The sequence below is a fragment of the Pseudoduganella namucuonensis genome (genome assembly GCF_900116645.1).
GTDB lineage: Bacteria > Pseudomonadota > Gammaproteobacteria > Burkholderiales > Burkholderiaceae_D > Rugamonas > Rugamonas namucuonensis.
This window is the reverse complement of sequence record NZ_FPBO01000005.1, coordinates 115344-230686: the sequence shown is the minus strand read 5'-3', so window position 1 is coordinate 230686 and position 115343 is coordinate 115344. Positions and strand designations below refer to the sequence as shown.

95 protein-coding genes and 3 tRNA genes (2 of these 98 cut by a window edge) are annotated in these 115343 nt (G+C 66.9%); 46 read left to right on the top strand and 52 right to left on the bottom strand.

The window, feature by feature from the left end:
* Positions 1 to 2538, top strand: the 3' portion of a protein-coding gene (gene prsT / locus BM436_RS07855; RefSeq protein ID WP_093554956.1) for an XrtA/PEP-CTERM system TPR-repeat protein PrsT. 219 nt of this gene lie to the left of the window's left edge; 2538 of the gene's 2757 nt are visible here — the last part of the coding sequence; the start codon falls outside the window, past its left edge; it ends in the stop codon at positions 2536 to 2538.
* On the opposite strand, the gene BM436_RS07850 is transcribed toward prsT, so the two are convergent.
* Together BM436_RS07850 and BM436_RS07845 are read right to left on the bottom strand one after the other, a co-directional pair.
* Positions 2502 to 4139 carry an FAD-binding oxidoreductase gene (locus BM436_RS07850; protein WP_093554955.1) on the bottom strand — a complete coding sequence of 546 codons (1638 nt, stop codon included), beginning with the start codon at positions 4137 to 4139 and terminating at the stop codon, positions 2502 to 2504. The two genes, prsT and BM436_RS07850, sit on opposite strands and share 37 nt — an antisense overlap.
* Before the next feature lie 2 nt (positions 4140 to 4141).
* A complete protein-coding gene (locus tag BM436_RS07845) occupies positions 4142 to 4891 on the bottom strand; it encodes an N-acyl amino acid synthase FeeM domain-containing protein (RefSeq protein ID WP_093554954.1) in 750 nt (249 codons plus the stop codon).
* Positions 4892 to 5131: 240 nt separating this feature from the next.
* Between BM436_RS07845 and BM436_RS07840 the strand changes: the two genes are divergently transcribed.
* The 4 genes from BM436_RS07840 (at position 5132) to BM436_RS07825 (ending at position 9621) form a co-directional block, all read left to right on the top strand.
* Entirely contained in the window at positions 5132 to 6061 is a 930-nt protein-coding gene (locus BM436_RS07840; RefSeq protein WP_093554953.1) for a PEP-CTERM sorting domain-containing protein, read from the top strand.
* A gap of 99 nt (positions 6062 to 6160) precedes the next feature.
* Positions 6161 to 7678, top strand: coding sequence for an XrtA system polysaccharide chain length determinant (locus BM436_RS07835; protein ID WP_093554952.1), 1518 nt, complete (start codon positions 6161 to 6163; stop codon positions 7676 to 7678).
* Complete coding sequence (locus tag BM436_RS07830) at positions 7675 to 8433, top strand: XrtA-associated tyrosine autokinase (RefSeq protein WP_093554951.1); 759 nt, start codon at positions 7675 to 7677, stop codon at positions 8431 to 8433. The genes BM436_RS07835 and BM436_RS07830 overlap by 4 nt, the downstream gene beginning before the upstream one ends.
* Positions 8434 to 8475: 42 nt before the next feature.
* Positions 8476 to 9621, top strand: a complete 1146-nt coding sequence (locus BM436_RS07825) for a glycosyltransferase (protein WP_093554950.1) — start codon at positions 8476 to 8478, stop codon at positions 9619 to 9621.
* A gap of 10 nt (positions 9622 to 9631) precedes the next feature.
* On the opposite strand, the gene prsR is transcribed toward BM436_RS07825, so the two are convergent.
* Complete coding sequence (prsR, locus tag BM436_RS07820) at positions 9632 to 10981, bottom strand: PEP-CTERM-box response regulator transcription factor (protein ID WP_093554949.1); 1350 nt, start codon at positions 10979 to 10981, stop codon at positions 9632 to 9634.
* A 219-nt stretch (positions 10982 to 11200) separates the two neighbouring features.
* Between prsR and nadB the strand changes: the two genes are divergently transcribed.
* Positions 11201 to 12817 (top strand): L-aspartate oxidase, encoded by a 1617-nt coding sequence (gene nadB / locus BM436_RS07815; RefSeq protein WP_093554948.1) that lies wholly within the window; start codon positions 11201 to 11203, stop codon positions 12815 to 12817.
* Positions 12818 to 12858: 41 nt separating this feature from the next.
* Here nadB and BM436_RS07810 read toward each other — a convergent pair whose 3' ends face one another.
* A complete protein-coding gene (locus tag BM436_RS07810; RefSeq protein ID WP_093555016.1) occupies positions 12859 to 13611 on the bottom strand; it encodes a substrate-binding periplasmic protein in 753 nt (250 codons plus the stop codon).
* 71 nt (positions 13612 to 13682) lie between these two features.
* Between BM436_RS07810 and BM436_RS07805 the strand changes: the two genes are divergently transcribed.
* Complete coding sequence (locus tag BM436_RS07805) at positions 13683 to 14237, top strand: GNAT family N-acetyltransferase (RefSeq protein ID WP_307664728.1); 555 nt, start codon at positions 13683 to 13685, stop codon at positions 14235 to 14237.
* Between the two features lie 25 nt (positions 14238 to 14262).
* Here the strand turns inward: BM436_RS07805 and BM436_RS07800 are convergent, their stop codons facing one another.
* Positions 14263 to 16350 (bottom strand): 3-hydroxyacyl-CoA dehydrogenase NAD-binding domain-containing protein, encoded by a 2088-nt coding sequence (locus BM436_RS07800; protein WP_093554946.1) that lies wholly within the window; start codon positions 16348 to 16350, stop codon positions 14263 to 14265.
* 300 nt (positions 16351 to 16650) lie between these two features.
* On the opposite strand from BM436_RS07800, the gene BM436_RS07795 reads away from it, so the two are divergent.
* The 3 genes from BM436_RS07795 to BM436_RS07785 are packed head-to-tail and all read left to right on the top strand — an operon-like array spanning position 16651 to position 20324.
* Positions 16651 to 18303 (top strand): methyl-accepting chemotaxis protein, encoded by a 1653-nt coding sequence (locus tag BM436_RS07795; protein WP_229489570.1) that lies wholly within the window; start codon positions 16651 to 16653, stop codon positions 18301 to 18303.
* Between the two features lie 4 nt (positions 18304 to 18307).
* Complete coding sequence (locus BM436_RS07790; RefSeq protein WP_093554944.1) at positions 18308 to 18868, top strand: chemotaxis protein CheD; 561 nt, start codon at positions 18308 to 18310, stop codon at positions 18866 to 18868.
* Complete coding sequence (locus BM436_RS07785; protein WP_093554943.1) at positions 18834 to 20324, top strand: chemotaxis protein CheW; 1491 nt, start codon at positions 18834 to 18836, stop codon at positions 20322 to 20324. Before BM436_RS07790 ends, BM436_RS07785 begins: the two co-directional genes overlap by 35 nt.
* Before the next feature lies 1 nt (position 20325).
* Here the strand turns inward: BM436_RS07785 and BM436_RS07780 are convergent, their stop codons facing one another.
* From BM436_RS07780 to BM436_RS07755, 6 genes are all read right to left on the bottom strand, one after another.
* Complete coding sequence (locus BM436_RS07780; protein WP_093554942.1) at positions 20326 to 21021, bottom strand: ABC transporter ATP-binding protein; 696 nt, start codon at positions 21019 to 21021, stop codon at positions 20326 to 20328.
* A complete protein-coding gene (locus tag BM436_RS07775; protein WP_229489568.1) occupies positions 21014 to 21814 on the bottom strand; it encodes an ABC transporter ATP-binding protein in 801 nt (266 codons plus the stop codon). Before BM436_RS07775 ends, BM436_RS07780 begins: the two co-directional genes overlap by 8 nt.
* Complete coding sequence (locus BM436_RS07770; RefSeq protein ID WP_093554941.1) at positions 21811 to 23091, bottom strand: branched-chain amino acid ABC transporter permease; 1281 nt, start codon at positions 23089 to 23091, stop codon at positions 21811 to 21813. The genes BM436_RS07775 and BM436_RS07770 overlap by 4 nt, the downstream gene beginning before the upstream one ends.
* Positions 23088 to 24032 (bottom strand): branched-chain amino acid ABC transporter permease, encoded by a 945-nt coding sequence (locus tag BM436_RS07765; protein WP_093554940.1) that lies wholly within the window; start codon positions 24030 to 24032, stop codon positions 23088 to 23090. Before BM436_RS07765 ends, BM436_RS07770 begins: the two co-directional genes overlap by 4 nt.
* 134 nt (positions 24033 to 24166) lie before the next feature.
* Positions 24167 to 25396, bottom strand: a complete 1230-nt coding sequence (locus BM436_RS07760; protein ID WP_093554939.1) for a branched-chain amino acid ABC transporter substrate-binding protein — start codon at positions 25394 to 25396, stop codon at positions 24167 to 24169.
* A 50-nt stretch (positions 25397 to 25446) separates the two neighbouring features.
* Positions 25447 to 27072: a 3-(methylthio)propionyl-CoA ligase gene (locus tag BM436_RS07755; protein WP_177307045.1), complete on the bottom strand. Its 1626-nt coding sequence runs from the start codon at positions 27070 to 27072 to the stop codon at positions 25447 to 25449.
* Between the two features lie 287 nt (positions 27073 to 27359).
* Here BM436_RS07755 and BM436_RS07750 point away from each other — a divergent pair, with 287 nt between their 5' ends.
* The 9 genes from BM436_RS07750 (at position 27360) to BM436_RS07710 (ending at position 33792) form a co-directional block, all read left to right on the top strand.
* Positions 27360 to 28838 carry a protein adenylyltransferase SelO gene (locus BM436_RS07750; RefSeq protein ID WP_093554937.1) on the top strand — a complete coding sequence of 493 codons (1479 nt, stop codon included), beginning with the start codon at positions 27360 to 27362 and terminating at the stop codon, positions 28836 to 28838.
* A 10-nt stretch (positions 28839 to 28848) separates the two neighbouring features.
* Entirely contained in the window at positions 28849 to 29247 is a 399-nt protein-coding gene (gene msrB, locus BM436_RS07745) for a peptide-methionine (R)-S-oxide reductase MsrB (RefSeq protein WP_093554936.1), read from the top strand.
* A gap of 27 nt (positions 29248 to 29274) precedes the next feature.
* The gene (locus tag BM436_RS07740) at positions 29275 to 29910 is read left to right on the top strand and encodes a septation protein A (RefSeq protein ID WP_093554935.1); all 636 of its coding nucleotides are present in this window, start codon (positions 29275 to 29277) and stop codon (positions 29908 to 29910) included.
* The gene (locus BM436_RS07735; protein WP_093554934.1) at positions 29910 to 30179 is read left to right on the top strand and encodes a BolA family protein; all 270 of its coding nucleotides are present in this window, start codon (positions 29910 to 29912) and stop codon (positions 30177 to 30179) included. Before BM436_RS07740 ends, BM436_RS07735 begins: the two co-directional genes overlap by 1 nt.
* 37 nt (positions 30180 to 30216) lie before the next feature.
* The gene (locus BM436_RS07730) at positions 30217 to 30996 is read left to right on the top strand and encodes a peptidylprolyl isomerase (protein ID WP_093554933.1); all 780 of its coding nucleotides are present in this window, start codon (positions 30217 to 30219) and stop codon (positions 30994 to 30996) included.
* Between the two features lie 62 nt (positions 30997 to 31058).
* Positions 31059 to 31835, top strand: a complete 777-nt coding sequence (locus tag BM436_RS07725; RefSeq protein ID WP_093554932.1) for a peptidylprolyl isomerase — start codon at positions 31059 to 31061, stop codon at positions 31833 to 31835.
* A 192-nt stretch (positions 31836 to 32027) separates the two neighbouring features.
* Entirely contained in the window at positions 32028 to 32687 is a 660-nt protein-coding gene (locus BM436_RS07720; RefSeq protein WP_093554931.1) for a DNA alkylation repair protein, read from the top strand.
* Between the two features lie 128 nt (positions 32688 to 32815).
* Positions 32816 to 33595 (top strand): class II aldolase/adducin family protein, encoded by a 780-nt coding sequence (locus BM436_RS07715; protein WP_093554930.1) that lies wholly within the window; start codon positions 32816 to 32818, stop codon positions 33593 to 33595.
* Positions 33596 to 33606: 11 nt separating this feature from the next.
* A complete protein-coding gene (locus tag BM436_RS07710; protein ID WP_093554929.1) occupies positions 33607 to 33792 on the top strand; it encodes a 4-oxalocrotonate tautomerase in 186 nt (61 codons plus the stop codon).
* Positions 33793 to 33797: 5 nt separating this feature from the next.
* On the opposite strand, the gene lplT is transcribed toward BM436_RS07710, so the two are convergent.
* Together lplT and purL are read right to left on the bottom strand one after the other, a co-directional pair.
* Positions 33798 to 35060 (bottom strand): lysophospholipid transporter LplT, encoded by a 1263-nt coding sequence (lplT, locus tag BM436_RS07705; protein WP_093554928.1) that lies wholly within the window; start codon positions 35058 to 35060, stop codon positions 33798 to 33800.
* Between the two features lie 127 nt (positions 35061 to 35187).
* The gene (gene purL / locus BM436_RS07700) at positions 35188 to 39231 is read right to left on the bottom strand and encodes a phosphoribosylformylglycinamidine synthase (RefSeq protein WP_093554927.1); all 4044 of its coding nucleotides are present in this window, start codon (positions 39229 to 39231) and stop codon (positions 35188 to 35190) included.
* Positions 39232 to 39578: 347 nt separating this feature from the next.
* Here purL and BM436_RS07695 point away from each other — a divergent pair, with 347 nt between their 5' ends.
* The 3 genes from BM436_RS07695 (at position 39579) to BM436_RS07685 (ending at position 43593) form a co-directional block, all read left to right on the top strand.
* The gene (locus BM436_RS07695; protein ID WP_093554926.1) at positions 39579 to 41258 is read left to right on the top strand and encodes a tetratricopeptide repeat-containing response regulator; all 1680 of its coding nucleotides are present in this window, start codon (positions 39579 to 39581) and stop codon (positions 41256 to 41258) included.
* The gene (locus tag BM436_RS07690; protein WP_093554925.1) at positions 41258 to 42892 is read left to right on the top strand and encodes a tetratricopeptide repeat-containing response regulator; all 1635 of its coding nucleotides are present in this window, start codon (positions 41258 to 41260) and stop codon (positions 42890 to 42892) included. Before BM436_RS07695 ends, BM436_RS07690 begins: the two co-directional genes overlap by 1 nt.
* Before the next feature lie 113 nt (positions 42893 to 43005).
* Positions 43006 to 43593: a glycine zipper 2TM domain-containing protein gene (locus BM436_RS07685; RefSeq protein WP_093554924.1), complete on the top strand. Its 588-nt coding sequence runs from the start codon at positions 43006 to 43008 to the stop codon at positions 43591 to 43593.
* 25 nt (positions 43594 to 43618) lie between these two features.
* On the opposite strand, the gene BM436_RS07680 is transcribed toward BM436_RS07685, so the two are convergent.
* Complete coding sequence (locus BM436_RS07680) at positions 43619 to 47236, bottom strand: hydantoinase B/oxoprolinase family protein (protein ID WP_093554923.1); 3618 nt, start codon at positions 47234 to 47236, stop codon at positions 43619 to 43621.
* A gap of 117 nt (positions 47237 to 47353) precedes the next feature.
* Between BM436_RS07680 and BM436_RS07675 the strand changes: the two genes are divergently transcribed.
* On the top strand, positions 47354 to 48859 hold the full coding sequence (locus tag BM436_RS07675; protein ID WP_093554922.1) for an NAD(P)H-hydrate dehydratase: 1506 nt from the start codon (positions 47354 to 47356) through the stop codon (positions 48857 to 48859).
* Here BM436_RS07675 and BM436_RS07670 read toward each other — a convergent pair.
* Entirely contained in the window at positions 48856 to 49566 is a 711-nt protein-coding gene (locus BM436_RS07670) for an ABC transporter ATP-binding protein (protein WP_371859627.1), read from the bottom strand. The two genes, BM436_RS07675 and BM436_RS07670, sit on opposite strands and share 4 nt — an antisense overlap.
* Before the next feature lie 31 nt (positions 49567 to 49597).
* Here BM436_RS07670 and BM436_RS07665 point away from each other — a divergent pair, with 31 nt between their 5' ends.
* Positions 49598 to 50242, top strand: a complete 645-nt coding sequence (locus tag BM436_RS07665; RefSeq protein ID WP_093554920.1) for an arylesterase — start codon at positions 49598 to 49600, stop codon at positions 50240 to 50242.
* Positions 50239 to 51294: a tRNA 2-selenouridine(34) synthase MnmH gene (gene mnmH, locus BM436_RS07660; RefSeq protein ID WP_093554919.1), complete on the top strand. Its 1056-nt coding sequence runs from the start codon at positions 50239 to 50241 to the stop codon at positions 51292 to 51294. Before BM436_RS07665 ends, mnmH begins: the two co-directional genes overlap by 4 nt.
* Before the next feature lie 130 nt (positions 51295 to 51424).
* On the opposite strand, the gene BM436_RS07655 is transcribed toward mnmH, so the two are convergent.
* The 11 genes from BM436_RS07655 to BM436_RS07605 all read right to left on the bottom strand — a co-directional run bounded on the left by BM436_RS07655 (position 51425) and on the right by BM436_RS07605 (position 64901).
* Entirely contained in the window at positions 51425 to 53323 is a 1899-nt protein-coding gene (locus BM436_RS07655) for a SurA N-terminal domain-containing protein (protein WP_229489565.1), read from the bottom strand.
* Between the two features lie 214 nt (positions 53324 to 53537).
* Positions 53538 to 53614: transfer RNA gene (locus tag BM436_RS07650), tRNA-Asp, on the bottom strand.
* A gap of 30 nt (positions 53615 to 53644) precedes the next feature.
* Positions 53645 to 53720: transfer RNA gene (locus tag BM436_RS07645), tRNA-Val, on the bottom strand.
* Between the two features lie 42 nt (positions 53721 to 53762).
* Positions 53763 to 54035: a non-specific DNA-binding protein Hbs gene (hbs, locus tag BM436_RS07640; protein WP_056389616.1), complete on the bottom strand. Its 273-nt coding sequence runs from the start codon at positions 54033 to 54035 to the stop codon at positions 53763 to 53765.
* Between the two features lie 216 nt (positions 54036 to 54251).
* Positions 54252 to 56663, bottom strand: coding sequence for an endopeptidase La (gene lon / locus BM436_RS07635; protein ID WP_093554917.1), 2412 nt, complete (start codon positions 56661 to 56663; stop codon positions 54252 to 54254).
* A gap of 293 nt (positions 56664 to 56956) precedes the next feature.
* On the bottom strand, positions 56957 to 58225 hold the full coding sequence (clpX, locus tag BM436_RS07630) for an ATP-dependent Clp protease ATP-binding subunit ClpX (RefSeq protein WP_093554916.1): 1269 nt from the start codon (positions 58223 to 58225) through the stop codon (positions 56957 to 56959).
* Positions 58226 to 58351: 126 nt separating this feature from the next.
* Positions 58352 to 58969, bottom strand: a complete 618-nt coding sequence (gene clpP / locus BM436_RS07625; protein WP_093555014.1) for an ATP-dependent Clp endopeptidase proteolytic subunit ClpP — start codon at positions 58967 to 58969, stop codon at positions 58352 to 58354.
* A gap of 53 nt (positions 58970 to 59022) precedes the next feature.
* Positions 59023 to 60363 (bottom strand): trigger factor, encoded by a 1341-nt coding sequence (gene tig, locus BM436_RS07620; RefSeq protein ID WP_093554915.1) that lies wholly within the window; start codon positions 60361 to 60363, stop codon positions 59023 to 59025.
* A gap of 33 nt (positions 60364 to 60396) precedes the next feature.
* A tRNA-Leu gene (locus tag BM436_RS07615) sits at positions 60397 to 60483 on the bottom strand.
* A 171-nt stretch (positions 60484 to 60654) separates the two neighbouring features.
* Positions 60655 to 63759, bottom strand: a complete 3105-nt coding sequence (locus BM436_RS07610; RefSeq protein ID WP_093554914.1) for an efflux RND transporter permease subunit — start codon at positions 63757 to 63759, stop codon at positions 60655 to 60657.
* A complete protein-coding gene (locus tag BM436_RS07605) occupies positions 63756 to 64901 on the bottom strand; it encodes an efflux RND transporter periplasmic adaptor subunit (protein ID WP_143133005.1) in 1146 nt (381 codons plus the stop codon). The genes BM436_RS07610 and BM436_RS07605 overlap by 4 nt, the downstream gene beginning before the upstream one ends.
* A 180-nt stretch (positions 64902 to 65081) precedes the next feature.
* Here BM436_RS07605 and hpnC point away from each other — a divergent pair, with 180 nt between their 5' ends.
* The 7 genes from hpnC (at position 65082) to BM436_RS07575 (ending at position 71865) form a co-directional block, all read left to right on the top strand.
* Positions 65082 to 65924 (top strand): squalene synthase HpnC, encoded by an 843-nt coding sequence (gene hpnC / locus BM436_RS07600; protein WP_093554913.1) that lies wholly within the window; start codon positions 65082 to 65084, stop codon positions 65922 to 65924.
* Positions 65925 to 65963: 39 nt separating this feature from the next.
* Positions 65964 to 66797 (top strand): presqualene diphosphate synthase HpnD, encoded by an 834-nt coding sequence (gene hpnD / locus BM436_RS07595; RefSeq protein ID WP_093554912.1) that lies wholly within the window; start codon positions 65964 to 65966, stop codon positions 66795 to 66797.
* Between the two features lie 105 nt (positions 66798 to 66902).
* On the top strand, positions 66903 to 68258 hold the full coding sequence (gene hpnE, locus BM436_RS07590; protein WP_093554911.1) for a hydroxysqualene dehydroxylase HpnE: 1356 nt from the start codon (positions 66903 to 66905) through the stop codon (positions 68256 to 68258).
* A gap of 129 nt (positions 68259 to 68387) precedes the next feature.
* A complete protein-coding gene (locus BM436_RS38325) occupies positions 68388 to 68510 on the top strand; it encodes a hypothetical protein (protein WP_259741427.1) in 123 nt (40 codons plus the stop codon).
* Between the two features lie 22 nt (positions 68511 to 68532).
* Positions 68533 to 69327, top strand: coding sequence for a DUF1700 domain-containing protein (locus BM436_RS07585; RefSeq protein WP_093554910.1), 795 nt, complete (start codon positions 68533 to 68535; stop codon positions 69325 to 69327).
* 18 nt (positions 69328 to 69345) lie between these two features.
* The gene (locus tag BM436_RS07580) at positions 69346 to 70155 is read left to right on the top strand and encodes a head GIN domain-containing protein (RefSeq protein WP_093554909.1); all 810 of its coding nucleotides are present in this window, start codon (positions 69346 to 69348) and stop codon (positions 70153 to 70155) included.
* A 120-nt stretch (positions 70156 to 70275) separates the two neighbouring features.
* Complete coding sequence (locus BM436_RS07575; protein ID WP_093554908.1) at positions 70276 to 71865, top strand: FAD-dependent oxidoreductase; 1590 nt, start codon at positions 70276 to 70278, stop codon at positions 71863 to 71865.
* Between the two features lie 69 nt (positions 71866 to 71934).
* Here the strand turns inward: BM436_RS07575 and BM436_RS07570 are convergent, their stop codons facing one another.
* Together BM436_RS07570 and BM436_RS07565 are read right to left on the bottom strand one after the other, a co-directional pair.
* Positions 71935 to 73170 carry a TIGR03862 family flavoprotein gene (locus BM436_RS07570; RefSeq protein ID WP_093554907.1) on the bottom strand — a complete coding sequence of 412 codons (1236 nt, stop codon included), beginning with the start codon at positions 73168 to 73170 and terminating at the stop codon, positions 71935 to 71937.
* Positions 73171 to 73201: 31 nt separating this feature from the next.
* On the bottom strand, positions 73202 to 75904 hold the full coding sequence (locus BM436_RS07565; protein ID WP_093554906.1) for a GGDEF domain-containing phosphodiesterase: 2703 nt from the start codon (positions 75902 to 75904) through the stop codon (positions 73202 to 73204).
* Between the two features lie 242 nt (positions 75905 to 76146).
* Here BM436_RS07565 and BM436_RS07560 point away from each other — a divergent pair, with 242 nt between their 5' ends.
* Positions 76147 to 76410, top strand: a complete 264-nt coding sequence (locus tag BM436_RS07560) for a hypothetical protein (RefSeq protein WP_093554905.1) — start codon at positions 76147 to 76149, stop codon at positions 76408 to 76410.
* 4 nt (positions 76411 to 76414) lie between these two features.
* On the opposite strand, the gene moaD is transcribed toward BM436_RS07560, so the two are convergent.
* The 3 genes from moaD to thrC are packed head-to-tail and all read right to left on the bottom strand — an operon-like array spanning position 76415 to position 79392.
* Complete coding sequence (gene moaD / locus BM436_RS07555; RefSeq protein ID WP_093554904.1) at positions 76415 to 76672, bottom strand: molybdopterin converting factor subunit 1; 258 nt, start codon at positions 76670 to 76672, stop codon at positions 76415 to 76417.
* Positions 76669 to 77913 carry a molybdopterin molybdotransferase MoeA gene (locus BM436_RS07550; RefSeq protein WP_093554903.1) on the bottom strand — a complete coding sequence of 415 codons (1245 nt, stop codon included), beginning with the start codon at positions 77911 to 77913 and terminating at the stop codon, positions 76669 to 76671. Before BM436_RS07550 ends, moaD begins: the two co-directional genes overlap by 4 nt.
* Positions 77914 to 77916: 3 nt before the next feature.
* A complete protein-coding gene (gene thrC / locus BM436_RS07545) occupies positions 77917 to 79392 on the bottom strand; it encodes a threonine synthase (protein ID WP_093554902.1) in 1476 nt (491 codons plus the stop codon).
* A gap of 209 nt (positions 79393 to 79601) precedes the next feature.
* Here thrC and BM436_RS07540 point away from each other — a divergent pair, with 209 nt between their 5' ends.
* The gene (locus BM436_RS07540; protein ID WP_093554901.1) at positions 79602 to 80309 is read left to right on the top strand and encodes an aspartate/glutamate racemase family protein; all 708 of its coding nucleotides are present in this window, start codon (positions 79602 to 79604) and stop codon (positions 80307 to 80309) included.
* A 29-nt stretch (positions 80310 to 80338) separates the two neighbouring features.
* Here the strand turns inward: BM436_RS07540 and BM436_RS07535 are convergent, their stop codons facing one another.
* The 4 genes from BM436_RS07535 to kbl all read right to left on the bottom strand — a co-directional run bounded on the left by BM436_RS07535 (position 80339) and on the right by kbl (position 84668).
* Positions 80339 to 80956 carry a TetR/AcrR family transcriptional regulator gene (locus BM436_RS07535; RefSeq protein ID WP_093554900.1) on the bottom strand — a complete coding sequence of 206 codons (618 nt, stop codon included), beginning with the start codon at positions 80954 to 80956 and terminating at the stop codon, positions 80339 to 80341.
* Between the two features lie 102 nt (positions 80957 to 81058).
* On the bottom strand, positions 81059 to 82438 hold the full coding sequence (locus BM436_RS07530) for an L-serine ammonia-lyase (RefSeq protein ID WP_093554899.1): 1380 nt from the start codon (positions 82436 to 82438) through the stop codon (positions 81059 to 81061).
* Between the two features lie 43 nt (positions 82439 to 82481).
* Positions 82482 to 83444, bottom strand: coding sequence for an NAD-dependent epimerase/dehydratase family protein (locus tag BM436_RS07525; protein WP_093554898.1), 963 nt, complete (start codon positions 83442 to 83444; stop codon positions 82482 to 82484).
* A gap of 18 nt (positions 83445 to 83462) precedes the next feature.
* Positions 83463 to 84668 carry a glycine C-acetyltransferase gene (gene kbl, locus BM436_RS07520; protein ID WP_093554897.1) on the bottom strand — a complete coding sequence of 402 codons (1206 nt, stop codon included), beginning with the start codon at positions 84666 to 84668 and terminating at the stop codon, positions 83463 to 83465.
* Between the two features lie 220 nt (positions 84669 to 84888).
* Here kbl and BM436_RS07515 point away from each other — a divergent pair, with 220 nt between their 5' ends.
* A complete protein-coding gene (locus BM436_RS07515) occupies positions 84889 to 85464 on the top strand; it encodes a helix-turn-helix domain-containing protein (protein ID WP_093554896.1) in 576 nt (191 codons plus the stop codon).
* Between the two features lie 23 nt (positions 85465 to 85487).
* Here the strand turns inward: BM436_RS07515 and BM436_RS07510 are convergent, their stop codons facing one another.
* From BM436_RS07510 to BM436_RS07475, 8 genes are all read right to left on the bottom strand, one after another.
* A complete protein-coding gene (locus BM436_RS07510; protein ID WP_177307041.1) occupies positions 85488 to 86300 on the bottom strand; it encodes a DeoR/GlpR family DNA-binding transcription regulator in 813 nt (270 codons plus the stop codon).
* A complete protein-coding gene (locus BM436_RS07505; protein WP_093554894.1) occupies positions 86297 to 86776 on the bottom strand; it encodes a heme-degrading domain-containing protein in 480 nt (159 codons plus the stop codon). Before BM436_RS07505 ends, BM436_RS07510 begins: the two co-directional genes overlap by 4 nt.
* 10 nt (positions 86777 to 86786) lie before the next feature.
* Positions 86787 to 87827, bottom strand: a complete 1041-nt coding sequence (locus BM436_RS07500) for an oxidoreductase (protein ID WP_093554893.1) — start codon at positions 87825 to 87827, stop codon at positions 86787 to 86789.
* A 92-nt stretch (positions 87828 to 87919) separates the two neighbouring features.
* Positions 87920 to 89122, bottom strand: coding sequence for an ammonium transporter (locus BM436_RS07495; RefSeq protein ID WP_093554892.1), 1203 nt, complete (start codon positions 89120 to 89122; stop codon positions 87920 to 87922).
* Between the two features lie 277 nt (positions 89123 to 89399).
* Entirely contained in the window at positions 89400 to 91838 is a 2439-nt protein-coding gene (locus BM436_RS07490; RefSeq protein WP_093554891.1) for a zinc-dependent metalloprotease, read from the bottom strand.
* Between the two features lie 101 nt (positions 91839 to 91939).
* Complete coding sequence (locus BM436_RS07485; RefSeq protein ID WP_093554890.1) at positions 91940 to 94111, bottom strand: prolyl oligopeptidase family serine peptidase; 2172 nt, start codon at positions 94109 to 94111, stop codon at positions 91940 to 91942.
* Positions 94112 to 94229: 118 nt separating this feature from the next.
* A complete protein-coding gene (locus BM436_RS07480; protein WP_093554889.1) occupies positions 94230 to 96704 on the bottom strand; it encodes a putative bifunctional diguanylate cyclase/phosphodiesterase in 2475 nt (824 codons plus the stop codon).
* A gap of 7 nt (positions 96705 to 96711) precedes the next feature.
* Positions 96712 to 97338, bottom strand: coding sequence for a methylamine utilization protein (locus BM436_RS07475; RefSeq protein ID WP_229489555.1), 627 nt, complete (start codon positions 97336 to 97338; stop codon positions 96712 to 96714).
* A gap of 220 nt (positions 97339 to 97558) precedes the next feature.
* On the opposite strand from BM436_RS07475, the gene BM436_RS07470 reads away from it, so the two are divergent.
* Together BM436_RS07470 and BM436_RS07465 are read left to right on the top strand one after the other, a co-directional pair.
* The gene (locus BM436_RS07470) at positions 97559 to 99334 is read left to right on the top strand and encodes a GGDEF domain-containing protein (protein ID WP_229489547.1); all 1776 of its coding nucleotides are present in this window, start codon (positions 97559 to 97561) and stop codon (positions 99332 to 99334) included.
* 237 nt (positions 99335 to 99571) lie between these two features.
* Positions 99572 to 101215, top strand: a complete 1644-nt coding sequence (locus tag BM436_RS07465) for a methyl-accepting chemotaxis protein (protein WP_093554886.1) — start codon at positions 99572 to 99574, stop codon at positions 101213 to 101215.
* A 9-nt stretch (positions 101216 to 101224) separates the two neighbouring features.
* Here the strand turns inward: BM436_RS07465 and BM436_RS07460 are convergent, their stop codons facing one another.
* From BM436_RS07460 to BM436_RS07435, 6 genes are all read right to left on the bottom strand, one after another.
* Complete coding sequence (locus BM436_RS07460; RefSeq protein ID WP_093554885.1) at positions 101225 to 101989, bottom strand: metal ABC transporter permease; 765 nt, start codon at positions 101987 to 101989, stop codon at positions 101225 to 101227.
* A gap of 12 nt (positions 101990 to 102001) precedes the next feature.
* A complete protein-coding gene (locus BM436_RS07455; protein ID WP_093554884.1) occupies positions 102002 to 102946 on the bottom strand; it encodes a metal ABC transporter substrate-binding protein in 945 nt (314 codons plus the stop codon).
* 11 nt (positions 102947 to 102957) lie between these two features.
* On the bottom strand, positions 102958 to 104406 hold the full coding sequence (locus tag BM436_RS07450; RefSeq protein WP_093554883.1) for a putative porin: 1449 nt from the start codon (positions 104404 to 104406) through the stop codon (positions 102958 to 102960).
* An 86-nt stretch (positions 104407 to 104492) separates the two neighbouring features.
* Positions 104493 to 104819, bottom strand: a complete 327-nt coding sequence (locus tag BM436_RS07445) for a hypothetical protein (protein ID WP_229489540.1) — start codon at positions 104817 to 104819, stop codon at positions 104493 to 104495.
* 188 nt (positions 104820 to 105007) lie between these two features.
* Positions 105008 to 105634, bottom strand: coding sequence for a 3'-5' exonuclease (locus BM436_RS07440; RefSeq protein ID WP_093554881.1), 627 nt, complete (start codon positions 105632 to 105634; stop codon positions 105008 to 105010).
* Complete coding sequence (locus BM436_RS07435; protein WP_093554880.1) at positions 105634 to 106890, bottom strand: Hsp70 family protein; 1257 nt, start codon at positions 106888 to 106890, stop codon at positions 105634 to 105636. Before BM436_RS07435 ends, BM436_RS07440 begins: the two co-directional genes overlap by 1 nt.
* A gap of 202 nt (positions 106891 to 107092) precedes the next feature.
* Between BM436_RS07435 and BM436_RS07430 the strand changes: the two genes are divergently transcribed.
* From BM436_RS07430 to BM436_RS07410, 5 genes are all read left to right on the top strand, one after another.
* Entirely contained in the window at positions 107093 to 108184 is a 1092-nt protein-coding gene (locus BM436_RS07430) for a LacI family DNA-binding transcriptional regulator (protein ID WP_093554879.1), read from the top strand.
* Between the two features lie 168 nt (positions 108185 to 108352).
* A complete protein-coding gene (locus BM436_RS07425) occupies positions 108353 to 108922 on the top strand; it encodes a PEP-CTERM sorting domain-containing protein (RefSeq protein WP_143133004.1) in 570 nt (189 codons plus the stop codon).
* A 25-nt stretch (positions 108923 to 108947) separates the two neighbouring features.
* Positions 108948 to 109397 (top strand): protease complex subunit PrcB family protein, encoded by a 450-nt coding sequence (locus BM436_RS07420; RefSeq protein ID WP_093554877.1) that lies wholly within the window; start codon positions 108948 to 108950, stop codon positions 109395 to 109397.
* Between the two features lie 21 nt (positions 109398 to 109418).
* Positions 109419 to 112253, top strand: coding sequence for a S8 family serine peptidase (locus BM436_RS07415; protein ID WP_093554876.1), 2835 nt, complete (start codon positions 109419 to 109421; stop codon positions 112251 to 112253).
* A 128-nt stretch (positions 112254 to 112381) separates the two neighbouring features.
* Positions 112382 to 112696: a DUF1902 domain-containing protein gene (locus BM436_RS07410; protein WP_093554875.1), complete on the top strand. Its 315-nt coding sequence runs from the start codon at positions 112382 to 112384 to the stop codon at positions 112694 to 112696.
* Here the strand turns inward: BM436_RS07410 and BM436_RS07405 are convergent.
* Together BM436_RS07405 and BM436_RS07400 are read right to left on the bottom strand one after the other, a co-directional pair.
* Positions 112634 to 112915 (bottom strand): KTSC domain-containing protein, encoded by a 282-nt coding sequence (locus BM436_RS07405; protein WP_093554874.1) that lies wholly within the window; start codon positions 112913 to 112915, stop codon positions 112634 to 112636. The genes BM436_RS07410 and BM436_RS07405 overlap by 63 nt on opposite strands.
* Before the next feature lie 2 nt (positions 112916 to 112917).
* On the bottom strand, positions 112918 to 113277 hold the full coding sequence (locus BM436_RS07400; RefSeq protein WP_093554873.1) for an MmcQ/YjbR family DNA-binding protein: 360 nt from the start codon (positions 113275 to 113277) through the stop codon (positions 112918 to 112920).
* A 182-nt stretch (positions 113278 to 113459) separates the two neighbouring features.
* Here BM436_RS07400 and BM436_RS07395 point away from each other — a divergent pair, with 182 nt between their 5' ends.
* The 4 genes from BM436_RS07395 to BM436_RS36980 all read left to right on the top strand — a co-directional run bounded on the left by BM436_RS07395 (position 113460) and on the right by BM436_RS36980 (position 115145).
* Positions 113460 to 113834, top strand: coding sequence for a VHL beta domain-containing protein (locus tag BM436_RS07395; RefSeq protein WP_093554872.1), 375 nt, complete (start codon positions 113460 to 113462; stop codon positions 113832 to 113834).
* A 279-nt stretch (positions 113835 to 114113) separates the two neighbouring features.
* Positions 114114 to 114584, top strand: coding sequence for an SRPBCC family protein (locus BM436_RS07390; RefSeq protein ID WP_093554871.1), 471 nt, complete (start codon positions 114114 to 114116; stop codon positions 114582 to 114584).
* Between the two features lie 75 nt (positions 114585 to 114659).
* Positions 114660 to 114974, top strand: a complete 315-nt coding sequence (locus tag BM436_RS07385) for a YdhR family protein (RefSeq protein WP_093554870.1) — start codon at positions 114660 to 114662, stop codon at positions 114972 to 114974.
* A gap of 6 nt (positions 114975 to 114980) precedes the next feature.
* A complete protein-coding gene (locus BM436_RS36980) occupies positions 114981 to 115145 on the top strand; it encodes a hypothetical protein (protein ID WP_177307039.1) in 165 nt (54 codons plus the stop codon).
* 141 nt (positions 115146 to 115286) lie between these two features.
* Here the strand turns inward: BM436_RS36980 and cphA are convergent, their stop codons facing one another.
* Positions 115287 to 115343, bottom strand: partial view of a cyanophycin synthetase gene (gene cphA, locus BM436_RS07380; RefSeq protein ID WP_093554869.1) — the final stretch only. The gene runs 2514 nt beyond the window's last position; 57 of the gene's 2571 nt are visible here — the last part of the coding sequence; its start codon lies beyond the right edge, outside the window; the stop codon is at positions 115287 to 115289.

The window sequence follows — 115343 nt, the reverse complement described above, 5'->3', positions numbered from 1 at the left end:
TATCTGGACAGCGGCGACGTGTTGTCCGCCGACAAGGAATTCCGCCGCGCGCGCGAGCTCGGCGCGCCGGCGGCCGAGGCGCTGCCCCGGCTGGCCCGGACCATGCTGCTGCAACAACAATACGAGGAGACGCTGGCGTTGATGCCCGCCGAGGGCGGCGCGCCGGAACTGCTGGCCTTGCGCGGCTACGCGCTGCTGGGGCTGCATCGGCGCAACGAGGCGGCCGCCCTGTTCGAGCAGGCGCTGAGCCGGCAGCCCGGCCACGTCGCCGCCCTGCTGGGCAAGGCCAGGCTGGCGCTGCAGGTCCAGGACGCGGCGCAGGCCCACGCCCACGTGGACGCCGCGCTGGCCGCCCGGCCGGTCGATCCGGACGCCCTGCGCATGAAGGGCGATTTGCTGCGCATGGATGGCAAGCTGGACCAAGCGCTGGCGCGCCACCTGGAGATCATCAAAAACCTGCCCGGCAACCTGCAAGCCCGCGTGGACGCCGCCGGCATCCAGATCGAGGCCGGCAGGCACGCCGAGGCCAAGGCCATGCTGGCCGCCGCGCGCAAGATCGCCCCCGGCGGCCTGCAGGTGATTTACACGCAGGCGCTGCTCAATTTCCGCGAGAAGAACCTGCATGGCGCGCTCGAGCACCTGCAACTGGTGCTGCGGGCGGCCCCCGACCATCTGCCCAGTCTGCTGCTGGCCGGCGCCGTGCAGTACGAGTTGAACAATGGCGCGCAGGCCGAGCAGTATCTGGGCCGCTTCCTCCAGGCCGAGCCCGGCCACCTGTACGCCGGCAAGCTGATGGCCGGGCTGGCGCTGCGGGCCGGCAAGGCGGACGAGGCGATCCGGCTGCTGGCGCCGCTGCTGGAAAAGCATCCCGACGACGTGGAATTGCTGGCCGCCGCCGGCGACGCGCACATGCGGGCGCGGCAGTTCACCCGCGCCGCCGAGCTGCTGCAGCGCGCCACGGAACTGGCGCCGGCCAAGCCCGCCTTGCGGGCCGCGCTGGGCGCCAGCCATCTCGGCAAGGGCGACGGCCCGCGCGCCATCGCCGAACTTGAGCGCGCGCTCGGCATGGACGCGGCCACCCCGCGCGCCGGCCCCCTGCTGGTGCTCACCCACCTGCGCAACGGCGACCACGCCAAGGCGCTGGCGGCCGTGCGCACGCTGGAGGCGCGGGGCAACAACCCCGCCGTGCAAAACCTGAAGGGCGGCGTGCTGCTGGCGCAGCGCGACACCGAGGGCGCGCGCAAGGCGTTCGAGGCGGCGCTGGCGCTGGAGGCGGGCTATCTGCCGGCGCTGCAAAACCTGGCGCAGCTGGACACGCTGGCCCGCCAGCCCGAGCGCGCGCGCCAGCGCTACGAGGCCGCGCTGGCCAGGGACCCGCGCAACGGCGTGCTGATGACCGAGCTGGCCAGGCTGGCCACCGCCCAGGGCCGGCCGGCGGAGGCCATGGCCTGGCTGGAGCGCGCCAGCAGGCAGCAGCCGGACGCGCTGGCCCCGTCGCTGCTGCTGGCCAACTATTACCTGCGCGCGGGCGAGCGGCAAAAGGCGTTGACGTTGGCCCAGAAGCTGCATTCGGCCCATCCCGCCAGCGCCGAGGCGCTGACGGTGCTGGCCGAGTCGCAGACCGCCAGCGGCGATCACGAGGCGGCGCTGGAAAGCCACGCCGCGCTGGCGGCCATGCAGCCGGAGTCGGCGCTGGCGCAGATGCGGCTGGCCGGCACGCTGATGGGCCTGAACCAGCGCGACGAGGCGCTCGCCGCCGTCCGCAAGGCGCTGGAACTGGAGCCGGACCTCGGCGTGGCGCAGCAGACGGCGGTGCGGCTGCTGACCGAGCGGCGCGCGTGGCTGGAGGCGCTGGAGGTGGCGCGCGCGGCGCAGCGGCGGCATCCGGACGCGGGCCTGGGCTACAAGCTGGAGGGCGAGATCCTGATGGCGCGCGGCCAGGCGCCGCAGGCCCTCAAGCTGTTCGAGCAGGCCTACGGCCGTGAACAGAGCGGCCCGATGGCGATCGCGGTGCACCGCGCGCTGAGCGCGACGGGCAGGAGCGGGGACGCCGCGCAGCGCATCCGGCAATACCTGGAATACCATCCGCGCGACACCCCCACCCGCCTCTACCTCGCCAGCGCGCTGAGCCAGGCGCGCGACTACGCGGGCGCCGTCGCGCAATACGAGCGGGTCGTCGAGGCCGATCCCGAGCACGTGGTGGCGCTGAACGACCTGGCCTGGGCCAGCCAGCAACTCAAGGACAAGCGCGCCCTCGCCTACGCCGAGCGGGCCTACCGGCTGGCGCCGTCCAATCCGGCGGTGGCCGACACGCTGGGCGGGATCTTGCTGGAACAGGGCCAGCCGGAGCGCGCCCTGCCCATGCTGAAGAAGGCCAGCGACGCCGCGCCGCGGGTGGGCGACATCCGCTTCCGCTACGCCAGCGCGCTGATGAGGACGGGCGACCGTCCGGCGGCGCGCCGCCAGTTCGAACTGCTGCTGGCCGACCGCGACTTTCCCCGTCAGGACGAGGTGAAGGCGCTGCTGGGCGGCTGGTAGCGCCCGGGCGCGATGACGCCGCGCGGATCGAGCGCGGCCTTGATGCGGGCCGCCACGCGCCAGTGGCTGTCGCCGCCGGGGTCCAGGTCGGCCATCGACTGCAGGCCGACGCGGTAGGGGACGTAGCCGGCCGCCATGACGGCGTCGAACATCTGGCGGTAGCACATCATGGCGCGCGCCGATTCGTCCTCGTCCTCCTTGTCGTAGGCCACCGTCAGCACGCCGCCCAGCGCGCGTTCATTGATCATGCTGTAGGTGGCGAACAGGTCGAAGCCGTGCAGCCGGAACACCGGCTCGGCCAGCGCGTGCACGCGCAGCAGGTCGGCGCCGCGCAGGGGCAGCACGGGCGAGATCCACAGCAGGCCGCAGTTGTCGCGCGCGGGATCGGCGTGCGCCGGGAAGTCCGGCGGCACGCCGCCGCGCCGCCGCCAGTAGGCGCCCGCCAGGAAACGGCCGTCCGGCACGCCGCGGTTCATCGCCAGCAGCGAGCGTCCCAGCGCCACCCGCGCCGCGATGCGCCGCCCGACGGCCGTGCCGCCCAGCAGGCGCGCGGCGAAGGCGCCGGCGTCGAGCTTGCGGTCGTCCAGGAAGCGGGGCGCGGCGCCGGTGTGGCGCAGCGCCCGCCGCAGCGCGTGCTTGGCGGCGGCCACTTGCCGCCCGCTGCCGTACAGGGCGCCGGACACGATCCAGGCGCCGATCCCCGCCTCCCGGCGCAGCGCCTCCCGCAGCGCCGGCGGCAGCGGCGACACGCCGCCGGCGCGTTCATGCGGATAGGTGGCGCCGCCCGAGATGACGCGCAGGTCGTTGCCGATATGCACGGTGCTGCGCAAGGTGCCGTCCAGCCGCAGCGGCCGCAGCGCGTCGACCACGGCGGCGATCTGCTCGTGCCGCGGCACCATGCACAGGAAGTGGTTGACGACGGCGGTTTTCGGCATCAGCCACAAGCCCAGGCTGGTGACGATGCCGTAGTTGGACTGCGTGAACAGGCCGTCCAGCCACGGCCCCAGACCGTACGGAAACACCCGCGTGCCCTGGGCGCCCGCGTAGTGGCCGAAGCCGGTTTGCAGCAGCTCGCCGGTGGCCAGCACGATCTCCATGCCGCTGATGTGCAGCAGGCGGTTGCCGTAGGGGGAGTGGCCGAAGCCGCGCTCCAGGATGTTGCCGACCAGGCTGGTGTCCGGCCCGGCGCCGGTGCAGTCCATCCACAGCGGCAAGTCCCTCTCCAGCAGGTAGTCCGACAGCTGGCGCTGCGTGACCCCGGGCTCGACCACGGCGTAGGCCAGCTCGGCGTCGACCTCCAGGATGCGGTTCATGCCGCCCAGGTCGACGATGACCTGGCCGTCCCGCGGCGCGCAGGCGTCGCCGTAGCCCCAGTTGCGGCCGGTGCTGATCGGGTACAGCGCCATCCCGTGCGCGGCCGCGCCGCCGACCACGTGCACCACCTCGTCCCGTGTCAGCGGCCGCAGCACGGCGGCCGGACGCGTGCTCCAGGACGAGGTGCTGCGCGCGTAGGCGTCCAGCGTGGCCGGGTCGTCGCGCACCCGTTCGGGCCCGAGCCGCGCGCGCCAATGCGCCAGCGCGGCGGCGAGGCCGGCTTCCATCGCTAGCTCCGGCCCCGCATCAGCCGCGCGGTGATGCCGGGCTCGTCGCCGATGGGGAAGAAATAGGGGTAGAAGGAGCGCTCCGCCGCCTGCTCCATCTGGCCGCCGAACTGGCGTATCCGCTCGGCCATGTGCTCCAGGTCCATGCGCAGCAGCACGGCGGGCGCGCCCACCCGCGTGCACTGGCGCTCGCCGCACAGTTCCTGGAAGCCCAGCATGCGCTTGTAGAACATCGCGTGCCGCGGATTGACCTCGATCACGTAGTCGCTGTAGCTGTGGATGTTGTGGGCGTAGATGTAGGAGATGTGGATCAGGCCGGCGAACACGCGGCGCGTCACGCCCTTGTCGATGGCCAGCCGCGACGGTTCGCACAGGCGCCGCCCCGCGGCGCGCAGCAGGTCGAGTTGGTCGCGGAAGTTCTCGTCGGCCGGCAGGCCGATGTCCGGGTCGTCCAGGCACAGCGACATGGTGCCGACGGTCCGGCCGCCCGTCTCCGCGTACAGCGTGATCCGGTTCAGCGCGTGGTGGGCGGACGGATCGACGTCGTAGCCGCGCCAGCCGTACATTTTTTTCAGCAACAGCGTCGCCGCCTCCCGCTGCCCGCGCGAATTGGCCATGCGCAGGTGGAACACCTGCTGGTCGATCGCGTGGTCGAGCGCCGGATCGGGCGGGGCCTCGCCTATCATCAGGTCGCTCAGGCCGGGGGCGGCTTGCGCCTCGAATGAGATGATGGTGTCGTCTTGCTTGGGCACGGATGCTCCTCGCTTGGGGATATCCGTGAGACAGCCGGCCTGCGGCGGAGTTCCGCGCGGGCCGGCGTTTTTCAGCGGCGGTGTCGCTTTTCTTGGCAAAATGACATGGGCGCGCCGCGGCGCCGGCGCAAGCGCTTGATTTTAATGGGGAAAAAAGCTTGGCATGAACGCTGCTATCACAAGGTAGACCGCAAGCCTTTGCGGCCCACACCCCGCTCGTCAACCAAGGAGTAGCACGCCATGCAAACCACCAAGAAAGCTTATCTGCTGACCGCACTGGCCGCCAGCCTGGGCTTCGCCGCCGTTCCCGCCCAGGCGGCCACCTTCGCCTCCTCGATCCTGAACATCACCAACTTCCGCCTGCTGCACGCGAACGGCACCGCCTACAGTGTCGGCGATTTTTCCACCTTGGCCGGCAACAACAACGCCCACGCCACCGCCGAACTGAACAACGTGTTCGACAACGGCGCCGACACCCGCTCGATCACGGCCGCGGTGGCGCCGAACGTGGCCCACCAGTGCGTGGGCGCCTGCTTCCCGCTGGCCGAGGACAACTTCGCGCCCATCGCGGGCCTGCCGCCGGTGACCACCACCTACGGCTACGCGGACCAGCGCCTGACCGGGGCGGCCATCCGGGTCGGCGCGACGCCGGCCGGCGCCAACGCCTCGACCCGGGCCGACGCCTCCACCTCCGTCAACGCCGTCGCGGCCGGCAACTCGGACGTCGGCACCTCCACCACTTTCGCCTTCACCATGGGCGCCGCCGACGACACGATGACGGTGTCGTTCACCGGCAATCCCTACACGCGCGCGCTGGTCACGCCGGGCGCGGGCGCCGTCTCGGACGCCAACGCCCGTCTCTCGTGGAGCCTGAACATCATCAACATGACCACCCACGCCAGCGTCCTGAACTACGCGCCCGACGCGCTGAACTCGCTCAGCGCGGTCAGCGCCACCCACGCCGCGCCCGACAACGTGGTCTACGCGCCGGGCGCCACGCTGTTCAGCGCCGTCAGCGGCCTGCTGAAGGCCAACCAGACCTACCAGATCACGATCCAGCACAATTCGTTCGCGAACGCGACGCAAAACGTGCCGGAACCGGCCACGCTGACGGTGATGGCGGCCGGCCTGATGGGCATCGCGCTGGTCCGCCGGCGCCGCGCCGGCTAGCGTCCGGAACGGCGGTTTGACGCGGCGCAAGCGGCGGCCAGTTAATGACCGGCCCGCTTGCGCCCGTCTCTATAATCCGTGCCATGGGAGCCTGCGCACATGGAAGAGTTCATCAACCAGTTGCTGACGAACGCACGCGGAATCTGGAAATACCGCTGGCTGGCCGCGGGCGTGTCGTGGATGCTGGCGGTGGCCGGCTGGGCCGGCGTCACGGCGCTGCCGGACGACTACCAGAGTTCGGCGCGCGTGTATGTCGACACCCAGAGCATACTCAAGCCCCTGCTGTCGGGCATGACCAGCGTGCCCAACGTCGAGCAGCAGGTCGCCATCATGAGCCGCACCCTGCTCAGCCGCCCCAACGTCGAGCGCGTCATGCGCATGGCCGACCTGGACCTGGAAGCCACCTCGCCGCGCGAGCATGAACGGCAACTCGAGGAGCTGATGGGCAAGATCCGCATCGCCGGCACCGGCAGCTACGACATCTACACCATCACCTATCACCACCACGACCCGAAGAAGGTGCGCGACGTGGTGCAGTCGCTGCTGGCCATCTTCGTCGAGGGCAGCTTCAAGGGCAAGAAGGCCGACACGCAAAAGGCCATGCAGTTCATCGACGAACAGATCAAGACCTACGAGGCCAGGCTGGTGGCCGCCGAGAACACGCTGAAGGAATTCAAGATGCAAAACAGCGCGCTGCTGCCACGCCAGGGCGTCGACTACGGCGCCCAGCTGCTGCTGTCGGCCGACGCGCTGGGCGCGGCGCGGCTGGATCTGGCCGAGGCGGAGCAGTCGCGCGACGCCATCCGCTCCCAGGTGGACGGCGCGGCGGCGGACGGCGCGCTGGCCGGCGCGGCCACGCCGGCGCTGGACGCGCGCATCGACGCGCTCAACAAAAACCTGGACGGCCTGCGCCTGCAATACACCGACCTGCACCCGGACATCGTCGCCGCCCGCCGCCTGTTGGCGCAGCTGGAACTGCGCCGGCGCGAGGAGAACGCGGCGCCCGCGCCGCGCGCCGACCCGGCCCTGCTCCACAGTCCCGTGCAGCAGCAGTTGCGGGTGGCGCTGACCGAGGCCGACGCCCGCGTCGCCGCCATGCGCGTGCGCGTGCGCGAACTGGGCCTGCGCCACGAGCGGCTGCAGCGGCAAAGCAAGGCGGTGCCGGAGGTCGAATCGCAGCTGGCGCAACTGAACCGCGACTACGACGTGAACAAGGAGAATTATGAAAAGCTGCTGGGCAAGCGCGAGGCGGCCAGACTGTCGGGCGACTTGAGCGCCACCACCGAGATGATGAACTTCCGCATCATCGATCCGCCCACCATGCCGGCCCGCCCCGTGGGCCCGAACCGGCCGCTGTATTACAGCGCCGTGCTGGCGGCCGCGCTGGCGGCCGGCGGCGTGGCCGCGATCGCCACCAGCCAGGCGCGGCCGACCTTCCTCAGCGCGGCCGAGCTGCGCGCCTTCACCGGCCTGTCGGTGATCGGCACGGTGGCGATGAACTGGACGCCGGCCCAACTGGCGCGGCGCCGGCGCGACAAGGCCGGCCTCGGCACGGTGCTGGCCACGTTGCTGCTCGGCTACGGGGGGGTGATGAGCTACGCCCTGCTGCTCGAATGAAGGACGCGGCGCCGAGCGAGCACCCGGGCGCCGCCCCGCGCGCCGTCGCGATCGACCTGCGGCGGCTCGCGGAACTGGGCATGGTCACGCACGAGGGCGGCCGCTCGCCGGTGGCCGAGGACTTCCGCATCATCAAGCGGCCGCTGCTGCGCAACCTGCGCGCCGAGGACGGCAGCCCCCGCCCGCACGCCAACCTGATCATCGTCTGCAGCGCGCTGCCCGGCGAAGGCAAGACATATTGCGCCATCAACCTGGCGCTCAGCATCGCCATGGAACGCGACACCACGGTGCTACTGGTCGACGCCGACGTGGCCCGGCCATCCATGCCGGGCGTGCTGGGCCTGGGCGAGCACGCCGGCCTGATGGACATCCTGCTGGACCAGCGGCTGACACTGTCGGACGTGATCCTGAAAACCAATGTGCCCGCCCTCAGCATCCTCCCCGCCGGCCGCAGCAACCGGCAGGCCACCGAACTGCTGGCCAGCCGGGACATGAGCGAATTGTTGAGCGAGATCGCCAACCGCTACGCCGACCGCATCGTGGTGTTCGATTCGCCGCCGCTGCTGCTGACCACCGAGGCCGGCGTGCTGGCGGCGCAGATGGGCCAGGTGGTGCTGGTGGTGGAGGCCGAATCGACCACCCAGGCCGCGCTGCGCGAGGCGCTGCGCCAGATCGAGTCCTGCAAGCATATACACCTCGTCTACAACAAGACCCGCGCCCTGCCGGCCAGCGCCCGCCATGGCTACGACCGCTAGCGGACGCCCCGTCCAACCCAGCCAACCACAAGGAGCCGCGCCATGCTGCCGCTGACCGAGACTGCCGTTGCCGCGCCGGCGCCTGGCGCGCCGTTGCCGCTGATCGTGCACCTGATCGACCGCCGGGCCGGCGACGGCGAGGAAACCAGCCTGCTCACGCTGCTGCGCCACATGCCGCCGGGCCGCTACCGCCACATGATACTGAGCCTGCGCGGCGACGCGGAGTGGGAACTGCGCCACGACGGCAGCACCGCGCAGGTGATCGGGCTGCAATCGCGCCTGCGCGTGGGGCCGGCCGGCGGCGTCCAGCCGCAGGACCGGGGCCTGGATTGGCACGGCGGCCTGCGCCTGTTCGGCGCGCTCAAGCGCCTGCGGCCGGTGCTGGTGCACACGCACAGCGCGGCCGCGCAGTGGCTGGCGGCCGCCGCCGGCGTGCCGGTGCGGCTGGAACGCGCCAGCATGGCCGGCGCGCCGCGGCGCCATGGCGTGGGACCGTGGCTGTCGCGCCTGTTCGGCCCGCCGCCCGGCCACGGCGCCGGCCACCGCGCGGTCGACAGCGTGCAATTCCACCCGCGCCTGGGCCCGGCGCCGGCGTCGGTCGGTCCGCCCGGCTTCCTGTGCGACCAGGCCTTCGTGATCGGCGCGGCCGGCGCGATGGACGAGGGGCACGGCCACGCGCAACTGGTGCGCGCCTTCCTGCTGCTGCTGGAGGGCTGCGACCCGCGCGAGGCGCCGTTGCGCCTGCTGATCGCCGGCGACGGCCCGGAGCGCGCCCACTGCCAGGCGCTGCTGCGCCAGGCCGGCGCCGAGCGGCTGGCCTGGCTGCCCGGCGCGCGCGACGACGTGGCCAGGCTGATGCGTTCAATGGATGTGTTCGTCGCGCCGGCCGCCCATGGCTGCAGCGGCCAGCACATCCTGGAGGCGATGGCCAGCGGGCTGGCGGTCGTGGCGGCGACGGGCGGCGACCACGCCCAGCTGATACAGGCCGGCTGGACCGGCACGCTGGTGCCGCCGGGCGAGCCGCCGGTGCTGGCCAACGCCATCGCCGACTACGACCGCATCCCCGGCCTGGCGCGCCGGCACGGCCATCGCGGCCGCCACCACGTCATGGCCCACCACAGTCTGGCCGCGATGGCGGCGCGCTACCTGGCGCTGTACGACAGGCTGCTGGCGCGGCGCGGGGGGTGAGCGGCCGCGGTCACCGGATGCCGTGGTGGCTCATCAGGTCGTACAGGGTCGGGCGGCTGACGCCCAGCAGCTCGGCCGCCCGCAGGATGTTGCCGTCGACCCGCCCCAGCGCCTTGATCATCACGCGGTATTCGGCCGCGTCGCGCGCCTGGCGCAGGTTGATGTTCTCGGCCTCGGCCGCGCCGCACGGCGGCAGGCCCAGGTCCTCCAGCGTGATCTGCGGGCCCTCGGCCATGATGACCGCGCGGCGGATGCAGTTTTCCAGTTCGCGCACATTGCCCGGCCATTGCCAGGCCTCGATGGCGGCCAGCGCCTCGGGCCGGAAATGCAGGGTGTGGCGCCGCTCGCTGGCGCAGCAGCGGTTGCGGAAATGGTGGGCCAGCAGCACCGCGTCGCCGACCCGCTCGCGCAGCGGCGGGATGGTCAGCACGATTTCGCTCAGCCGGTAATACAAGTCCCCGCGGAAGCGCCCGTCCTCGACCAGCTCCTTGAGCTTGCGGTGGGTGGCGCACACCACCCGCACGTCGACCGCGATCTCGCTGCGTCCGCCCACCCGCTCGATCACGCGCTCCTGCAGGAAGCGCAGCAGTTTGGCCTGCAGCGGCGGCGCCATGTCGCCGATCTCGTCGAGGAAGAAGGTGCCGCCCTGCGCCAGCTCGATCTTGCCCGGCGTGCGCTGGGCCGCGCCGGTGAACGCGCCCTTCTCGTAACCGAACAGCTCGCTCTCCAGCAGCTGCTCCGGTATCGCCGCGCAGTTGATGGCGACGAAGCGCCGCTCGCGGCGGGTGCCGAGCCGGTGCAGGCCGCGCGCCAGCAACTCCTTGCCGCAGCCCGATTCGCCCAGCAGCATGACGCTGGCCGACGACGGCGCGACCTTTTCCACGCCGCGGCACAGCTTGAGCATGGCCGGGTCGCGGCTGATGATGCCGGACAGCGGCGAATCGGCCTCGATCTGGCGCATGCGGCCGTGCTCCTCCTGCACCCCGTGCAGGAACAGCGCGCGGGCGATCACCAGTTGCAGCAGGTCCGGGTCCAGCGGCTTTTGCTGGAAATCGTAGGCGCCCATGCCGATCGCGTGCAGCACGTTGGCGCGGTCCTGGTTGCCCGACAGGATGATCACCTTGGTGCCCGGCGCGATGGCCAGCACGTCGCGCAGCAGCGTCAGGCCGACGCCGGCGCCGTTCGGTTCGGGCGGCAGCCCCAGGTCCATGGTCACCACCGGCGGCTGGTGCCGCCGCAACTGCGCCAGGGCCGCGGCCGGGCCGTCCGCCGGCAGCACCTCGTAAGCATCCAGGGTCCAGCGCAGCTGGCGCTGCAGGCCGGGATCATCCTCCACCACCAGCACTTTCGTCTTCGGCATGGCGCCCTCCGCGTTGGGCTTGACGGTTCCGATCGGCGCCGCCGGCCTGCGCGGGCGCCCGCGCCACCGCGCGCGCGGTGGTGCAACCCATGATGCCGCCCGGCATGCCCGGCGGTATTGAGCGGTCACAACACTGACTAAAATGGCCGCCGCGCCGCACGCGCGCGGCAAATCGTCTATAGTCTTACTTCTTTACAAGCAAATATGACGATTTAGACCATGAAATTCGATGTTGCTATAGTCGGCAGCGGCCTGGCCGGCCTGTCGGTGGCGCTGCACCTGGCCGAGACGCGCAAGGTGGCGATCATTTCCAAACGCCAGCTGCTCGACGGCGCCAGCAACTGGGCCCAGGGCGGCATCGCCGCCGTGCTCGACTCCGGCGACAGCCACGACCAGCATATCGCCGACACCCTGGTGGCCGGCGGCGGCCTGTGCGACGAGGCCGCCACCCGCTTCATCGTCGAAAACGGCCGCGCCGCCATCGAATGGCTGATCGAGCAGGGCGTGCCGTTCACGCGCGACGCCACCGCCGAATTGGGCTTCCACCTGACGCGCGAGGGCGGCCACAGCCAGCGCCGCATCATCCACGCGGCCGACGCCACCGGCCACGCGGTCCAGATCACGCTGGAGCAGAAGGTGCGCGCGCACCCGAACATCAGCCTGTTCGAGCACCATTGCGCGATCGACCTGATCACCTCCGACAAGCTGGGCCCGCGGCAGGCGCACGACACCGCCCAGCCCAAGTGCCACGGCCTGTACGTGCAGGACGTCAAGACCGGCCAGGTGCACACGGTGGCCGCCGAGCACACCGTGATGGCCACCGGCGGCGCCGGCAAGGTCTATCTGTACACCACCAACCCGGACACCGCCAGCGGCGACGGCATCGCCATGGCCTGGCGCGCGGGCTGCCGCGTGTCCAACATGGAATTCATCCAGTTCCACCCGACCTGCCTGTACCACCCCTACGCCAAATCCTTCCTGATCACGGAAGCCATCCGCGGCGAGGGCGGCCTGCTCAAGCTGCCGCCGGAAGCCGGCGCGGCCGCCGGGGCCCGCTTCATGCTGGCCCACGACGAGCGCGCCGAACTGGCCCCGCGCGACGTGGTGGCGCGCGCGATCGACTTCGAGATCAAGAAGCGCGGCCTCGATTATGTGCACCTGGACATCAGCCACAAGCCGGCCGAATGGCTGATCGAACACTTCCCCACCATCTACGCGCGCTGCCTGGAGCTGGGTATCGACATCACCAGGCAGCCGATCCCCATCGTGCCGGCGGCGCACTACACCTGCGGCGGCGTGGTCACCGACCTGTACGGCCGCACCGACCTGCCCGGCCTATACGCCGTGGGCGAAACCGCCTGCACCGGCCTGCACGGCGCCAACCGCCTGGCCTCGAACTCGCTGCTCGAATGCGTGGTCATCGGCCGCGCCTGCGCGCAGGACATCGAGGCGCAGGAACGCAACGGCTCGCCCTACCTGCCGGACTGGGACGAGAGCCGGGTCACCGACGCCGACGAGGAAGTGGTGATCGCCCACAACTGGGACGAGCTGCGCCGCTCGATGTGGAACTACGTGGGCATCGTGCGCACCACCAAACGCCTGGAGCGCGCCCAGCACCGCATCGCGCTGCTCAAGGAGGAGATCGACGAGTACTACCGCAACTTCCGCATCACCAGCGACCTGCTGGAGCTGCGCAACCTGGTCGACGTGGCGGCGCTCATCGTCAACAGCGCGCTGCAGCGGCGCGAAAGCCGCGGCCTGCATTTCAGCCGCGACTATCCCGCCACGCTGCCCAAGGCCCTGCCGTCCATCCTGACGCCGCCGACCCGGCGCTAACCCGCGCCCGGCCCGCCGCGCCTATCGGCGCCGGCGGCGCCTCAGGGCACGTCGACGTCGTAGCGCAGGCCCATGCGCTTCAATTCCCCGGCCGCGATCAGGGCGTCGAACACCGTGTCGAAGCGGCGCCGGACCGCCTCGTGCTCCGCGTCCCTGGGGAAGGCGAAATAGCCGTCCTGCACACCGATCACGTTGGGCAGCGCCTCGACCTGGCCGGCGATGCGCAGGGCCGCCACCACCGGCTCGGTGTTGCGCCGGTTGCTGGCGAACAGCGCCACGTGGCGATGGGTCAGCATCAACAAGCCGTTTTCGACATTGTTGGCGACGCTGATGCGCAGCCGGGGCCGGGCCGCGTCGAACTCCCCGCCGTAGGCCCAGCCATTCATCACCACGATGGGTTTGCCCTCCAGCGCCGCGTAATCGCCCTTCCACTGCGCGCCCGAGCCGCTCAGGGCGTAGAACACCATGTCGTCGCGGTAAAAGGCGGAACGCGAGAACGCCATCTTCTCCAGCCGCTCGGCCGACTTGTAGGGTCCCACCAGGATGTCGGCCTGCCCCTGCGCCACCAGCGCCTGCGCGCGCGCCCAGGGATAGAGCTCGAAGCGCACGGTGTCGCCGTTCTGGCGCGCCACCTTGCGCACGATGTCGGGCCCGATGCCGTAGAACTGGCCGTCCGGCCTGCGTTCGAACACGCGCTCGAAATGCGCGCCCACCACGAGCAACTCGCGCGCCCAGCCGGGGGCCGCCCCGGCCAGCAGGCCGGCGCACACGCAGCAACGCAAAACGGATAACATGAACATGCAGTCATAATACCGAAGAAAAACATGCGTTTGCGCAAACTTGCCGTCAATTACGGCCACAAATCATGGAAATGACACACAAGCACGCCATCGAACCGAGGCCGGCGCTGCCCGCCGACATCCCCGCCATGGAGGCGCTGATCGCGCGCTCGGGCATCGCGCTCAGCGCCGGCTTCTACACGCCGGAGCAGGCCGAGGCCATCACGCGCCACGTGTTCGGCGTCGACACGCAACTGGTGGCGGACGGCACCTATTTCGTCATCGAGCGGGAGGGGGAACTGCTGGCGTGCGGCGGCTGGAGCAAGCGCGCCACGCTGTTCGGCGGCGACCAGGCCAAGAGCGGCCCCGACCCGCTGCTCGACGCGGCCACGCAGGCCGGCCGGATACGGGCCTTCTTCGTGGCGCCCGGGGCGGCGCGGCAAGGTCTGGGACGGAGCTTGATGCGCCATTGCGAGGAGCAGGCGCTGGCGGCGGGGTTCCGGACGCTGGAACTGGCCGCCACCATGCCCGGCGTGCCGCTGTACCTGGCCGCCGGCTTCGAGATCGTGGAGCGCTTCGAGCTGCCGCTGCCCGGCCCCGTGCTGGTTCCGCTGGCGCGCATGCGCAAGCGGATAGGCTGAAGGAGGGGCCGGCGGGCCGATAGGCTTAGCCGTTGAAGCCCTTGCCCTCGGCGGCCAGCTTGACCAGCAGCGGCGCCGGTTTCCAGGCGTCGCCGTGGCGGCCGCGCGCCAGGCGCTCGATGGTGCCCAGCACGTTGGGCAGGCCCACCGTGTCGGCGTAGAACATCGGGCCGCCGCGGTGCAGCGGGAAGCCGTAGCCGGTCAGGTACACCATGTCGATATCGGAGGCGCGCAGCGCGATGCCCTCCTCCACGATCTTCGCGCCCTCGTTGACCAGCGCGTACACCAGGCGCTCGACGATCTCCTGGTCGCTGATCTTGCGGCGCTCAACGCCCAGGTCGGCCGAGTGCTTGACGATCATCGCGTTCACGTCCTCGTTCGGATAGGCCTTGCGGTCGCCGGCCTTGTAGTCGTACCAGCCGCCGCCCGTCTTCTGGCCGAAGCGGCCCATTTCGCACAGCAGGTCGGCGGTCTTCGAGTAGGTGATCTCCGGCGATTCCACGTAGCGGCGCTTGCGGATGTACCAGCCGATGTCGTTGCCGGCCAGGTCGCCCATGCGGAACGGGCCCATGGCGAAGCCGAACTTCTCGACCGCCTTGTCCACCTGCTCCGGCAGGCAGCCCTCCTCCAGCAGGAAGCCGGCCTGGCGGCTGTACTGCTCGATCATGCGGTTGCCGATGAAGCCGTCGCACACGCCGGAGACGACGCCGGTTTTTTTCAGCTTTTTCGACAGCGCCAGCGTGGTCGCCAGCACTTCCTTGCCGGTTTTCGCGCCGCGCACGATCTCCAGCAGCTTCATCACGTTGGCCGGGCTGAAGAAGTGGGTGCCGACCACATCCTGGGGACGCTTGGTGAAGCTGGCGATCTGGTCCACGTCCAGCGTGGAGGTGTTGGAGGCCAGGATGGCGCCCGGCTTCATCACCTCGTCGAGCTTGCGGAACACGGTTTCCTTGACGCCCATCTCCTCGAACACCGCCTCGACCACGATGTCGGCGTCGCCGATCTCCTCGTAGCTCAGGGAACCGGTGATCAGGCCCACGCGCTGGTCGAACTTCTCCTGCGTCAGCTTGCCCTTTTTCAAGGTGTTCTCGTAGTTCTTGCGGATCGTGGCCAGGCCCTTGTCCAGCGCCTCCTGCTTCATTTCCAGGATGGTGACCGGGATGCCGGCGTTGGCGAAGTTCATCGCGATGCCGCCGCCCATGGTGCCGGCGCCGATCACGGCCGCCTTCCTGATGGCGCGCACCGGGGTGTCGGCCGGCACGTCGGGCACCTTGCTGGCCTGGCGTTCGCTGAAGAAGGCGTGGCGCAGCGATTTCGACTCGGGGGTCTGGATCAGCGCGATGAAACGCTCGCGCTCGAACTTCAGGCCGTCCTCGAACTTCATGGTCACGGTGGCGGCCACGCATTCCACGCATTCCAGCGGCGCCGGGAACGGGCCCGACATCGCCTTCACGGTGTTGCGCGAGAACTGCAGGAAGGCCTCGTGATTGGGGTAGTCGACCTTGATGTCGCGCACCCGCGGCAGCGGACGCGCGTCGGCCACCTTCCCGGCGAAGGCGACGGCCGATGCCAGCAGGTCGGCGTCCGGCGCGAACATCTCGTCGAACAGCGCGGTGCCCTTCAGCTTCTCGGACGCCACCGGCGTGCCGGAGACGATCATGTTCAGGGCCATTTCCAGGCCCAGCACGCGCGGCAGGCGCTGCGTGCCGCCGGCGCCGGGCACCAGGCCCAGCTTCACTTCCGGCAGCGCGATCTGCGCGCCCGGCATCGCCACGCGGTAGTTGCAGCCCAGCGCCAGTTCCAGCCCGCCGCCCATGCAGACGGTGTGGATGGCGGCGACCACCGGCTTGGTGGACTCCTCCACCGTGCGGATCAGCGAGTGCAGATTCGGCTCGGCCAGCGCCTTCGGCGAATTGAACTCCTTGATGTCGGCGCCGCCGGAGAAGGCCTTGCCCGCGCCGGTGATGACGATGGCCTTGACGGCGTCGTCCGCCAGCGCCTTCTGGACGCCCTGCACCGCCGCCAGGCGGGTCGCGTGGCCCAGGCCGTTGACCGGCGGGTTGTCCAGGGTGATGACTGCAACAGAACCTTGTACGTGATATTCGGCACTCATGTCTCTTCCTTCTTGTAGTGTGAACAGGCTGCAAAAACCTAACTATAACGCAAAAACGAACGGTCGTATTATTTTTTTTAAGCCGTCGCGCCGGCGTCGCTTGCCTCCCGAAAGTGTTGCCCTACGTCCACTCCAGCGACATGCCCCCGCCGCTTTTTATTGTATCGGTGGAGAATCGGCGTAATAATCTTTAACACCTTTGACGCCAATCAATAAATCGGCGGCCTTATTCAGTTATCAACGGGAGCCTCCATGGGCAGCACGATTATGCAGCAAGCCGATACGCACGAGCTTGAATTAGTGGCAATTAATACCGCGTTGAATCGCGTGCAGGCCGTGATTGAATTCAACCTGGACGGCACCATCCTGCAAGCCAATGACAATTTTCTGCGTACGCTAGGCTACTCGCTGGACGAGGTGCAAGGCAAGCATCATTCCATTTTTTGCGAACCGGCCTACGCCGCCAGCGACGCCTACCGCAAGTTCTGGGAAACGCTGCGCGCCGGCCAGTTCGACCAGGGCGACTACAAGCGCCTGGCCCGCGACGGCCGTGAAATCTGGATCAACGCCTCGTACAACCCGGTGTTCGACACCGAGGGCCGCCCCTACAAAGTGATCAAGTTCGCCACCGACATCACCGCGTCGAAGATGCGCAACACCGAGTTCGAGGGCAAGGTCAGCGCCATCGACAAGGCCCAGGCCGTCATAGAGTTCGACATGCAAGGCCACGTCCTGAACGCCAACGACAACTTCCTGGCCGTGATGGGTTACGCGCTGGAGGATATCCGCGGCGAACACCACCGTTTATTCTGCGACCCCGTTTATGCGAATACCATTGAATATAAGAAATTTTGGCAGAAACTCAACCGGGGTGAATTCGATTGCGGCCGATATAAGCGCGTCGGGAATAATGGCAAGGTTATCTGGATCCAGGCGACTTACAATCCGATATTCGATCTGAACGGCAAACCCTATAAAATCGTCAAGTTCGCCATCGACATCACCGAGCAGGTATTGCTGGAAGAAAGCATCCACGCCAGGGCCGAATCGGACGGCAACAAGGTGACGCAACTGTTGCAGGCGGTGGCGCGGGCCGCCAAGGGCGACCTGACCAGCGAGGTCCAGGCCGCCGGCGACGAGCCGCTGGACCTGCTGGGCATCGGCATCGGCAAGATGATGGCCGACCTGCGCGGCGTGATCGGCCAGGTGGTCGGCTCGGCAACCGGCTTCGCGGACGCGTCGCAAACCATCGCCGAGCGCGCCGGCGTGGTCGCCTCCGGCACGCAGGCGCTGGGCGCCACGGTGGAGCAGATGAACGCCTCCATCGACGGCCTGAGCAAATCGATCGATTCCATCGCCGCCAGCACCGCCAGCGCCGACGCGCTGGCCAAGGCCACCCAACAGGAGGCCGAAACCGGCGCCAAGGCCGTGGCCCGGTCGATCGAGGCCATGGACCTGATCAACCGTTCGTCCGAGGACATCGGCGAGATCGTCAAGGTCATCAGCGAGATCGCCAGCCAGACCAATATGCTGGCGTTCAACGCCGCCATCGAGGCGGCGCGCGCCGGCGAGCACGGCCTGGGCTTCTCGGTGGTGGCCGACGAGGTGCGCAAGCTGGCCGAGCGCTCCTCGCAGGCGACCAAGGAGATCTCCAAGCTGATCAACGAATCGGTCAAGCGCGTCACCTCCGGCAGCGACATTTCGCGCCAGGCCAGCGACGCCTTCGACAAGATCGTCAGCGGGGTCGGCAAGACCGGCCAGGCCATTTCGGAGATCTCGCAATCGGCCAGGGAACAGCTGCTGGCCGCGCGCGAGGTCAGCGCGGCCATCCAGTACATCGCCGAGGAGGCGGAAAAGTCGGCCGGCAGCTGCGACAGCATCGCCCGCTCCACCGAGGGCTTGAACGAGCGGGCGGCGGACCTGAACAAGACCGTCTCCGGCTTCGTGGTCTGAACCCATGGCGGGCCCCGCCCAGCCCGCGGGCGCCACCCTGGCCCGCGCGCCGGCCACGCTGCCGCGCGAGGTCGGCATGGGCCGGCTGGCGGCCGGCTCGCGCGGCGACACGCTGGTGGCCGTGCTCGGCTCGTGCGTGGGTCTGGCCCTGCTGTGGCCCCAGGGCGGGCGCTGCGCGCTGGCGCACTGCCTGCTGCCGGCCGCGCCGCCCGGCGAGCGCGGCATGGGCGCCCGCTACGTGGACCAGGCCGTGCCCTCGATGCTGACCGTGCTGGGCGCCACGCCGGCGGACTACGCCGACATCGACGTCGTGGTGGCCGGCGGCGCCAGCATGCTGGGCCCCGGCACCGGCCTGCTGACGGTGGGCCGCCAGAACATCGTGGCGGCGCTGGCCGTCCTGCAGCGCTACGGTCTGCGCGTGACCGACAGCGACCTCGGCGGACATGCCGGCCGGCGCATGCTGATCGACTGCGCCCGCTATCAATGCGCCATTCAAACCATCACCACTCCGGCCCTGGAGGCCGCCGACCATGGAAAACACCGACACCGCAGCGCCCGCCACTGAACTGTTCGGCTCCTTCATGCTGGGGGAGGACGAGTTCGCACTGCCCGCCAGCTGCATCCGGGAGGTGGTGAACTTCCCCGAGCGGCTCACCGCCTTGCCGCTGTGCCCGCCCTATCTGGAGGGCATGTTCACCCTGCGCGGCAGCGTGATCCCGGTGGTGAACCTGGGCCGCCTGTTCGATCCGGACGCGCCGGCGGCCGCGCCCAGCCACAAGATCGCCATCATCGACCACCAGGACGTGCTGGTCGGCATCCTGTTCCACGCCACCGGCGAGATCCTGCGCGTGCGGCCCGAGCAGCGCACGCGGCTGGCCTACGACGGCGCCGCCGCGCCGGGCGTGATCGCCGGCACCATCCTGCTGGACAACGGCGCCAGGCTGCTGCAAATCCTGGCCCCGGCCAGCCTGGTCCGCGTGGAAAACGTGCCGCAGGTGGTCGCGCTGCGCATCGCGGCGCAGCCGGCCGGCGGCGCGCGCGCCGCGCTCGGGCGGCGCCGCCACTGCGTCACCTTCCGCTCGGGCGGTTCGCGCTTCGCGCTGGAGATGGCGGCCATCCAGGAAATCATCCGCGTGCCGGAGCTGCAGGGGTCGGTGCTGAACAGCAAACTGTGCCTGGGACGCTTCAATTTCAGGGGCAGCCAGGTGGCCGCGGTGGACTTCGCCACGCTGCTGGGCGGCGAGGCCGCCGCGCCGGGCCCGGAGCGGCGCGTGATCGTGGCGCGCATCGACCACGCGACCATCGGCTTCCTGGTCGACGAGGTGGACAGCATTGTCCATTTCGCCAGCGAGGAGCTGCTGCCGATTCCCTTGCTGAGCAAGGCGCGCGCCGCCATGTTCGGCGGCTGCCTGACGCGGCCGGACGGCGCCGACATCATCCTGCTCGACCACCAGGGCATTTTCTCCCACGCCGAGATCACCCGGATGCACCAGGGCCACGCCGCGCTGTTCCTGGACCAGGGCCAGGTCCGCGCCGAGCGCAAGACCCGGCGCAAGGTCTACCTGACGTTCCGCGTGCAAGAGAGCTACGCGCTGGAAATCACGCAGGTGCGCGAGATCATCGACCGCAAGGGCGACATCACGCGCCCGCCGGGCATGCCGCCCCATGTGGCCGGCGTGCTCAACCTGCGCCAGCGCATGGTGATCCTGATCGACCTGCGCCAGCTGTACGGCATGGCGCCGCTGGAGCAGGAGGAAGGGACCAAGGTGCTGGTGATCGAGCGCGGCGAGGAGCGCTACGGGCTGGTGGTGGACGGCGTGGAGACCATCGTCACCATCGACGACAGCCATCGCTACGGCGCGCCCCAGCTGATGCGCGGGGGCCAGCGCGCCGGCGGGCCGCAAAGCGAATCCAGCGAAGTGCTGGAACTGCCGCTGCCCGACGGCGGCACCCGCACCGTCTGCATGTTCGACTGCGCGCGGCTGCTCGACAAGCTGGCGCCCGAGGGCGTGGCCGCCTAGGCTAGACCTCCAGCCACTCCTTGCGGACGGCCGCGTCGGCGCGCAGCTGGGCCGGCGTGCCCTCGAACACGATGGCGCCGTGGCCCATCACGTAGACGCGCTGCGAGATCTCCATCGCGATCGCCAGCTTCTGCTCCACCAGCAGCACCGACACGCCCTTCTCCTTCAGCGCCATCAGGTACTCGCCCACCAGCGTCACGATCTTCGGCGCCAACCCCTCGGTGGGCTCGTCGATCATGATCAGGTCCGGATCGCCCATCAGGGTGCGGCACAGGGTCAGCATCTGCTGCTCGCCGCCGGACAGCACGCCGGCAGGCACGGCGCGCCGCTCGCGCAGCCGCGGGAACATGCCGTACATGTCCTCCAGCGACCAGCGCCCGCCGCGCTTGCCGGACTTCTCGCCCAGCACCAGGTTCTGCTCCACCGTCAGCGTGGGGAACACGTCGCGGCTCTCCGGCACGTAGCCCAGTCCCTTGTAGGCGATCTGGTAGGCCTTCAGCCCCAGGATGTCCTCGTTCTTCAGTTTGACCGAGCCGGTGGCGCTGACCTGGCCCATCGCGGCCTTGACCAGGGTGGAGCGCCCGGCGCCGTTGCGGCCCAGCAGGCTGACGATCTCGCCCGGCTTGACGTGCAGGTCGACGCCGTGCAGCACGTGGCTCTTGCCGTAGTAGGCGTGCAGGTTGCGGATCTCAAGCATATTCGGTCTCCTGTTCCGTGCCCAGATAGGCCGATTGCACCTCCGCGTTGCCGCGGATGCGTTGCGGCGTGTCGCAGGCGATCACCTCGCCGTACACCAGCACCGCGATCTTGTCGGCCAGGCCGAACACCACGCCCATGTCGTGCTCCACCATCAGCAGGGTCTTGCCGACGGTGACCTTGCGTATCAGTTCCACCGCCGCGTCCGATTCCGAGCGGCTCATGCCGGCCGTCGGCTCGTCCAGCAGGATCACGTCGGCGCCGCCGGCGATGGTGATGCCGATCTCCAGCGCGCGCTGCTCGGCGTAGGTCAGCACGCCGGCCGGCACGTGGCGCTGGCGCTGCAGGCCGATCTGCTCCAGCACCTGCTCGGCGCGCTCGTGGGCGTCCCGCAGCTTGCCCAGCTGGTGCCAGAACGAATACTTGTAGCCGAGCGACCACAGCACCGCGCAGCGCAGGTTCTCGTAGACCGACAGGTTGACGAACAGATTGCTGATCTGGAAGCTGCGCGACAGCCCCAGGCGGTTGATCTGGTACGGCTTCTTGCCGCTGATGACGCCGCCGTTCAGCCTGATCTCGCCGGACGACAGGGGGAAGCGTCCGGAGATCAGGTTGAACAGGGTGGACTTGCCGGCGCCGTTGGGGCCGATCACCGCGCAGCGCTCGCCCTTGGCGATGCCGAGGTTGGCGCCCCGGATGATCTCGGACTTGCCGAAGCTCTTGCGCACGTCGCGCAGCTCCAGCGCCATGGCGGGAACATGCGCGGGCATGGTCGGATTGTGCATGGCGCTCATGATGCGCTCCTTATTTTAGCGGCGATGACGGCGCTGGCGTCGTTCCAGGCCTCGGCGAACGCCGGTTGCGCGCGGCGCCAGCCCAGCACGCCGGCCAGCATCAGGCCGCCGGCCACCAGCCACGGCATGGCATGGCGGGTGTCCGCCGCCACGCCGAACAGGTTCTTGACGCTGCCGTTGGCCGCCTCCATGGTCAGGTGGTACAGCATTTCCACGCACAGCACCAGACCCAGCACGGCCGGCAGCGCGGCCAGGCACACCCAGCCCAGCGGTCCGGCCACGCGGCCGAACTGGCCGAACTTGGCGGTGCGCAGCAGCAGCATCAGCAGGCTGCCCAGTCCGCCAGGCGCGTAGCGCACCAGCAGCACGAAGAACAGGCCCAGATACAGCTGCCAGGCCGGCGTGTAGTCCGACAGCAGCACCGAGAACAGGATGCCGACGATGGCGCCCAGCAGCGGCCCGAAGAAGAAGCCGATGCCGCCGATGAAGGTGAACAGCAGGATACTGCCCGAACGGATCGCGCTGACGTTCTCCGCGCTGACGATCTCGAAGTTGATGGCGGACAGCCCGCCGGACACGCCGGCGAAGAAGGACGACAGGATCAGCACCAGGTAGCGCACCCACTGCGTGTCGTAGCCGATGAACTCGACACGCTCCGGATTGTCGCGCACGGCGTTGATGATGCGGCCCAGCGGCGTGTGCGTGTAGGCGTAGACGGTGACGGTGCAGACGAACAGCCAGAACGCGATCAGGTAGTAGACCTGGATCTGCGGACCGTAGCTGATGCCCAGGATCTTGTCGCCGATCACGCGGTTGGTGGTGACGCCGCCCTCGCCGCCGAAGAAGTCCGGGAACATCAGCGAGCTGGCGAACACCAGCTCCACCAGGCCCAGCGTGATCATGGCGAAGGTGGTGCCGGCGCGGCGCGTGGTCACATAGCCGAACAGCACGCCGAAGGCCATGCCGGCGAGGCCGCCCACCAGCGGGATCATGCTGGTGGGGATGGGCGCCTGGCCGGCGCCGGCCAGGTTCATCGCGTGGATGGCGAAGAACGCGCCCAGGCCCGAATACACGGCGTGGCCGAAGGACAGCATGCCGCCCTGCCCCAGCAGCATGTTGTAGGACAGGCCGAAGATCATCACCGTGCCCATCTGGGACAGCAGGGTCAGGCCGCCGCCCTTGCTGAAGACCAGCGGCGCGGCCAGCAGGATCAGGGCGTAGGCGCTCCACAGCAGCCAGCGGCCCAGGTTCATAGGTTGAAAGCGCACGGTGCTCATTCGCGGGTCCCCAGCAAGCCCTTAGGGCGGAAAATCAGGATCAGTACCAGCAGCAGGTACGGCAGGATGGCCGCGCTCTGCGCGATGGTCACGTTCATCAACGCGTAGAACGGCGTGCCCGGCGAGACGGAGGCGCCCATCTGGCCCAGCAGGCTGGCGAAGGAATAGTCCAGCGCCACGGCGGTGGTCTGCATCACGCCGATCAGCAGCGAGGCGATGAAGGCCCCGGCCAGCGACCCCATGCCGCCGACCACCACCACCACGAAGATGATGCTGCCGACGGTGGCCGCCATGGCCGGTTCCGTGACGAAGGCGTTGCCGCCGATGACGCCGGCCAGGCCGGCCAGCGCGCTGCCGCCGCCGAACACCCACATGAAGATGCGCGGCACGTTGTGGCCCAGCGCCTCGGCCGCCTCGGGATGGGTGAGCGCGGCCTGGATCACGAGGCCGATGCGGGTGCGGGTCAGCACCAGCCAGATGCCGCCCAGCATGGCCAGCGCGACCAGCATCATGAAGGCGCGGTATTTGGGGAAGCTGGTGGTGAACAGGGTGAACAGCGGTCCGTCCAGTTCCGCCGGGATGGCGTACTGCACGGCGGCGCGGCCCCAGATCAGCTGCACCAGCTCGACGATGAGGAAGGACAGCCCGAAGGTGAACAGCAGTTCGGGGATGTGGCCGAACTTGTGCAGCGGCCGCAGGCCGTAGCGCTCGACCATCGCGCCCAGCAGGCCGACGGCGACGGGCGCCAGCACCAGCGCGGGCCAGAAACCGATCTGGCTGCTGATGGTGTAGGCGATGTAGGCGCCCAGCATGTAGAAACTGGCGTGCGCGAAGTTGAGCACGCCCATCATGCTGAAGATCAGCGTGAGCCCGGACGACAGCATGAACAGCAGCAGTCCGTAACTCACACCGTTCAGCAGTGTAAATAAGGTGAATTCCATAGATATCCGGGGAGAATGCGCCGCGTGGGGCGGAATGGCGCGCCGGGCTCGGCGCCCGCCGCCATTCCGCCGGATGCAAGCGGTCCAGCAACCATCCGGCGGGCCGAGCGCCCCGCCCTACGCGTTCTGAAGATTTAGCCTGGGCGTTTCATCTGGCAGGAGGTGGGCTGGCCGGCGACGTAGGCGTCGATCTTCTTGTCCATGCGCCAGCCGTAGCCGGTGCCTTCCTGGTCGTATTTGATGTCCTTGCCGTTGGTCTTGGTCCAGGTGCCGATGTACAGGTTTTGCTGCAGTTGGTGGTCGGCCTTCTGCATCATCACGCCGCCGTTCAGCGACTGCGTCTTCATGCCCTCCAGCGCGAACGCCACCTTGACCGGATCGGCCGTGCGGGCGGCCTTGATCGCGTTCGACAGCATGGTGATGATCACGTGCGTCTGCGCCGCGTAATAGTCGTCGTTGTACTTGGCCTTGAACGCCTCCACCACTTCCTTGCCGTTCAGCGTCTCGTTGTTGGCCATCCAGTTGCCGATGATCTTGGTGCGCTCGGCGCCGGCGGCGCCCATCGCGGTCGGCACGCCGGTGGTGATGCCGTAATAGGTGTAGAAGTTGGCCTTCAGGTCGGCGTCCTTGGCGGCGCGGATCAGCAGCGCCAGGTCGGCGCCCCAGTTGCCGGTGATGACGGTGTCCGCCCCCGCGGCCTTGATCTTGGCGATGTAGGGCGAGAAGTCCTTGACCTGGCCGATCGGGTGCAGGTCGTCGCCGACGATCTTGATGTCTGGCCGCTTGCGCGCCAGGTATTCCTTGGCGGCGCGGCTGACCGCGTGGCCGAAGGCGTAGTTCTGGCCGATGATGTAGACCGCCTTGATGTTCTTGTCCGGCGCCATGTAGCTGGTCAGCGCCTCCATCTTCATGTCCGAGTTGGCGTCGAAGCGGAAGTGCCAGAAGCTGCACTTGCTGTTGGTCATGTCGGGGTCGACCGCCGCGTAGTTCAGGTAGACGACCTCCTTGCCGGGATTGCGCTCGTTGTGCTTGTTCACCGCGTCCAGCAGCGCCAGGCCGACGCCGGAACCGTTGCCCTGCGTGATGTAGCGGTAGCCCTGGTCGATCACGGCCTTGAGCTGGGTCAGCGATTCCTGCGGGCTGCCCTTGTTGTCGAAGCCGACCACCTCGATGGTGTTGTCGCCGGCCCACTTGCCCTTGTTGGCCATGTCGGCGATCAGCTGGAAGCTCTTGAGCTGGTTTTGCCCGACCGGCGCGAACGGGCCGGACAGCGGGTCGATGAAGGCGATTTTCACGTTCTCGGCACTGGCGGCCGAGGTCATCAGGGTCAGGCTGATTGCGATTGCGAGCTTGCGGTAGGTCATGGTCTCCATCCTTCTTTATCGTTTTAGTAGGGCCTTCGTACAGCGGTCAATCAAGCGGTGGGCAGTTTGTGCTCCTTATATAGTTCACGCAGTTTGTTTTTCTGAACCTTGCCCGTGCCGCCCAGCGGCAGCGTGTCGGCGAAGACCACGTCGTCCGGCAACCACCATTTGGCGATCTTGCCCTCGTAAAATTTCAACAACTCTTCGCGGCTCACCGCCATGCCGGGCCGCACCACCACCACCAGCAGCGGGCGCTCGTCCCATTTCGGATGCGCCACGCCGATGCAGGCGGCCTGCATCACGGCCGGATGCGCCGTCGCGATGTTCTCCAGGTCGATGGTGCCTATCCATTCGCCGCCGGACTTGATCACGTCCTTGCTGCGGTCGGTGATCTGCATATAGCCGTCGGGGTCGATGGTGGCCACGTCGCCGGTGGGGAACCAGCCGTCCTGCAGCGGGTCGCCGCCCTCCTCCTTGTAGTAGGACGAGATGATCCATGGTCCTTTGACCAGCAAGTGGCCATAACTGCTTCCGTCCCACGGCAACTCCTTGCCGTCGTCGTCGACGATCTTCATGTCCACGCCGTACACCGCGTGGCCCTGCTTCTGCAGGATCTTGCGCTGCTCTTCCCTGGGCAGTTCGGCGTGCTTGGCCTGCAGCATGCAGGCCGTGCCCAGCGGCGACATTTCCGTCATGCCCCAGGCGTGCACCACTTCCACGTCGAACTCGTCGATCAGCGCGTTCATCATCGCCGGCGGGCAGGCCGAGCCACCGATCACCGTGCGGCGGAAGGTGGAGAACTTCAGCTTGTTCTGCGTCGCGTAGTTGATCAGGCCCAGCCACACGGTCGGCACGCCGGCCGAGAACGTGACCTTCTCGGACTCGAACAGCTCGTAGACGGATTTGCCGTCCAGCGCGGCCCCCGGGAACACCAGCTTGGCGCCGGACAGCGGGACCGAGTACGGCAGGCCCCAGGCGTTGACGTGGAACATGGGCACCACCGGCAGCACGGTGTCCTTGGCGCTCACGTTGAGCGCGCCCGGCATCGCCGAGGCGTAGGCGTGCAGCACGGTGGAACGGTGCGAATACAGCGCGCCCTTGGGATTGCCCGTGGTGCCGGACGTGTAGCACAGCGTGCAGGCCGAGTTCTCGTCGAACCGCGGCCACGCGTAGTCGTCCGAATGGGAGTCGATCAAGTCCTCGTAGCACAGCAGATTGGCGACGCGCGTTTCCGCCGGCATGCGGTCGCGGCCGCACATCAGCACATAGGTCTTGATCTGCTTGCACTGCGCGGCCACCGCTTCCACGGCGGGCAGGAAGGTCAGGTCGAACAGCAGCACCTGGTCTTCCGCGTGATTGATGATGTAGGCGATCTGGTCTGGATGCAGGCGCGGATTGATGGTGTGCAGCACCGCGCCGGAACCGGACACGGCGTAATACGCTTCCAGGTGGCGGTAGCCGTTCCAGGCCAGGGTGGCGACGCGGTCGCCGATCTCGATGCCCAGGCCCTGCAAGGCGTTGGCCAGGCGGCGCGCGCGCTGGTGGCACTCGCGGTAGGTGTAGCGGTGGATGTCGCCCTCGACACGGCGCGAAACGATTTCGCTATTGCCGAAATGACGCGCCGCAAACTCGATGATGCTGGAGACAAGCAGCGGCTGGTTCATCATCTGGCCCATCAATGGGCTCCGAGGCAACGGACTCTGCGGATAGGACATCGGGTCTCCTTGGTGTTTTGCTTTATTAGTATGAATCTTCTATAAACAAATAATGGAACGTGCGTGCTATTTTCGTCAAACAGTTTCGATGCTGCACCGCACCATTTGCCACAAAGCGTGGCCGCGAGGGCGGTAAGCGAGTGTAACCGGACTTGTGGTCCGTGTGGCCCTGCATAGAATCGGAGCTGTGCGTTAAAATCAAGGATTCACTCTCTACAGCTACTGGAACCGCCATCAAAAAGCTGCCCATGGACAACTCGTTCGCGAGCCTGCCGTCCGATTTCTACACCCGATTAATGCCGACTCCCCTGCCCGCCCCGTATCTGGTGGCGACCAGCGCATCGGCCGCCGCCCTGCTGGGGCTGGACCAGGCGACGCTGGCGGAACAGGCGTCGCTGGACATCCTGGCCGGCAACAGCGTGCCGGACGGCGCGCAGCCCCTGTCGGCCGTGTATTCCGGCCACCAGTTCGGCGTCTGGGCCGGCCAGCTGGGCGACGGCCGCGCCATCCTGCTGGGCAACGCCGACACGCCGTCCGGGCCCATCGAGCTGCAACTGAAAGGCGCGGGCTTGACGCCGTATTCGCGCATGGGCGACGGCCGCGCGGTGCTGCGCTCGTCGATCCGCGAATTCCTGTGCTCGGAAGCCATGGCCGCGCTCGGCATTCCGACCTCGCGCGCGCTGGCCGTGGCCGGTTCGGACCAAGGCGTTTATCGCGAATCGGTGGAAACCTCGGCGGTCGTGCTGCGTATGGCGCCCACCTTCGTCCGTTTCGGCTCCTTCGAACACTGGTTCTACCGCAAGCAGCCGGAGCAGCTCAAAATCCTGGCCGATTACGTGATCGACCGTTTTTATCCCCAATTGCGCGCCGAAGAGAACGCGTACGCGGCCTTCCTGCGCGAAGTCACGCGCCGCACCGCCGAGCTGGTCGCGCAGTGGCAGGCGGTCGGCTTCATGCATGGCGTGCTGAACACGGACAATATGTCCATCCTGGGCGAAACGCTGGATTACGGCCCGTTCGGTTTCATGGAGGCGTTCGACCGCGGCCATATCTGCAACCATAGCGACCAAGGCGGCCGTTATTCCTATGGCAACCAGCCGCAGATCGGCCACTGGAATTGCTACGCGCTGGGCAAGGCGCTGCTGCCGCTGATCGGCGAGGTGAAGGCCGCACAGGACGCGCTGGACGTCTACCAATCGGCCTTCGCCGCCAAAGCCGACCAGTTGATGCGCGCCAAGCTGGGCCTGGCGACCGCGCAGGACGACGACCGCGACCTGATGGAGGCGATGTTCACGGTGATGGAGGACAATCACGCCGATTTCACCCAGTTCTTCCGCCGCCTGGGCGCCCTGCGCGTGGACGCGGTGCCGGACGCGGCGGCCATGGCCGAAGCCGGCGCGAACCATCCGGACGCCCCGGTGCGCGACCTGTTCCTCGACCGCGCCGCATTCGACGCCTGGGCGCAGCGCTACCGCGCCCGCCTGCGCGCCGAAAACAGCGTCGACGCGGACCGTAAGCTTGCGATGGATCAAGTCAACCCCAAATACGTGCTGCGCAATTACCTGGCGCAGGTCGCGATTGAAAAAGCGCAGAATAAGGACTTCACCGAAATCGCGCGCCTGCTGACAGTTTTGGAACGCCCGTACGACGAACAGCCTGAACACGAAGCCTACGCGGCGCTGCCGCCGGATTGGGCAAGCCACCTTGAAGTCAGCTGTTCTTCCTGAGAAAGCCACCATGACAGACAAAATCGTTAAAACCGACGCCGAATGGAAAGCCATGCTGGACGGCATGCAATACCAGGTCACCCGCCACGCCGCCACCGAGCGCGCCTTCACCGGCCAATACTGGGACCACCACGAGCCCGGTATATATACCTGCGTGTGCTGCAATACGCCGCTGTTCGCGTCCGACGCCAAGTTCGATTCCGGCTGCGGCTGGCCCAGCTATTTCGAGCCGCTCAATCCGGCCAATGTGATCGAAGTGGTGGACCGTTCCCATGGTATGCTGCGCACCGAAATCATCTGCGCCGTGTGCGACGCCCATCTCGGCCATGTTTTCCCGGACGGCCCGCCGCCGACCGGCCTGCGTTACTGCATCAATTCGGCGTCCCTGCGTTTTGATCCCCAAGACTGATACCCCAAGACCGACCTAAGCCTGTCCATGAAAAAGTTCCTGTTCGACCTACTCCCGCTGATCGTCTTCTTCGCCTGCTACAAGATCGGCGGCGCGCATCCGGAGGCCGCCCAACACTGGGTCAACGCCAACCTCAGCGGCTTGCTGTCGGGCGGCTCGGCCACGGCCGACCAGGCGCCGATGGTGATCGCCACGCTGGCCGGCATCCTGGCCAACGCGGTGCAGATCGGCTACCTGCTGGCGCGCGGCCGCAAGGTCGACTTCATGCTGAAACTGTCGCTGTTCATCTTCGTCGTCTTCGGCGGACTGACCATCTATTACCACGACGAGATCTTCATCAAATGGAAACCGACGCTGATCTATTGGCTGTCGGCGATCGGCCTGCTGTCGGCGCGCTATATCTTCAAGAACAACTTCCTGCGCAGCACCATGGGCTCGCAGATCACGCTGCCCGACGAGGTGTGGGAACGCCTGAACGTGATGTGGGTGCTGTTCCTGCTGGCCTTGGGCGCCATTAACCTGTTCGTCGCGTTCGTGCTGTTCAAATCCGATACCGCCTCCTGGGTCAGCTTCAAGGCGTTCGGCTCCACGGCATTGACCTTCGCGTTCATTATCGGCCAGACTTTCTACCTGGCTAAATACATCAAGGATGAGGAAGCGTAATGGAAACCCGTATTGAACGCATAGAAGAACGCCTGCGCGCGGCATTGGAACCGCTGGAAATAAAGCTGGAAGACGAGTCGGCCATGCACGCCGGACACGCCGGCGCCGCCTCCGGCGGAGGCCATTATCAGCTGCGGATCGTTTCCTCCAAATTCGAGGGCCTTAAACTCGTCACAAGACATCGACTCGTGTATGATTCCGTGCACGATATGATGCGTGGGGAAATCCACGCGTTGGCCATTACCGCATTGGCACCGTCCGAAGTTTGACTCTTCAAAAAAAACTTAGCCCTTAGGATTTGAAATAATGAATTTGAAGCCAGCACGTTTGCTGATCGCACTTCTCGCCGTGGTTGCGGCACCGGCGTTTGCACAGAACATCGCCGTCGTCAATGGCAAAGGCATCCCGACCTCGCGCGTGGAAGCCGTGGTCAAACAGGTTGTTGCCCAGGGCCAGCAACCGGACTCCCCGCAGCTGCGCGAAGCGATCAAGAAGGAAATGCTCGGCCGCGAAGTGCTGATGCAGGAAGCGGAAAAACAGGGCTACACCAAGAACGCGGATGTGAAGCAGGCGCTGGAGGACGCGCGCCGCGCCATCTTCATCAACGCGCTGGTGGGCGACTACGTCAAGAAGAACCCGGTTTCGGACGCGGACATCAAGGCCGAGTATGATCGTTTCGTGGCCCAGGCCGGCACCAAGGAATTCCATGTGCGCCACATCCTGACCGAAACCGCCGCCGAGGCGGACGCGGTGATCGCCAAGCTGAAGGGCGGCGCCAAGTTCGAGGATCTGGCCAAGGATTCGAAAGACACCGGTTCCGCCGCCAATGGCGGCGATCTGGATTGGGCGACCCCGTCGTCCTTCCCGAAAGTGTTCTCGGACGCCTTCGTCGGCCTGCAAAAAGGCCAGGTGACCGAGAAAGCCGTGCAAACCCCCAATGGTTTCCACGTGATCAAAGTGGATGACATCCGCGACGCCAAACTGCCGACGCTGGAAGAAGTGAAACCGCAGGTCGCGGATTCGCTGACCCAGAAGAAGCTGCAGGCTTACCAGGAAGAGCTGGTCAAGAAAGCCAAGATTCAGTAATCTTTCTGTTGTAAGGTACGGCGCCTTGAAGGCGCCGCTATTATTTTTTATAGGATGTGATAATGATTTTGAAGCCTGCCCGTCTGTTGTTGGCCTTGTTCGCAGTTGCTGCCGTGCCGGCCTTTGCCCAAAACGTCGCGACCGTTAATGGCAAAGCCATCCCCACTACCCGCCTGGAAGCGGCCGTGAAGCAATATGTTGCCCAAGGCAAGCAACCCGATTCGCCGCAACTGCGCGACGCCATCAAGAAAGAACTGATCGCACGCGAAGTGCTGATCCAGGAAGCCGATAAACAAGGCGTGGGCACCCGCGCCGACGTTAAAGGCGCGCTGGAAAACGCCCGCCAAAGCATCATCATCAACGCGATGCTGCAAGACTACGTGAAGAAAAACCCGGTCAGCGATGCTGAAATCAAGGCCGAGTACGACAAATACAAAGCGACCGTGGGCGACAAGGAATACCACGCGCGCCATATTCTGGTTGAAACCGAACAGCAGGCGAAAGACATTATCGCCAAGCTGAAAGGCGGCGCCAAATTCGAAGAATTGGCCAAGCAGTCGAAAGACGGTTCGGCCAATAACGGCGGCGACCTGGACTGGGCAACCCCATCGTCCTACGTCAAGCCATTCTCCGACGCCATGGTGGCGTTGAAAGACGGCCAGATCACTGAAACGCCAGTTAAATCGCAATTCGGCTACCACGTCATCAAACTGGAAGGCTCGCGCGCGGCCAAACTGCCAGGCCTGGAAGAAGTCAAAGGCCAAGTGGCGGAAGCGCTGACCCAGAAGAAAGTCGCCGCTTATCGCGACGAACTGGTGAAGAAAGCCAAAGTGCAGTAATACGCTTAACCGCGATATAAAAGGCGCTTCTCCGGAAGCGCCTTTTTTTATTCATGCCGCCATAATCCGGGCCTCCGCAGTCCGCTTGAAGAGCCGCCGCCGACGCGGCTTTTTTTACGCCCGGGCTCTGCCGAACACCGGTTTCACGCCCGAAACTGGCTTGATCAAGCCAGACTCTGGCATAATTCCCCTATGACAGCCCTCTTCCATGCCGATCTTGGCCGTGCTTTATTGGCCGTCGCCGAACCCGCGCGCGCCGAACCCATGAGCGCTTATATGCGCAATCAATTCCCATTCCTGGGCGTGCCCACTCCCGCCCGCCGCGCCGCCGGAAAGTCATTGCTGCGGGCGCTAGGCGAATTGAATGCCGAGGCATTGCTGGCGATGGCGGATGAATTGTGGGAACTGCCCGAGCGCGAATACCAATACGTCGCGCTGGATATGCTGGCCATGCACTGGAAGAAATTCAATGTCGAGCACATCCCGGAATTGATGCGATTGGCGAGGAGGAAATCCTGGTGGGATACGGTGGACGCGATGGCGGGGATAATCGGCGACGTGCTCCGCCACAAACACGATTTTATGGATGAGGCCATCAACCACGAGGATTTCTGGATACGCCGTATCGCCTTGCTGCACCAATTGGGTTGGCGTGATAAAACGGATAAGGCGCTATTGCTGGGATATTGTCTTCAACTAGCGCACGAGCAAGAGTTTTTCATTCAAAAAGCCATCGGCTGGGCATTACGCGATTATGCGCGGCACGATCCCGCCGGGGTGCGCGCATTTATCAATACGAACAAGTCTTTACTTGCCCCGCTCAGCTATCGGGAAGCGAATAAGCATTTATGATTTATCGCAACGCCGATGGTCCAGGGCGACGAGACCCCCCGTATTCGCTTAAAGCTATCCTCCCGCGCTGATAAGGTCCATGGCGCCGCCCATATGGCCGCGGCGCTCCCGCCTGCTAATCTGGCGTCATGGACAGATTATCTACACTAGGCCAGCGTGCGCTTGCACAGCCCGGCATTACCAGCCAAGCGGAATGGCAAACCCGGGTCGAGCTGGCGGCCTGCTATCAACTGTGCGCCCTCTACGGATGGGACGACGGGATTTACACGCATATCTCGGCGGCGGTTCCCGGCGAACCCGGACATTACCTGATCAATCCCTTCGGTTTCCGATTCGACGAGGTGCGCGCCTCCAACCTCGTCAAGGTGGACGGCGGCGGCAATATCGTTTGCCGATCCCAGCACACCATCAACAAGGCCGGCTTCGCGCTGCACGGCGCCGTGCACGCGGCCCGCCACGACGTCGCCTGCGTGATGCATTTGCATAATGCGGACGGCATCGCGGTCGGCATGCAGCACGCGGGACTGCAGCCGCTGTCGCCCTACGCGCTGCGTTTCTACGGCGAGCTGGCCTACCACGACTACGAGGGCCTGGACATGTCGGTCGCCGAGCAGGAGCGTCTGGTCCTTACTCTGGCGCAGCGTCCCGCCATGCTGCTGCGCAATCACGGCACGATGACCGTCGGCCGCACCATCGCCGAAGCATTTGTATTAATGGAAATATTGGACAAGGCTTGCGCGATCCAGCTGCGCGCCCAGTCGGCGGGCACGCCGCTGCGCCAGCCGTCCGAGGCCGTGTGCCTGAAGGCCCACCTGGAACTGGTGGGCGACGGCGCGCCGGAGGGCCGCCTGGAGTGGCCCGCCCTGCTCCGCAAGCTGGACAAGATCAACCCTGGCTATCGCACTTAAGAGGAGTCAACATGCCCACCATAAACGTCCAACTGTTCGAAGGCCGCACGCCCGAGCAAAAGCGCGCCTTCGTCGCCGCCATCACCGAAGCCACCTGCAACACCCTGGGATCGTCGCCGGAGTCGGTCGATGTGCTGATCCACGAGGTGAAGAAGGAGCACTGGGCCACAGCCGGCAAGCTGTGGTCGGACCAGTAAGGGATTTAGTGTTTTAGCTCGCCGATCAGCGCGACGGAGTCGAATTCGCGCTGATTGGCGGCGTGCCTGACGATAATAAGGCACATGATGCCGGCCACGAACAGGCCGAACAGCACGATGATGGTGTCCAGTTCCAGGTTCAAGGTCAGCATCAGCGCGTACATGGCCAGCATGCCGATGATGGACAGGTTTTCGTTGAAGTTCTGTACCGCGATGGAGTGACCCGCGCTCATCAGCACATGGCCGCGATGCTGCAGCAAGGCGTTCATCGGCACCACGAAGAAGCCGGACAGCGCCCCGATCAGTATCAGCAGCGGATACGCCAGCACCTTGCTCTGCACCCAGGGCATGCCCATCACGATCAGCCCCATCGCTATGCCGAAGGGCAGCACTTTCAGCGAATTCTTCAGCGTCACCAGCCGCGCCGACGCCACCGCGCCCAGCGCCATGCCGATGGCGACCACGCCCACCAGCGTCGTCGCCTTCTCATACGGCATGTTCAAGGTCTGTTCGGCCCATTTGAGCACGATGAATTGCAGGGTCGCCCCGGCGCCCCAGAACAGCGTGGTGACGCCCAGCGAGATCTGGCCCAGCTTGTCGCCCCACAGGGTGCGCACGCAGCCGGCGAAGTCGCGCATCAGCTTGAGCGGGTCCTGCGGCTGGCGCGCGTAGCGGGCGCCCGTGTCGGGGATGAACAGGTTGAACGCCGCCGCCAGCACGTACAGGCTGCCGGTGACGAACAGCGCGGCTTCGATGGCGCTGGGCACGCCGGTGTGCAGCGGCGGCAGGTTCAGGCGCAGGAAAAATTCGGCCGCGCTCTGGCTGACCAGCAGGCCGCCGACCACCGTGCCGAGGATGATGGACATCACGGTCAGCCCCTCGATCCAGCCATTGGCGGGGACCAGTTTCTCGGCCGGCAACAGTTCAGTGAGGATGCCGTACTTGGCCGGCGAATACACGGCGGCGCCAAAACCGACCACGGCATAGGCCAGCAGCGGATAAACGCCGGCGAACAGCATGCCGCAGCCGCAGATCTTGATGAGGTTGGCGATGAACATCACCCGCCCCTTGGGCATGGAATCGGAAAAGGCGCCGACGAAGGCCGCCAGCACGATGTAGAACACCACGAAGGACTGCTTGAGCATGGGGGACAGGAAATCCGGACTGTCCATGCGGGTCAGCAGGTCGATCGCCACGAACAGCAGCGCGTTGTCCGCCAGCGACGAGAAGAACTGCGCCGCCATGATGGTGTAGAAGCCTCGATTCATTGTCTGCGTGTAGAGCCGGGAAAGTGTGCTTTATACCATAGAAAAGCACGGGCATTCCTTAAGATCAACCAGCAGCAAAGACCGGGGACAGACCCGACGGGTCTGTCCCCGGATTTCGGGGTGGGTTTTAGCCGATGAACTTGCGCGCGTTGCGGAACATGCGCATCCACGGCGAATCCTCGCCCCAGCCGTCCGGGTGCCAGGATTGCTGCACCGTGCGGAACACGCGCTCGGCGTGCGGCATCATCACCGTGAAGCGGCCATCCGCCGTGGTCACCGAGGTCAGGCCTCGCGGCGAGCCGTTCGGGTTGTGCGGATAGGTTTCAGTCGCCACGCCGCGGTTGTCGATGAAGCGCAGCGCCGGGATGGCTTCGACGATGTCGCCGGTCTGCGTGAAGTCCGCGTATCCTTCGCCGTGGGCGATGGCGATCGCGGTCTGCGTGCCGGCCATGCCCTGGAAGAAGATCGACGGCGAGTCCAGCACTTCCACCATCGAGAAACGCGCCTCGAACTTCTCGGACTTGTTGGTGGTGAACTTCGGCCAGGCGTGCGCGCCGGGGATGATGGATTTCAGGTTGCTCATCATCTGGCAGCCGTTGCAGACGCCCAGGCCGAAGGTGTCGCCGCGGCCGAAGAAGCGCGCGAACTGTTCCGCCATCGCCGGGTTGAACAGGATGGACTTGGCCCAGCCCTCGCCCGCGCCCAGCACGTCGCCATAGGAGAAGCCGCCGACGGCGATCGCGCCCTGGAAGTCGTCCAGCTTGACGCGGCCCGAGATCAGGTCGCTCATGTGCACATCGACCGCCGCGAAGCCGGCCTGGTGCATGACCCACGCCGTCTCGATGTGCGAGTTGACGCCCTGCTCGCGCAGGATGGCGACGCGGGGACGCGCGCCCGTGGCCAGGAACGGCGCGGCCACGTTGTCGGCCAGGTCGAAGGTGATCTTCGGCGTCATGCCTGGTTCGGTCTCGTCCAGCAGGCGCTCGTACTCGGCGTCCGCGCAGGCGGGATTGTCGCGCAGGCGGGCGATGCGCCAGCTGGTTTCGCTCCACAGGCGGTGCAGCGCGGAACGCGGCTGGTTGTAGATCAGCTTGGCGTCGCGGGTGAATTCGATCACGCCGCGGTCGTTGGTCTTGCCGATGATGTGGCTGCAGGCGCCCAGGTTGAAGCTGCGCAGCACGTCCATGACGGCCGATTTCTCTTCCGCGCGCACCTGCACCACGGCGCCCAGTTCCTCGTTGAACAGCGCGCGCAGCGTCTGCTCGTTGCGGCGCTCGGCGATCTGGCCGGCCCAGTTCTTGGCGTCGCCCTGGTCGGCGCCGTGGCCCGTTTCCAGCGTCAGGATGTCGAGGTTGATCGACAGGCCGGCGCGGCCGGCGAAGGCCATCTCCGTCAAGGTGGCGTACAGGCCGCCGTCCGAACGGTCGTGATAGGCCAGCAGCTTGCCGTCGGCGTTCAGTCGCTGGATGGCGGTGAAGAAGGCTTTCAGGTCTTCCGCGCTGTCCACGTCCGGAGCGTCGTTGCCCAGCTGGCCCATGACTTGCGCCAGCGCCGAGGCGCCCATGCGGTTCTTGCCGCGGCCCAGGTCGATCAGGATGATGGAGGTCTCGCCCAGGTCGGTGCGCAGCTGCGGCGTCAGCGACTTGCGCACGTCGTACACGGGCGCGAAGCCGGACACGATCAGCGACACCGGCGACAGCACGGCCTTGCTTTCGTCCTCGTCCTTCCAGGTGGTGCGCATGGACAGCGAGTCCTTGCCGACCGGAATCGAGATGCCCAGCGCCGGGCACAGGTCCATGCCGACCGCCTTCACGGTGTCGAACAGCGCGGCGTCCTGGCCGGGCTGGCCGCAGGCGGCCATCCAGTTGGCGGACAGCTTGATGTCGGAAATGTCCTTGATCGGCGCGGCGGCCAGGTTGGTGATGGTTTCACCGACGGCCATGCGGCCCGAGGCCGGCGCGTCGATCACGGCCAGCGGCGTGCGCTCGCCCATCGCCATGGCCTCGCCCAGGTAGCCCTCGTAGCTCATCGCGGTCACGGCGCAGTCGGCCACCGGCACCTGCCACGGGCCGACCATCTGGTCGCGCACGGAGGTGCCGCCCACGGTGCGGTCGCCGATGGTGATCAGGAAGGATTTGTCGCCCACGGTGGGCAGCAGCAGCACGCGCTTGGCGGCCTCCTCCAGGTTGATACCGGTGAGGTCGATGGCCGGGTAGTCGTTTTGCACGTGATGCACGTCGCGCTGCATCTTCGGAGGTTTGCCCAGCAGCACGTCCATCGGCATGTCGACCGGCGCGTTGCCCAGGTCGTTGTCGACCAGTTTCAGCTGGCGTTCCTCGGTGGCGGTGCCCACCACGGCGAACGGGCAGCGCTCGCGGTCGCACAGGTCCTTGAACAGCGGCAGGTCGTCCGGCGCGATGGCCAGCACGTAGCGTTCCTGGGACTCGTTGCTCCAGATCTCTTTCGGCGCCATGCCGGATTCCTCCAGCGGAATCTTGCGCAGGTCGAACAGCGCGCCGCGCTTGGCGTCGTTGGTGATCTCCGGGAAGGCGTTGGACAGGCCGCCCGCGCCCACGTCGTGGATGGAGATGATCGGGTTGTCCTCGCCCAGCTGCCAGCAGCCGTTGATGACTTCCTGCGCGCGGCGTTCCATTTCCGGGTTGCCGCGCTGGACGGAATCGAAGTCCAGGTCGGCGGTGTTGGTGCCGGTGGCCATCGACGAGGCGGCCGAGCCGCCCATGCCGATGCGCATGCCCGGGCCGCCCAGCTGGATCAGCAGGCTGCCGACCGGGATGTCGTTCTTGTGCGTGTGCTGGCCCGAGATGTTGCCGATGCCGCCGGCGATCATGATGGGCTTGTGGTAGCCGTACACGGTGTCCTGCGCGCCGGCGAAGGACTTGCCGACGTTTTGCTCGTAGGTGCGGAAGTAGCCGCCCAGCACCGGACGGCCGAATTCGTTCGAGAACGCGGCGCCGCCCAGCGGGCCGTCGATCATGATCTGCAGCGGGGACGCGATGCGGTCCGGCTTGCCGTACGCCTTGCTGGTGTCGCGGCCGTCCAGCGGCGCGGTCACGGAGGCGGCGTTTTCCCAGGCCTGGACGGCGCCCGGCAGCATCAGGTTGGAGACGGTGAAGCCGGTCAGGCCCGCCTTCGGTTTGGCGCCGCGGCCGGTCGCGCCCTCGTCGCGGATCTCGCCGCCGGCGCCGGTGGAGGCGCCCGGGAACGGGGAAATCGCGGTCGGGTGGTTGTGGGTCTCCACCTTCATCAGCGTGTGGATCAATTCCTTGGACGCGCCGTACTCGTGGCCCTCGCCGCGCGGATAGAAGCGCGTCACTTCCGCGCCTTCCATGATGGACGAGTTGTCGCTGTAGGCCACGATGGTGCCCTTGGGCTGCTTCTCGTGGGTGTGCTTGATCATCTTGAACAGCGACTTGTCCTGCGCCACGCCGTCGATGGTCCAGTCGGCGTTGAAGATCTTGTGGCGGCAGTGTTCGCTGTTGGCCTGCGCGAACATCATCAGTTCCACGTCGGTCGGGTTGCGTTGGGCCTTGGTGAAGGCGTCCAGCAGGTAGTCGATCTCGTCGTCCGACATGGCCAGGCCCAGGTCCGTGTTGGCCTTTTCCAGCGCCATCTTGCCGGCGCCCAGCACGTCGATGGCTTCCAGCGGCTTCGCCTCCAGCGTACGGAACAGGCCGGCGGCCTCGTCGGCGTGGCGCAGCACGGACTCGGTCATGCGGTCGTGCAGCAGCGCGGCGACCGCCTCGGCCTGTTCGGCGGACATCTTGCCGGCGCCGATGCTGCTGCCCAGGAAACCGGATTTCAGGTGCACGCGGTAGGCCACGCCGCGCTCGACGCGCTTGATGTGGGCCATGCCGCAGTTGTGCACGATGTCGGTGGCTTTCGAGGCCCATGGCGAGATGGTGCCGAAGCGCGGAATGACCACAAACTCTTCGACGGGGCTGTCGTTGTGCTCGGCGTGGGCCGGCTCGCCGTAGGTCAGCAAACCCTCCAGGCGGGCGGTGTCGTCGGCGGACAGCGGCGCGGCGGCATCGATGAAGTGCAGGTGGCGCGCTTGCACGGCCGTGATGGCGGGCAGCACGGCTTGCAGTTGGGACAGGAGGCGTTGGCTACGGAAGGCAGACAGGGCGTTAGAGCCCGGCAAAATCAACATGGTTGGGAGGCGGTTGAGCAGCTTGTGGCTGCGGATTAAAGAGAAAACCTATAGCGGCAGCGTCAAACCTGTGCAAACGGGTTTGAAACGGCCTCAAAATCCTTTGCCCGGCATTATACCTTGTTCAACCCTCCCCGGGCAGGGGCTCGGCGCTATACTCTGCCCCGCCCGCCGCCATAAACAGTGCCGCCAAAGCAACATTATTTGCCATATTTGCCTCATTCCAGCCTTGCGGCACATCAATCGGGCGGCAATTGCGCCAATTTTGCCTATCCTTAGAGTATGCTAAAGCAGAATTTACCCAATGTCCGCCGCTGCGCCCGGCCTCGGCCCAAGAGAGTAAACCCATGCCAGACTATAGCAACCTGTCGGTCCTGATCATCGACCCCAACCAAGGCATGCGCGCCAGTCTGCACAATATGCTGACCCAGGTGGGCATCTCCAAGATCGACCACGCGGTCAGCTCGGGCACGGCGATCCGCCAGCTCGGCAAGAAATCCTACGACGTCATCCTGTGCGAGTACGACCTCAGCAGCAGCGCCGACAACGCCGGCCAGGACGGCCAGCAATTGCTGGAGGACTTGCGGCACCACAAGGTGATCGGCCAGTGGGCGATCTTCATCATGCTCACCTCGGAAGGCGTGTATGGCCGCGTGATCGGCGCGGCCGAGCTGCTGCCCACCGACTACATCCTGAAGCCGTTCACGGTCGACACGCTGTCGCAACGCATTTCGCGCGCGCTGGAACGGCGCGCCACCTTCCTGCCGATCTACCAGATGATAGGCCAGGGCAAGGCGCGCGAGGCGGTGACCGCCTGCATCAACGCCGAGGTGGCCCAGCCGCGCTACGCCACCGACTACGTCCGCCTGCGCGCCGAGCTGCTGGTGAGCATGGGCCAGGTGGCCGCCGCCGAGCAGGCATACGCGGCCGTGCTGCAGAACAAACAGCTGGGCTGGGCGCAGCTGGGCCAGGCCCGCTGCATGTTCCAGCTCAAGCGCTACACCGACGCCCAGGCGGCGCTGGAGGCGCTGCTGCTGCAAAACCCCAAGTTCATGGCGGCCTACGACCTGCTGGCGCAGGTGCACCGCGCGCTGGGCGCCGACGAGGACGCCAAGCGCGTGCTGCGCGACGCCATCGCCATCTCGCCGCACATGGTGCGCCGCCTGCGCAACCTGGGCGAGGTGGCGCTGGCCACCGGCGACGTCGAGGGCGCGGAGAAGGCCTTCAAGCAGGTGGTGGCCAAGGCCAAGTATTCCGAGTTCCGCGACCCCGAGGACCATGTGAACCTGGTCAAGACCCTGGTCACCAAGGGCGACGCCAACGGCGCCGCCGGCGTGGTGCGCGACCTGGAGCGCTCCATGCGCGCCAGCCCCAACGCCGACGTGTGCCGCGCGTATTCCGCCGCGCTGGTGCAGGAAATGAACGGCAACGCCGAGGGCGCGGTGGCCGAGCTGACCACGGCGCTGGGCGCGCTGGGCGAGGCCAAGGTGTCGAGCGCGCTGAAGCTGGGCCTGGCGCAGACCTGCATGGCCAATGAACTGGACGAACAGGCCAACACGCTGTTCGCCGGCCTCACGTCCGATCCGTCCAGCGGGGTCACGGACGCGCAGATCATGGCCCTGTGCGAGAAGGCGGGCCGCGCCGACATGGCCGAGCGCTACGGCGCCAAGGTCGATTCCGAGGTGGACCAGCAAGTGCGCAAGGCGGCGGAGAAAAGCCGCCAGGGCGACCTGCGCGGCGCCGTCGGCGTGCTGCAGGACGCGCTGCGCCGCCGTCCGGACAACACCGGCTTGTGGTCCGCCACCGCCAACGCCATCCTGCGCCAGATGGCCGATCTGGGCTGGGACGCGCCGCTGGCGGCCCAGGCCGCCGGCTTGCTCAAGCGCATGCGCGAGCACAATCCGGACCATCCCTTGTTGCCGAGCCTGATCAGCCAGTATACTGCGCTGAGACAGAAATACGCGCCACAGGCGTCCCCCAACCCGCCCCCCGCGGCGCCCGCACAGGCCGCCGCTGAAAGTCGTTGATGCAGGATTTCGCGGAATTATCGGTCCTGCTGGTGGACCCGAACCAGAGCATGCGCACCAGCCTGCGCAACATGCTCAACCAGGCCGGCATCGTCCGCATCGATGACGCGGTCAGTTCCGGCACGGCCATCCGGCAGATCGCGAAGAAAACCTACGACCTGGTGCTGTGCGAATACGACCTGAGCGGCGGCAGCGACAACGGCCAGGACGGCCAGCAGTTGCTGGAGGACCTGCGCAACCACGCGCTGATCGGCCGCTGGACCATCTTCATCATGCTCACGTCCGAGGGCGTTTACGGCAAGGTGGTGAGCGCCGCCGAACTGCTGCCCAACGACTACATCCTCAAGCCGTTCACGGTGGAGGTGCTGCTGCAGCGCATCAACCGCGCGGTGGGCAAGCGCTCCGCCTTCCTGCCGGTGTACCAGCTGCTGGATCAGCAACTGGTGCGCGACGCCATCGCCGAGGCGGGCGCGGCCGAGGCCAACCACCCCCGCCTGTCCACCGATTTCGCGCGCCTGCGGGCCGAACTGCATTTCGGGCTGGGCGAGATGGCCGAGGCGGAACTGATCTATCACACCATCCTGGCCGGCCGGCCGATAGGCTGGGCGCACCTGGGCCTGGCGCGCTGCCAGTTCGCGCTGCAGCGCTTCGAGGAGGCGCAGGCCACGCTGGACAAGCTGCTGGCGCAGAATCCGAAATACATGGCCGCCTACGACCTGCTGGCGCGCACGCACGAGGCGCTGGGCCAGGCCAACCAGGCCAAGAAGGTGCTGGAGGACGCGGTCGCCATTTCGCCGCACATGGTCAGCCGGCTGCGCCACCTGGGCGCGGTGGCCTACGAGACCGGCGACATCGGCGTGGCCGAGAAGGCCTTCAAGCAGGTCGTGGCGAAAGCCAAGTACTCCGAGTTCCGCGATCCGGAAGACCATGTGAACCTGGTCAAGACGCTGGTCAAGAAAGGCGACGCCAACCAGGCCAGCAGCGTGATCCGCGACCTGGAGCGCTCGCTGCGCGGCAACTCCAACACCGAGGTGTGCCGGGCCATTTCGGCGGCCCTGCTGATGGACATGTCCGGCCAGGTCAACCAGGCCGCCAAGGAACTGGGGAACGCGGTGGCCGCCGTCACGCAGGCCAAGGGCCTGTCCAACCAGCTCAGGCTGGGGCTGGTCGACAGCTGCCTCAAGCACCGGCTGGACAAGGACGCGGCCGACGTCGTCATCGACATGATGAACGACGACTCGGGCGGCCTGTCGATGGAGGAGGCGGTGGGCGTGTTCGAGAAGGCCGGCCGCCACGACATCGCGCGCGAGGTGGGCGAGCAGATCAACCAGCACGTGGACGAATTGCTGGAAAGCGCGGCCAGCGCGCTGGCCGAGGGCGACCACCGCGCGGCCGTGGCGGCGCTCAGCATCGCGCTGCGCAAGAAGCCGAGCAACCTGCCGGTGCTGTACGCCACCATCGGCGCCATGCTGCGCCAGCTCGACGAGCTGGGCTGGGAAGCGCCGCTGGGCGAACAGGCCGGCATGCTGCTGGACCGCCTGCGCCGCATCGACGGCGCCAATCCGGAGTTCGACAAGCTGGAGCAGCAGTTCGCCGGCACCCAGCGCAAGTTCGGGATTTCGACCACCGCTTAGACGTTTCACGGTTACATGTAGTTACCCAGGAAACATTTCCGGAACAGCCAGTTCGTTTTCTCAGCCGTTATAGTCCTATCGCGCCGACACGGTGCTTAACAGGAGAGAACGAAATGGAACATACCGCCACCACCCGCCGCATCCACCCACTGGTCGCCGCCGCGGCCGTCTCGGTCACCGTCCTGAGCTTGACCGGCATCGCCGCGATCACGGGCATCCTGCCGGGGACGCACGGCGCGAACGACACCGCGAAGCAGGCCTCGACGGAAGCGGTGGGCGCGCCATTCGGCACGCAGGGCGCGCAAACCTCTTCCCTCGCCCCCGCGACGGTCGCCGCGACGACGCCCGAACCGGCCGCCACGACCTCGCCGGCGCCCGCACCCGCGCCGGCGGTCAAGCAGGTCGTTCACCATAAAACCGTGGTGCATCATGAATACCCGCGCGCCGAGCGTCCCGCCGTCGCCCAGGCCGAACCGGAGCGCGCGCAACAACCCGCGCCGGCGCCGCAACCGGCTCCGGCCGCCCAGAACAGCCCCCTTGGCATCGGCATCGGCGCCGTGGTCGGCGGCCTGGTCGGCAACCAGATCGGCGGCGGCAATGGCAAGAAGCTGGCCACGATCGCCGGCGCCATCGGCGGCGGCTACGTGGGCAATGAAATCGCCAAGCGCAACCAGCAGCCCCAGGAGCCGGCGGACAAGTAAGCGCCGGAATCGGCCGACGCCCGGTTCAGCCGGCCGGCTCCGGGCGCCGGCCGTATCCGCCGCCGCCCGGCGTCTCGATGATGAACACGTCGCCCGGCGCCATCTCGGTCTTGCCGATGTGGCCCAGCTGTTCGATGCGGCCGTCGGCGCGCTGGACCAGGTTGCGCCCCACCGCCCCCGGCTCGCCGCCCGCCATGCCGAACGGCGCGTGCAGGCGGTTGTTGGACAGGATGGCGGCGGTCATCGCCTCCAGGAAGCGCACCTTGCGCACGCCGCCGTCGCCGCCGCGCCAGCGGCCCGCGCCGCCCGAACCGGCGCGGATCTCGTAGCTTTCCAGCCGCACCGGGAAGCGGAACTCCAGGATCTCCGGGTCTGTCAGGCGCGAGTTGGTCATATTGGTCTGCACGACCGAGGTGCCGTCGAAGCCGTCGCCGGCGCCGGAGCCGCCGCTGATGGTCTCGTAATACTGGTAGCGCGCGTTGCCGAAGGTGAAGTTGTTCATCGTGCCCTGCGACGCGGCCAGCACGCCCAGCGCGCCATACAGCGCGTTGGTGATGCAGGTGGAGGTCTCCACGTTGCCCGACACGACGGACGCCGGATAGTGGGGATTCAGCATCGATCCCGGCGGGATGATCACATGCAGCGGTTTCAAGCAGCCCGCGTTCAGCGGAATCTCGTCGTCGACCAAGGTGCGGAACACGTACAGCACGGCCGCCATGCACACGGCGGACGGCGCGTTGAAGTTGTTGTCCAGCTGCGCCGACGTGCCGGTGAAGTCGATCTCGGCGCTGCGGTCGGCCTGGTTGACGCGCACCGCCACCTGCACCTGCGCCCCGTTGTCCAGCTTGAGCGTGTACTGTCCGTCGCTCAGCGCGCTGATCACGCGGCGCACCGATTCCTCGGCGTTGTCCTGCACGTGCCGCATATAGGCTTGCACCACCTCCAGCCCGAAGTGCGCGACCATCTTGCGCAGCTCGTCCACGCCCTTCTGGTTGGCGGCGATCTGCGCGCGCAGGTCGGCCATGTTCTGGTCGGGATTGCGGGCGGGCCAGGCGGCGCCGGCCAACAAGGCGCGCGTTTCCGCGTCGCGCAGGCGGCCGCCGTCCGCGCCGTCGACCAGCTTGAAATTGTTGATCAACACGCCCTCCTCCTCGATGTCGCGGGAGTCGGGCGGCATCGAACCGGGCGTGGTGCCGCCGATGTCCGCGTGGTGGCCGCGCGAGCCGACGTAGAACAGGATCTCGCGCTCGTGGTGGTCGAACACCGGCGTGATCACCGTCACGTCCGGCAGATGGGTGCCGCCGTTGTACGGGTCGTTGAGCATGTAGACGTCGCCCGGCCGCATCCGGCCGGCGTTCTCGCGCATCACGGTCTTGATGCTCTCGCCCATGGAACCCAGGTGCACCGGCATGTGCGGCGCGTTGGCGATCAGGTTGCCGGCGGCGTCGAAGATGGCGCAGCTGAAGTCCAGGCGCTCCTTGATGTTGACCGAGTAGGCGGTGTTCTGCAACCGAAGTCCCATCTGCTCGGCGATGGACATGAACAGGTTGTTGAAGATCTCCAGCATCACCGGGTCGGCCGTGGTGCCGATGGCGCGGCGCTCGGGCAGCGCCTCCACGCGCGTCAGCACGAGGTGGTCCTGCGGCGTGACCTCGGCCCGCCAGCCCGGCTCCACCACCGTGGTGGCGTTGGCCTCGGCGATGATGGCCGGGCCCTGGATGATGTCGCCGACGCGGGTGGCGTCGCGCCGGTACAGCGGCGTGTCGCGCCACAGGCCCGCGCCGAACATCGGCACGGTGGCCGAAGGCGCCAGGCCGCCATCGCGCGGCGGCTGCTGCGGCTCGGCCTCGGCCGGCGCGTCGGACGCGCCCACCGCCTCCACCGACACGGCCTCCACGATCAAGGCCTTGTGCGGCATCAGGAAGGAGAAGCGCTTCTTGTAGGCGGCCTCGAACTGGGCCTTCATGCCATCCAGCGCGTCGAACAGCACGATCAGCGCCGAATCCGTGCCCTCGTAGCGCAGGTGCACGCGCCGTATCAGCGCGATGCGCTCGGCCGCCACGCCCTGCCGCAGCAGTTCGCCGCGCGCCTCGTCGCCCAGCGCGGCCAGGCGCACGGCCAGGTCCTGTTCGCCGCCCTCCATTAATTTGCTCTCGACCGCCGCCTCGCGCATCGCGGTCTGGTCGGCCAGGCCCATGCCATAGGCGGACAGCACGCCCGCCAGCGTGTGGATGAACACCGTCTTCATGCCCAGCGCGTCGGCCACCAGGCAGGCGTGCTGGCCGCCCGCGCCGCCGAAGCTGGTGAGCGCGTATTCGGTCACGTCGTGGCCGCGCTGCACGGAAATCTGCTTGATGGCGTTGGCCATGTTGCCGACCGCGATCTCGATGAAGCCCTCGGCCACCCGCTCCGGCGTGGTCGGCGCGCCGGTGGCGGCCTCGATCTCGCGCGCCATGGCGGCGAAGCGCGACCGGACCTCGTCCGCGTCCAGCGGCTGGCGGCCGTCCGCGCCGAACAGCATGGGGAAGTACGCCGGCTGGATCTTGCCCAGCATAACGTTGCAGTCCGTGACGGCCAGCGGACCGCCGCGGCGGTAGCTGGCGGGCCCGGGATTGGCGCCCGCGCTGTCCGGGCCGACGCGGAAGCGGCTGCCGTCGAAATGCAGGATGGAGCCGCCGCCCGCCGCCACCGTGTGGATGCTCATCATCGGCGCGCGCATGCGCACGCCCGCCACCTGGGTCTCGAACACGCGCTCGAAGTCCCCCGAGTAGTGGGACACGTCGGTGGAGGTGCCGCCCATGTCGAAGCCGATGATCTTGTCGAAGCCCGCGTGGCGGCTGGCGCGCACCATGCCGACGATGCCGCCGGCCGGGCCGCTCAGGATGCTGTCCTTGCCCTGGAAGGCGCGCGCGTCCGTCAGGCCGCCGTTGGACTGCATGAACTGCAGGTTAACGCCGGGCAGTTCGCCCGCCACCTGGTCCACATAGCGGCGCAGGATCGGCGACAGGTAGGCGTCCACCACGGTGGTGTCGCCGCGCGCCACCAGCTTCATCATCGGGCTGACCTGGTGCGACACCGACACCTGGGTGTAGCCGATCTCGCGCGCCATCGCGGCCACGGCCGACTCGTGCGCGCCGTAGCGGTAGCCGTGCATGAAGACGATGGCCAGCGAGCGCAGGCCCTCGTCGTAGGCGGCTTGCAGGCCGGCGCGCGCGGCCGCCGCGTCCAGCGCGAGCACCACCTCCCCGTGCGCGCCCATGCGCTCGTCGATTTCGATCACGCGGCGGTACAGCAGTTCGGGCAGCACGATGTGGCGGTCGAACAGGCGCGGACGGTTCTGGTAGGCGATGCGCAGCGCGTCGCGGAAGCCGCGCGTGATGGCCAGCGCGGTCGGTTCGCCCTTGCGCTCGAGCAGCGCGTTGGTGGCCACCGTGGTGCCCATCTTCACCGCCTCCACCCGCCCGGCCGGCACCGGCTCGCCCGGCGCCACGCCCAGCAGGTGGCGGATGCCGGCGATGGCCGCGTCGCGGTATTGTTCGGGATGCTCGGACAGCAGCTTGTGGGTGCGCAGGCGCCCGTCCGGCATGCGCGCCACGATGTCGGTGAACGTGCCGCCGCGATCGATCCAGAACTGCCAGTCCATATGCCCCCCGCGCCAATGTGAAGCAGTTATTGTAGTGCCCCGAAAGCGCCGTCGGCCACGATTTATTTCAATGCTAAAATTGAGCACTGAATAACTGATGTGTATCGGCAGGCCGCCATGAATCCACTGTACACCGTCGCGGAAATCCGCCAGATCGAGGAGGCCGCCGCGCGGCGCCTGCCGGAGGGCGCGCTGATGCAGCGCGCCGGCCAGGCCGCCGCCAACGCGGCGCTGGACCTGCTGCCCTTCTCCACCAGCCGCGCCCGCGTGCTGGTGCTGGCCGGCCCCGGCAACAACGGCGGCGACGCGCTGGAGGCCTCGGCCCATCTCGCGTTCGCGGGCGCGCAAATCACCATCCTGCATTTCGCCGGCGGACAGCCCACCAGCGCCGAGCGGGAACAGGCGCTGCAACGCGCGCGCGGCAGCACGGCCAAGTTCGAGGAACTGGCGCCCGCCGCGATCGCGGCGCAGGAATGGAACCTGGTGGTCGACGGCTTGTTCGGCATCGGCCTCAAACGGCCGCTGGAAGGCGCCATGCGCGCGCTGGTGGACGCGGTCAACGCCCTGCCCTGCCAGCGCCTGGCGCTGGACGTGCCGAGCGGGCTGGATGCGGACAGCGGCGCCATCGTGGGACCGGACGGCGCGGCCGTGCGCGCCACGCACACCATCACCTTCATCGGCGACAAGCCCGGCCTGCACACCTGCGACGGCCGCGACTGCGCGGGCGCGGTGCAGGTGGCGCGGCTGGACATCGAGCCGACGCTGTTCCAGTCCTCGCGCCAGCACCTGAACGACGTCAAGTTCTTCTCGCGCCATCTGCGGGCGCGGCGCCACAACACGCACAAGGGCAGCTATGGCAACGTGGCCGTCATCGGCGGCGCGCGCGGCATGGCGGGCGCGGCGATCCTCGCCGCCCGGGCCGCGCTGATGAGCGGCGCGGGCCGCGTCTACGCCTGCTTCGCCGAGGACGCGCCGGCGTACGACGGCGCGCATCCGGAACTGATGTGCCGTCTGGCCGGCGACTTCGACATGGACTCCGCCGCGCTGGCGGCCGGGCCCGGCCTGGGCACGGGGCCCGCCGCGCGGGCGGCGCTGGCGCGCGCGATCGGCAGCGGCAGCCCGCTGCTGCTGGACGCCGACGCGCTGAACCTGCTGGCGGCCGAACCGGCGCTGCAGGCCGCGCTGGCCGAGCGCGGCGCGCCCGTCGTGGTCACGCCCCATCCGCTGGAGGCGGCGCGCTTGCTGGGCGTGTCGGTCACCGTGGTGCAGGCGGACCGGCTCTCGGCTGCGCGCGAACTGGCGCAGCGCCTGCGCGCCGTGGTGGTGCTGAAGGGATCGGGCACGGTGCTGGCGACGCAAGACGGGCACACCGTCATCAACACCACGGGCAATCCGGCGCTGGCGACGGCCGGCACGGGGGACGTGCTGTCAGGCCTGTGCGCAAGCCTGCTGGCGCAGGGATGGCCGGCGTGGGAGGCGGCGCTGGCCGCCGTCTGGCTGCACGGCATGGCGGCCGACGTGCTGGTGACCGAGGGCGCGGGGCCCATCGGCGTCACGGCCGGCGAGCTGATACCGGCGATACGCACGGCCCTGAACCGCATGGTGCAGCACCACGCGCGCTAAACGATGCGGCCCGCCGCGATGGTGATGATGCGGCCGCAACGCGCCGCGATCTGCGGATCGTGCGTCACCAGCACCAGCGTCGAACCGCGCTCGCGGTTCAATTCGAACATCAGCTGTATCACCGCCTCGCCGGTGGCCGCGTCCAGGCTGCCGGTGGGCTCGTCGGCGAACAGCAGCGGCGGCTCGCCGACAAAGGCCCGCGCCAAGGCCACGCGCTGCTGCTCGCCGCCGGACAGATACTTCGGATAGTGCCGCAGCCTGCTCGACAACCCCACCCGTCCCAGCATGGCCTCGGCCTTGGCGCGCGCCTCCGGGTCGCCCGCCAGTTCCAGCGGCAGCATCACGTTCTCCAGCGCCGTCAGGTGCGCCAGCAGCTGGAAGGACTGGAACACGAAACCCAGCTTGGCCTTGCGCAGCGCGGCGCGGCCGTCCTCGTCCAGCGCGTAGATGTCGGCGCCGTCCAGCATCACCTTGCCGGTGCTGGGGCTGTCGAGTCCGGCCAGCAAGCCCAGCAATGTCGACTTGCCGCTGCCGGACGCGCCCACGATGGCGAGCGTCTCCGCGCTTTGCACGGTAAAATCCACGCTGTGCAATATGGTCAATTCGCCGCTGGCGTCGGCCACGCGCTTGCTCAGGCCCTCCACCACGATGGCGGCGGCGTTGCCCTGGGTTAGTCCGCGTGGCGCCAGGGCCGGCGAATCGGGAATGAAACTGCTGGACGCTTTGGGAAATTCAGGCATGGTCTTGTTGAAAAGTATACGTCGATTGCTGTGGTTGCCATTGGTGGCGCTGCTCATGGTCAGCGCCGCCGCGAGCGCCTATTCTGCACCAAAAACCATATTGGTGGTGGGCGACAGCCTGTCCGCCGAGTACGGCCTGGCGCGCGGCGCCGGCTGGGTGGCCTTGCTGGAACAAAAGCTGCGGGAACAAAAGATCGACGCGCGCATCGTCAACGCCAGCGTCAGCGGCGAGACCACCAGCGGCGGCCGCACCCGCCTGCCGGCGCTGCTGGGCAAGCACAAGCCGGACATCGTGGTCATCGAGTTGGGCGCCAACGACGGACTGCGCGGCCTGCCGGTGGCCGCCGCCGAGGCCAACCTGCGCGCCATGGTGAGCGCCGCGCGCGCCGGCGGCGCCCGCGTGCTGCTGGTGGGCATGCGCATGCCGCCCAACTACGGCCGCGACTACGCCGACAAGTTCTTCGCCATGTTTGGCGCGCTCAGCAAGGACGTGAAGGCGCCGCTGGCGCCGTTCATGCTGGACGGCGTGGCCGAGAAAACCGAACTGTTCCAGCCCGACCGCCTGCATCCGCTGGCGAGCGCCCATCCCATCATCCTGGGCAACATCTGGCCGCATCTGCAGCCGCTGCTGAAGGCAAAATGAAATACCCTGAACTGAGCCATTTCGCCGACCTGGTCGACCGCCTGCACGAATTCGACGCCATCATCGACGTGCGCACCGAGGCCGAGTACGCGCTCGACCACGTGCCCGGCGCCATCAACTGCCCCGTGCTGGACGACGAGCAGCGCATCGTGGTCGGCACCACCTACAAGCAGGTGGGCGCGTTCGAGGCCAAGAAGATGGGCGCGGCCATGGTCGCGCGCAACATCGCGCAGCACATCGACGCGCTGTGGCAGGACAAACCGCGCGACTGGCGGCCGCTGGTCTACTGCTGGCGCGGCGGCAACCGCAGCGGCGCCATGGCCCACATCCTGGCCAAGATAGGCTGGCCGGTGGCGCAGTTGGACGGCGGCTACAAGGACTACCGGCAATACGTCAGCGCCGCGCTGGAGCGGACGCCGGCGCTGGACTTCCGCGTGCTGTGCGGCACCACCGGCAGCGGCAAGAGTCGGCTGCTGCAAACGCTGGAGTCGGTCGGCGCGCAAGTGCTGGACCTGGAACAGCTGGCCGCGCACCGGGGCTCGGTGCTGGGGAGCATCCCCAGCCATCCGCAGCCGTCGCAAAAGGCCTTCGAAAGCGCGATCTGGGACCGGCTGCGCCGCTTCGATCCCGCGCTGCCGGTGTTCGTCGAATCCGAAAGCAAGAAGGTGGGCGAACTGCGGGTGCCGGGCGCGCTGATGGACAAGATGCGCGCCTCGCCCTGCGTCGCGCTGCGGCTGTCGCGCGAACACCGGGTGGCGCTGCTGATGCAGGACTACGCCCACTACACGCACGACGCGGCGGCGCTCAACGAACAGCTGGGCCTGCTGGCCGCGCTGCACGGCCGCGACAAGATCAACGCCTGGCGTGAACTGGCCAACGCCGGCCGGATGGCCGAGCTGGTGGGCATGCTGCTGAGCGAGCACTACGACCCCGCCTACCTGCGCTCCATCGACCGCAACTTCCCCGGCAACGCCGACGCACAGGTGCTCGAGCTCCCCGGCATCGCCCCGGACGACTTCCGCGCCGCCGCCCTCGCCCTGCACCGCCCCTAAAAGTTACCCCAGCTACATCGGTGTCAGGCGCGACATTCGGACAAATGTCCGAATGTCGCGCCTGACACCGATGTGTTTTTGATAAGTGCGAGGACAAAAAAATGCCGCTGGGTTAGAGCGGCATTTTTGCTTAGTTGGCGGTTTCGGGCTTCGTGGCCTTGGCGCCGCTGAGCAGCTTGACCTTGGCTTTGTGCTTGAGCGCGTCCACGTATTGGTACAGCTCTTGCGACGCCACCATGTTGGAGATCTGCTCGGCCTCGGCCTTGCGCTGCGCCGGGTCTTGCTCGGCCGGCTGCTGCACCTTGCCGATGCGGTACACGCCGTAGCCCATGCCGGGCAATTCCACGCCGACGTAGGCCGGCAGCTTGGCGGTGTCGGCTTTCATCACCTCGGCCAGCGCGGCGCCGTTCAGGCCGTTCGGGTTGGCGCGCGACACCAGCTTGGCGCCACCGAAGCCTTCCGCGCCGCCCGACGCCTTGGCCGCGGCGATCTTGGCTTCGCCTTCCTTCTTGGCCATCTTGACGGCTTCCTCGGCCGTCACGCGCTGGCGGATCGCGGCGTCCACCTCGGCCAGCGGACGCTTGGCCGCCGGCTTGAATTCGACGATGCGGCCGGCCACCAGGGTGCTCGGCGCCACTTCCACCGCCTCGGTGTTGCGCTTGTTCTTCAGCGACTCGTCCGAGAACAGCGCGGTCAAGAACTTGGCGTGGTTGAACGGCGCGGTGCCCAGCGCGGGCGACGGGGTGCGCGCGACGTGCTCGGCGGTTTCGATCTTCAGCTTGAGCTTGTCGGCCACCGGCTTCAGGCTGTCGGCCTGCTCGTACACGGTGTTGGTGAAGGCCTCGGCCATCTCCGAGTACTTCTTGGCGGACTTCTGCTTCTTCAGGTCGGCGGCGATGTCGTTCTTCACCTCGTCCAGCGGCTTGACGGCGGCCGGTTTCAGCGAGGTGACGGTGACGATGTGGTAGCCGAACTCGGTCTCGACCGGACCGGCGATCTCGCCCTGCTTCAGCGCGAAGGCGGCGTCCTCCAGCGGCTTGGGCAGCGCGCCTTTTTCCAGCACGTCCAGGTCGCCGCCCTGCTCGGCCGACACCGGGTCCTCCGATTTGGCCTTGGCGATCTTGGCGAAGTCGGCCGGGGCCTTCTTCACCTCGGCCAGGATGGCATCGGCCTTGGCCTTGGCTGCGGCCTTGTCGGCGGCGCTGGCGTCCTTCTTCACGGCCACCAGGATGTGGCTGGCGCGGCGCGCCTCGGCGCTGCCGTAGCGGGCCTTGTTCTGCTCGTAGTAGGCGGCCACGTCGGCGTCGGTCACGCTGACCTGGTCGGCCACGGCGGCGGCGTTGAACACCACGTATTCGATCTTGGCCTGCTCGGGCACCTCGAACAGCTTGGCGTTCTTGTCGTAATAGGCCTTGACCATCTCGTCGGTGACTTTCACCTGCGGCAGGAATTGCGCCGCCGGCAGCAGCAGTTCCTGCACTTCGCGCTCCTGCGCGCCGAAGTCGGACAGCTTGGCGGCCACGGAGCGCGGCGCGAAGCCGGTCAGCTGTACGGCGCCGCTGACCTGCTGCAGCGCCATGTCGCGGCGCAGGCGGGCCTGGTAGCCTTCCGGCGTCATGCCTTGCGCGGCCAGCAGCGAGCGGTAGCGCTCGATGTCGACCTTGCCGTCGGGCTTGATCATGCCGGGGATGTCCTTGATGCCGTCCAGCAGGATCTCCTGCAGCTTGGCGTCGCCGACGGTCAGGTGGCTGCGCGCGACCTCGGCGCCCACAGCGCGCTCGGCGATCAGCGACTCGAGCACGTTTTGCTTGAACTCGGGCGTGTCGAACAGCTTCTGGTCGAACTGCTCGCCCATGCGCTGGCGGAAGTTGTCGAGCTGGGTGCGCTGCGCGGCTTCCCATTCCTGGCGGGTCACGGGCTGGCCGTCGATGGTGGCGACGGTGTTCGCCCCGTCGCCGGAATTCTGGTATCCGCTGACGCCGACCAGGACAAACGACGGCACGATCAGGATCGCCAGTAAAATCTGCATCAACTTTTGATGCGTGCGTATAAATTCAAACATGGTCCGCCAATTCTGATGAGTGGATCTGGAGCTCTACAAAAAAAGGCGAACCTGCGTTCGCCTCGCACGCGATTCTACCGTGCGCCGCCCGGCCAGGGCAAGGCAAAACGGCAAGAATGACAAAACGTCACGGCTAAAGAAAAACCCCCGCAACCTTGCGGCTGCGGTTTCATCTTGTTCTTGGCGGAGCGGACGGGGCTCGAACCCGCGACCCCCGGCGTGACAGGCCGGTATTCTAACCAACTGAACTACCGCTCCAGCATACTCAAGGCATAGCCGGCAGTGAACTGGTGGGCGCTGAGAGGGTCGAACTCCCGACCTAATGCTTGTAAGGCATCCGCTCTACCAACTGAGCTAAGCGCCCAGTCCAACTGCCTGGTGAGCCGTGTCGACTCACCGAAGTCCGTTAGTTTACAGCATCCTTCAAAGCTTTGCCAGCTTTAAATTTGGGGACCTTGGCCGCGTCGATGACGATTTCCTCTTTGGTGCGCGGGTTGCGGCCGGTGCGGGCGGCGCGTTCGCTCACCGAGAAGGTGCCAAAGCCGACCAGGGTGACGCTGTCGTTCTTGGCCAGGGTGGTGGTTACGCCATCGATCACCGCGTCCAGCGCGCGCGCGGCCGCCGCTTTCGAAATGTCAGCGGAAGTAGCGATATGGTCGATCAGTTCAGTCTTGTTCACAAAAGTCCCCGTCACAAAGGTTTATATCGTTTATACCGTTTTCGGGCAGCGCTGGCGCCATCCTCCAAGGGCAGAGAAAAATCTCAGGCCGTATTAAACAAGCGGGGTCAACCTTGTGTCAAGGGAAACACTAGCGAAAATCGGGCTAAAAATGCAAACAGGCGCCATAAAGGCGCCTGTTTGTGGCCGGCCAGGCAATAAACGCCCGGCGGCGGCTTAGTGCTTGACCACTTCGCCCTGGCCGTCGACCTTGGCGGCGGCGGCGGCGACCGCCTCCACCGGCGGCGTCTCGACCACCGGCTCGGGCTGGCGCTCGAGCGCGATTTCCAGCACCTTGTCGATCCAGCGCACCGGCACGATCTCCAGCTTGTTCTTGACGTTGTCAGGAATCTCGGCCAGGTCCTTGACGTTCTGCTCGGGGATCAGGACCGTCTTGATGCCGCCGCGATGCGCCGCCAGCAGCTTCTCCTTCAGCCCGCCGATCGGCAGCACCTCGCCGCGCAGCGTGATCTCGCCCGTCATCGCCACGTCGGCGCGCACCGGGATGCCGGTGAAGATCGACACCAGCGCCGTCGTCATCGCGATGCCGGCGGACGGACCGTCCTTCGGCGTGGCGCCCTCCGGCACGTGGATGTGGATGTCGCTCTTCTCGAACACCTCGGCCTTGATGCCGAGCCGCGCGGAACGGCTGCGCACCACGGTGCGGGCCGCCTCGATCGACTCCTTCATCACGTCGCCCAGGGTGCCGGTGCGGATCACGCCGCCCTTGCCCGGCATGGTCACGGCCTCGATGGTCAGCAGATCGCCGCCCACCTCGGTCCACGCCAGGCCGACCACCTGGCCCACCTGGTTTTCCTTCTCGGCCACGCCGAAGTCGTAGCGGCGCACGCCCAGGAACTTGTCCAGGTTTTTCGGCGTCACGGCGACCTTCTTGTCCGAACGCTTCAGCAGCAGCATCTTGACGACCTTGCGGCAGATCTTGGAGATTTCACGCTCCAGCGAACGCACGCCCGCCTCGCGGGTGTAGTAGCGGATGATGTCGCGGATGGCCGCCTCCGACACCGAGATCTCCTCTTCCTTCAGGCCGTTGTTCTTGACCTGTTTCGGCAGCAGGTAGCGGGTCGAGATGTTGGTCTTCTCGTCCTCGGTGTAGCCCGACAGGCGGATCACCTCCATCCGGTCCAGCAGCGCCGGCGGGATGTTGTAGGAGTTCGAGGTCGCCACGAACATCACGTCCGACAGGTCGAAGTCCACCTCGATGTAGTGGTCCGAGAACGTGTGGTTCTGTTCAGGGTCCAGCACCTCGAGCAGGGCCGACGACGGGTCGCCGCGGAAGTCCGCGCCCATCTTGTCGATCTCGTCCAGCAGGAACAGCGGGTTGCGCACGCCGACCTTGGACAGCGACTGCAACACCTTGCCCGGCATGGAGCCGATGTAGGTGCGGCGGTGGCCGCGGATCTCGGCCTCGTCGCGCACGCCGCCCAGCGCCATGCGCACGAACTTGCGGTTGGTGGCCTTGGCGATGGACTGGCCCAGCGAGGTTTTACCCACGCCAGGAGGACCCACGAAGCACAGGATCGGGGCCTTCAGCTTGTCGACGCGCTGTTGCACCGCGAGGTACTCCAGGATGCGTTCCTTGACCTTCTCCAGGCCGTAGTGGTCGCCCTCGAGCACCTTCTCGGCGTTCGCCAGGTCGTTGTTGACCTTGGACTTCTTCTTCCACGGCAGCGAGACCAGGGTGTCGATGTAGTTGCGCACCACGGTCGCCTCGGCCGACATCGGCGACATCAGCTTGAGCTTCTTGAGCTCGGCGTTGGCCTTGTCCAGCGCCTCTTTCGGCATCTTGGCGGCGGCCACTTTCTTTTCCAGTTCGTCCAGGTCGGCGCCGTCCTCGCCCTCGCCCAGCTCCTTCTGGATGGCTTTGACCTGCTCGTTCAGGTAGTACTCGCGCTGCGACTTCTCCATCTGGCGCTTGACGCGGCCGCGGATGCGCTTCTCGACCTGCAGGATGTCCAGTTCGCCCTCCAGCTGGCCGAGCAGGTGCTCCAGGCGCTTGGCGACGTTGAAGATCTCCAGGATCACCTGTTTCTGCTCGAGCTTGAGCGGCAGGTGCGCGGCGACGGTGTCGGCCAGGCGGCCGGCGTCGTCGATGCCCGACAGCGAAGCCAGGATCTCGGGCGGGATCTTCTTGTTCAGTTTGACGTACTGGTCGAACTGCTGGACGATGGCGCGGCGCATCGCCTCGATCTCCGAATCGTCGCCGATCTCGGAGTCCAGCGGCGTCAGGTCGGCCACGAAGTGGGTCGGCGCGTCGGTGATCTTCTTGATGCGCGCGCGCTGGGCGCCCTCGACCAGCACCTTGACGGTGCCGTCGGGCAGTTTCAGCATCTGCAGGATGTTGGCCACGCAGCCGATCTCATAAATATCGGAGGCGGACGGCTCGTCCTTGGCGGCGGCTTTCTGGGCGGCCAGCATGATGCTCTTGCCCTGTTCCATAGCCGCTTCCAGCGCTTTGATCGACTTGGGCCGACCGACGAACAGCGGTATCACCATATGCGGGAAAACGACGACATCCCGGAGTGGCAATAACGGCAGCTGAGTTTGCTCAGTTAATTTGGAAGTTGTCATGGCGTACCTTATGTGAAAGCGTCTACCTGAAATTGGCGGTTAAATGCCAAATCACAAGACCGGCGGCAATAATAATTCTCCAAAAAATCTAATATTGCTAAATGGAGAAGTTTCAGAGAAGCTGCCGTGCTCTAAACGTGCTGCTTTAATAAGCAGACTAAATAAAAAAGCCACTGGCGACGCAGGCGACGCGAGTGGCTTTTCGAATGAAGCCTGTTTGTCTTATTGGATTAAATTGTACCGCCTTGCCCCATGGATGCAAAACGAATTTTGCGCATGTGTGCGGTCGTTATTTAATTTTCACCGGACGCTTTTGCCGGCTCCTGATAAATAAGCAATGGCTTGGCGCCGCTGGTGATCGTATTTTCATCGATCACCACTTTGCTGACATTGGTCTCGTTCGGCAGCTCGTACATCACGTCCAGCAGCGCGTGCTCCAGGATGGAGCGCAGGCCGCGGGCGCCGGTCTTGCGCGCCAGCGCCTTCTTGGCGATGGCGTGCAGCGCGGCGGGACGGATCTCCAGCTCCGCGCCCTCCATGTCCAGCAGCTTGGAGTACTGCTTGACCAGCGCGTTCTTCGGCTCGATCAGGATCTGGATCAGCGCCTCCTCGGTCAGCTCGGACAGCGTGGCGACCACCGGCAGGCGGCCCACCAGTTCCGGGATCAGGCCGAACTTGATCAAGTCCTCCGGTTCGGCCTCCATCAGGATCTCGGACGCGGCGCGCTGTTCCTTGCTCTTCACGATGGCCGAGAAGCCGATGCCGCTCTTCTCCGAGCGGTTGGAGATGATCTTGGCCAGGCCGTCGAAGGCGCCGCCGCAGATGAACATGATGTTGGTGGTGTCGATCTGCACGAAGTCCTGGTTCGGGTGCTTGCGCCCGCCCTGCGGCGGCACCGAGGCCATGGTGCCCTCGATCAGCTTCAGCAGCGCCTGCTGCACGCCCTCGCCCGACACGTCGCGCGTGATGGACGGGTTGTCCGACTTGCGCGAGATCTTGTCGATCTCGTCGATGTAGACGATGCCGCGTTGCGCCTTTTCCACATCGTAGTTGCAGCTTTGCAACAGCTTCTGGATGATGTTCTCCACGTCCTCGCCCACGTAGCCGGCTTCGGTCAGCGTGGTGGCGTCGGCGATCACGAACGGCACGTTCAGCATGCGCGCCAGGGTCTGGGCCAGCAGCGTCTTGCCGGAGCCGGTGGGGCCGACCAGCAGGATGTTGGACTTGGCCAGCTCGATGTCGTCCTTCTTGCCCAGGTGCTTCAGGCGCTTGTAGTGGTTGTACACCGCGACCGACAGGATGCGCTTGGCGGTTTGCTGGCCGATCACGTACTGGTCCAGCAAGTCCTTGATTTCATGCGGGGTCGGCAGGTCGGACTTGGCGCCGGTGACGGACTCGATGCTGGAGGTCTCGTCGCGGATGATGTCGTTGCACAAGTCGATGCATTCGTCGCAGATGAAGACGGACGGGCCGGCGATCAGCTTCTTCACCTCGTGCTGGCTCTTGCCGCAAAACGAGCAGTACAGTAATTTTTCGCCGCTGGAGGATTTTTTCTCGGACATGGGACTTGTATAGGTAGTTACGAGGCAGATGAGGCGGTACAAGCCACATGCTACCTGAAATGAAAAAGAAACGCCCGAACGTTTGTCGCGTCCGGGCGTACTTTTAGCGTTGCTGCCAGGAATTCATCAAACGCGGCTGGTCAACACTTTGTCGATCAGGCCATATTCCGCGGCCTCGTCGGCCGACAGGAAGCGGTCGCGGTCCGTGTCCTTGGCGATCTGCTCGATCGTCTGGCCGGTGCGCTCGGCGAGGATGCTGTTCAGGCGGTGGCGCAGGTACAGGATTTCCTTGGCCTGGATCTCGATGTCGGACGCCTGGCCCTGGGAGCCGCCGGACGGCTGGTGGATCATGATGCGCGAGTTCGGCAGCGAGAAACGCTTGCCCTTGGCGCCGGCGGCCAGCAGGAAGGCGCCCATCGAGGCGGCCATGCCGGTGCACAGCGTGGAGACGTCCGGCTTGATGAACTGCATCGTGTCGAAGATCGCCAGGCCGGCGGACACCGAACCGCCAGGGGAGTTGATGTAGAGCGAAATGTCCTTGTCCGGATTTTCGCTCTCCAGGAACAGCAGCTGGGCGACGATCAGGTTGGCCATCTGGTCGTTGACCGGACCCACCATGAAGATCACGCGCTCCTTCAGCAGGCGCGAGTAGATGTCGTACGAGCGCTCGCCGCGGCCGCTTTGTTCAATCACCATCGGCACCAGGCCGAGCATTTCAGTGTCGAGAGCCGGATTACGGTTCATCATGCAATGTTTTCCTTGTGAAGCAGAACGCACCCCGAGGGGTGCGCGCTGGATTACGCTTGCGCGTTGCTTCCCATCAACTCGTCGAAGGCGACTGCCTTGGACGTGGTTTTCGACAGGCCCAGAACGAAGTTAACGACGTTTTCTTCCAATACAAGGGCTTCGACCTCGGCCAGGCGGCGGCGATCGCTGTAGTAGTACTTCAGCACTTCGCGTGGATCTTCGTACGATTGCGCGAAGTCTTCCACTTGCGCCTTGACCTGCTCCGGCAGCGCTTGCAGTTTGTTTTCGTTGACCAGTTGCGACAGGATCAGGCCCAGGCGCACGCGGCGCTCGGCCTTGTCGGCGAACAGTTCCGGCGGGAACGGCACGTCCTTGACGTTCATGCCGCGCTGCGCCATGTCCTGGCGGGTCATCTCGGCCAGGCGCTCGGTGTCCTGGGCGATCAGGGCTTGCGGCACGTCCAGGGTCGCGGTTTTCACCAGCGCGTCCATCACGGCTTCCTTGTTGCGCGCTTTCACGCGGCCGTTGACTTCGCGTTCCAGGTTGACCTTGATGTCTTCGCGCATTTTGGCCAGGTCGCCGTCGGCGACGCCCAGCGATTTGGCGAATTCGGCGTCGACTTCCGGCAGGTGCGCCCATTCCAGCTGTTTCAGGGTGATGGTGAACTGGGCGGTCTTGCCGGCCACGTCCTTGCCATGGTAGTCCTCGGGGAAGGCCAGGTCGAAGGTCTTGGACTCGCCCACTTTCAGGCCGACGGTGGCGGCTTCGAACTCGGGCAGCATGCGGCCCTCGCCCAGCACGAACACGAAGTCGTCGGCCTTGCCGCCGGCGAATTCAACGCCGTCGATCGAGCCGACGAAGTCCACGGTGACCTTGTCGCCGTTGGCCGCGACAGCCTCGCCGCCGTCGCCGTGCTCGCCGGCCACGCCCTTGGCGTGGAAGTGCACGCGCTGCTTGCGCAGGATTTCGATGGTCTTGTCGATCTCGGCGTCGGTCACCTCGGTCTTGACGGTTTCGATTTCCACCGTCGACAGGTCGCCGATGACGACTTCTGGATACACCTCGAAGGTCGCGTCGAAGGTCAGCTGGCCTTCGGGAGCGTCATTCTTTGGTTCGATTTTCGGATAGCCCGCCACGCGCAGGTTGTTCTCGTTGGCGGCGTCGTTGAAGGCGCGGCCGACCTTATCGTTCAGCACTTCGGTTTCGATCTGATAACCGTATTGTGCGGCGACCATTTTCAGGGGCACTTTACCAGGACGGAAGCCTGGTGCCTTAGCCGACTTGGCTTGCACTTTCAGGCGTTTCTCAACTTCCGAGCGGACGTCGGTCAGCGGGAAGGAGATCGTGATACGACGTTCAAGTTTGCCCAGGGTTTCGACTGCAGTTGCCATGTAAAAATCGTCCAAAAAATATAAAGAATACTGTGGTGCGAGGAGGGGGACTCGAACCCCCACACCATTGCTGGCGTCAGGACCTAAACCTGGTGCGTCTACCAATTTCGCCATCCTCGCGGCGTATTTGTACAAAAGCAAAGGGCGACCATTAAGTGAAAACGGGTCGCCCTTCCCCGCCTCGGCGGGGGCTTTCAACTTCAACGCGGTATTTTACTGTTTTTTTCAGAGTAAGGAAGGGTTTTTTGACTTAACCACAACTTAGTTGTGAAACTCGTCGCAACCCTTTGATTATTCGGCTAGCGCGGTGGCGCGAACCGGCTTTTTCACCCTGAACCAGGCCGCGTACAAGGCCGGCAGGAACAGCAATGTCAGCGCCGTCGCCAGTATCAGGCCGCCCATGATGGCCACCGCCATCGGCCCCCAGAACACGGAGCGCGACAAGGGGATCATCGCCAGCGCGGCGGCGGCCGCAGTCAGGATGATGGGACGGCAGCGCCGCACCGCCGATTCCACGATGGCGTCCCACGGCTCCGCCCCGCCCTTGATGTCCTGTTCGATCTGGTCGACCAGGATCACCGAGTTGCGGATGATCATGCCGAACAGCGCGATGATGCCCAGGTTGGCGACGAAGCCCAGCGGCCGGCCCAGCGCCAGCAGCGCGAACGCGGCGCCGGCCACGCCCAGCGGCCCGGTCAGGAACACCAGCAGCGCGCGCGAGAAACTGTGCAGCTGCAGCATCAGCAGCGTGAAGATGATGAAGATGGCCAGCGGCAGGTTGGCCGCGATCGAGGCCTCGGCCTCGCTGCTGTCGGAGGCCGCGCCCTTCACCGAGATGCGGTAGCCGGCCGGCAGGTTCTTGCGCAGCGCCTCGAGCTTGGGATCGATCTGGCTGGACACGGTCGGCCCCTGCACGCCGTCCACCACGTCCGACTGCACCGTGATGGCCCATTCGCGGCCCTCGCGCCACACCACGCCCGGCTCCCACACGAAGTGCACGCGCGCGATCTGCTCGATGGTGACGGCCTTGCCGCTGGCCGTGGGCAGGGTGCTGTTGTACAGCTCAGAGATGGTGCGCCGCTCGTCCTGCGGCTGGCGCACCTGGATGTCGATCAGCTTGTTGTTCTCCCGGAACTGGCCGATGGTCACGCCGCTCAGCATGGTCTGCGCGGCGCGCATCACGGTCTGGTTGGTGATGCCCAGCGCGCGCATCTTGTCCTGGTCCAGGTCCAGGCGCAGCACCTTGACGGACTCGTTCCAGTTGTCGTTCACGCCCAGCGTGTTCGGATTGGCGCGCATGATGTCTTTCACGTCGTCGGCGATGGCGCGCACCTTCTCCACCTCGAAGCCGGTCACGCGGAACTGCACCGGATACGGCACCGGCGGCCCGTTCGGCAGCAGCTTGACGCGGCCGCGCACCTCGGGGAAGTCCTTCTTGAACACGTCGATGATCTTCTGGCGCAGGATCTCGCGCGTCTTCAAGTCCTTGGGCAGCACCACGATCTGCGTCACGTTGGTCTGCGGCAGGATCTGGTCCAGCGGCAGGTAGAAGCGCGGACTGCCGGTTCCGACATAGCTGGTATAGCTGGCCACACCCTCCTGGCGGCTGATGAAGGCTTCGAACTTCTTGGCCTGCGCCTCGGTGGCGGCGAAGGACGAGCCCTCCGGCAGCCACATCTCCACCATCAATTCGGGCCGGCTGGAATCCGGGAAGAACTGCTTCTCGATGAAGTTGAAGCCGTACACGCCCACGAAGAACACCGCCAGCGTGGCGGCGATGGTGGTCTTGCGCCAGCTCACGCACCAGTTGACCAGCCGGCGGAATTTGCGGTAGCCGGGCGTGTCGAACAGCTCCTCGTGCGCGCCGTCGGCGTGCGGCTGCACCTTCAGCAGCAGGTAGCCGATGTAGGGCGTGAAGATCACCGCCACGAACCACGAGATCACCAGCGCCAGCGCGTTCACGGAGAACAGCGAGAAGGTGTATTCGCCGGCCGCCGACTTGGCCATGCCGATCGGCAGGAAGCCGGCCACGGTGATCAGGGTGCCCGTCAGCATGGGCAGCGCGGTGGAGGTGTAGGCGAAGGTGGCCGCGTCGAAGCGCGAAAAGCCCTCCTCCATCTTCCGCACCATCATTTCGACCGCGATGATGGCGTCGTCCACCAGCAGGCCGAGGGCGATGATCAGCGCGCCCAGCGAGATCTTGTGCAGGTCGATGTTCAGGACCAGCATGAACAGGAAGGTCACCGCCAGCACCAGCGGGATGGTCAGCGCCACCACCAGGCCGGGGCGCGCGTCCAGGCGCAGTTTGGGCTTGCTGTGCAGGCCCAGCGCCAGGAAGCTCACCGCCAGCACGATCAGCACCGCCTCGATCAGCGTGTTGACGAATTCCCCGACCGAGGCCGTCACGGCCGACGGCTGGTTGGCCACGCGCTGCAGCTCGATGCCGACCGGCAGCTTGGCCTTCAGCTCGGCAACCGTCTTCTCCATCGCGGCGCCCATCTTGATGATGTTGCCGCCCTTTTCCATCGACACGGCCAGGCCGATGACCTCCTTGCCGTTGAAGCGCATCTTGTCGCCCGGCGGGTCCTGGTAGATGCGCTTGATGGTGGCGAAGTCGCCCAGGCGGAAGGTGGTGCCGTTGGCCCGCAGCTCCAGCTGCTCCAGGTCCTCCACCGTTTTCAGCGCGCCGGTCACGCGCACCTGCATGTTGTCGGTCGGCGTCACCAGCACGCCGGTGGACTCGATGTTGTTCTGCGTGGCGATCTGGTTGATCACCGCCTCCATGGGAATGCCCAGCTGCGCGAACTTCTTGTGCGAGAACTCGATGTTGATCTTCTCGTCCTGCACGCCGAGCAGGTCCACCTTGGCCACCAGCGGCACGCTCAGCAGTTGCTGGCGCACGAAGTCGGCGTAGTCCTTCATTTCGGCGTAGTTGAAGCCGTCCGCCGACAGCGCGAAGATGGAGCCGAAGGTGTCGCCGAATTCGTCATTGAAGAAGGGACCGATCACGCCCTGCGGCAGCGTGCCGCGTATGTCGCCCAGCTTCTTGCGCACCTGGTACCAGGAGGCGGCCGTGTCCTGCGAGGACGCCGATTCGCGCAGCGCGACGATGATCAGCGTTTCGCCCGGCTTGGAATAGCTGGTGATCTCGTCGATGTTGGGCGTTTCCTGGAGCTTTTTCTCCAGCTTGTCGGTGATCTGCTCGGCCATCTGCAGCGCCGTGGCGCCCGGCCAGATCACGCGCACCACCATGGCGCGGAAGGTGAACGGGGGATCCTCGTCCTGGCCCAGGTTGGAATAGGCCAGCATGCCGCCTATCAGCAGCACGGCCATCAGGTAGCGCGTCAGCGGTATGTGTTCCAGCGCCCAGCGCGAGAGGTTGAAGCCGTCCTTCATTTGGCCGCTCCCGCGGCCGCCGAGGACGCCGACGCCGGCGCGGCGGGCGCGCTGGGCGCCTCGGCGCCCAGGATGGTCACTTTCTGCCCCGGTTTCAGCAGGTTGACGCCGGCCGTCACGATGGTCTGGCCGGGCTTCACGCCGCTTTTCAGCACCAGCTCATTGCCCGCCATCGCGCCCGGCACCACCGGCACCAGTTTCACGGCGCCGTTTTCCACCACCCACACGTTGGTGGCGTTGCGCTCGTACAGCAAGGCCGTCATCGGCACCTTGATCATCGGCACCGGCGTCTTGGACGCGAAGCGCACCATCGCCGTCATGCCCAGGCGGGCCTCCTCCATGCTGTCCGGGATGGAAACCTTGGCGGTGTAGGTGCGGGTGGCCGGATCGGCCGCCGGCGACACCTCGCGGATCTTGCCGGGCACCCAGTGCTGCGGATTGGCCCACAGCCGCACCTGCACGTCGGCCACGCCGCGCAGCAGGTCCACCTTGTTCTCGGGCAGGCCGATCACGACCTCCTTCTCGCCGGTCTTGGCCACGCGCACCACCGGCGTGCCGGGCGCCACCACCTGGCCCACCTCGGCGTCCACGCCGGTCACCACGCCGTCCACGTCGGCCACCAGCGTCGCGTAGCCGGCCTGGTTGGACTGGCCGCGATAGCCCGCCATCGCCGCGTCGACCTGGGCCTGGGCGGATTTGTAGGCGGATTCCTTGCCGTCGAGCACGGTCTGGCTGACGAAATTCTGCGTCTTCAAGTCCTGGTAGCGCTTCAGCTCGCCGCGCGCGAAGTCGCGGGCGGTCTCGGCGGCCCGCAGCGCCGCCAGCGCCTGCGCCTGCGACAGCTTCGCGTCCTGCGGGTCGAGCTGCATCAGCACCTGTCCCTTCTTCACCACGGCGCCCGGATCCACCTTGCGCGCCACGATCTTGCCGCCGATGCGGAAGCCGAGCCGCGACTCCACCCGCGCCCTCACCTCGCCGGAGAACTCGGAATTCACGTCGATGTCGCTTCCTTGCAGCACAATGGCGCGCACGGGGCGGATGTCCTCGGTCTTGGGGGCTTGTTCGCGGCAGCCGCTAGCCAGCAGGGCGACGGAAAGCAGGGTGAAAAGCAGGCGCGGGCGCGGATTTTTCGAGGGAGACACGGTGTTTTCCTTTACTATGCGGGCCGACGCGATTGCGGCCAGGATTGCGGCCAATACATAATGCCACTATTATGCCGATCGGAAACTAATGACTTTCCGTTAATTAAAAATTATAAACCGCGCCAACCCGTTTGAAAATGACTTTCGCGTCATTTAATTTGAGCGTACCCTCAAGATCCCATGCCTGTAGACCATTACGAGAACTTCCCCGTCGCCTCCGTCCTGCTGCCGCGCCGCCTGGTGCCGGCGGTGGAGGCGATTTACGCCTTCGCCCGCGGCGCCGACGACCTGGCCGACGAGGGCGACGCCACGCCCGATCAGCGCTTGGCCGCCCTCGCCGCCTACGAGGACGCGTTGGGCGCCATCGCGCGCGGGGAAGCCGGCCTGGCGCCCATGTTCGAGCGGCTGGCCCAGGTCATCCGCGAGTACGGCTTGCCGATGAAGCCCTTCCACGACCTGCTGTCGGCCTTCAAGCAGGACGTGGTGGTGACGCGCTACGCCACCTACCCGCTGCTGCTGGACTACTGCGCGCGCTCGGCCAACCCGGTCGGGCTGCTGATGCTGTCGCTGTACGGCCAGGCCGACGAGGACAACGTGCGCGACTCGGACGCGATCTGCTCCGCGCTGCAGATCATCAACTTCCTGCAGGACGTGGCGATCGACCTGCACAAGGAGCGCATCTACCTGCCGATGGAGGACCTGGCGCGCTTCGGCGTGTCGCCCGCCGCGCTGGACCGGCTGGACGGCAGCGCCAAGTGGCGCGCCCTGATGCGCTTCGAGGTGGCGCGCGCCCGCGCGCTGATGCTGAGCGGCGCGCCGCTGGCGCTGCGCCTGCGCGGACGCATCGGCCTGGAGCTGCGCATGGTGGTGCAGGGCGGCCTGCGCATCCTGGAGGCGATCGAGGAAGTGGAGTACGACGTGTTCCGGCGCCGGCCCCAGTTGACCAAGCGCGACTGGCTGAAGGTGGTCTGGCGCGGGCTGTGGATGCGTGAAATCCGCCCCCAGCCTCGGCCCATCCCTTAGAATAGCGCCTTCGATCGCCCTCCCCTTGCTTTTTTGACTATGTCTCCCGACGAATACTGCCAGCAGAAAGCCGCCGCCAGCGGGTCCAGTTTCTATTACAGCTTCCTGTTCCTGCCCGTGGAACGGCGCCGCGCCATCATGGCCTTGTACGCCTTCTGCCGCGAGGTGGACGACACGGTGGACGAATGCACCGACGAGCAGGTGGCGCGCGTGAAGCTGGCTTGGTGGCGCAAGGAGATCGCCGGCATGTACGAGGGCAAGCAAAGCCACCCCGTCACGCAGGCGCTGCAGCCGCACCTGGCCACGTACGCGCTGAAACAGGAACATATGCAGGCCATCATCGACGGCATGGAGATGGACTTGAACCAGACCCGCTACCTGGACTACCCGGCGATGACGCGCTATTGCTGGCACGTGGCCAGCGTGGTCGGCATCCTGTCGGCCAGCATCTTCGGGGTGACGCGGCCGGAGACGCTGCAATACGCGGAGAAGCTGGGCCACGCCTTCCAGCTCACCAACATCATCCGCGACGTGGGCGAGGACGCGCGCAAGGGCCGCATCTACCTGCCGATCAACGAGCTGCAGCAGTTCAACGTGACGGCGGCCGACCTGCTGAACGCGCGCCACAGCGAGAGCTTCGAGAACCTGATGAAGTTCCAGATCGCCCGCGCGCACCAAGCCTACGACGAGGCGTTCGCGCTGCTGCCGAAGGAAGACCGCCGCGCCCAGCGTCCCGGCCTGATGATGGCCGCGATCTACCGCACCCTGCTGACCGAGATCGAGGCGGACGGCTACCACGTGCTGAACCAGCGCATCTCGCTGACGCCGATCCGCAAGCTGTGGCTGGCGTGGAAGACCTATATCCGTGGCTGATCCACGCTGCCTAAACCGGGGACAGACACGCGACCACCGTCCCGTGCCTGCGCCGAGGTGTGTGGCGCGGTGTGCCTGTCCCCTGGCCAGCGGCGCGTCCTTGCGATGAAAATCGCCATCATCGGCTCAGGCTGGGCCGGCTGCGCCGCAGCCGTCGAACTGGCGCGCGGCGGCCGCGAGGTCACGCTGTTCGAATCGGCCCGCGCCCTGGGCGGCCGCGCGCGCCGTGTCGAGGTCGACGGCCGCGCGCTGGACAACGGCCAGCACATCATGCTGGGCGCCTACGCCGAATCGCTGCGGCTGATGAAGCTGGCCGGCGTGGACTTGCGGTCCGCCCTGCTCACCGTCCCGCTGCAAATGCGCTACGCGCCCGGTTCCGGCGGCATGGATTTCATCGCCCCGCGCCTGCCGGCGCCGCTGCACCTGCTGGGCGCCCTGCTGCGCGCCAAGGGCCTGGGCCGCGACGACAAGATGTCCCTGGCCCGCTTCTCCACCACGGCGCGCTGGATGGACTGGACGCTGCACGACGATTGCAGCGTCAGCGAACTGCTGCTGCGCTTCGACCAGACCCCGCGCCTGATCCAGCTGATGTGGCGTCCGCTGTGTCTGGCGGCGCTGAACACCCCGCCCGAGCGCGCGTCCGCGCAGGTGTTCCTGAACGTGCTGCGCGACAGCCTGGGCGCCAGCCGCGCCGCGTCCGACATGCTGATCCCGCGCGCCGACCTGAGCGCGCTGTTCCCCGACGCGGCCGCCGCCTACGTCGTCAGCCATGGAGGCAAGGTCCATACCGGCGCCAAGGCGGCGTCGATCGCGCCGCTGCCGGATGGCCGCTGGCGGGTGGACGCCACCGGCGCCGCGCTCGGCGATGGCTGGCACGAGACGTTCGACGCCGTCGTCCTGGCCGCCGGCGCCCACGCCAGCGCCGCCCTGCTGCGCAACGCCGCCCCCCACTTGACCGGGCTGGCGGAGCTGCTGGACGGCTACGCGCCCGAGGCCATCACCACCTGCTACCTGCAATACGGCACCGCCGTCCGGCTCGACCTGCCCTTCTTCGCCCTGCTGGACGACCCGGCGCAGGGCCATTGGGGCCAGTTCGTGTTCGACCGCGGCCAGCTGGATGCCAACCAGGCCGGCCTGCTGGCGGTGGTCATCAGCGCCTCCGGCGCGGCGGCGCAACTCGGCCAAGCCGAACTGGCCGCCGCCCTGGCCGCCCAGCTGGCGTCCGTGCTGCGCCGGCCCGAACTGGCGCAGCCCAACTGGAGCCGCGTCATCACCGAAAAACGCGCCACCTACGCCTGCGCCCCCGGTCTGCGGCGCCCCGCCAACGCCACCGGCCTGCCCGGCCTGCTGCTGGCGGGCGACTACACCGCCGGCGACTATCCCGCCACCCTGGAGGGCGCCGTCCGCAGCGGCGTCGCCGCCGCGTCGGAGTTGCTCCAGGGCAAACCAAAGCAACGATGAAGCGCCCCGGCTATCCGCCCATGCTGTCGTCCATCCCGCCCATCCTGCATCCTGTCGCACCCCGCTGGCCCGCGCGGGCCGGTTTGCGTACAGTCGCATCATCGGCAATGGACAACAATGGAGCGAGCGATGAGCCTGACACTGACACTGAAAACCCTGGCGGTACTGGCCCTGGTGGCCCTCGCCACGCTGGCGATCGTGCAAAGCGAGCACATGGCCGCCATGCCCACGATGCAACACGCGCCTTTTTAATTGAGAGGCAGGAGTTCCGGCAATGAACAAGCAGGCATATCTGGACACGCTGCGCAAGGCCCTGGCGGGACTACCGCCGGAAACGGTCGCCAAGACCCTGGCCTATTACGAGCAGCGCTTCATCGACGGCGCCATGGCCGGCCGCGGCGAAGAGGAAATCTCCGCCGAGCTGGGCGAGCCGCGCAAGATCGCGATGACGCTGCGCGCCAATGTCCACCTGAACGCCTTCGAGCAAAAGAAAACCCCGGTCAACCTGGCCCGCGCCACCGTCTCCTTCCTGGGCCTGGCCGTCTTCAACCTGTTCATGGTGGTGCCGGCGATGGTGTACGGCTGCCTGCTGATGGCGGTCTACGCCTGCGCCTTCGCCTTCTACATCGGCGGCATCGCCATCACCGCCAGCGGCCTGTCGGGCACCAACGAACTGGTGCTGGACGGCCCGTTCCGCGAATTCCTGCACTTCGAGCATGACGAGGAGGGCCAGCGCCACACCCAGACCAAGGTGTCGATCGGCCACACCGGCATCGAGGTGTTCCAGGAACCGGTGCCCGGCAGCCATCCGGACGCCGACGACGGCGACGACGACGACACCAGCAAGCCCGGCAAGATCATCGAGCGCGCGGAACAGATGGCCGCCTCCGGCGTGCACATCTCGACCGACCTGGACAGCGAATCGCGCGTGGTGCAGGCGGCGGCCGGCATGGGCCTGGTGCTGGTGGGCATCCTCCTCTGCCTGCTCAGCCTGGTCATCACCAAATACACGGTGATCGGCATCAAGCGCTACATCCAGATGAACTTTTCACTGCTGCAAGGCCGCTGAGGCGGCCGGGAGATCGACATGCGTTCCCTCATCAAAGTCGGCATCAGCCTCCTGCTGCTGGCCTTCGTCCTGATCGCGGTGTCCTACAGCATGCTGAGGACGCACGGCCAGACCAATCCGAGCAGCGCCGCCGGCCGCGCGCCGGGCAGCGAGGTGCGCCAGATCGGCAACGGCATCACCTCGGTCGAGCTGAGCGGCCCCATCGACCTGGTGCTGCGCCAGGGCGACAAGCCCTACCTGAAAGTGCGCGGCGAGCAACGCCTGCTGGGCAACGTGGAAACCGCGCAGGACGGCAAGACCCTGCACATCGGCACCAAGGGCATGCTGTTCCACCACCGCCGCCCCCTGCAGGTGGAACTGGTGCTGCCCTCGCTGGCCGAGCTGGAGGTGCACGGCACCGGCGACAGCACCGTCAACGGCTTCAGCGGCGAGAAACTGAACGTGCAGCTGTATGGATCGGGCAATGTGAACTTCAACGGCCGCTTCAAGCAGGTGGCCGCCGGCGTGCACGGCAGCGGCGAATTGAACCTGAACACCGGCAACAGCGAGGACGTGGCGCTGGAAATGGTGGGCTCGGGCCAGATCAAGACCAGCGGCAGCTGCAAGACGCTGAACGCGGACGTGAACGGCTCGGGCGACCTGGACGCGCAGCACATGGCGTCGGACCGGGTGACGGTGAACCTGAAGGGTTCGGGCAGCACCAACGTCTTCGCGCGCCACTCGGCGGAGCTGACGTTGCGCGGCAGCGGCGACATCCGCGTGTACGGCAACCCGGACAACCGCAACGTCAGCCGCACCGGCTCCGGCGAGGTGAGCTGGAACCATTAGGCGAGCCGGGACCATGTTCGGTGGCGGCGCGCTTTGCCGCCCGGCACGGATTTTATCTTTTCGGGGGTCTGTACTAGACTGGTTTCCCCCCTTCGACACTCGTCGTGGAAAGGAAAAATCATGTCCAATGCAAGCAATGGCGCCTCCACATCGATCTGGATGGCCACCAGTACCGTTCCCAGCTACGCCCCGCTGGCGGGCGGCGTGGAAACCGGCGTGTGCGTGATCGGCGCCGGCATCGCCGGCCTGACCACCGCCTATCTCTTATCGCGGGAAGGCCGCAAGGTCGTGCTGATCGACGCGCTCGGCGTCGGCGCCGGCGAAACGGGCCGCACCACCGCGCACCTGTTCCCTCCCGACGAATGGTATGCCGGGACCGAGAAATCCTTCGGCGCCGACGGCGCCAGGCTGATCGCCGACAGCTTCGCCCGCGCCATCGACATGGTCGAGACCATCATCCGGCACGAGCAGATCGACTGCGAATTCCAGCGGCTGGACGGCTATCTGTGCACCCTGCCCGGCGCGGCGCCCCAGCACGTGGACCGGGAATACGAGGCCGCGCGCCGCGCCGGCGTCGACGCCGAACGCTTGCAGCGGGTGCCGGGACTGAGCTTCGACACCGGCCCGTGCGTGCGCTACGGGGGGCAGGCCCAGTTCCATCCACTCAAATACCTGACCGGGCTGGCGCACGCCTTCGTCCGCAACGGCGGCGAGATCCATGGCGGCACGCGCGCGGTCGGCATCGAGGGCAACGAGGACGAGCAGGTCGTCACCACCGAGGGCGGCCACATCCGCGCCCAGGCCGTGGTGGTGGCCACCAACACGCCGTTCAACGACCGCGTGGTCATGCACACCAAGCAGAGCGGCTACCGCAGCTATGCGATCGGCCTGCGCGTTCCCAAGGGCAGCGTGCCGCGCATGCTGCTGTGGGACACGGGCGATCCCTATTACTATGTGCGCCTGGCCTCCGCCGGCGCGGCGGCCGACCATGAAATCCTGGTGGTGGGCGGCGCCGACCACAAGGTCGGCCAGGACAAGCATCCGGAACACCGCTACGAGCGGATCGAACGGTGGGCGCGGGAACGCTTCCCCATGGCGCAGGCGGTGGAGTACCGCTGGTCCGGCGAGGTGATGGAGCCGGCCGACGGGCCGGCCTACCTGGGGCGCAATCCCATGGACGCCAGCAACGTCTACATCATCACCGGCGATTCGGGCAATGGCATGACGCACTGCACGATAGGCGCCATGCTGGTCACCGACCTCATCATGGGGCGCGCCAACCCGTGGCAGGCCATCTACGACCCGGCGCGCAAGGTGAAACACGGCATTTCGGACTTCGTCATGGAGCAGGCCAACACGATCGCGCAGTACGGCGAATGGATGACCGCCGGCGAACTCGATTCGGTGCGCGAGATCCCGGCCGGCCAGGGCGCCATCGTGCGCGACGGCCTCCACAAGCTGGCGGTGTATCGCGATGAACAGGGCGGCTTGCACGCGGTGTCGGCGAAGTGCACGCACCTGGGCTGCGTGGTGCACTGGAATTCGGCCGAGTGCTCGTGGGATTGCCCCTGCCACGCCTCGCGCTTCGCCACGGACGGCACCGTGCTGCACGGCCCGGCCGCCTTGCCGCTGGCGGAAGCCGCCCTGCCGGAAGACAACCGCCGTCCGCCCGACGCGGGCGACACGCGGCCGGCGCCGCCGCCGAATTGACTCCGCGGCGTCCGTAACGCGCGCGGGCCGGCACGCATCCGGCGGAATAGCTCTTCGAGCCGCTCCGCCCTACGTCCCCCGCAGCCAGCGCAGCGCGTCCCGCCCGGCGGCGACGCCGCTGGCCAGGCAGGCGGTGAGCAGGTAGCCGCCGGTCGGCGCTTCCCAATCCAGCATCTCGCCGGCCACGAACACGCCCGGCTTCGCCCTCAGCATCGTGCCCTCCAGCGCCTCGAAGCGCACCCCGCCGCCGCTGCTGATGGCTTCATCGATGGGGCGCGGCGCGCGCAGGCGCACCGGCAAGGCCTTCAGCAACCGCGCCAGCCGCGCCGGATCGGCGAATTCCTCGGCGCTGGCGCATTCGCGCAGCAGCCCCGCCTTCACCCCCTTGATCCCCAGCCGGCTTTGCAAGTGGCTGGACATGGAGCGCGAGCCGCGCGGCTTGGCCACCTCGCCCTCCACGCGTTCGGCACTCAGGTCCGGCAGCAGATCCAGATGAATCAGCGTATCGCCGCGCTGCGCGATCTGGTCGCGCAGCGCGGCGGACAGCGCGTAGATCAAGCTGCCCTCGACGCCGGTCGCGGTCACCACGAACTGGCCCTGCTTGCGCAGCGGCAGCCCGTCCGCGCCGGTGGCGATGACGGCGACCGTGGTCAGGGGCTCGCCCGCGTGCCGGCCGCTGAAATGCGCGCTCCAGTCGACGTCGAAGCCGCAATTGGCGGGCACCAGCGGCGCCACATCGACACCCAGGCCGCCCAGCAGGGGCGCCCAGGCGCCGTCCGACCCCAGCCGCGCCCAACTCGCGCCGCCCAGGGCCAGCACGGTGGCGTCGGCCGCCACGGCGCGCGCGCCGTCCGGCGTGTCCAGCAGCAGCGCGCCGTCCTCGCGCCAGCCCAGCCAGCGGTGGCGCTGGTGGAAATGCACGCCGCGCTCGCGCAGCCCGTGCAGCCAGGCCCGCAACAGCGGGGCGGCCTTCATCTCGGTCGGGAACACGCGGCCGGAGGTGCCGACGAAGGTGGCGATGCCCAGGCCATGCACCCAGTCGCGCACCTGCCCCGGGCCGAAGGCGTCCAGCATCGGCCGCAGCTCGGCGGCTCTTTTTCCGTAACGCGTCACGAAAATATCGTAGGCTTCGGCGTGGGTGATGTTCATGCCGCCCCGTCCGGCCAGCAGGAACTTGCGGCCGACCGAGGGCATGGCGTCATAGACGTCGACGCCCAGGCCGGCCGTGGCCAGCGTCTGCGCGGCCATCAGCCCGGCCGGGCCGCCGCCGATGACGGCGACGCGTGGTGGTGGGGTGCTGTTCATAGAGGAGCAGCATTGTAGTGCAAAACTCCGCCTAGGAACACAGGACGGCCGGCGCCCCCCTCCGGTCCAGCATGCGCGCGAACTCCTTGGCCGGCTGCGGATGGGCCAGGTAATGGCCCTGCATCTCGTCGCACCCGGCGCGGCGCAGGTGCTCGGCGTCCGCCTGCGTTTCCACGCCCTCGGCGATCACGGTCAAGTGCAGATGGTGCGCCATGTCGATGATGGACTGGCAGATCGCCGCGTCGGCCGGGTCGGTGGTCAGGTTGCGCACGAAGGACTGGTCTAGCTTCAGGCTGTCCACCGGCAGGTCGCGCAGGCGGCTGAGCGAGGAATGGCCGACGCCGAAGTCGTCCAGCGACAGCCTGACGCCGATGTCCTGCAGCGCGCGCAGCCTGGCGATCGCGTCGTCCAGCTTGTCCATTACGGTGGCCTCCGTGATTTCAAGCTCGATGCGGCCCGGCTCGAGGCGGTAGTCGCTGAGCGCCTGGCGGATCTCCGTCGCCAGCCCCTCTTCACGGAACTGCCGCGGCGACAGCTTGACGGCCACCACCGCCGGCGCGCGCCCGGCGTCGATCCAGGCGCGCTGCTGGCGGCACACCTCGCGCAGCACCCACACGCCCAGCGGCACGATCAGGCCGGAGCTTTCCGCCAGTGGAAGGAACTCCGCCGGCGCCATCATGCCGCGCACCGGATGCCGCCAGCGCAGCAGCGCCTCGGCCGACGCGATCTCCCCTGTCGCCAGCACCGCGCGCGGCTGGTAATAGACGCACATTTCCCGGTTCTCGATGCCGCGCCTCAGGTCGGCCTCCAGCGCGAGCAGTTGCGAGGCCCGCTCGTTCATTTCCGGCGCGTAGTAGCGCATGCGGTTGCCGCCCATCGCCTGCGCGCTCACCATGGCGGCGTTGGCGCAGCACAGCAGGCTGGCGGGGTCCGCGCCGTCGCACATGTGCACGCTGATGCCGACGCTGGCCGTGGTGGACACCACCCCTTCGGCCACCACCAGCGGCTTTTGCGCCGCCGCCAGCAGCTTGGCCGCCACCACCATGGCGTCCTCGGTCGCCGCCAGGCCGCTCACCACCACGGCGAATTCGTCGCCCTGCAGCCGCGCCACGGTGTCGCAGCCGCGCAGGGTCGATTGCATGGCGCCGGCCACGTGTTTCAGCAGCGCGTTGCCTGCCTCCTGCCCCAGCCGGTTCCTCACCTCGCGGTAGCGGTCCAGCCCCAGCACCAGCACCGCGACCCGGCGCCCCGCGCGCGCGGCGTGGACGGTGGCCTGCTGCAGGCGTTCATTGAACAGGGCGCGGTTCGGCAGGCAGGTCACGGCGTCGTGGCGCGACTGGTGGTCCTGCGCCTGTTCGGCCAGCCGGCGGCGCACGGTGTCGCGCATGGCCGCCACGCCATGGGCCAGGTCGTCGGCCAGGTCGCGCAGCAGCTTGATGTCCGCGCCGTCGAAGGCGGCGGCGTCGTTCGAGTACAGGGTGAGCGCGCCCAGCGCCTCGCCCCGGTGCAGCAGCGGCAGCGCCAGCCCGCAGGTGTAGCCCAATTCCGCCGGCATGCCGTATTGCGCGCGCGCCAGAACCTGCTGTTCGCGCACGATGGCGTTGCCGGCCAGGCCGCGCTGCCCGGTGTCGCTGCCGCAGTGGAAACGCAGCTTGCCGCGCAGCGCCGCGTCGCCGGCTGTCGCGGCGGGCCGTATCGTGCCCAGTTCGTCCTGGCACGGCAGCCCCACCCAGGCGAAGGAATAGCCGCCCTCCTCCACCAGGTGGCGGCAGATGGCGTCCAATAATTGCGGTTCGCTGGACGCCCGCACCAGCGCCTCGTTGCAGCGGAACAGCACGCGCAAGCCGCGGTTGGCCCGTTCCAGTTCGGCGGTACGCTTCAGTTCCCGTTCGTGTGCGCCCTGCATCTCGCCGGCCATGTCGTTCAGCGCGGTGGCCAGCGCCGCGAACTCGTCGCGGCCCCGCGGCACGCTCACCCGCGCCGACCAGTCGCGCGCGGCCAGCCTGCCGGCGAAGCGCACGCCCTCGTCCACCACACCCTTCACGCCCCGCATGACCAGGCGCGCGAGAAACAGCGCCAGCAGCATACTCAGCCCCCATGCCGCCGCCAACGCCCACACGGGCCAAGCCCCCGCGCCGCGCGCCGCGGTGCGCGCGTGTTCCAGCGCCTGGCCGGAGTGCGCCCGCATTTGCTGCAGCCCGGCGTCGATATCGTCGGCCGCCGTCTGGTAATCGTTGGAGGAGCCCTGCATCTCCGCCAGCGCCTTGCGGCGTTCCGGCGAGCCCGCGGACAGCGACGCCAGGCGCCGGTGCAGGTGCGCCACGCGCATGAAGCTGTGTTCAAACAGCCTGGTGGAGGTTTCGATCGCCCGCGCCGTCTCGGCGTTGCGCGGGTCGCCGCCCAGCTGGCGTATGGACGCCATATGCCTGCGCACGGTTTCCAGCTGGGCCGCGACCTGAGCGGCGGCGGCCGCCGCGGTCTCCTCGCGGCCGGCGGCGCGGGCATGCAGCAGGAACTCCTTCTCGTAGCGGCGCGCGCGCTCCATCGCCGCCACGCTGTCGGCGCCGAGGTCGGCGACGCGGGCGTCGGACTCGAAATAGCGTTCCACGGCCGACGCGCCCTGGCCGCCGCCGCCGGTCACGGCGATGCTGCCAAGGCAAATGAGGCAGGTGATGGCGCCGAAACCCAAGGCTAACTTGGCGCGCAGGCTGAGGCGGTCGAAATGAATACGCATCGTTTACTCCAGGACATGCTGGCCGCTGGGAGTAGGCGACGAATGAAAAGCTGGCGTCAGCGGCGAGGGTGGGGCCCTGACGTGGGGAAGGCGCGGCGGAACAGGCGGGCCGGCTAGGTATCAGTATAGACCATATTCCCGAAATGCAATAATACTTTCCATTGAATAATCGAACCCGCGGCGTGGTGGACCTGGCGCGGGGGCTGGGGCATACTGGGGGTTCTATTTATGCGGGAGGCAAGATGGGTGCGGCATTCTGGATCAAACGCTATCTTTTGGCGGCGGTGCCGCTGTTCGCGATATTGGTGGTGGCCGAGTACGTGAAAGGCACCACCACGCGGGCCAACATCCTCAGCGCGGCGCTATGGGCGGCGGTCGCGGCGGGCATTTTCATCGGCGCGGCGTACCGGCGCCACCGCAAGGGGCAGGAATGCGCCGCGTGCGACGCGGCCCTCGCGGTCCCCGCCAAAACCGGCAAGCCGTCCAAGGGCGGCAAGAAGCCTTAGCGCCCTACCCGCCCGTCACGGGCGGGAAGAACGCCACTTCGCAGCCGTCGGTGACGGCGGTTTCGGGCTGGCACATCACCTGGTTGCAGGCCATGCGCAAGGCGCGGCCCTCGCCCAGCGCCTGCGCCCAGGCGCCGCCGCGAGCCACCAGCAAGGCGCGCACCGCGGCCACCGTGGACACGCCCTCGGGCAGCGCGACGGTTTCCGTCGACGTCCCCAGCGCCTCGCGCACGCTGGCAAAGAATCGCAGCGTTATATTCATATCAACTCGCTGAATGGAATGAAACGGACCGTGTCGCCCGCCCGTATCGCCTGGCCGGCGGGATTGTCCACCAGGCCATCGCCCCACACGGTGGAGGTGAGCACGCCGGAGCCCTGGTTGGGGAACAGGTCCAAGCCGCCCCGCGGGTTCAGTTTTACGCGCAGGAACTCGTTGCGGCGGTCCGCCTTGAGCCAGTTGAAGTCGGCGCGCAGCTGGTAGGACCTGGGTTCCAGCGCCGCCGGGTCCGACACGCCCTGCAGGCGCAGGATGAACGGCCGCACCAGCATCAGGAAGGTGACGAAGCTGGACACCGGATTGCCCGGCAGCCCCACGAAGAAGGCGTCCCGCACCTCGCCGAAAGCCAGCGGCTTGCCCGGCTTCATGGCGATCTGCCACATGTTCAGTTTTCCCTCCGCCTCCACCGCCGGCTTGACGTGATCCTCCTCGCCGACGGACACGCCGCCGGAGGTGATGATCAGGTCATTGCCCTGGGCGGCCTGGCGCAGCACGGAACGGGTGGCGTCCAGCGAATCCGGCACGATGCCGAAATCGCTGATTTCGCAGCCCAGGTTCTCCAGCAGCGCGCGCAGCGTGTAGCGGTTGGAATTGTAGATGGCCCCCGGCGCCAGCGGCTCGCCCGGCATGGCCAGCTCGTCGCCGGTGAAGAACACGGCAACGCGCAGCTTGCGCCGCACCGGAAGTTCCGCCAGGCCGACCGACGCGGCCAGCCCCAGTTCCTGGCTGCGCAGGCGCGTGCCCTCGCCCAGGATGATGGCGCCGGTGCTGATGTCCTCGCCGGCGCGGCGTATCCATTCGCCGGGCTTGGGCGCGTGCCTGATCGTCACCAGGGCGTTGGCCAGGGCATCGGTCAGCTCGCACTGCTCCTGCATCACGACCGCGTCCGCGCCCTCGGGAATCAGCGCGCCGGTGAAGATGCGCGCCGCGGTGCCGGGCAGCAGGGGCTGGCCGACCTGGCCGGCCGGAATCCGCTGCGACACCGTCAGCGTGGCCGCGCCGCTGGCGCAATCGGCCGCGCGCACGGCGTAGCCGTCCATCTGCGTGTTGTCCTGCGCCGGCACGTTCATGCCGGACACCTGCGCGCGCGCCAGGATGCGGCCATTGGCCTCCAGTGTCGGCAGGGTCTCGGTGTCCGCCACGGGACGCGTGGCGGACAGCAGGAAGTCCAGCGCCTGCCGCACGGTCAGCATGGGTTTGGGCTGCTGTTTCGCTGCGTCAGACATGGATCACAGTCCCGTGTTCGCCGCGATGTATTCCTTCATCTTCGCCACGTCGTTGCCCATGACGACGAAACGCTGCGGCAGCGACTCGATGTCCTCGAAGCCGGCCGGACGCTCCGCGTCCTGGCCCAGGGCGTCGAGGATGGTCTCGTTGAACTTGGCCGCCAGCGCGGTCTCCAGCACGATCATCGTCACGCCGGCCTCCATGTGCTCGCGCGCCACCTTGATGCCGTCGGCGGTGTGGGTGTCGATCACGATGCCGTAGTCGTCGGCCACGTCGCGGATGGTGTCCAGGCGGTCCTGGTGGGTGGACTTGCCGGACTTGAAGCCGTACTGCGCCACCTTGGTGAACTCGTCGCCGTCGCTGCCTGGATAGCCGGACAGGTCGAAGCCGCCATGTGTTTCAACCTTGGTGAACAGCGCGCGGGTGCGCTCGGCGTCGCGGCCCACCAGGTCGTAGACGAAGCGCTCGAAGTTCGAGGCCTTGGAGATGTCCATCGACGGGCTGCTGGTGTGGTAGGTCTCGGCGGACTTGCGCACCCGGTACACGCCGGTGCGGAAGAACTCGTCCAGCACATCGTTCTCGTTGGTGGCGGCCACCAGCTTGTCGATCGGCAGGCCCATCATGCGGGCGATGTGGCCGGCGCAGATGTTGCCGAAATTGCCGGAAGGGACGGTGAACGACACCTTCTGGTCGTTGCCGGTGGTGGCGGCCAGGTAGCCGCGGAAGTAGTACACCACCTGCGCCACGACGCGCGCCCAGTTGATCGAGTTGACGGTGCCGATCTTCTGCCTGGACTTGAACGGCAGGTCGTTGGACACGGCCTTGACCATGTCCTGGCAATCGTCGAACACGCCCTCGACGGCGATGTTGAAGATGTTCGGATCCTGCAGGCTGAACATCTGCGCGGTCTGGAAGGCGCTCATTTTCTTGTGCGGCGACAGCATGAAGACGCGGATGCCCTTCTTGCCGCGCATCGCGTATTCGGCGGCGCTGCCGGTGTCGCCCGAGGTGGCGCCGAAGATGTTCAGCTGCGCGTCCTGCTTGGCCAGCGTGTATTCGAACAGGTTGCCCAGCAACTGCATGGCCATGTCCTTGAAGGCCAGCGTCGGGCCGTTCGACAGCGCCTGCAGCACCAGCTTTTTGCCCTTGGACTCCTCCAGCACGCGCAGCGGCGTGATGTCGGCGGCGGCCTCGCCCTCGCGCGCGTTCTTGTACACATCGGCGGTGTAGGTCTTGGCGGTCAGCGCCTTCAGGTCCGCTTCCGGGATGTCGGTGGCGAATTTCTTCAGGATCTCGAAGGCCAGCTCGGCGTAGGACAGCTTGCGCCAGGCGTCGAGCTCGGCGCCGGTCACTTGCGGGTACTCGGCCGGCAGATACAGGCCGCCGTCCGGCGCGAGGCCGCCCAGGAGAATGTCGGAAAACTGCTGTGGAGACTGAGTAGCGGCCGGCGCTGCGGCGCGGGTAGACACGTATTGCATAGAGTTGTAAGTCCGGTTGGCGTGCGAATCGAGTGCATATTATAGTGCGGCTCGCCCCTCGCCGTCAGATCGCGTTGTTTTATGCATATGCATATTCCGAATACGTATTCCCGACTAATTACCAATTTCGCAATTCCCGAAGGCCACGCTGGCGCTCATGGAGCCGGTCCGCTATTGTAGGCCACCCTAAACCGAGGAACGAGGCAGCAGTGAAAACCATAGGCTTAATCGGCGGCATGAGCTGGGAATCGACCGTCATCTACTACCGCGACATCAACGTGGCCATCAAGGAGTTGCTGGGCGGGCTGCACTCGGCGAGGATCGTCATGTACAGCGTGGACTTCCACGATATCGAACAGCTGCAGCGGGCGGGCGATTGGGCCGCCGCCGGGGACGTCCTGGCCGACGCGGCGCGCTCGCTGCGGGCGGCGGGCGCGGAACTGCTGGTCCTGTGCACCAACACCATGCACAAGGTGGCGCCGGCCATCGAGGCCGCGGCAGGCATACCGCTGCTGCACATCGCCGATCCCACCGCCGCCGCGATCAAGGAGGCCGGCGTGTCGACGGTCGGCCTGCTCGGCACCCGCTTCACGATGGAGCAGCCGTTCTACGCGGACCGGCTGCGCGAGCGGCACGGCCTGGAGGTGTTGACGCCCCCACAGGCGGACCGTGACATCGTGCACCGCATCATCTACGAGGAACTGTGCCTGGGACGGGTGCTGCCCGCGTCGCGCGCGGAATACCGGCGGGTCATGGCGGAACTGGTGGCGCGGGGCGCGCAGGGGATCATACTGGGCTGCACCGAGATCGCCATGCTGGTGGGGCCGGGGGACGCCGCCGTTCCGCTGTTCGACACCACCGCGCTGCATGCGCGCAGCGCGGCGAGAGCCTCAATTGCGGTACCAGCGACCAATTAAGTCAATAGTCACAATTTCGCCGTCGCGTATTAGGGCGACAAGCTGCGCAGCACCAGACTGGATAGTTGGGCCGGCGCGTCGTCGGTGTGATCTAAGCTGTATTGCAACAGCAGTGGATTGAGGTAGGGACGCATGACCAGGTAGATCGCGCCGGCCGCCTCGTCGAGCGGGGTCTTGCGCTCGAACTCCCCCGTTTCACGCCCCTGGCGCAAGATGTCCTGCAGCATGGCCTGGATCCGCTCCTCGTAGGAACGCGCCGCCTGCCAACGCTCGGTGGCGGCCGAGGCCGCGATGTCGTAGAGCTTGCGATCCTCGAAAAACAGGCGAAGGCTGGACTCGACGGCCATCTTGAACATGCGCCGCAGCTTCTCCGGCGGGCGGTCGACCCCGTCTATGGCCCTTCTGACATCCGTTTCGACCTCGCGCAGGCAATTCGCGCATATAAGTTCGCCTATGGCCTGCTTGGACTCGAAAAACTTGTAGATGTAGGCCTTGGAAAAGCCGATGGCCTTGGCAAGGTCGGAGACGGTGGTCTTTTCATAGCCGTACAAGCGGAAGTGCTCGGTCGCCGCGACAATGACTTGATCCCGCACCTCGTGATCGATGGGGCCCCGGGCCGGGCCCGGATTGGTGGTTGTTGTACTCATGTGCGACAGCTTAACGCTTGTCCTCGATTTTCACAAAGAGTAACCATACCGGAATATGGTCACATCGCGACGCCGCCAATCGCATGGCGCCGCGCATGCAAGCTAGCAGGCCGCGTGGTTGACCGTCACCACGTGGATGGCCAGGCCGCCCAGCGAGGTTTCCTTGTACTTGGCCTGCATGTCCGCGCCGGTCTGGCGCATGGTTTCGATCACCTCGTCCAGGCTGACGAAATGGGTGCCGTCGCCCTTCAGCGCCAGCGAGGCGGCGGTGATGGCCTTCACCGCGCCCATGCCGTTGCGCTCGATGCAGGGGATCTGCACCAGGCCGCCGATCGGGTCGCAGGTCATGCCCAGGTGGTGCTCGATGCCGATCTCGGCCGCGTTCTCGATCTGCGCGTTGGTGCCGCCCAGCGCGGCCACCAGGCCCGCCGCCGCCATCGCGCAGGCCACGCCGACCTCGCCCTGGCAGCCGATTTCGGCGCCGGAGATGGACGCGTTGCGCTTGCACAGCATGCCGATGGCGGCCGCCGTCAACAGGAATTCGCGCACGCCCTTCACCGGGTCGCTGGGATGGCAATCCTCGGCGTAGTAGCGCAGCACCGCCGGGATGATGCCGGCCGCGCCGTTGGTCGGCGCCGTCACCACGCGGCCGCCGGCGGCGTTTTCCTCGTTCACCGCCATCGCGTACAGGCTGACCAGGTGCATCGCGTCGTGCGGCAGTTCGTTGGCGCGCTCGACGCCCTTGGTCTGGCGCCACAGGCCGGCCGCGCGGCGCTTGACCTTCAGGCCGCCCGGCAGCTGGCCCGAGGTTTCCAGGCCCTGCGCGATGCAGTCGCGCATCACCTGCCAGATGCGGTCCACGCCCGCGTTCAATTCCTCCTCGCCGATGCGCGCCAGTTCGTTCGCGCGCAGCATCGCGGGGATGGTCAGGCCGCTGGCCTTGCCGTGTTCCAGCAACTGGGCCATGGTGTCGAAGGGATAGGGCAGCCGGACCGGCGCGCGGCCGTCCACGCCGCCGGTCTCGCCCTCTTCGCGGATAAAACCGCCGCCTATCGAATAATAGACCTTGCTCACGGCAGTGCCGTCGGCGCGCTTGATCGTGAAGCGCATGCCGTTGGGGTGCTCGGGCAGCGATTCGGCCTTGTGGAACACGAGGTTGACGGCCGCGCTGAAGGGCACGGCGCGCGCGCCCAGCAGCTTCAATTCCTTCCGCTCCTCGGCGGCGGCCAGCATGGCGTCGACCCGCGTGGGATCGACGTGCTGGGGGGTCTCGCCCATCAGGCCGAGGATCACGGCCTTGTCGGTGGCGTGGCCCACGCCGGTCAGCGCCAGCGAACCGTACAGCGCCGCCTCCACCGCCACCACGTCGTCCAGCGGACCGGCTTCGACCAGGAAGCGGCGCGCCGCCACCATCGGCCCCACCGTGTGGGAACTGGAGGGGCCTATGCCTATCTTAAACAGGTCGAAAACGCTCATGTCCATCGGATGTCTCTTTATAGTAGTAGTAGTTGCGGGATAAGCTACTTCAGGCGGCCTGGCCCAGGCTGGCGTGGATGTTCGCCAGCATGTCCTTGACCATCTCTTCCATGCCGACTTGGGCTCTCCAGCCCCAGTCGGCGGTGGCATGGGAGTCGTCCAGGCCGTGCGGCCAGGTCTCGGCGATCGTCTGCCGGCTGTCCGGCTTGTATTCGATCCTGAACCCGGGCACCGCGCGCGTGATCGCCTCCGCCAGTTGCGCCGGGTTGAACGACACGCCGGCCACATTGTACGAGGAACGCACCTTGATTTGCGCGGCCGGCGCGTCCATCAATTGAATCGTGGCGCGGATGGCGTCGGGCATGTAGATCATCGGCAGCGTGGTCTGCGGGCCGAGGAAGCATTCGTACGGTTCGCCGCGCAGCGCCGCGTGGAAGATCGCGATCGCGTAGTCGGTGGTGCCGCCGCCCGGGGGCGACTTGTAGCTGATGATGCCGGGGTAGCGGATGCTGCGCACGTCCACGCCGTATTTCAGGAAGTAATACTCGCACAGGCGCTCGCCGGCCAGCTTGCTGATGCCGTAGATCGTGGTCGGATCCATCACGGTCATCTGCGGCGTGTCGTGCCGCGGCGTGTTCGGGCCGAAGGCGGCGATCGACGACGGCCAGAAGATGCGCAGCGGCTTGCCGGCCGCGCCGCGCTCGCGCGCCACTTCCAGGATGTTCAGCAGGCCGTCCATGTTCAGGCTCCAGGCCTTCAGCGGGGCCGCCTCGCCGGTGGCCGACAGCATCGCCGCCAGCTGGTAGACCTGGGTGATGCCTTCTTCCGCCACCAGCTTTTCGAGCGCCGAACGGTCCAGCACATTGAGCACCTGGTAGCGCGCGGCGTTGTAGACGTTGGTGTTGCCGATGTCCGTCGCGATAACGTTCTGGGCGCCGTGCTGATTGGCTAGCGCCTCCACCAGCTCGCTGCCGATCTGGCCATTCGCGCCGATTACAAGAATACGTTCCATGCTTGATCCAATCTGTTTTTAATTTTTTAGGAGACCGAGTTCCCGGCCCGCCTGTTCGAATGCCGCCAGCACCGTGTCCAGCTGCTCGCGGGTGTGGGCGGCGGAGAGCTGCACACGGACGCGGGCCTGACCCATCGGCACCACCGGGTAGAAGAAGCCGCTGAGCAAAACGCCCAGCTCATACATTCGGGCGGCGAACTTCTGGGCGACCGGCGCCTCGAACAGCATCACCGGCACCACCGGGTGGGTGCCCGGCTTGATGGTGAAGCCGATGCGCTCGATCTCCTTGCGGAAGTAAGCGGTGTTTTCATGCAGGCGGTCGCGCAGCTCGGTCGATTCCGACAGGCGCTTGAGCACGGCCAGCGAGGCGCCGGCGATCGACGGCGCCAGCGTGTTGGAGAACAGATAGGGGCGCGACTTCTGGCGCAGCGTGTCGATCACCTCCTTGCGGCCGGACGTGAAGCCGCCCATGGCGCCGCCCAGGGCCTTGCCCAGGGTGCCGGTGATGATGTCGATCTTGCCCAGCACGTTGTGGTGCTCGTGGGTGCCGCGGCCGGTCTTGCCCATGAAGCCGGAGGCGTGGCATTCGTCGATCATCACCAGCGCGCCGTACCGCTCGGCCAGCGCGACGATCCTGTCCAGCTGGGCGATGGTGCCGTCCATCGAGAACACGCCGTCGGTCACGATGATCTTGTTGCGCTTGCCGGCCGCGTCCCGCAGCTGCTTTTCCAGGTCGGCCATGTCGTTGTGGGCGTAGCGGAAGCGCGCGGCCTTGCACAGGCGGATGCCGTCGATGATGGAGGCGTGGTTCAGCGCGTCCGAGATGATGGCGTCGTTCTCGTCGAACAGCGGCTCGAACACGCCGCCGTTGGCGTCGAAGGCGGCCGCGTAGAGGATGGTGTCCTCGGTGCCGAGGAAGGCGGAAATGGCCCGCTCCAGTTCCTTGTGCACGGTCTGCGTGCCGCAGATGAAGCGCACCGACGACAGGCCGTAGCCGTACTTCTCGGTCGCCTCGATCGAGGCCCGGGCCACCCACTCCTCGCCGGACAGGCCCAGATAGTTGTTGGCGCACATATTGATCAGGCTGCGGCCGTCGTCGCTGGTCACCACGGAACCCTGGCGGGAAGCGATCACGCGCTCCGGCTTGTAGAGGCCCTGGCCGCGCAGCTGCTCCAGGTTCTGTTTCAGGCCGCTGTAAAACGCGTTTTTGGCTTGCTCGCTCATGATCTTCCTCTTTTTGGTGGGTGTTGGTGGCTATCCACGGCCCGGCCGCTTGACCTGGCGTCGCACTATGCTGTACCGTGAATCTCAGTGAACCTGAGTATCGAGTCTACTCCCATTCTCCGGCGCCCTTCTGAAATTCATTATTTCGAATTCAAGTTCAATATATTGAATACTACCGAAGCCTATTGAACTTTGCAACATATAGAACAACGAAAACCGCATGAAAGCACCCGTCCCGAACAATGCCCCGCCCGAGGTCGGCGCCGCCCTGCAGCGCCTGCGGCTGGCGCGCGGCCTCACCCTGGAGGACCTGTCCCGCATCGCGGGCGTGTCCAAATCCATGCTCTCGCAGATCGAGCGCGAAAAGGCCAACCCCACCATCGCCATCACATGGCGGCTGGCGAACGCGCTGGGCGTGGCGATCGGCGAACTGCTGTCGGACGCGGAAAAGTCGGTGGAAACGATACGGGTGCTGGACGCGCACGAGACGCCCACCCTGCCCGGCACGCACGCGGGCTACCTGCTGCGGATACTGGGTCCGATGGAACTGGCGGGGAAATACGAATGGTATGAATTGACGCTGGCGCCGGGCGGCGAGCTGGTGTCGCAGGCGCACGACCCCGGCACCACCGAGCACATGACGGTGCTGCACGGCGCGATGGAACTGGAGGTGGGCGCCAGCAAGAAGCGGATCAAGACCGGCGGCACGGCCCGCTATCCAGGCGACCAGGACCACGCGATCCGGAACGCGGGCAAGACGGAGGCGAAGGCGCTGCTGGTGGTGATACACCGCTAGCGATACAGCGCCAGCACCGCGACTCAGGGGCTGAGCGCCTCTTCACCCTCGGGCACGCGGACGCCCTCTGCGACGACAACCTCCACCCCCACCGCCGCCAGAGCCTCGGCGATAGCGGTGGGCGGCCGCTGGTCCGTCACCAGCAGGTCGATACTGTCGAAGCCGCACATGCGGTGCATGAAGGCCTTGCTGAACTTGCTGCTGTCGGCGACCAGGATGACCTGGCTGGCCTGGCGCATCATCGCCTGTTTCAGGGACGCCACCTCGTCCGACGGACAGGTCAGGCCGAGCGGATCGATGGCGCAGGCGCCCAGGATCAGCTTGTCGACCTGGAACTGGGCCAGGCTTTGCCGGGTCTGCGCGCCCTCCAGGCTGCGCTCCCAGGGATTGAAACGGCCGCCCAGCACGTGCAGTTCCACACCCTCGGACTGGCTCATGATCCCGGCGACGTCGAGCGAGTTGGTCAACACGGTCAACGGCGACACGCGCGCCACGCGCGCCGCCTCGGCGACCGTGGTGGACGTGTCGAACAGCACCCGCTCGCCCGCGCGCAGCAGCGCCGCCGTGGCCGCGCCGATCGCCCGCTTGGCCGCCGAGGCGCCGCCACGCTGGCCGTAGTTCTCCACTTGCCGCGCTTGCGGCGGCAGCACGGCGCCGCCGCGCACGCGCAGCACCCGGCCCTCGGCGTCCAGGCGCACCACGTCGCGCCGGGCCGTGTCCCGCGTCACGCCGAACAGCTTGCAGATGTCCTCGATGCCGATGCGGTAGTGGTGGCCCAGATGCGCGCAGATGGCGTCGAGCCGCTCGTGCTGGGACAGGGAGGCGTCCGCCGTCATGGCCGCGCTTCCAGCCATGTCCCGAGGACGGACGTCACCAGTTCGTGATCCTCCTTTTGCGGCAGGCCGGAAACGGTGACGGTGCCGATCACCCCCGTGCCGCGGATGATGAGCGGGAAGGCGCCGCCGTGCGCGGCGTAGTCCGCCGGATTGGCGCCGCTGTCCGCCTCGAAGGTCTTGCCCTTGCAGCGGTATTGCGTGCCCACGTGGTAGGAACTGTGGCCGTAGCGCTGGACCACGTTGTTCTTGCGCCGGACCCAATCGGCGTTGTCCGGCGAGGTGCCTTCCATCGCGTGGTGGAACAACTGATGGCCGTTGCGGGAAATATCCACGGTGACCGCCTTGCCCAGCTCACGCGCCCGTTCCACCAGGCGCAGACCCAGGTCCAGCGCGTCCCCGTTCGAGAACGCGGACAGCTGCAAGTCCTGTTCCTGCCGCGCGAGTTCCTCCAGCAGGCGTGCTTGGTCTTCTTGCATGGCGGTCTCCTTAAGCGAAATCGATGGTGCGGCGCTCGCGGTGGCTGCGCAGGGCGCATTCGATCACGCGAACGACATTGACCGCGTCACCGGCGGCGACCGGCACCGCCTGTCCGTCCGCGATGGCCGCGTACATGCCTTGGTAGTACTGCTCGTAGCGGCCGGGGATGGTTTCCACGGCGCGGCCGCCGTCCTTGGCGGTGGTGATGGTGGCGTGGTTGGCCGGATGATCGTGGCCCCAGCCCGCGTCGCCGGGACGCGCGCCCCGCTTCAGCGCGTCCTCCTGTGGATCGATGCCGTATTTGACGAAGCTTCCCAGCGTGCCATGCACCTCGTAGCGCGGGCCGGGCGCGCAAACCAGCGCCCCCGCGTGCATCACGGCCTTGCGGTTGCCGTAGTCCAGCAGCAGCTCGAAGCTGTCCTCCACCCGGGCCCCGGCACGCTGCACGGCCAGTTGCGCGGTGACCGATAGCGGCAAGCCAAACAGCACCAGCACCTGGTCGATCAGGTGCGAGCCCAGGTCCCACAGCACGCCGGCGCCGGGCTGGGGCTCCTCTTTCCAGCGCGCCCTCACCAGTGGCGAATAGCGGTCGAAGTGCGCGCGGTAGGTGTGCACCTCGCCCAGCTCCCCGGAGTCGACGCTGCGGCGCAGCGTCATGAAGTCGCCATCCCAGCGGCGGCTCTGGTACACGCTGAGCCGCAGATTCCGCTCGCGCGCGAGGGCGACCAACTCGTCGCCCTCGGCGGACGACAGCACAAAGGGCTTGTCCACCACCACGTGCTTGCCGGCCAGCAGCGCGTCGCGCGCCAGCGCGTAGTGGCTGGCGTTCGGGGTGCACACCACCACCAGTCTGATGTCCGGGTCGGCCAGCATCGCCTGCGGCGTGTCGTCCAGCGCCACGCCGGGATGGGCGCGCAGCACCTCGTCCCGGTTGGCGCCGCGGCTGGAAATCCGCGCCAGTTTCAGTCCCGGCACGGCCGCGATCATGGGCGCGTGGAAGATGGAACCGCCGAGGCCGTAGCCTATGAGTCCTACCGAATATCGCTGCATAAACTCTCCAAATCACTTAAGGCACAATCAATTTGACTGAACTATAAGCGATTTGCATCATGCATGCCAGCGATATGCGTCTTACGGTGTGATCACCAGTTGGATTCCCGCTCCGGCGTCGAGGTGATGCGGTGCACCGACAGGTCGGCGCCCTGGAACTCCTGTTCGGCGTCCAGACGCAGGCCGACCGTGGCCTTCAGCGCGCCGTAGATCGCGTAGCCGGCGGCGACGGCGATGCCCACGCCCACCAGCGTGCCGACCAGCTGGGACATGAACGACACGCCGCCGATGCCGCCCAGCTCCTTCATGCCGAAGATGCCGGCCGCGAGGCCGCCCCAGGCGCCGCACAGGCCGTGCAGCGGCCACACGCCCAGCACGTCGTCGATCTTCCACTTGTTCTGCGCCAGCGTGAACATCCACACGAACACCGCGCCGGCGACGCCGCCGGTGATCAGCGCGCCCAGGGGATGCATCAGGTCCGAGCCCGCGCACACGGCCACCAGGCCGGCCAGCGGGCCGTTGTAGGCGAAGCCGGGGTCGTTCTTGCCCATCAGGACGGCGACCAGCGTGCCGCCCACCATGGCCATCAGCGAATTGACGGCGACCAGGCCGTTCATCTTGTCCAGCGCCTGCGCGCTCATCACGTTGAAGCCGAACCAGCCCACGGTGAGGATCCAGGCGCCCAGCGCCAGGAAGGGAATCGACGATGGCGGATGGGCGGCGATGGCGCCGTTCTTCATATAGCGTCCGCGGCGCGCGCCCAGCAGCAGCACGGCCGGCAAGGCGATCCAGCCGCCCATCGCGTGCACCACGACGGAGCCGGCGAAGTCGTGGAACTCGGCGCCGAAGCTGGCCGCCAGCCATTGCTGGAAGCCGAAGCGCTGGTTCCACACCATGCCCTCGAACAGCGGGTAGACGAAGCCCACCAGCAGCGCGGTGGCCACCAGCTGGGGATGGAAGCGCGCGCGCTCGGCGATGCCGCCGGAAATGATGGCGGGAATGGCGGCCGCGAAGGTCAGCAGGAAGAAGAACTTCACCAGTTCGTAGCCGTTCTTCGCGGCCAGCACGTCGGCGCTGGAGAAGAAACTGACGCCATACGCGATGCCGTAGCCGATGAAGAAGTACGCGATGGTCGAGACGGCGAAGTCCACCAGGATCTTCACCAGCGCGTTGACCTGGTTTTTCTTGCGCACCGTGCCCAGCTCAAGGAATGCGAAACCGGCGTGCATCGCCAAAATCATGATCGCGCCAAGCAGGATGAATAGCGCGTCTGCACCAAAATTGTTCCCAGCCATACCAAACAACTCCCCAAAAGAATGCAAAATCAAAAATTGAACGATCTATAAAGCAATTTTCGTTCCAATTTAGTGCAAAACACTAAGTCAATGATTTGATTGACTTTTGATGGCGCGCATATGGAGCACCGAAATGATGCGCGCACCACTTAGGTGCGCGAATTTGGTGCAAGGCTTGAAAAAGGGGTCAGGTTCGGTATCAAAAAGAAAACCGTGAAAAAGGGGGCAGGTTCGGTATCAAAAAAAAACCGAACCTGACCCCTTTTTTGTACGCGCTTTAAATCGGGGCGCCGGGCGGGATCGTCGGCGCGGGGCGCAGCTTGACGCGGGTGGGGTCGGCTAGGTAGGCGCGGATCAGCTCCGCCGCCTGGCGCCGGCTGTCGGCGGTGACGCCCGTGCCGGGGTTCTTCGCCAGCCATTGCGCCAATTCCCTGGCCTTGCCGCGCAGTTCGGCGTCCACGCCGGCATGCAGTTGGCCGGCGTTGAGCGCGTTCAGCAGGCCGTCCAGCAGCACCCAGTTGGCGGCGATCTGCACCGCCTCGCCGCCCGCGATGGCAGCCGGCACGGGGTCGCGCTTCCAGGTCCGTCGCAGGAGCAGGTCCAGCGCCTCGCCGGCGCCAGGCTGCCGCGCGTCGCGCGCGTGCTGCCAGGCCAGGCGGTTCAGGCGCGCCGCGTCCAGCAGCAGGCCGGCGCTTTGCGCCGCTCCCGCCTCGACGGCCGAGAAGGCGTCGAACACGCTGTTCATGCGCGTTTCGAAGTATTCGCGGCCGCGTTCATAGCCTTGGGCGGGCGGCGTCAGCACGTCGAGCACGTTGGCGGGCAACGCCAGGTACTCCGCGCGCAGCGTGTCCGCCAGCCGGTCCAGGGCCTGGCGCTGGGTGGCGGCGGGAATCGCGCGCATGCCGCTTTTCGCGAGACCGGCCTTGACGTCGCCGCTGGTGGCGTATTCGAATTCGGCACCGCCCAGCAGGCGCGCCAGCGCCTCGCTCTGGTAACGCTGCAGCAGGTACACCGGCACCAGCCGCGCCTCGATCTCGCCGGCCTGGCGCTCGTTCGGCAACACGGCCAGCGAGAAGTTGTCGAGCGCGCGGCGGCGCACGGCGGTCAGCGCGTCCCAGGTCTTGAGCGAGTCCGGCCCGAAGTCCCACAGCAGGCCTTGCGGATGCACCGAGCCCGGCGAGCGGGCATCCGTGTCGCCCACGTATTCCATGCCGGCGGCGCGGGCCTCGCGGCGCAGCTGCGCCAGCGCGGCCTCCTCGTCGTCGCCGAACTGGCCGTAGACGTGCTTGACGATGTACTCGTCCCAGGGGCCGACGCCGACGCCGTAGGCGTCCCGCAGGTCGATGCCGCCCTGCGCGTCCAGCTTCAGCACGGGGTGCGGGTAGTCCATGACGGAGCCGTTGCCGTGGCGGCTGGCCGCGAAGTTGTGGGCGAAGCCCAGCGTGTGGCCGACCTCGTGCGCGGAGAGCTGGCGCAAACGGGCCAGCGCCATTTGCTCGGCCAGTTTTTGCTTGTCCGCGGCGGCGTTCACGCCGTACGGCGCCAGCAGGCTTTCGGCGATCAGGATGTCCTGGCGCACGCGCTGCGAACCCAGCGTGACGGCGCCGCGGATGATCTGGCCGGTGCGCGGGTCGGTCAGCGCGTTGCCGTAGGACCAGCCGCGCGTGGCGCGGTGCACCCAGCTGATGACGTTGTAGCGCACGTCCATCGCGTCCACGCCCTCGGGCAGCAGTTCGACGCGGTAGGCGTCCTTGAAGCCGGCCTTCTCGAAGGCGGCGGCCCACCAGCGGGCGCCGTCCAGCAGCGCCGAGCGCACCGGCTCGGGCGCGCCGCGGTCCACGTAAAAGACGATGGGCTTTTTCACCGCGCTGGCGGTGGCGTTCGGGTCGGTCTTTTCGAGGCGGTGCCGGACCTGCCAGCGCACGTCCAGGCTTTTCGCCAGCGGGGTGGCGAAGTCGTGGTAGCCGACGTCGAAGCCGCCGGAGGCGGGATGGTAGGCGCGCGGCTTGTAGCCATTGTCCGGCAGGCGCACCATGCTGATGTGCTGGCGCATGGACAGGCTGGCCGGATCGGCGGCCACCTGTTTCACGAAGTCGGCCTGGCCCGGGCCCTGGAAAGTCAGCAGGGATTCGAGTTCGATATTGTCGGGGAAGCTTTTGGCCTGATCGGCGAGGACGGCGCTGCGCCTGGCGTCCACGCTGTACGCGCCCTGCCTGGTCTGCGCCAGGCGCGCGGCCACGCCGTGCTGGTCGGCCAGCAGGAAGCTGGAGAAATCGACCAGGTGCTTGCCGCCCTCGCTGGCGATGATGTCGCCGGCCCACAGCACGGCGCTGGCGAAGGATTCGGCCACCGCCGCGCGTTCGTCGGCGTCGCGCGAGTTGGCCACGTAGCGGGTGTTGTCCTGCACCAGGAACAGGCGGTCGCCGTGCCGCTGGAAGCGCACCATTTTCACGTCGCCGGCCTGGCCGCGGTCCAGGCCGATGTCGTTGGAGCCCAGCGCGTAGGGCAAGGAGCTCAGCAGCAGGAAGGGCTGGTCCAGCGCGGCGACCGAGAGCAGCACCCTGCCCTTGGCGGCGTCGCGCCAGACGTCGATGAAGCCGGGCTGCGATTGCAGGCCGCGCGTGTGGTCGGCGAGGGTCTTGGGCGCCTCCGCGGCGATGGCGGGAACGGCGCAAAGCAGAAGGATGGACAGCACTGCGGAGTGTGGGGAGGTCATGGTCGATTCCAGGTATGGGTGGGTCGGGCAAGTCGCAACCCGCCGTGCACGCGATTCGACGGCGCATGGCGGGCTACGCCGGCAAAGCCGGCTACCCCGCCCTACATACCGCTGCTGGCGCCGGCGGCGCCCGGCACCTGCATGCCCAGCGCGCGGCTCAGGAAACCCCAGCGGTCGGACACTTCCTCGATCTGCTTGGTGGTCGGCTTGCCCGCGCCGTGGCCGGCCTTGGTGTCGATGCGGATCAGGATCGGATTGGCGCCGGCCTGCGCGGCCTGCGCTGCGGCGGCGAACTTGAAGCTGTGCGCCGGCACCACGCGGTCGTCATGGTCGGCCGTGGTGACCATGGTGGCCGGGTAGCAGGAGCCCTGCTTCAGGTTGTGCAGCGGCGAGTACTTGACCAGCGCCTTGAATTCCTCCGGATCGTCGGACGAGCCGTAGTCCGAGGTCCACGCCCAACCAATGGTGAATTTCTGGAAGCGCAGCATGTCCAGCACACCCACGGCGGGTATCGCCGCCGCGAACAGGTCCGGACGCTGCGTCATCGCCGCGCCCACCAGCAGGCCGCCGTTGCTGCCGCCGCCGATGGACAGCTTGGCCGGCGACGTGACCTTGTTCGCCACCAGCCACTCGGCCGCGCCGATGAAGTCGTCGAACACGTTCTGCTTTTGGAGCTTGGTGCCGGCCTTGTGCCAGGCTTCGCCGTATTCGCCGCCGCCGCGCAGGTTGGCCATCACGTACACGCCGCCCATTTCCACCCAGGCCAGGTTGGCCACGGAGAACGACGGCGTCAGCGAGATGTTGAAGCCGCCGTAGCCGTACAGGTAGGTTGGATTGCCGCCATCGAGCTTGATGCCCTTCTTGGAGACGATGAACATCGGCACCCTGGTGCCGTCCTTGCTGTTGTAGAAGACCTGGCGCGTCTCGAACTGGCTGGGGTCGAAGTCCACCTTGGGCTGGCGGTACACGCTGCTCTTGCCGCTCTTCATATCCAGGCGGTAGATGGTGGTGGGATTGGTGAAGCTGGTGTAGGCGTAGAAGGTAGCGGTGTCGCCGCGTTTGCCGCCGAAGCCGCCGGCCGAGCCGATGCCGGGCAGTTCCACCTCGCGCACGAAGCGCCCTTTCATGTCGAACACCTTGACCGCGCTGTGCGCGTCGCTCAGGTAGTCCACCACCAGCTGCTTGTTGATGATGTTGGCCGAGACCAGCGTCTGCTCGCCTTCCGGAATCACTTCCTTCCACTGCTCCGGCGCGGGCTTGCGCACGTCGATGGCGATGATGCGCGACTTCGGCGCGCCCTTGTCGGTGCGGAAGTAGAACACCGGCCCCTCGTTGTCGATGAATTCATAGGCCGCGTCGAAGTTCTCCAGCAGGCCCACCACCTTCGCGTCCTTGGCCTTCAAGTCCTTGTAGAACACGCGCGACTTGCGCTCCGTGCCCTGCGAGGAGGTGATGACGAGGTAGCGGCCGTCGTCCGTGACCTCGCCGCCGAAGCCCCATTCCTTCTGGTCGGGACGGTCGTAGACCAGCGTGTCCGCGCTTTGCGGCGTGCCCAGTTTGTGGAAGTACAGCTTCTGGAAGTAGTTGATGCCGGCCAGCTTGGTGGCCTCGTTCGGCTCGTCGTAGCGGCTGTAATAGAAGCCGGAACCGTCGGCCGCCCAGGCGGTGCTGGAGAACTTCACCCACTTGATGTGGTCCGTGGTGTCCTTGCCGCTGTCGATGCCGCGCACCTTGATCTCGTTCCAGTCGGAGCCGGAGGCGGCGGTGCTGTAGGCCAGGTATTTGCCGTCCGGGCTGACGGCGCTGCCGGCCAGCGCCACGGTGCCGTCGGCGGCCAGGGTGTTCGGGTCCAGCAGCACGCGCGGCGTGTCGGCCAGCGTCTTCATGGTGTAGAGCACGGCCTGGTTTTGCAGGCCGTCGTTGCGGCTGTAGAAGTAACGGCCGCCTTCCTTGTACGGCACGCTGTAGCGCTCGAAGTTCCACAGCTTGGTCAGGCGCTGCCTGATCGCCTCGCGCGCCGGAATCTGCGCCAGGTAGCCCTGGGTGACCTTGTTCTGCGCGTCGACCCACTCCTTGGTTTCGGCGCTGTTGGCGTCCTCCAGCCAGCGGTACGGATCGGCGATGGCGGTGCCGTGGTAGGTGTCCGTCTGCTCGACCTTCCTGGTCACGGGGTAGCTGATGGCGGAACCGTTGCCCGGGCAGGACTGGGCGAAAGCGGAACCGCCGAAGGCGGCGGCCAGGGCGAATATCAGGGAAGCGCGTCGTGGTTGCATAGAGGGTCGGTCTCGTCCATTCAATGTTCGTCGAATGCGCGGACTGCGCCGCGCAGCGGTCGATGATAGCGTGAGTAATACCGAATAAGAAATGTTACCGAGGCGGCCGCGTCGCGTTTTATTCGGCGTGCGCCGCGCCCCGCGCGGCCGGCGCCGGCGCGGGGTATGGCTCGACCGCCGCGTCGCCCGGCATGGCGATGGGCGGACGCCAGTTCTCCAGCCAGGCCGCCAGCTGGTCGGCGGGGATCGGGCGGCTCATGAAATAGCCCTGCCCCTGGTCGCAGCCCATGCGCATCAGCAGCCGCCACACGGCCTCGCTCTCGATGCCCTCGGCCACCACGCGCAGGCCCATGTTGTGGCCCAGGTCGATGGTCGAGCGCACGATCTTGGTGTCGCCGATGTCGTTCTCCATGTTCAGCACGAAGGACTTGTCGATCTTCAGTTCGTTCACCGGCAGGCGCTTCAGGTAGGCCAGCGAGGAATAGCCGGTGCCGAAATCGTCGATCGACAGGTCCAGCCCCATCTCGTGCAGGCGTTCCAGCGTCTGCTGCGCGCGCACCGGGTCGTCCATGATGGCGCTCTCGGTGATCTCCAGGCAGAACGCCGAGGGGCCGAGCTGGTGGCGGGCGAGGATGTCGGCGAACTTCACCGGCAGGTCCTGGTCCATCAGGTCGCGCGTGGACAGGTTGACCGAGATTTTCAGGTTGAGGCCCCGCGCCGCCAGCTCGTGGGCGAGGATGGCCGACTGTTCCATCACCCAGCGCGTCAGCACGCGGATGAAGCCGGTCTGCTCGGCGAAGGGGATGAACTGGTCGGGGAACACATTGCCGCGCTCCGGATGCGCCCAGCGCACCAGCGCCTCCGCGCCCACCGCCTTGCCGGTGCCCAGCATGATCTTGGGCTGCACGAACAGCCGGAACTCGTTGCGCTCGACCGCGTTGCGCAGCTCCGTCAGCAGCGACAGGCTTTGCTCGCTGGCCTTGTCGAAGGCCGCGTGGTACACCACCGCGCCGGCGCTGCGCTGCTTGGCCGTGTACATCGCCACCTCGGCCATGCCCAGCAGCTGCTCGCCGTCCTCGCCGTGCATCGGATAGCCGGCGATGCCCATGCCGGCGCCGATGTCCACCATCTGGTCCTCCAGCGACAGCGGCGTCTCCAGCGCGTCGAGCAGTTCTTGCGCGATCAGCTGCGCCTGTTCCAGGTCCGCGTCCGGCAGCAGCACGGCGAATTCGTCGCCGCCCAGGCGCGCCACCTGGGCCGAGGTGTGGCGGCGCTCGGCCAGCCGCAGCTGCAGCCTGGCGGCCACCTGGCGCAGCAGCGCGTCGCCGAAGCTGTGGCCCATCACGTCGTTCACGTGCTTGAAGCGGTCCAGGTCCATCATCAGCACGAACACGGAGGCTTCGCGCTTGCGCGACTCGGCGATCGAATCGTTCAAGTGCAGCAGGAACTGGGCGCGGTTCGGCAGGTTGGTCAGCGTGTCCCAGTACGCCAGCCGGCGGATCTCCTGCTCGCGCTTGGCGATCCCGTCGCGCATGCTGTCGAAGGCGTGCGCCAGCGCGCCGATCTCGTCCTCGCGCTTGAATTCGATCTGTCCCTTGTAGTCGCCCCGCTCCAGCCGCCGCGCCACCCCGGCCAGCTGGCTCAATGGCTGCGCGATGCGCTTGGCGGTGACGATGCTGACGGCGGCCGAGATCAGGATGCCGGCGATGGTCAGGCCCAACAGCCAGCGTTCCAGCCGCGCGTATTCGGCGATGGCCTCGTCGATCGAGCGCGCCAGCACCACGCTGACGTTCTGGCCCGCGTCCTCGCCGATCAGCTGGCGGCGCGCGCTGTAGCGGGTGTCGCCGATCTCCGCCTCGAAGGCGCCGTCCGCCGGCGAGGCCGGCGGACGCGCCTCCATCTGCCGCATCAGTCCCCCCGCCAGCGGCGCGCCGAGCGTGGAGGCCACCGGCAACCAGGAGCCGGCCTTGTCGCGGGTGGCGATGGTGGTCTGCAGCGCGCTGACGTCGCGCATCTCCTCGGCCAGCTGGCGGTCGATCGGGAAGGTCATCACGATCCAGCCGATGACGATGGGCGCCTTCACCGGCATCACCACCACCTGGTAGGGGTAGCGGTCGACGACGCCGATGCCGTTGGCGCCGTCCGAGGCCTCGGCCTGGTCCAGCATGCCCAGCACCAGCGCGGACAGGCCGGCCGATTGCGGCTCGCTGGTGGTGGCGGTGATCTTGCGCTCGGCGCTGACCAGCATGGAGGCCGAGGCCTTGATGCGGCGGCCGTGGTTGGCCAGCGCCGATTCGATGGTGGCGCGGTCCGCCTCCTCGTTGTTGCCGATGGCGGCCACGAAGGCGGTGTCGCGCGCCAGCAGGCGCGCGCCGAAACGCAGGCTTTGCGCGTTCTGCTCCAGCAGGCGGCGGAACACCTTGCCGCCGTTGTTCAACTCCATGGCGATGGCCGCGCGCGCGTTGCTCTCTATGCCGCGCTGGATCACCAGCAGCCCCACCACCTGCACCAGCACGATCAGCAGCAGGAACAGCGTGACGATGCGGCTTTCCAGGCTGCGGAAGTGGAAGCTGAAGCGGCGATTGAAGCGCATGGGCCCTCTACAGCGCGGCTTCCGCGGCGGGTGGCTTCATGGCCAGCCGGATGGCCGCCGTGCCCAGCGCGTCGCCCGGCTTCACGGCGAGCGCCTGTTCCACCGGCTGGCCGCCCACCATGTTGTAGTGCCAGGCCCTGAGCGTGTACTTCGCGCCCGGCGGCATGTCGATGCGCACCATGCCGCTGGCGTCGGTCTTGCCGTAGTACGGCGTGTCGACCACGCGCACATAGGCCACCATCTTGTCGTGGATGTTGCATCCCAGGACCACCACGCCGGCCTTCTCGAACACCTGCGGCGTGGCCGAGGTGCCCGAGTACAGCTTCTGGTCGAACTTGTGGGCCGGGGAAAAGGAGTAGATGTGGTGGCGCACCTTGTCGTTGTTCGGGAATTCGATGCGGCTGCCGGTCTGCACCACGGAGACCAGCGGGATGAACTTCAGGCCCTTCTGCTCGATCTCGCCCGCCCTCAGCGGCTTGGGCAGGTTCTGGCCGGGCTCGGCCTCCACGTACACCACCGCGTCCTGCAGCGGCACGCCGGCGCTGTCCGCCACCTGCACCGCGATCCCGGAGGCGTGGCAAGCGTTGGCCAGCATGCTCAGCAGAAAAACGGCGGAACGTGGACAAATAAACATGGGCATCGGCTTGGTGGTTGGCGGGGGCATGGAATCCCTATTCTAGCGCTTGGCTCCGGATTCCCGGAAATAGTTTCCCCCGTTTTTGTTGCCGTGGATCACTACGCGTTTCATTAAGCTGTCACATTTGGCTATTAAGATGACAGTGTGTCCATCCAACCAAGTTCCTATCGTGAATAACGTGGCCTACCTGCGCCGCCCAGCCCCCGTTCCTGCCCCCATGAACGACGCCGATGACAACCTGCGCAACCAGCTGCACGACATCATCGCCCGCCGCCAGTTGAGCGCCCTATTCCAGCCCATCGTCCATTTGCAGAGCGGCGCCATCATCGCCTACGAGGGGCTGATACGCGGCCCCTCCGACAGCCCGCTGCACTCGCCGCTGAACCTGTTCAAGGCCGCGCGCGCCTGCAACCTGACGGTGGAGGTGGAGCACCTGTGCCGCCGCGTGGTGCTGGAGCGCTTCGCCGAACTGGCGCTGCCGGGCAAGCTGTTCCTCAACGTCAGCCCCGAATGCCTGCTGCTGCAGCGCGACGGCGCGCGCGGCGAAACCTTGCAATACATACACCAGATCGGCATCAACCCCGAGCGCGTGATCATCGAACTGACCGAGAACCAGCCGACCTATGATTACGAGCTGATGCGCGAGGCGGTGATGCATTACCGCAACATGGGCTTCAGGATCGCCATCGACGACCTGGGCGAGGGTTTCTCCAGCCTGCGCCTGTGGTCCGAGCTGCGCCCCGAGTACGTGAAGATCGACATGCACTTCATCCAGGGCATCAACCAGGACCCGGTGAAGCTGCAGTTCGTGCGCTCGATCCAGGAAATCGCCGACCAGTCGGACACGCTGGTCATCGCGGAAGGCATCGAGACGCAGGCCGAACTGCTGGTGCTGCGCGACCTGGGCGTGGCCTACGGCCAGGGCTACCACCTGGGCCGCCCCCACGGCACGCCCGCCAAGGCGCTGCCGGCCGAAGTGGCCAAGGCGCTCAGCCGCAATGGCGTCGCCGTCTACCCGCAGCGCAGCACGGAGCAGAACAACGTGAGTATCCAGAAGTTGCTGCATGAAGTGGCGACGGTGTCGTCGAGCATGAACAACAACGACGTGTACGACATCTTCATGCGCGACCCGAAGCTGATGATCATCCCCGTGGTGGACGACGGCGTGCCGCTCGGCCTGATCAGCCGCTTCGAGATGATCGACCACTTCGCCCGCCCCTACCAGCGCGAACTGTACGGGCGCAAGTCCTGCCGGCAGTTCATGGACGCCAAGCCGCTGGTCGCCGACATCAGCACCGGCCTGCAGGAGCTGTCGTTCCGCATGGCCGCGTCGGACGCGCACCACCTGTTCAACGGTTTCATCATCACGGAACAGGGCCGCTACGCCGGCATGGGCACGGGCCACGACCTGATGCGCGAGATCACGCAGATGCAGATCAACGCGGCGCGCTACGCCAATCCGCTGACGCAGCTGCCGGGCAACGTGCCGATCAACGAGCACATCGACCGCTTGCTGGAGAGCGGCGCGCGGTTCTGGGTGTGCTACTGCGACCTGGACCACTTCAAGCCCTTCAACGACGTCTACGGCTACCGCCGCGGCGACGACATCATCCAGATGACGGGCCGCGTGCTGGCCGCCCACTGCGACCCGGACCGCGATTTCATCGGCCACATCGGCGGCGACGATTTCATGATCCTGTTCCAGAGCGAGGACTGGGAGGCGCGCTGCCGCGCCGTGCTGGACGAGTTCGGCGCCAACGTGTTGGAATACTACAGCCTGGAGGACCGCGAACGCGGCGGCTACATCAGCGAGGACCGGCAGGGCAAGAAAGTGTTTTACTCGCTGATGAGCCTGTCGCTGGGGACCATCCGGGTCGAGCCGCAGCAGTATTACTCCCACCACCAGATCGCCGCGCTGGCCACGGACGCCAAGAAACAGGCGAAGAAAATCCACGGCAACAGCCTGTTCATCGACCGCCGCCAAGCCGGCTGATCCGGACGCCGCGCCGCGCGCCGGCGCGCATAAGTTAGTGCAACTACTTATTGCGAATAAGCATTCTTCAGTATAGAGTACAAACTTGCAAGTAAAGCTGGCTCGCTCGGACCGAGCCGCCCGCGTTCCACTCGGTCCGTCTCGATTCCCGCCGTTTCCCTATCGATCCACTCTGCCGCGCCATGTCCGCGCCGTACCGGCACGTCCGTGCAGAGGCCGACGCATGAGAAGACCAGAATGAAGCTCAACAACCTGAAGATCGGGGCCCGCATGGGCATAGGATTCGGCATCGTGATGCTGATGATGGCCGTGCTGATCGGCACCAGCCTGGCCAGGATGGCCGTCATCAACGGCGCGCTGGTCGACATCGTCGACGACAACAACGTCAAATTCGAGGCCGCCAGCGACATGCGCGACGCCCAGCGCCGCGCCGCCATCGCGGTGCGCGGCATCGTGCTGGACGCGGAACCGGACGTGAAGGCGGAGCAAGGGCGTGTGCTCCAGCAGGCCTTCGCCGACTACGAAGCCGCGGCGGGCCGGCTGGAGGCCAGGTTGGATACCGACACCGGCAAGGCCATCTTCGCCCGCATCGCCACCGCGCGCGCCGCCGCGGCCGCGCCGTTTGAACGGGTGCGCCAGCTTGGCTTGGCCGGCAATGCCGCCGAGAGCGCGGAGACGCTGGCCAAGATGCGGCCGACCGTCGCGGCATGGCAGCAGGCGATCCAGGAAATAATGGAATTCCAGGCCAAGGGCAACGCCAAAAGCAAGGCCGACGCGCAGCAGGCATACGACTCGTCGCGCCTGGTCCTGTTCACCCTGGGCGCCGGCGTGCTGGCGGTCAGCATGGCGATCGCGGTGCTGACGACGCGCGCCATCACCGGCCCGATGAACGAGGCGGTGCGCATCGCGCAGACGGTGGCGCGGGGCGACCTGAGCAGCACGATCGAGGTGCGCTCCACCGACGAAACCGGCCAGCTGCTGCAGGCGCTCAAGGAGATGAACGCCAGCCTGCACAAGATCGTCGGCGACGTGCGCGAAGGCACGGAAACCATCGCCACGGCCTCCAGCCAGATCGCCTCCGGCAACCTGGACCTGTCGGCCCGCACCGAGGAGCAGGCCAGCTCGCTGGAGGAAACCGCCTCCTCGATAGAGGAGCTGACCTCGACCGTGAAGCAGAACGGCGACAACGCGCGCCAGGCCAACCAGCTGGCGGAATCGGCTTCCCGCATCGCGCAGCGCGGCGGCGCGGTGGTGTCCGAGGTGGTGAGCACCATGGGCGAGATCAACGATTCGGCCAAGCGCATCGTCGACATCATCGGCGTCATCGACGGCATCGCCTTCCAGACCAATATCCTGGCGCTGAACGCCGCGGTGGAGGCGGCGCGCGCGGGTGAACAGGGCCGCGGCTTCGCCGTCGTCGCCAGCGAGGTGCGCAACCTGGCGCAGCGCTGCGCCAGCGCCGCCAAGGACATCAAGCAGTTGATCGGGGTGTCGGTCGAACGGGTCGACGCGGGCAGCAAGCTGGTGGAACAGGCCGGGGCGACCATGCGGGAAATCGTGGACAGCGTGCGCCGCGTGACCGACATCATGGGCGACATCAGCGCCGCCGGCCATGAGCAGGAGGCCGGCATCGAGCAGATCAACCAGGCGGTGACGGAGATGGACGCGGTGACGCAGCAGAACGCCGCGCTGGTGGAGCAATCGGCGGCAGCGGCCGAATCGCTGCAGGGGCAGGCCAACAAGCTGACGGAATTGGTGAGCGTGTTCAAGCTGGCGGCGCCGGCCGAGGCGCGCGTGCTGGCGCTGCGGCCGGGCGCCGGCCAGCACGCGCCGGCGCACACTTCGCCTGAGGCGCTGCCCGCGCTGAGGAAGGTCGGCTAGGCGCCCAGGCTACACGCTTGCCGGCCGGCCTTTCGGGCCGCAGGCGTAGACCGCCATCGCCAGCACCGTCAGGCACCACACGATCAGCGCGCCTGACGGCAGGTCGTACATGGTGGACAGCACCAGCCCCGCCGCGTAGCCGCCCGCGCCGATCAGATAGGCCAGCGGCAAGCGCCACTTCGCATAGTGGCGCACCGCCAGCGCCGGCACGATCAGGCTGGTGAACACCAGGTACACGCCCACCAGTTGCACGGACGCCGTCACCGCCAGCGCGAACAGCAGGTAGAACGGCAGCCGTCCCAGGCGGCCGTGCAGCAGGTACAGCGCCAGGCAGATCGCCCCGGTCACGAGCGCGGGCAGCAGCAGCTGGCTGTAGCGCACCCACAGGATTTGCCCGGCCAGCAGGTCCTGCAAATGCTCGCCGCCGTGCGGATCGTGCGCCACCAGCAGCAGGCCGGCCGTCGCGGCCAGGATGAACATCACGCCGATCTGCGCCTCCTGCACCTCGGGCCAACGCTTCTCGGTCCAGGTCAGCAGCAGCGCGCCCAGCACGGCGGCCACCGCCGCCGCGCCCTGCACCGCCCAGCCTTGCGGATCGAGGTCGCCCACGCCCGCGATGATCACGCCCAGCGCGGCGATCTGCGCGATCGCGAGATCGATGAACACGATGCCCCGCTTGAGCACTTGCGCGCCCAGCGGAATATGCGTGAGCAGCACCAGCAGGCCCGCCGCGAAGGCGGGCAGGATGATGGTGAGGTCCAGGCCGTTGTCCATGCTTCGCCGTCCTTATCTGTTCGCGTCCAGCAGGCGCTGCACGGTGGTGTCGAAGAACGCGAACAGGTCCTGGCTCTTGTCGTCGGCGCCCACGGTGAACGGCAGCTGCACCGCCGGGATCTTCGCGCGCTCGGCCAGCCATTGCGACGCGCGGCCGTCCTGGTAGGCCGCGCGCAGCACCATTTTCGCCGGCTGGCGCTGCAGCGACGCGAGCAACTCGTTCAGGTGCGCCGCGCTGGGCTCCACGCCGGGCTTGGGTTCCAGCGTGCCCACCTGGCGCATGCCCAGCCAGCCCAGCAGGTACTCCATGTTCTTGTGGTGCTCGACGACCTGCACGCCCTTCAGCGGCGCGGCCATCTTTTCCCATTTGGCGATGGCGGCCGACCAGCGCGCCGCGAAGTCCTTCTGGCGCGCGTCGTAATAGGCGGCGTTGGCCGGGTCCAGTTCGGCCAGGCGTTTGGACAGGCCCGCCGCCACCAGCGCGATGTTGCGCGGGTTCTGCTGGATGTGCGGGTTGCCGGCGGCGTGGACGTCGCCCTCGCTGCGGTCCACCCGCCCCGGCACGTCCAAACGCGGCACCAGCGGACCGGCCAGGAACTGGCCGGGCTGGCCTTCGGCGATCTTGCCGTTGCCGGACTGCTGTATCAGCACCGGCAGCCAGCCCACTTCCAGTTCCAGGCCGGTGCACACCAGCAGGTTGGCGTTGCGGGTGCGCGCGATCAGGCTGGGACGGGCCTCGACGCGGTGCGGGTCCTGCAGCGCCGTGGTGGCGCTGGAGACCTTGACCTTGTCGCCACCCAGTTCCCTGGTCAGCGCTTCCCATTCGGGTTCGCAGGCCAGCACATTGAGCGCGGCGTGCGCGGGCGCCGGTGCGGCAACCGCCGCCGCCGCGGCCAGCAGGACGGCGACGAACAGATTTTGCTTGATATTGAGTTTGAAATTGAGCTTTGAACGCATGGCGGCTCTCCTTAGAAGGCGTGGGCGCTGTGCGTGCCCAGGCTCATGATGTATTGCAGGAAGACCTGGTTGTCCGTCACGCCGGGACGCGATTTGTCCTGCGCGAACTGCAGGCGCAGGCGGGAGAACTCGGACGGGCTGTAATCGACCATCAGGCTGGTCTTGCGCGGGGCGTAGCCTTCCAGGATGGGGAAGCTGGCGGCGGTCAGCGTGCCATCCTCGACCAGCCCGATGTTGCGCGCGCCGCTGCGCAGGCGCTCGTGGCGCAGGCCCGCGCGCCAGTTCGGCATGAACTGGTACACGCCCTGCGCATACCAGCCGGACTGCTTGCCCGTGTAGGCGCCGCCGAGCGGGCCGGTGTCCGCGCCGGCCAGGTCGTAGTCCAGCGTGCCCGTGTCCTTGCTGCGGAAGTATTCGCCCTGCAGCTTGAAGTTGGTGACGGTGGCGTTGCCGTTCGGCGCCCATTTCCAGATGGCGTCCGCGATGAAGGTGCTGGTCTTGCCGGTGAAGGCGTTGGCGATGTCGCCGTCGTCGAAACCGCGCTCCTGCGAGCGGCTGCGCAGGAAGGAGGCGCCGACACGGTAGCTGGACGAGTCGCCGATGTCGTCGCCCAAGTGCGCGTAGGCGGCGAGGGAATTGCCGCCGTTCTTGTTGCGCGCGGTGCCGGGGAAGTTGGCGCCGTTGCCCGCTTCCACGCCGAATTCGAGGAACTGGTCCAGCGGCGCCAGCCACTTGGCTTGCACGCCGTCCTGCTTGTACTGGCCGCCGAGGAAGGCCTGGTAGGCCAGCGGCGCGTCGACGAAGTCCCAGGTGTGCGAGTGCTGGCTGTTCAGGTAGCCGATGGACGACAGGAAGCGGCCGGCCTTCACGTTCAGGCCCTTGCCCAGGTCGCGGGTCTGGATGAAGGCCTCCTCCACCTCGGCCTCGTTCTCCGGCGTCAGCGCGAAGGTCAGCTGGCCGAAGAACTTGGGATCGATGTTGGCGCGCATGGTGATTTCGGATTCGCCCAGGCTGAAGCCGCGCGAGCCGGGACCGACCTCGCCGCCGGGCGGCACGAAGCCTTGCAGGCGGTATTGTTCAGGGTCCTGCTTCAGGTTCTGCAGGGTGCCGCCGAGGATGACGGCGATGTCCGGGTTGAAGATATTGCTGGCGGCGCTGGCGACCGGCGCGGCGACCGGCGCGGCCGCCGGCGCGCTGGACGCGGAGGCGACAGGGGCGGCGGCGGCGCTGGCCACTTGGGCAGCGCTGGTGGCGGCCCTGGCCTCGTCTTGCGCGGCGGCGGTGGCGGCCTGCGCCTGGGCCAGGCGCTGTTCCAGCGCCAGCATGCGCGACTCGTACGATTCCTTCATCTGGCGGATCTGCTCGCGGATCTCGGCCAGTTCCTTGTTTTCCGCCGCCGACGCCATGGGCGCGGCAAATGCGGCGGCCAGCGCCGCCACGATTACGCTCTTGTTCAACATTTCTATTCCTGTGCAATGAGATTGGGGCCGGACATAGGCCAACCGCCGCCTGGGAAAAGGCGGAACGGTTCCTTCGGTTCAATGGATCAGGCGAATTGCGGGGGAGCGCGGGACTGGAAGACGCACACGGTGCGCTGGCAGGCCAGCGGCGTGTCCGTGACGACGGAGACCGGCGCGGCGTGGCTGGCGACCGGGAAGGTGTAGGAAGGCGTGTCGAGCGCGGCGGCGATCTGCGCGAAGGCCAGGCACTGTTCGCAGTTCTGGTCCAGCGCCAGGGTCCTGGAGGCGCTGGTGTCGCGATCCTGGAGCTGCTGGCGCTGTTGCTGGCCGCCGCCGTTGCGGATGTCGGAGAGGTGCGATACCGCGTGCGTGATCCCCATCTGCTGGGACAACACCAGCAGAAGCGAAAGCAAGCCATATACGATATTACGTTTCAGTCTCACGGCACCAGGTTCTTATAACATTGGCGGTATTGTAAAGCGATCCGCGAATTTCACCAGCCCTTTTTTGTATCGCATTGCCGCGGCCGCTGGGGACAGACCCTCCGCGCCAGGCGCTATCGCAAAGGCAGGAGGCGCGGAACGCGGGTCTGTCCCCGGTTTTACGCCGCGGTCTGTTTCAGCAGGAACTGGTGCACCTTGGCGGCGGCCAGCTTGTTCACGGACAGCAGCAGCGCCGGGTCCACCTCGTTCATGCCGTAGGTGGATCCCAGGTGGCGGCCGATGTGCAGCAGCACTTCCGCCGCCACTTCCGCGTCCGACTCGGCCCGGTGGGCCGCGCTCTTGAACTTGATGCCCAGCTGGCCGGACAGCGTGCCCAGCTTGTAGCTGCCCAGTTGCGGGAACACGCGGCGCGACAGCTTGAGCGAGCACACGGTGCCCTGGTGCGCGGAGGCCATGCCCAGCCGCGCGCTCTCGGCGCGCAGGAACTTCTCGTCGAAGCTGGCGTTGTGGGCGGCCAGCGCGTCGGCGCCGATGAACTCCAGCAGCCGCGGCACCACCTCGGCCACCGGCGGCGCGCCGTCCACCATCTGCTGCGTGATGCCCGTCAGCCCGGTGATGAAGGAAGGAATGCGCACCTTGCAGTTGATCAGCGAGACATAGCGCTCGACGATGCGTCCCTCGGCGATGCGCAGCGCGGCGACCTCGGTGATGCGGTCGCCCATGTCCGGCGACAGCCCGGTGGTCTCGAAGTCGATCATCACGATGGGTTTGCTGTAGACACGCATCACGCGCCTCCGAACTTGCGCACCGCGTCCAGCGCCAGGCCGGCGCCGATGCTGCCGAACAGGTCGCCCTCGACCTTGCGCGCCGACGGCACCACGGCCGCGATCCGCTCGCGCAGCGATTGCACGCCGCTGGAGCCGCCGGTGAAGAACACCGTGTCCACCCGCTCCGGCGCGACGCCGGCCTCCTTCAGCAGCTTGAACACGGTCTGCTCGACCGAGCCCACCAGGTGGCCGATGGCCGCGTCGAACTCGCCGCGCCGCAGTTCCAGCGTGGCCGCCGGCGTCAGGCGGTCCAGCTCCAGCCGCACGGTTTCATCGCCGGACAGCGCGATCTTGCCCTCCTCCACCTTCATGGCCAGCCAGTGGCCGGCGCGCTGGTCGATCAGCTTTTGCAGGCGGCCCAGCTTTTCCTGTTCGCGCGCGTCGCGCGCCAGTTCGCTCAGCTGGGTCCACATCTTCTTGGTGTAGGCCTGGTTGATGGTGTGCCACGTGGCCAGGTTGAAGAAGTAGCTGGACGGGATTTCGCTGCCGTTGTTGAGCTGGCTGCCGTAGCCCAGCAGCGGCATCACCGCCGACAGGCTCAGGTATTTGTCGAAGTCGGTGCCGCCGATGTGCACGCCGCCGGTGGCCAGGATGTCGTCGCGGCGCTCGGCCTTTTTCGCGCGCTCGGGCGACAGGCGCACCAGCGAGAAGTCGGACGTGCCGCCGCCGATGTCGGCGATCAGCACCAGTTCCTCGCGGGCGATCTGGGACTCGTAGTCGAAGGCGGCGGCGATGGGCTCGAACTGGAAGGCGATGTCCTTGAAGCCCACCGAGCGCGCCACCTCGGCCAGCGTGTCCTCGGCCTGCTGGTCGTTGACGGGGTTGTCGTCGATGAAGTACACGGGCCGGCCGAACACGGCGGAGGTGAACTGGCGCCCGGCCTGCTGCTCGGCGCGGCGCTTGACCTCGCCGATGAAGTGGGCCAGCAGCATGCGGAACGGCAGCGCGCGGCCGCCGACCTCGGTCTGGCCGTCGATCAGGCTGGTGCCCAGCAGGCTTTTCATGGACCGCATCAGCCGGCCCTCGTAGCCGGCCAGGTACTCGCCCAGCGCGGCGCGGCCGTAGCTCACCTCGTCGTCGTCGGCGTTGAAGAACACCACCGACGGCAAGGTCGGCTTGCCGTCCTCCAGCGCCAGCATGGTGGGGTGGCCGGGACGCGCCCAGCCCACCGTGGAATTGGAGGTGCCAAAATCGACTCCGCAGGCTATGGCCATCTCTATTTTCCAGTCACTCAAAGGGGCGGTATTTTATCAGATTTGCAGCTGTGTTGGCTGGTCGCCCAATTACTAGCCCGGCTGCGCGAATTCCACTACATTTTCGTAGTGAATGAGGGCAAACTATTGCCTTTAGGTAAGTCAATGCTATATTCTCATGGGCAACTATTATCATGCATGCGTGCACGGCTGACAGAAAAAGATGAGTACAAGCAAAACCGCGCCCGCACCCGGCATCGCCGAGCACAAGGCCGCCATCCTGCGTGAGAACCGGCGCGTCACGTCCTACGACGTGGCGCTGGTGGCCGGCGTGTCGCAATCGGCGGTGTCGCGCTGCTTCAAGCCGGGCGCCAGCGTGTCCAAGGCCACCTACGCGCGCGTGATGAAGGCGGCGGCGGGCCTGGACTACATCCCCAACGCGGCCGCGCGCAGCCTGATCACCCGGCGCACCAACGTGGTGGCCGTCATCATCTCCCACGTCGCCAACCTGTGCCACCCGGAGGCGCTGTCCGAGCTGAGCCAGCAGATGGGCCGCCACGGCAAGCGCCTGCTGCTGTTCACCCTGCAGGACGAGGCCGACGCCGAGCGCGCGCTGTCCGAGGTGTGGCAATACCAGGTGGACGGCGTGATCGCCGTGACCACGCTGACCGACGCCCAGATCGCCGAGTTCGAACGGCGCCGCATGCCGCTGGTGGTGTTCAACCGCCGCGTGCGCGGCCAGGTGGTCAACACCGTGGCCTGCGACCAGTACGAGGCGGGCCACACGCTGGCCGCGCGGCTGGCGGCGGCGGGCCACCGCAGCTTCGGCATCATCGACGGCGTGGAGAACAACGCGGCGCCCAGCGCGCGCCGCCGCGGCGCCAGCGACAAGCTGGCCGAGCTGGGCCTGCCCGCGCCGGTCATCGCGCGCGGACAGTACGACTACGCCAGCGGCGCGCGCGGCCTGCGCGAAATCATCGGCCACCTGGGGCGGACGCCGGACGTCGTCCTGTGCGGCAGCGACATCATGGCCATCGGCTGTCTCGATTGCGCGCGCCATGAACTGGGGCTGGCCGTGCCGGAGCAAATGTCCGTGGCGGGCTTCGACGCGGTCGAGCCGTCCAGCTGGCTCAGCTACAACCTCACCACGCTGCGCCAGCCCATCCAGAAAATGGCCATGGCGGCGGCCGAACTGCTCACCAAGCTGATGGACAGCCGCGAGGGCGAGGCTGAAAAGCGCATGTTTTCCGCCCTGTTCATCGAGGGCTCGACCGCCCGCCTGCTGCCGCCGCCCAATGTTTTCTTGGCGGCCTGAAACAGTCAATTCTTTGTGTAAATTTTAACGTTTACCAAAAAACCACAATGTAAACGGATTGTCGCGCCATGTGACAATCCGTGAATTTGTTTGCCATTTCTCAATGTATTCTTGCGCACATTGTGCTTTTAGCACTTTTGTCCAACTACATGACTAAGGAGTGGTGCCGTGATCCGAGCTTTCAAACGAGTACTGGCTTGCGCGTTGTTCGCGGGCCTGCAAATGACCCAGGCGGCGGCCACGCCCATCGATTTCGAGGCCTACACCGACAACACGCCGCTGACCAACGAGGTGGCCGGCCTGACCTTCGCCGGCGGCGTGATCCTGACGGCGGGCGTGTCGCTGAACGAGTTCGATTTCCCGCCCCGCTCCGGCGTCAACGTGCTGGGCGCGCTGTCCGGCACGCTGGATATCGCGCTCGACGCGCCAGCCACCGGCTTCTCCGGCTATTTCACCCACCTCGAAGGCCTCACCTTCTCCGGCTACGACGCGCTGCACAACCTGTTGTTCTCGATCGCCACCGCCACCGACTCCAACCTGGGGGCCAGCACGCTGATATCGCACTCGGCCAACGGCCTGGCCTTCCTCTCCATCACCGGCGCGCAGGGCCTGGGCTTCACACTGGACGACCTGGACATCCAGTCCGGCGGCGCCGTGCCCGAACCGGGCACCCTGGCGCTGCTGATGCTGGGCGGGCTGTCGGCCCTGGCCGCGCGCCGTGGTCGCCGGAACGGCTGACACGGCCGTTCCATCCGCGATCGCCATGCCGAAAACATACGCCCTGATGCTGCTGGCGGCGGCGAGCGCCTCCGCCATGGCGGACGGCGTGCCGCTGCAGGCCATCGAGCCCCGCCTGGTGGAGTTGACGGCGGGCCCCGAGCGCCTGCACATCCGCAACCAGGCGCAATGGCAGGCGTTCTGGGCGCGCTACGCGCCGGGGCGGCCGGCGCCCCACATCGATTTCAAGCAGTACGACCTGCTGGTCGCGTTCATGGGGACGCAGCCCAGCGGGGGCTATTCCGTTCATATCGGTCCGGTGGAGATGACGGCACAGGGCGCGCGCGTGCGCCTGCTGCAGTGCCGTCCGCCCGCCAACGCGGCGCAGCTGACGGAAATCACCGCGCCCCATGACAACCGCCTGGTGCCCAAGCTGCTGGCACCGCCGCACTGGAACATTGTCGACGCAGTCACCGGCAAGGGCGACTGCCGCTGACACACTAAACGAGGAAAAACCATGAAGCACACAAGACAGACGCGGCCCATGCTGGCCGCGCTGCTGGGGGGCCTGTTCGCCTTTTCAGCGGCAAGCCTGGCCACCAGCGCCCGCGCGGCCGAATTCGACAGCCTGGCCGCCACGCCCAACACGCTGTTCGCCAACACGGCCGCCAGCGTGACCTTCGTCGCCAAGCTGCAGCCCGACCCCGCGCTGAACCGCTCCAGCGTGCGGCTGCTGCGCAACACCAACGGCGTGTTCGCCCAGGTGGCCACGATGCGCGACGACGGCAGCAACGGCGACGCCGTGGCCAACGACAACCTGTTCACGGCGGTGCTGCCGATCGCCGGCACCGGCGTCGGCCAGCTGGACTTCCGCGCCACCGCCGCCTACACCGGCGTGCTGAAACGCGCGCAATCGTCCACGCTGCCGCTGCAGGTGCTGCCGTCGCTGGACCTGCAGATCCAGGCCGGCCAGAAAACCATCACCATGGTGCAGGGCCAGTCCGTATCGGCCGCCTACACCCTGCAGGTGGGCCACCAGGGCGGCGGCGCCGCGTCCGTGCAGGCATCGCACGAGATCACACCGGCCACCGGCCTGGGCCTGGTCACCGACCTCAGTCCCGGCGGCTACACCACCAACCAGAGCAGCCAGACTTTCCTGGTGCAGGACCAGTTCACCGCCAACGAGGCGGGCGACTACACGGTGAAGCTGAGCGGCACGCTGACCGCCGGCGGCGCCAGCGACCAGGCCAGCGACACCATGCTGGTGCGCGTACTGCCCGCCAACGGCGCGGGCCTGCTCACGCTGAACGTCTATCCCGGCGGCCTGCAGACCGGCTCCAGCGCGGCGCTGACCTTCGGCGCCAGTTACACGCTGGGCGCGGGCGCGGCGCCCGCCGTCCGCCTGGTCGAGGTGAACGCCGATGGCAACCCCGTGCGGGAACAGGGCGCCATGCGCGACGACGGCGCCGATCCGGACATCGCGGCCGGCGACTCCGTGTTCAGCAACCGCGCCACGCTGACGGCCGGCGCGGCCGGCAGCCTGCGCTACTTCAAGGCGCTGGCCACGCTGGCCGGCGGCGGCGAGGTCGCCTCCGGCACGCTGGCGATACCATCGCTGCCCTTCCCGATCGGCTTCGCGCCGGTGAACCCGGCCGCCACGGTGACCGATCCGGACACGGGCGCCATGCTGCAATGCGACCAGGTGATCGTGCAGTTCAAGCCCGAGGCCACGCTGGCCGGCGTGAACGCGACCGTCGCGCTGGTGAACGGCCAGGTGCTGGGCGTGGAGCCGCAACTGAACGCCTACCAGGTCGGTATCGCCTGCAACGGCGTGGCCGGCGTGCAGGCGGCGATCGACACGCTGCAACAGCAGCCGCTGGTGGCCGTGGCGGGCCCGAACGGCGTCTCCATGCCGGGCGAATTCACGCCGAACGACCCGAGCTACGCGTCCACCTACGCGCCCGGCCTGGTGCGCGCCGACGAGGCGTGGCTGATCGCGCGCGGCAAGAACATGGTGGTGGCGGTGCTGGACACCGGCGTCGACTACAACCACCCGGACCTGGCCGGCCGCGTCGTCAAAGGCAAGGACTACATCAACGGCGACAACGACCCGCAGGACGACCATAGCCACGGCACCCACGTGGCGGGCATCGTCGCGGCCAAGGGCCACAACGGCATCGGCATCGCCGGCATGGCGTGGGACGCCAAGATCCTGGCCATCAAGGTCTGCGGCGGCAAGGCCGGCGTGCCCGGGGTGGGCGCGCTGGGCGGCTGCCCGGACAGCGCCGTGACCTCCGGCATCCTGGAGGCGGCCAGCAAGGCGCGCATCGTCAACATGAGCCTGGGCGGCCCGGTCAGCACGCTGGAAAGCATCATGAACTTCTTCGGCTGGCAAACCGCGCGCCAGCAGGCCGTGAACGCGGCGGTGGCCGGCGGCGTGATGGTGGTGGCGGCGTCGGGCAACGCCAACACCTCCAGCACCTACCTGCCCTGCGCCTACGCGGGCGTGCTCTGCGTCGGCAACACCACCTCGGCCGACGTGCGCTACACCCACCCCACCTTCGGCAGCAACTACGGCGCGCAGGTCGACATCGCCGCGCCGGGCACCGGCATCCTGTCCACCGTGCCGGCCTTCTCCGACGCGTCCGGCTACGGCACCAAGACCGGCACCTCGATGGCCGCGCCGCTGGTGGCGGGCGTGGCCGCGCTGGTCTGGGCCAACAATCCGGGCTGGACCCGCGCCCAGGTGGAGGACCGTCTGCTGCGCACGGCCGTGCCGCTGCCGGGCCAGCAGGTCGGCCCCCGCGTGGACGCGTTCGACGCCGTGTTCAATGGCAGCTTTGAGAACGACCTGTCCGGCTGGAAGACCAGCGGCACCGGCAGCGTGGTGACCAGGCTCGGCCCCATCAACCCGACCAAGGACCTGCGCATGGGCATGGTCTCCACCGGTCCGGACGCGGCGGTGGCCACGTCCGACCTGTACCAGGAGTTCACCGTGCAGCCGGACGCCACCGAACTGTCGATCTCGTTCAGCTACGCGATGATCACCGAGGAATTCCCGGAATGGGTGAACCGCGGCTACAACGACGACTTCCGGGTGACGCTGGAGGCGCCGAACGGCGCCGAGCATGAGCTGGTGCTGGAGACGGTGGACGGCTCGGCCTTCTCGCTGATCGGCGGCATCGATTTCCCCGGCGGCGACAGCACGGTGGGCTGGACCGGCTGGCGCCACATCGTGTCCAGGAAGGTCCCCGTGACGCCGGGCGCCGGCACCTACCGCCTGCGCGTGCGCGACCGCGGCGACGGCATCTACGACACCAACGGCATCATGGACAACATCCGCTTCAAATAAGTCCCCCGGGGCGGCGGGAAGCCGCCGCCCCGTCACCCCTCTTTGCGTTTAAGCAAAGTCTCCGGATCTATTGCCTGCCAGAATCATCGATCCGAACAGCAGTGAATTCGCGCAGGCAGGAGACAACCATGCAAACCATCCACAAGATTTACGCCAACTGGGACGACGACACTTCCGTATGGATCGCGGAAAGCGACGACCTGCCCGGACTGACGGCCAAGGCCGATACGCTGGACCAGCTGCACGCGAAACTGGCGACGCTGGTGCCGGAACTGCTGCTGGCCAACGCCCTGGTGGTCGACGAGCTCGTGGAGGCGCATTACGAGTTGGTCACCGAGGCGGGGCCATTCTGTACCCTGGCGCAATCTCCGATTTCCCTGTCAGCCAGCTTCGTCGCCGGGAAGTTTGAACAAGTCGTTGAGCGCGTCCCGCGCTGTGGATGAGGAACGCGGGGCGGCGCGGCGGCCGGTGAACTCCTCTTCGATATTGTCGCGGTAATAGCTCCACGCCGCGCCCGAGGTGGACAGCTTGCGCCACACCTCGTCGCCGACGCCGGAATACTCGATGGCGCTGCCGTCGTCGAGTTCGACGCGCAGCAGGCGTTCGCGGCTGTCATACCCAATGGCCCGCAGCTTGCCGGCATTGACGCGTTTCATTTCCATGGTTAGCTCCCCGTTAGTTCCTTGCGTTTGGCTTTGCTCAGCGACGCGAGCGCGCGCTCGTGCGAGCCGCGCACCAGTTCCAGCAGATAGTCCTCCGGGAAGGTGCGCACGTCCACGATGGTGATCCAATGATACCGCCCCATGTAGCGGGCGGGCTTCACGCCAGGCATGTCGGTCAGCTCGAGGAAACGGTCGGGCGTGACGCGCACGCTGAAGCGCCACTGTTCGGGCTCGCTGGTTTTGAAGTAGGCGAAGGTCTTGTCGCCCACTTTGTAGACCAGGATGTTGCTGGGCGCGCCGTGCAGGACTTGGGCGGCGCCGGGCCGGCTGGCGCAATGGGCTTTGAGCTGTTCTGTATCCATGTTCTTTCGCTATGTTCTTCCGTTTACTCGCCGATTTGCTTACCAATTTAACCATGTTGCGTATCGCCACCGCCATCTTAACCTTGCAGCCCTCGTCCGCGGGAGTCTTGATCAAATGCGGAATTAGGCTGCATACTGTGAATTAGCCGGCGATTTTCAACGTAAGACATTAAGGAGAGCCGATGTTTGCCAATCTGTGTAAATTCGGGCCAGGATTGTTGGCTGCAATATTTCTAACCGGTTGCGCCACAGCGGTCGTACCTCAGAGGACGGATGCAAATCAAAACGGAACCGTAAAATCAATCTCGAGTGAAACAACGGCCCAGATCACTTTTGTCAACAAGAGCGGGCAAGACGTAAAAATCTACTGGCTTGATTTTTCTGGGCGTCGCGTCCTTTACATGATTCTTGAAGCCGACAAATCCTACAGCCAGCAAACTTACCTGACTCATCCTTGGCTCGTCACAGACGGCAGAGACAATGTTTGGAATATTTTCTTCGCGGACGCCCAGCCACGGGTTGCATACATAGTTGCGCCTAGCGCAAAAAAAACATAAGAGGGGCTCGCTTTGGACGAGCAAGAGCGTATACGCCTGTGGAATCAATCCTGGGATGACCAAATGCTTGATCAAGCGACCGCATATTCCTACGAATGTTTGGGAGCCGTGTCCGGCGACGTATTTCGGCTCCCGTTGGAAGCGCAAACGGTGGTCGTCGTCGACACCGCGCAGGGAATTATCGACAATGGAAGACTTTGTACAGCTCGCGAATTTCGTGGAAGATAATGCGGGCGCGTTTTCACCGATGACAGCCAGCTTACGTCCGGAGCCGCCGCAATGAATTCGACACGCATCAGCCAGCATGTGAACGCCCCTCGGGAATCCGTTTATCGCGCACTGCTCGACGCGGACGCGATCGCGGTTTGGCGGGTGCCCAGCGGCATGACCTGCCGAGTGCACATATTCGAGCCACACGAGGGCGGCTTGTTTCGCGTATCACTCACATACCAACAGCCCACGGAGACCGGCAAGACCAGCGCCCAAACAGACACTTACCACGGCCGCTTCGTGACGCTGGTGCCGAATGAACGGGTGGTCGAGGTGCTCGAGTTCGAAACGACCGATCCCGCCTTGCGCGGCGAGATGACCATCACGACCACGCTGGCCGACGCGGATGGCGGCACCGACATTCTCGCCGTGCACGACGGCCTGCCGCCGGGGCTGTCCCCCGCCGACAACGAGCTTGGCTGGCGCGAGTCGCTGGCGAAACTGGCGGCGTTCGTCGAAGCCGGGACGAAACGCGATTGACGATTGCCGCGCCAAACATGCCGGCCGCCCGCGGCGCCGGCCACCCAACTACCACACCGCACACAGGAGATCCCGATGATTACCGCCTTCACGTCATTCACCCTGCCCAAGCCGATCACACGCGAGGAGGCGCGCGCCATCTTCCTGAGCACGGCGCCCAAGTACCGGGACGTGCCGGGTTTGTTCCAGAAGATCTACGTGCTCTCCGAAGACGGCGCCACGGTGGGTGGCGTCTACCTTTGGAATTCGAGGGCGGAGGCCGAGGCGATGTACACGGACTCCTGGCGCGAGTTCGTGCGCGAGAAATACAACACGGATGCGACGGTGACCTACTTCGAGAGTCCCGTGATGGTCGATAATGTGGCTCAGAAAATCCTGAGCGACGGATAGGCCAACATGACCATACTTCTCACATGCCTGCGGATAGCCGTCGCCGGCCTGGTCGGCATGATTCTGGGCGCGCTGGTCGGCTTCTTCGGCTTCTTCGGCTTCTTCGGCCTGTTCGGCCTGGCGCAAGCCTATGTCGCGCTGGCGGCGACCAGACGGCCGCCGCCGCGATGAGTTTTTTCACCATGATCACCATGCCGGCCGGGGCGCTCATCGGCGCGGTGCTTGGCGTGGCGCTCGCCGTCGTGCGCGCGAGAAAGGCCCGGAAATGAAAAAACCGCCGAAGCGGTTTTTTTATGTTCATCCACGCGAGGCTCAGGCTTCCGCCACCCGCTTGGCGATGTGCGCCAGCGATTCCTCCACCTGGTCCAC

Excerpts from the sequence above, each read along its gene's own strand:
- BM436_RS07565 (WP_093554906.1), bottom strand. The coding sequence starts at position 75,904 with ATGCGTATTCATTTCGACCGCCTCAGCCTGCGCGCCAAGTTAGCCTTG.
- BM436_RS07510 (WP_177307041.1), bottom strand. The coding sequence starts at position 86,300 with ATGACGGCGGACGCCTCCCTGTCCCAGCACGAGCGGCTCGACGCCATC.
- BM436_RS07415 (WP_093554876.1), top strand. The coding sequence starts at position 109,419 with ATGAAGCACACAAGACAGACGCGGCCCATGCTGGCCGCGCTGCTGGGG.
- moaD (WP_093554904.1), bottom strand. The coding sequence starts at position 76,672 with ATGAATATAACGCTGCGATTCTTTGCCAGCGTGCGCGAGGCGCTGGGG.
- BM436_RS07485 (WP_093554890.1), bottom strand. The coding sequence starts at position 94,111 with ATGCAACCACGACGCGCTTCCCTGATATTCGCCCTGGCCGCCGCCTTC.
- BM436_RS07480 (WP_093554889.1), bottom strand. The coding sequence starts at position 96,704 with ATGCGCTTCAATCGCCGCTTCAGCTTCCACTTCCGCAGCCTGGAAAGC.
- BM436_RS07420 (WP_093554877.1), top strand. The coding sequence starts at position 108,948 with ATGCCGAAAACATACGCCCTGATGCTGCTGGCGGCGGCGAGCGCCTCC.
- BM436_RS07395 (WP_093554872.1), top strand. The coding sequence starts at position 113,460 with ATGTTTGCCAATCTGTGTAAATTCGGGCCAGGATTGTTGGCTGCAATA.
- BM436_RS07680 (WP_093554923.1), bottom strand. The coding sequence starts at position 47,236 with ATGGACTGGCAGTTCTGGATCGATCGCGGCGGCACGTTCACCGACATC.
- hpnE (WP_093554911.1), top strand. The coding sequence starts at position 66,903 with ATGAAAATCGCCATCATCGGCTCAGGCTGGGCCGGCTGCGCCGCAGCC.
- BM436_RS07710 (WP_093554929.1), top strand. The coding sequence starts at position 33,607 with ATGCCCACCATAAACGTCCAACTGTTCGAAGGCCGCACGCCCGAGCAA.
- BM436_RS07695 (WP_093554926.1), top strand. The coding sequence starts at position 39,579 with ATGCCAGACTATAGCAACCTGTCGGTCCTGATCATCGACCCCAACCAA.
- BM436_RS07495 (WP_093554892.1), bottom strand. The coding sequence starts at position 89,122 with ATGGCTGGGAACAATTTTGGTGCAGACGCGCTATTCATCCTGCTTGGC.
- BM436_RS07690 (WP_093554925.1), top strand. The coding sequence starts at position 41,258 with ATGCAGGATTTCGCGGAATTATCGGTCCTGCTGGTGGACCCGAACCAG.
- BM436_RS07735 (WP_093554934.1), top strand. The coding sequence starts at position 29,910 with ATGGAAACCCGTATTGAACGCATAGAAGAACGCCTGCGCGCGGCATTG.
- BM436_RS07665 (WP_093554920.1), top strand. The coding sequence starts at position 49,598 with ATGGTCTTGTTGAAAAGTATACGTCGATTGCTGTGGTTGCCATTGGTG.
- BM436_RS07390 (WP_093554871.1), top strand. The coding sequence starts at position 114,114 with ATGAATTCGACACGCATCAGCCAGCATGTGAACGCCCCTCGGGAATCC.
- BM436_RS07490 (WP_093554891.1), bottom strand. The coding sequence starts at position 91,838 with ATGACCTCCCCACACTCCGCAGTGCTGTCCATCCTTCTGCTTTGCGCC.
- BM436_RS07655 (WP_229489565.1), bottom strand. The coding sequence starts at position 53,323 with ATGCAGATTTTACTGGCGATCCTGATCGTGCCGTCGTTTGTCCTGGTC.
- BM436_RS38325 (WP_259741427.1), top strand. The coding sequence starts at position 68,388 with ATGAGCCTGACACTGACACTGAAAACCCTGGCGGTACTGGCCCTGGTG.
- BM436_RS07470 (WP_229489547.1), top strand. The coding sequence starts at position 97,559 with ATGAACGACGCCGATGACAACCTGCGCAACCAGCTGCACGACATCATC.
- BM436_RS07530 (WP_093554899.1), bottom strand. The coding sequence starts at position 82,438 with ATGGACATGAGCGTTTTCGACCTGTTTAAGATAGGCATAGGCCCCTCC.
- BM436_RS07535 (WP_093554900.1), bottom strand. The coding sequence starts at position 80,956 with ATGAGTACAACAACCACCAATCCGGGCCCGGCCCGGGGCCCCATCGAT.
- BM436_RS07580 (WP_093554909.1), top strand. The coding sequence starts at position 69,346 with ATGCGTTCCCTCATCAAAGTCGGCATCAGCCTCCTGCTGCTGGCCTTC.
- BM436_RS07720 (WP_093554931.1), top strand. The coding sequence starts at position 32,028 with ATGACAGCCCTCTTCCATGCCGATCTTGGCCGTGCTTTATTGGCCGTC.
- mnmH (WP_093554919.1), top strand. The coding sequence starts at position 50,239 with ATGAAATACCCTGAACTGAGCCATTTCGCCGACCTGGTCGACCGCCTG.
- BM436_RS07575 (WP_093554908.1), top strand. The coding sequence starts at position 70,276 with ATGTCCAATGCAAGCAATGGCGCCTCCACATCGATCTGGATGGCCACC.
- BM436_RS07825 (WP_093554950.1), top strand. The coding sequence starts at position 8,476 with ATGCTGCCGCTGACCGAGACTGCCGTTGCCGCGCCGGCGCCTGGCGCG.
- lon (WP_093554917.1), bottom strand. The coding sequence starts at position 56,663 with ATGACAACTTCCAAATTAACTGAGCAAACTCAGCTGCCGTTATTGCCA.
- BM436_RS07675 (WP_093554922.1), top strand. The coding sequence starts at position 47,354 with ATGAATCCACTGTACACCGTCGCGGAAATCCGCCAGATCGAGGAGGCC.
- BM436_RS07410 (WP_093554875.1), top strand. The coding sequence starts at position 112,382 with ATGCAAACCATCCACAAGATTTACGCCAACTGGGACGACGACACTTCC.
- BM436_RS07570 (WP_093554907.1), bottom strand. The coding sequence starts at position 73,170 with ATGAACAGCACCCCACCACCACGCGTCGCCGTCATCGGCGGCGGCCCG.
- kbl (WP_093554897.1), bottom strand. The coding sequence starts at position 84,668 with ATGAGCGAGCAAGCCAAAAACGCGTTTTACAGCGGCCTGAAACAGAAC.
- msrB (WP_093554936.1), top strand. The coding sequence starts at position 28,849 with ATGACAGACAAAATCGTTAAAACCGACGCCGAATGGAAAGCCATGCTG.
- BM436_RS07730 (WP_093554933.1), top strand. The coding sequence starts at position 30,217 with ATGAATTTGAAGCCAGCACGTTTGCTGATCGCACTTCTCGCCGTGGTT.
- hpnD (WP_093554912.1), top strand. The coding sequence starts at position 65,964 with ATGTCTCCCGACGAATACTGCCAGCAGAAAGCCGCCGCCAGCGGGTCC.
- BM436_RS07560 (WP_093554905.1), top strand. The coding sequence starts at position 76,147 with ATGGGTGCGGCATTCTGGATCAAACGCTATCTTTTGGCGGCGGTGCCG.
- BM436_RS07455 (WP_093554884.1), bottom strand. The coding sequence starts at position 102,946 with ATGCGTTCAAAGCTCAATTTCAAACTCAATATCAAGCAAAATCTGTTC.
- BM436_RS07750 (WP_093554937.1), top strand. The coding sequence starts at position 27,360 with ATGGACAACTCGTTCGCGAGCCTGCCGTCCGATTTCTACACCCGATTA.
- clpP (WP_093555014.1), bottom strand. The coding sequence starts at position 58,969 with ATGAACCGTAATCCGGCTCTCGACACTGAAATGCTCGGCCTGGTGCCG.
- BM436_RS07435 (WP_093554880.1), bottom strand. The coding sequence starts at position 106,890 with ATGGCCATAGCCTGCGGAGTCGATTTTGGCACCTCCAATTCCACGGTG.
- BM436_RS36980 (WP_177307039.1), top strand. The coding sequence starts at position 114,981 with ATGACCATACTTCTCACATGCCTGCGGATAGCCGTCGCCGGCCTGGTC.
- tig (WP_093554915.1), bottom strand. The coding sequence starts at position 60,363 with ATGGCAACTGCAGTCGAAACCCTGGGCAAACTTGAACGTCGTATCACG.
- hpnC (WP_093554913.1), top strand. The coding sequence starts at position 65,082 with ATGCCTGTAGACCATTACGAGAACTTCCCCGTCGCCTCCGTCCTGCTG.
- BM436_RS07850 (WP_093554955.1), bottom strand. The coding sequence starts at position 4,139 with ATGGAAGCCGGCCTCGCCGCCGCGCTGGCGCATTGGCGCGCGCGGCTC.
- BM436_RS07440 (WP_093554881.1), bottom strand. The coding sequence starts at position 105,634 with ATGCGTGTCTACAGCAAACCCATCGTGATGATCGACTTCGAGACCACC.
- lplT (WP_093554928.1), bottom strand. The coding sequence starts at position 35,060 with ATGAATCGAGGCTTCTACACCATCATGGCGGCGCAGTTCTTCTCGTCG.
- clpX (WP_093554916.1), bottom strand. The coding sequence starts at position 58,225 with ATGTCCGAGAAAAAATCCTCCAGCGGCGAAAAATTACTGTACTGCTCG.
- BM436_RS07550 (WP_093554903.1), bottom strand. The coding sequence starts at position 77,913 with ATGTCTGACGCAGCGAAACAGCAGCCCAAACCCATGCTGACCGTGCGG.
- BM436_RS07840 (WP_093554953.1), top strand. The coding sequence starts at position 5,132 with ATGCAAACCACCAAGAAAGCTTATCTGCTGACCGCACTGGCCGCCAGC.
- BM436_RS07460 (WP_093554885.1), bottom strand. The coding sequence starts at position 101,989 with ATGGACAACGGCCTGGACCTCACCATCATCCTGCCCGCCTTCGCGGCG.
- BM436_RS07685 (WP_093554924.1), top strand. The coding sequence starts at position 43,006 with ATGGAACATACCGCCACCACCCGCCGCATCCACCCACTGGTCGCCGCC.
- BM436_RS07715 (WP_093554930.1), top strand. The coding sequence starts at position 32,816 with ATGGACAGATTATCTACACTAGGCCAGCGTGCGCTTGCACAGCCCGGC.
- BM436_RS07585 (WP_093554910.1), top strand. The coding sequence starts at position 68,533 with ATGAACAAGCAGGCATATCTGGACACGCTGCGCAAGGCCCTGGCGGGA.
- BM436_RS07765 (WP_093554940.1), bottom strand. The coding sequence starts at position 24,032 with ATGGAATTCACCTTATTTACACTGCTGAACGGTGTGAGTTACGGACTG.
- BM436_RS07785 (WP_093554943.1), top strand. The coding sequence starts at position 18,834 with ATGGAAAACACCGACACCGCAGCGCCCGCCACTGAACTGTTCGGCTCC.
- BM436_RS07830 (WP_093554951.1), top strand. The coding sequence starts at position 7,675 with ATGAAGGACGCGGCGCCGAGCGAGCACCCGGGCGCCGCCCCGCGCGCC.
- BM436_RS07405 (WP_093554874.1), bottom strand. The coding sequence starts at position 112,915 with ATGGAAATGAAACGCGTCAATGCCGGCAAGCTGCGGGCCATTGGGTAT.
- prsR (WP_093554949.1), bottom strand. The coding sequence starts at position 10,981 with ATGCCGAAGACGAAAGTGCTGGTGGTGGAGGATGATCCCGGCCTGCAG.
- BM436_RS07450 (WP_093554883.1), bottom strand. The coding sequence starts at position 104,406 with ATGTTGAACAAGAGCGTAATCGTGGCGGCGCTGGCCGCCGCATTTGCC.
- BM436_RS07400 (WP_093554873.1), bottom strand. The coding sequence starts at position 113,277 with ATGGATACAGAACAGCTCAAAGCCCATTGCGCCAGCCGGCCCGGCGCC.
- thrC (WP_093554902.1), bottom strand. The coding sequence starts at position 79,392 with ATGCAATACGTGTCTACCCGCGCCGCAGCGCCGGCCGCTACTCAGTCT.
- BM436_RS07515 (WP_093554896.1), top strand. The coding sequence starts at position 84,889 with ATGAAAGCACCCGTCCCGAACAATGCCCCGCCCGAGGTCGGCGCCGCC.
- BM436_RS07740 (WP_093554935.1), top strand. The coding sequence starts at position 29,275 with ATGAAAAAGTTCCTGTTCGACCTACTCCCGCTGATCGTCTTCTTCGCC.
- BM436_RS07775 (WP_229489568.1), bottom strand. The coding sequence starts at position 21,814 with ATGAGCGCCATGCACAATCCGACCATGCCCGCGCATGTTCCCGCCATG.
- BM436_RS07760 (WP_093554939.1), bottom strand. The coding sequence starts at position 25,396 with ATGACCTACCGCAAGCTCGCAATCGCAATCAGCCTGACCCTGATGACC.
- BM436_RS07465 (WP_093554886.1), top strand. The coding sequence starts at position 99,572 with ATGAAGCTCAACAACCTGAAGATCGGGGCCCGCATGGGCATAGGATTC.
- BM436_RS07805 (WP_307664728.1), top strand. The coding sequence starts at position 13,683 with ATGGAAATGACACACAAGCACGCCATCGAACCGAGGCCGGCGCTGCCC.
- BM436_RS07505 (WP_093554894.1), bottom strand. The coding sequence starts at position 86,776 with ATGCAAGAAGACCAAGCACGCCTGCTGGAGGAACTCGCGCGGCAGGAA.
- BM436_RS07755 (WP_177307045.1), bottom strand. The coding sequence starts at position 27,072 with ATGGGCCAGATGATGAACCAGCCGCTGCTTGTCTCCAGCATCATCGAG.
- BM436_RS07790 (WP_093554944.1), top strand. The coding sequence starts at position 18,308 with ATGGCGGGCCCCGCCCAGCCCGCGGGCGCCACCCTGGCCCGCGCGCCG.
- BM436_RS07385 (WP_093554870.1), top strand. The coding sequence starts at position 114,660 with ATGATTACCGCCTTCACGTCATTCACCCTGCCCAAGCCGATCACACGC.
- BM436_RS07835 (WP_093554952.1), top strand. The coding sequence starts at position 6,161 with ATGGAAGAGTTCATCAACCAGTTGCTGACGAACGCACGCGGAATCTGG.
- BM436_RS07780 (WP_093554942.1), bottom strand. The coding sequence starts at position 21,021 with ATGCTTGAGATCCGCAACCTGCACGCCTACTACGGCAAGAGCCACGTG.
- BM436_RS07500 (WP_093554893.1), bottom strand. The coding sequence starts at position 87,827 with ATGCAGCGATATTCGGTAGGACTCATAGGCTACGGCCTCGGCGGTTCC.
- BM436_RS07610 (WP_093554914.1), bottom strand. The coding sequence starts at position 63,759 with ATGAAGGACGGCTTCAACCTCTCGCGCTGGGCGCTGGAACACATACCG.
- BM436_RS07725 (WP_093554932.1), top strand. The coding sequence starts at position 31,059 with ATGATTTTGAAGCCTGCCCGTCTGTTGTTGGCCTTGTTCGCAGTTGCT.
- BM436_RS07810 (WP_093555016.1), bottom strand. The coding sequence starts at position 13,611 with ATGTTATCCGTTTTGCGTTGCTGCGTGTGCGCCGGCCTGCTGGCCGGG.
- BM436_RS07770 (WP_093554941.1), bottom strand. The coding sequence starts at position 23,091 with ATGAGCACCGTGCGCTTTCAACCTATGAACCTGGGCCGCTGGCTGCTG.
- nadB (WP_093554948.1), top strand. The coding sequence starts at position 11,201 with ATGAAATTCGATGTTGCTATAGTCGGCAGCGGCCTGGCCGGCCTGTCG.
- BM436_RS07525 (WP_093554898.1), bottom strand. The coding sequence starts at position 83,444 with ATGGAACGTATTCTTGTAATCGGCGCGAATGGCCAGATCGGCAGCGAG.
- purL (WP_093554927.1), bottom strand. The coding sequence starts at position 39,231 with ATGTTGATTTTGCCGGGCTCTAACGCCCTGTCTGCCTTCCGTAGCCAA.
- BM436_RS07430 (WP_093554879.1), top strand. The coding sequence starts at position 107,093 with ATGAGTACAAGCAAAACCGCGCCCGCACCCGGCATCGCCGAGCACAAG.
- BM436_RS07800 (WP_093554946.1), bottom strand. The coding sequence starts at position 16,350 with ATGAGTGCCGAATATCACGTACAAGGTTCTGTTGCAGTCATCACCCTG.
- BM436_RS07475 (WP_229489555.1), bottom strand. The coding sequence starts at position 97,338 with ATGTTTATTTGTCCACGTTCCGCCGTTTTTCTGCTGAGCATGCTGGCC.